Source organism: Ectothiorhodospira haloalkaliphila ATCC 51935 (assembly GCF_000633935.1).
GTDB lineage: Bacteria > Pseudomonadota > Gammaproteobacteria > Ectothiorhodospirales > Ectothiorhodospiraceae > Ectothiorhodospira > Ectothiorhodospira haloalkaliphila.
In genome coordinates this window covers 1,708,397-1,813,775 of the sequence record NZ_KK214998.1, presented here as the reverse complement: position 1 = coordinate 1,813,775, position 105,379 = coordinate 1,708,397, and the positions used below count along the sequence as shown (strand labels likewise).

At 63.2% G+C, this 105,379-nt stretch carries 104 protein-coding genes, 3 tRNA genes and 3 pseudogenes; 36 read left to right on the top strand and 74 right to left on the bottom strand.

Annotated features, from left to right (window positions below):
- Positions 1 to 273: 273 nt before the first annotated feature.
- Entirely contained in the window at positions 274 to 1,239 is a 966-nt protein-coding gene (locus ECTHA_RS0116295) for an Rpn family recombination-promoting nuclease/putative transposase (RefSeq protein WP_026623892.1), read from the top strand.
- A 235-nt stretch (positions 1,240 to 1,474) separates the two neighbouring features.
- On the opposite strand, the gene ECTHA_RS0116290 is transcribed toward ECTHA_RS0116295, so the two are convergent.
- The 4 genes from ECTHA_RS0116290 to ECTHA_RS0116275 all read right to left on the bottom strand — a co-directional run bounded on the left by ECTHA_RS0116290 (position 1,475) and on the right by ECTHA_RS0116275 (position 6,161).
- Entirely contained in the window at positions 1,475 to 3,043 is a 1,569-nt protein-coding gene (locus tag ECTHA_RS0116290; protein ID WP_025282794.1) for an ATP-binding protein, read from the bottom strand.
- Between the two features lie 406 nt (positions 3,044 to 3,449).
- Positions 3,450 to 5,015, bottom strand: a complete 1,566-nt coding sequence (locus ECTHA_RS0116285; protein WP_025282795.1) for an ATP-binding protein — start codon at positions 5,013 to 5,015, stop codon at positions 3,450 to 3,452.
- 430 nt (positions 5,016 to 5,445) lie between these two features.
- Positions 5,446 to 5,856 (bottom strand): helix-turn-helix domain-containing protein, encoded by a 411-nt coding sequence (locus tag ECTHA_RS0116280; protein ID WP_025282796.1) that lies wholly within the window; start codon positions 5,854 to 5,856, stop codon positions 5,446 to 5,448.
- Positions 5,853 to 6,161, bottom strand: a complete 309-nt coding sequence (locus ECTHA_RS0116275; protein WP_238984849.1) for a type II toxin-antitoxin system RelE family toxin — start codon at positions 6,159 to 6,161, stop codon at positions 5,853 to 5,855. The genes ECTHA_RS0116280 and ECTHA_RS0116275 overlap by 4 nt, the downstream gene beginning before the upstream one ends.
- Positions 6,162 to 6,181: 20 nt before the next feature.
- On the opposite strand from ECTHA_RS0116275, the gene ECTHA_RS20120 reads away from it, so the two are divergent.
- Positions 6,182 to 6,349 carry a hypothetical protein gene (locus ECTHA_RS20120; RefSeq protein WP_169738295.1) on the top strand — a complete coding sequence of 56 codons (168 nt, stop codon included), beginning with the start codon at positions 6,182 to 6,184 and terminating at the stop codon, positions 6,347 to 6,349.
- A 306-nt stretch (positions 6,350 to 6,655) separates the two neighbouring features.
- Here the strand turns inward: ECTHA_RS20120 and ECTHA_RS0116265 are convergent, their stop codons facing one another.
- The 8 genes from ECTHA_RS0116265 to ECTHA_RS18745 form a co-directional block, all read right to left on the bottom strand.
- A complete protein-coding gene (locus ECTHA_RS0116265) occupies positions 6,656 to 8,218 on the bottom strand; it encodes an ATP-binding protein (protein WP_025282798.1) in 1,563 nt (520 codons plus the stop codon).
- A 175-nt stretch (positions 8,219 to 8,393) separates the two neighbouring features.
- A complete protein-coding gene (gene prsR, locus ECTHA_RS0116260) occupies positions 8,394 to 9,764 on the bottom strand; it encodes a PEP-CTERM-box response regulator transcription factor (RefSeq protein ID WP_025282799.1) in 1,371 nt (456 codons plus the stop codon).
- A gap of 12 nt (positions 9,765 to 9,776) precedes the next feature.
- A complete protein-coding gene (prsK, locus tag ECTHA_RS18755; protein ID WP_203225283.1) occupies positions 9,777 to 11,993 on the bottom strand; it encodes an XrtA/PEP-CTERM system histidine kinase PrsK in 2,217 nt (738 codons plus the stop codon).
- 30 nt (positions 11,994 to 12,023) lie between these two features.
- Positions 12,024 to 13,571, bottom strand: coding sequence for a TIGR03013 family XrtA/PEP-CTERM system glycosyltransferase (locus ECTHA_RS0116250; RefSeq protein ID WP_084307091.1), 1,548 nt, complete (start codon positions 13,569 to 13,571; stop codon positions 12,024 to 12,026).
- Between the two features lie 360 nt (positions 13,572 to 13,931).
- A tRNA-Thr gene (locus ECTHA_RS0116245) sits at positions 13,932 to 14,007 on the bottom strand.
- A 73-nt stretch (positions 14,008 to 14,080) separates the two neighbouring features.
- Entirely contained in the window at positions 14,081 to 14,722 is a 642-nt protein-coding gene (locus ECTHA_RS19155) for an SPOR domain-containing protein (RefSeq protein WP_051582675.1), read from the bottom strand.
- On the bottom strand, positions 14,722 to 15,477 hold the full coding sequence (locus ECTHA_RS0116235) for a type III pantothenate kinase (RefSeq protein WP_025282803.1): 756 nt from the start codon (positions 15,475 to 15,477) through the stop codon (positions 14,722 to 14,724). The genes ECTHA_RS19155 and ECTHA_RS0116235 overlap by 1 nt, the downstream gene beginning before the upstream one ends.
- Positions 15,474 to 16,469, bottom strand: coding sequence for a biotin--[acetyl-CoA-carboxylase] ligase (locus ECTHA_RS18745; RefSeq protein WP_025282804.1), 996 nt, complete (start codon positions 16,467 to 16,469; stop codon positions 15,474 to 15,476). The genes ECTHA_RS0116235 and ECTHA_RS18745 overlap by 4 nt, the downstream gene beginning before the upstream one ends.
- Positions 16,470 to 16,525: 56 nt before the next feature.
- Between ECTHA_RS18745 and ECTHA_RS0116225 the strand changes: the two genes are divergently transcribed.
- The gene (locus ECTHA_RS0116225; RefSeq protein WP_029762677.1) at positions 16,526 to 17,158 is read left to right on the top strand and encodes a lytic transglycosylase domain-containing protein; all 633 of its coding nucleotides are present in this window, start codon (positions 16,526 to 16,528) and stop codon (positions 17,156 to 17,158) included.
- 5 nt (positions 17,159 to 17,163) lie between these two features.
- On the opposite strand, the gene pgeF is transcribed toward ECTHA_RS0116225, so the two are convergent.
- The 5 genes from pgeF to ECTHA_RS0116200 all read right to left on the bottom strand — a co-directional run bounded on the left by pgeF (position 17,164) and on the right by ECTHA_RS0116200 (position 21,771).
- Positions 17,164 to 17,907 (bottom strand): peptidoglycan editing factor PgeF, encoded by a 744-nt coding sequence (pgeF, locus tag ECTHA_RS0116220; RefSeq protein ID WP_025282806.1) that lies wholly within the window; start codon positions 17,905 to 17,907, stop codon positions 17,164 to 17,166.
- A 175-nt stretch (positions 17,908 to 18,082) separates the two neighbouring features.
- Positions 18,083 to 18,158: transfer RNA gene (locus ECTHA_RS0116215), tRNA-Phe, on the bottom strand.
- 116 nt (positions 18,159 to 18,274) lie between these two features.
- Positions 18,275 to 18,547: an oxidative damage protection protein gene (locus ECTHA_RS0116210; protein WP_025282807.1), complete on the bottom strand. Its 273-nt coding sequence runs from the start codon at positions 18,545 to 18,547 to the stop codon at positions 18,275 to 18,277.
- Positions 18,513 to 19,634, bottom strand: a complete 1,122-nt coding sequence (gene mutY / locus ECTHA_RS18740) for an A/G-specific adenine glycosylase (protein ID WP_025282808.1) — start codon at positions 19,632 to 19,634, stop codon at positions 18,513 to 18,515. Before mutY ends, ECTHA_RS0116210 begins: the two co-directional genes overlap by 35 nt.
- Positions 19,606 to 21,771: an AsmA family protein gene (locus ECTHA_RS0116200; RefSeq protein WP_025282809.1), complete on the bottom strand. Its 2,166-nt coding sequence runs from the start codon at positions 21,769 to 21,771 to the stop codon at positions 19,606 to 19,608. Before ECTHA_RS0116200 ends, mutY begins: the two co-directional genes overlap by 29 nt.
- A 223-nt stretch (positions 21,772 to 21,994) precedes the next feature.
- Between ECTHA_RS0116200 and ECTHA_RS0116195 the strand changes: the two genes are divergently transcribed.
- On the top strand, positions 21,995 to 22,444 hold the full coding sequence (locus tag ECTHA_RS0116195) for an arsenate-mycothiol transferase ArsC (RefSeq protein WP_025282810.1): 450 nt from the start codon (positions 21,995 to 21,997) through the stop codon (positions 22,442 to 22,444).
- A gap of 19 nt (positions 22,445 to 22,463) precedes the next feature.
- Here the strand turns inward: ECTHA_RS0116195 and moaC are convergent, their stop codons facing one another.
- A complete protein-coding gene (gene moaC, locus ECTHA_RS0116190) occupies positions 22,464 to 22,940 on the bottom strand; it encodes a cyclic pyranopterin monophosphate synthase MoaC (protein WP_025282811.1) in 477 nt (158 codons plus the stop codon).
- 81 nt (positions 22,941 to 23,021) lie between these two features.
- Here moaC and ECTHA_RS0116185 point away from each other — a divergent pair, with 81 nt between their 5' ends.
- Both ECTHA_RS0116185 and ECTHA_RS0116180 read left to right on the top strand, forming a co-directional pair.
- The gene (locus ECTHA_RS0116185; RefSeq protein WP_025282812.1) at positions 23,022 to 23,255 is read left to right on the top strand and encodes a MoaD/ThiS family protein; all 234 of its coding nucleotides are present in this window, start codon (positions 23,022 to 23,024) and stop codon (positions 23,253 to 23,255) included.
- A gap of 1 nt (position 23,256) precedes the next feature.
- On the top strand, positions 23,257 to 23,715 hold the full coding sequence (locus tag ECTHA_RS0116180; RefSeq protein WP_026623890.1) for a molybdenum cofactor biosynthesis protein MoaE: 459 nt from the start codon (positions 23,257 to 23,259) through the stop codon (positions 23,713 to 23,715).
- Between the two features lie 99 nt (positions 23,716 to 23,814).
- Here the strand turns inward: ECTHA_RS0116180 and ECTHA_RS0116175 are convergent, their stop codons facing one another.
- The 11 genes from ECTHA_RS0116175 to ECTHA_RS0116125 form a co-directional block, all read right to left on the bottom strand.
- Positions 23,815 to 24,759 (bottom strand): DnaJ C-terminal domain-containing protein, encoded by a 945-nt coding sequence (locus ECTHA_RS0116175; RefSeq protein ID WP_025281729.1) that lies wholly within the window; start codon positions 24,757 to 24,759, stop codon positions 23,815 to 23,817.
- A gap of 90 nt (positions 24,760 to 24,849) precedes the next feature.
- On the bottom strand, positions 24,850 to 25,284 hold the full coding sequence (locus ECTHA_RS0116170) for an Hsp20/alpha crystallin family protein (protein WP_025281730.1): 435 nt from the start codon (positions 25,282 to 25,284) through the stop codon (positions 24,850 to 24,852).
- A gap of 99 nt (positions 25,285 to 25,383) precedes the next feature.
- Positions 25,384 to 25,611 (bottom strand): DUF2835 domain-containing protein, encoded by a 228-nt coding sequence (locus ECTHA_RS0116165; protein ID WP_025281731.1) that lies wholly within the window; start codon positions 25,609 to 25,611, stop codon positions 25,384 to 25,386.
- A gap of 6 nt (positions 25,612 to 25,617) precedes the next feature.
- Positions 25,618 to 26,484 (bottom strand): YicC/YloC family endoribonuclease, encoded by an 867-nt coding sequence (locus ECTHA_RS0116160; RefSeq protein WP_025281732.1) that lies wholly within the window; start codon positions 26,482 to 26,484, stop codon positions 25,618 to 25,620.
- A 71-nt stretch (positions 26,485 to 26,555) separates the two neighbouring features.
- Entirely contained in the window at positions 26,556 to 27,842 is a 1,287-nt protein-coding gene (locus ECTHA_RS0116155) for an HD-GYP domain-containing protein (RefSeq protein ID WP_084307089.1), read from the bottom strand.
- Positions 27,843 to 27,990: 148 nt separating this feature from the next.
- Positions 27,991 to 28,518, bottom strand: a complete 528-nt coding sequence (locus ECTHA_RS0116150; RefSeq protein ID WP_084307087.1) for a PilW family protein — start codon at positions 28,516 to 28,518, stop codon at positions 27,991 to 27,993.
- Entirely contained in the window at positions 28,515 to 28,964 is a 450-nt protein-coding gene (gene pilV / locus ECTHA_RS0116145) for a type IV pilus modification protein PilV (protein WP_025281734.1), read from the bottom strand. Before pilV ends, ECTHA_RS0116150 begins: the two co-directional genes overlap by 4 nt.
- A 203-nt stretch (positions 28,965 to 29,167) precedes the next feature.
- Positions 29,168 to 29,365: a YjfB family protein gene (locus tag ECTHA_RS0116140; protein ID WP_025281735.1), complete on the bottom strand. Its 198-nt coding sequence runs from the start codon at positions 29,363 to 29,365 to the stop codon at positions 29,168 to 29,170.
- A 122-nt stretch (positions 29,366 to 29,487) separates the two neighbouring features.
- Entirely contained in the window at positions 29,488 to 30,426 is a 939-nt protein-coding gene (locus tag ECTHA_RS0116135; protein WP_025281736.1) for a metal ABC transporter permease, read from the bottom strand.
- Positions 30,426 to 31,226, bottom strand: a complete 801-nt coding sequence (locus tag ECTHA_RS18735) for a metal ABC transporter ATP-binding protein (RefSeq protein ID WP_025281737.1) — start codon at positions 31,224 to 31,226, stop codon at positions 30,426 to 30,428. The genes ECTHA_RS0116135 and ECTHA_RS18735 overlap by 1 nt, the downstream gene beginning before the upstream one ends.
- The gene (locus ECTHA_RS0116125) at positions 31,219 to 32,124 is read right to left on the bottom strand and encodes a metal ABC transporter solute-binding protein, Zn/Mn family (protein ID WP_025281738.1); all 906 of its coding nucleotides are present in this window, start codon (positions 32,122 to 32,124) and stop codon (positions 31,219 to 31,221) included. Before ECTHA_RS0116125 ends, ECTHA_RS18735 begins: the two co-directional genes overlap by 8 nt.
- Before the next feature lie 239 nt (positions 32,125 to 32,363).
- Here ECTHA_RS0116125 and ECTHA_RS20570 point away from each other — a divergent pair, with 239 nt between their 5' ends.
- From ECTHA_RS20570 to ECTHA_RS0116085, 8 genes are all read left to right on the top strand, one after another.
- A complete protein-coding gene (locus tag ECTHA_RS20570) occupies positions 32,364 to 32,492 on the top strand; it encodes a hypothetical protein (protein ID WP_274520767.1) in 129 nt (42 codons plus the stop codon).
- A 70-nt stretch (positions 32,493 to 32,562) separates the two neighbouring features.
- Positions 32,563 to 33,132, top strand: coding sequence for a shikimate kinase AroK (aroK, locus tag ECTHA_RS0116115; RefSeq protein ID WP_025281739.1), 570 nt, complete (start codon positions 32,563 to 32,565; stop codon positions 33,130 to 33,132).
- A gap of 47 nt (positions 33,133 to 33,179) precedes the next feature.
- Complete coding sequence (aroB, locus tag ECTHA_RS0116110; RefSeq protein WP_025281740.1) at positions 33,180 to 34,271, top strand: 3-dehydroquinate synthase; 1,092 nt, start codon at positions 33,180 to 33,182, stop codon at positions 34,269 to 34,271.
- Positions 34,268 to 35,449, top strand: a complete 1,182-nt coding sequence (locus ECTHA_RS0116105) for a deoxyguanosinetriphosphate triphosphohydrolase (RefSeq protein WP_051582672.1) — start codon at positions 34,268 to 34,270, stop codon at positions 35,447 to 35,449. Before aroB ends, ECTHA_RS0116105 begins: the two co-directional genes overlap by 4 nt.
- A complete protein-coding gene (locus tag ECTHA_RS0116100; RefSeq protein WP_025281741.1) occupies positions 35,446 to 36,981 on the top strand; it encodes an AAA family ATPase in 1,536 nt (511 codons plus the stop codon). Before ECTHA_RS0116105 ends, ECTHA_RS0116100 begins: the two co-directional genes overlap by 4 nt.
- Positions 36,982 to 37,028: 47 nt before the next feature.
- Complete coding sequence (gene dnaG / locus ECTHA_RS0116095) at positions 37,029 to 38,813, top strand: DNA primase (protein ID WP_025281742.1); 1,785 nt, start codon at positions 37,029 to 37,031, stop codon at positions 38,811 to 38,813.
- A 48-nt stretch (positions 38,814 to 38,861) separates the two neighbouring features.
- Positions 38,862 to 40,799 carry an RNA polymerase sigma factor RpoD gene (rpoD, locus tag ECTHA_RS0116090; RefSeq protein WP_275260071.1) on the top strand — a complete coding sequence of 646 codons (1,938 nt, stop codon included), beginning with the start codon at positions 38,862 to 38,864 and terminating at the stop codon, positions 40,797 to 40,799.
- An 85-nt stretch (positions 40,800 to 40,884) separates the two neighbouring features.
- Positions 40,885 to 40,961, top strand: a tRNA-Ile gene (locus tag ECTHA_RS0116085).
- 11 nt (positions 40,962 to 40,972) lie between these two features.
- On the opposite strand, the gene ECTHA_RS19975 is transcribed toward ECTHA_RS0116085, so the two are convergent.
- Positions 40,973 to 41,110, bottom strand: coding sequence for a hypothetical protein (locus ECTHA_RS19975; protein WP_156946849.1), 138 nt, complete (start codon positions 41,108 to 41,110; stop codon positions 40,973 to 40,975).
- Positions 41,111 to 41,548: 438 nt separating this feature from the next.
- Between ECTHA_RS19975 and ECTHA_RS0116075 the strand changes: the two genes are divergently transcribed.
- A complete protein-coding gene (locus ECTHA_RS0116075) occupies positions 41,549 to 42,133 on the top strand; it encodes a cytochrome b (protein ID WP_025281744.1) in 585 nt (194 codons plus the stop codon).
- Positions 42,134 to 42,264: 131 nt separating this feature from the next.
- Here ECTHA_RS0116075 and ECTHA_RS0116070 read toward each other — a convergent pair whose 3' ends face one another.
- The 3 genes from ECTHA_RS0116070 to ECTHA_RS0116060 form a co-directional block, all read right to left on the bottom strand.
- A complete protein-coding gene (locus tag ECTHA_RS0116070) occupies positions 42,265 to 43,032 on the bottom strand; it encodes a competence/damage-inducible protein A (protein WP_025281745.1) in 768 nt (255 codons plus the stop codon).
- A 12-nt stretch (positions 43,033 to 43,044) separates the two neighbouring features.
- On the bottom strand, positions 43,045 to 44,154 hold the full coding sequence (hemH, locus tag ECTHA_RS0116065; RefSeq protein WP_025281746.1) for a ferrochelatase: 1,110 nt from the start codon (positions 44,152 to 44,154) through the stop codon (positions 43,045 to 43,047).
- A 255-nt stretch (positions 44,155 to 44,409) separates the two neighbouring features.
- Complete coding sequence (locus ECTHA_RS0116060; protein ID WP_051582720.1) at positions 44,410 to 44,949, bottom strand: HNH endonuclease; 540 nt, start codon at positions 44,947 to 44,949, stop codon at positions 44,410 to 44,412.
- Between the two features lie 345 nt (positions 44,950 to 45,294).
- Between ECTHA_RS0116060 and ECTHA_RS0116055 the strand changes: the two genes are divergently transcribed.
- The 4 genes from ECTHA_RS0116055 to ECTHA_RS0116040 all read left to right on the top strand — a co-directional run bounded on the left by ECTHA_RS0116055 (position 45,295) and on the right by ECTHA_RS0116040 (position 50,428).
- Complete coding sequence (locus ECTHA_RS0116055) at positions 45,295 to 46,428, top strand: Re/Si-specific NAD(P)(+) transhydrogenase subunit alpha (RefSeq protein ID WP_025281748.1); 1,134 nt, start codon at positions 45,295 to 45,297, stop codon at positions 46,426 to 46,428.
- Entirely contained in the window at positions 46,422 to 46,715 is a 294-nt protein-coding gene (locus ECTHA_RS0116050) for an NAD(P) transhydrogenase subunit alpha part 2 (RefSeq protein WP_025281749.1), read from the top strand. Before ECTHA_RS0116055 ends, ECTHA_RS0116050 begins: the two co-directional genes overlap by 7 nt.
- Positions 46,716 to 48,098 carry an NAD(P)(+) transhydrogenase (Re/Si-specific) subunit beta gene (locus ECTHA_RS0116045; RefSeq protein WP_025281750.1) on the top strand — a complete coding sequence of 461 codons (1,383 nt, stop codon included), beginning with the start codon at positions 46,716 to 46,718 and terminating at the stop codon, positions 48,096 to 48,098. It begins immediately after the preceding gene.
- 119 nt (positions 48,099 to 48,217) lie between these two features.
- Positions 48,218 to 50,428, top strand: coding sequence for a primosomal protein N' (locus tag ECTHA_RS0116040; protein WP_026623886.1), 2,211 nt, complete (start codon positions 48,218 to 48,220; stop codon positions 50,426 to 50,428).
- Between the two features lie 13 nt (positions 50,429 to 50,441).
- Here ECTHA_RS0116040 and ECTHA_RS0116035 read toward each other — a convergent pair whose 3' ends face one another.
- Entirely contained in the window at positions 50,442 to 50,846 is a 405-nt protein-coding gene (locus ECTHA_RS0116035) for a PIN domain-containing protein (protein ID WP_025281751.1), read from the bottom strand.
- A 3-nt stretch (positions 50,847 to 50,849) separates the two neighbouring features.
- The gene (locus ECTHA_RS0116030; RefSeq protein WP_025281752.1) at positions 50,850 to 51,080 is read right to left on the bottom strand and encodes a type II toxin-antitoxin system Phd/YefM family antitoxin; all 231 of its coding nucleotides are present in this window, start codon (positions 51,078 to 51,080) and stop codon (positions 50,850 to 50,852) included.
- A 165-nt stretch (positions 51,081 to 51,245) separates the two neighbouring features.
- Here ECTHA_RS0116030 and argS point away from each other — a divergent pair, with 165 nt between their 5' ends.
- The 3 genes from argS (at position 51,246) to hrpA (ending at position 57,534) form a co-directional block, all read left to right on the top strand.
- On the top strand, positions 51,246 to 53,006 hold the full coding sequence (argS, locus tag ECTHA_RS0116025) for an arginine--tRNA ligase (RefSeq protein WP_025281753.1): 1,761 nt from the start codon (positions 51,246 to 51,248) through the stop codon (positions 53,004 to 53,006).
- On the top strand, positions 53,006 to 53,581 hold the full coding sequence (locus tag ECTHA_RS0116020; RefSeq protein WP_025281754.1) for an SPOR domain-containing protein: 576 nt from the start codon (positions 53,006 to 53,008) through the stop codon (positions 53,579 to 53,581). The genes argS and ECTHA_RS0116020 overlap by 1 nt, the downstream gene beginning before the upstream one ends.
- A 74-nt stretch (positions 53,582 to 53,655) precedes the next feature.
- Complete coding sequence (hrpA, locus tag ECTHA_RS0116015; protein WP_051582670.1) at positions 53,656 to 57,534, top strand: ATP-dependent RNA helicase HrpA; 3,879 nt, start codon at positions 53,656 to 53,658, stop codon at positions 57,532 to 57,534.
- A 31-nt stretch (positions 57,535 to 57,565) separates the two neighbouring features.
- Here the strand turns inward: hrpA and ECTHA_RS0116010 are convergent, their stop codons facing one another.
- The 11 genes from ECTHA_RS0116010 to ECTHA_RS0115960 all read right to left on the bottom strand — a co-directional run bounded on the left by ECTHA_RS0116010 (position 57,566) and on the right by ECTHA_RS0115960 (position 70,357).
- Complete coding sequence (locus tag ECTHA_RS0116010; protein ID WP_026623884.1) at positions 57,566 to 58,279, bottom strand: glutamine amidotransferase; 714 nt, start codon at positions 58,277 to 58,279, stop codon at positions 57,566 to 57,568.
- Positions 58,280 to 58,413: 134 nt separating this feature from the next.
- Positions 58,414 to 58,626 carry a hypothetical protein gene (locus ECTHA_RS0116005; RefSeq protein ID WP_026623883.1) on the bottom strand — a complete coding sequence of 71 codons (213 nt, stop codon included), beginning with the start codon at positions 58,624 to 58,626 and terminating at the stop codon, positions 58,414 to 58,416.
- A gap of 6 nt (positions 58,627 to 58,632) precedes the next feature.
- Entirely contained in the window at positions 58,633 to 59,214 is a 582-nt protein-coding gene (locus ECTHA_RS0116000) for an electron transport complex protein RnfA (protein ID WP_025281756.1), read from the bottom strand.
- Positions 59,204 to 59,866 carry an electron transport complex subunit RsxE gene (rsxE, locus tag ECTHA_RS0115995; protein ID WP_025281757.1) on the bottom strand — a complete coding sequence of 221 codons (663 nt, stop codon included), beginning with the start codon at positions 59,864 to 59,866 and terminating at the stop codon, positions 59,204 to 59,206. Before rsxE ends, ECTHA_RS0116000 begins: the two co-directional genes overlap by 11 nt.
- A gap of 3 nt (positions 59,867 to 59,869) precedes the next feature.
- Positions 59,870 to 60,565: an RnfABCDGE type electron transport complex subunit G gene (locus tag ECTHA_RS0115990; RefSeq protein WP_025281758.1), complete on the bottom strand. Its 696-nt coding sequence runs from the start codon at positions 60,563 to 60,565 to the stop codon at positions 59,870 to 59,872.
- A complete protein-coding gene (locus ECTHA_RS0115985; RefSeq protein WP_025281759.1) occupies positions 60,562 to 61,581 on the bottom strand; it encodes an RnfABCDGE type electron transport complex subunit D in 1,020 nt (339 codons plus the stop codon). The genes ECTHA_RS0115990 and ECTHA_RS0115985 overlap by 4 nt, the downstream gene beginning before the upstream one ends.
- The gene (gene rsxC / locus ECTHA_RS0115980; RefSeq protein WP_025281760.1) at positions 61,578 to 62,924 is read right to left on the bottom strand and encodes an electron transport complex subunit RsxC; all 1,347 of its coding nucleotides are present in this window, start codon (positions 62,922 to 62,924) and stop codon (positions 61,578 to 61,580) included. The genes ECTHA_RS0115985 and rsxC overlap by 4 nt, the downstream gene beginning before the upstream one ends.
- Before the next feature lie 2 nt (positions 62,925 to 62,926).
- Positions 62,927 to 67,936, bottom strand: a complete 5,010-nt coding sequence (locus ECTHA_RS0115975; protein ID WP_029762464.1) for a 2-oxoacid:acceptor oxidoreductase family protein — start codon at positions 67,934 to 67,936, stop codon at positions 62,927 to 62,929.
- A 124-nt stretch (positions 67,937 to 68,060) separates the two neighbouring features.
- Complete coding sequence (locus ECTHA_RS0115970) at positions 68,061 to 68,912, bottom strand: RnfABCDGE type electron transport complex subunit B (RefSeq protein WP_029762465.1); 852 nt, start codon at positions 68,910 to 68,912, stop codon at positions 68,061 to 68,063.
- A 517-nt stretch (positions 68,913 to 69,429) separates the two neighbouring features.
- Entirely contained in the window at positions 69,430 to 69,852 is a 423-nt protein-coding gene (locus ECTHA_RS0115965) for a DUF1841 family protein (RefSeq protein ID WP_025281763.1), read from the bottom strand.
- Between the two features lie 43 nt (positions 69,853 to 69,895).
- A complete protein-coding gene (locus ECTHA_RS0115960) occupies positions 69,896 to 70,357 on the bottom strand; it encodes an RT0821/Lpp0805 family surface protein (protein ID WP_025281764.1) in 462 nt (153 codons plus the stop codon).
- 182 nt (positions 70,358 to 70,539) lie between these two features.
- Here ECTHA_RS0115960 and ECTHA_RS19970 point away from each other — a divergent pair, with 182 nt between their 5' ends.
- The 4 genes from ECTHA_RS19970 (at position 70,540) to ECTHA_RS0115945 (ending at position 76,710) form a co-directional block, all read left to right on the top strand.
- Entirely contained in the window at positions 70,540 to 74,376 is a 3,837-nt protein-coding gene (locus ECTHA_RS19970; protein ID WP_025281765.1) for a PAAR-like domain-containing protein, read from the top strand.
- A gap of 215 nt (positions 74,377 to 74,591) precedes the next feature.
- The gene (locus ECTHA_RS19965) at positions 74,592 to 75,371 is read left to right on the top strand and encodes a hypothetical protein (RefSeq protein WP_128571858.1); all 780 of its coding nucleotides are present in this window, start codon (positions 74,592 to 74,594) and stop codon (positions 75,369 to 75,371) included.
- A gap of 104 nt (positions 75,372 to 75,475) precedes the next feature.
- A complete protein-coding gene (locus ECTHA_RS0115950; protein WP_025280995.1) occupies positions 75,476 to 76,039 on the top strand; it encodes a nucleoside deaminase in 564 nt (187 codons plus the stop codon).
- A 152-nt stretch (positions 76,040 to 76,191) separates the two neighbouring features.
- Positions 76,192 to 76,710: a DUF2939 domain-containing protein gene (locus tag ECTHA_RS0115945; protein ID WP_128571857.1), complete on the top strand. Its 519-nt coding sequence runs from the start codon at positions 76,192 to 76,194 to the stop codon at positions 76,708 to 76,710.
- Here the strand turns inward: ECTHA_RS0115945 and ECTHA_RS18725 are convergent.
- The 6 genes from ECTHA_RS18725 to ECTHA_RS0115915 all read right to left on the bottom strand — a co-directional run bounded on the left by ECTHA_RS18725 (position 76,613) and on the right by ECTHA_RS0115915 (position 84,480).
- Positions 76,613 to 77,296 carry an NUDIX hydrolase gene (locus ECTHA_RS18725; RefSeq protein ID WP_025280993.1) on the bottom strand — a complete coding sequence of 228 codons (684 nt, stop codon included), beginning with the start codon at positions 77,294 to 77,296 and terminating at the stop codon, positions 76,613 to 76,615. The two genes, ECTHA_RS0115945 and ECTHA_RS18725, sit on opposite strands and share 98 nt — an antisense overlap.
- Positions 77,297 to 77,330: 34 nt before the next feature.
- Positions 77,331 to 77,945 carry a BMC domain-containing protein gene (locus ECTHA_RS0115935; RefSeq protein ID WP_025280992.1) on the bottom strand — a complete coding sequence of 205 codons (615 nt, stop codon included), beginning with the start codon at positions 77,943 to 77,945 and terminating at the stop codon, positions 77,331 to 77,333.
- Between the two features lie 118 nt (positions 77,946 to 78,063).
- Positions 78,064 to 78,954, bottom strand: coding sequence for a DUF7281 domain-containing protein (locus ECTHA_RS0115930; protein WP_025280991.1), 891 nt, complete (start codon positions 78,952 to 78,954; stop codon positions 78,064 to 78,066).
- On the bottom strand, positions 78,951 to 80,198 hold the full coding sequence (locus ECTHA_RS0115925) for a hypothetical protein (protein WP_025280990.1): 1,248 nt from the start codon (positions 80,196 to 80,198) through the stop codon (positions 78,951 to 78,953). Before ECTHA_RS0115925 ends, ECTHA_RS0115930 begins: the two co-directional genes overlap by 4 nt.
- On the bottom strand, positions 80,195 to 80,818 hold the full coding sequence (locus tag ECTHA_RS0115920) for a condensin complex protein MksE (protein WP_025280989.1): 624 nt from the start codon (positions 80,816 to 80,818) through the stop codon (positions 80,195 to 80,197). The genes ECTHA_RS0115925 and ECTHA_RS0115920 overlap by 4 nt, the downstream gene beginning before the upstream one ends.
- Positions 80,815 to 84,480, bottom strand: a complete 3,666-nt coding sequence (locus ECTHA_RS0115915; RefSeq protein ID WP_025280988.1) for an ATP-binding protein — start codon at positions 84,478 to 84,480, stop codon at positions 80,815 to 80,817. Before ECTHA_RS0115915 ends, ECTHA_RS0115920 begins: the two co-directional genes overlap by 4 nt.
- 186 nt (positions 84,481 to 84,666) lie before the next feature.
- On the opposite strand from ECTHA_RS0115915, the gene ECTHA_RS18720 reads away from it, so the two are divergent.
- A complete protein-coding gene (locus tag ECTHA_RS18720; protein ID WP_025280987.1) occupies positions 84,667 to 87,204 on the top strand; it encodes a sensor domain-containing protein in 2,538 nt (845 codons plus the stop codon).
- Here the strand turns inward: ECTHA_RS18720 and ECTHA_RS0115905 are convergent.
- The 10 genes from ECTHA_RS0115905 to ECTHA_RS0115860 form a co-directional block, all read right to left on the bottom strand.
- Positions 87,195 to 87,428 carry a hypothetical protein gene (locus ECTHA_RS0115905; protein WP_026623881.1) on the bottom strand — a complete coding sequence of 78 codons (234 nt, stop codon included), beginning with the start codon at positions 87,426 to 87,428 and terminating at the stop codon, positions 87,195 to 87,197. The genes ECTHA_RS18720 and ECTHA_RS0115905 overlap by 10 nt on opposite strands.
- Positions 87,421 to 88,008 carry a hypothetical protein gene (locus ECTHA_RS0115900; protein ID WP_029762287.1) on the bottom strand — a complete coding sequence of 196 codons (588 nt, stop codon included), beginning with the start codon at positions 88,006 to 88,008 and terminating at the stop codon, positions 87,421 to 87,423. The genes ECTHA_RS0115905 and ECTHA_RS0115900 overlap by 8 nt, the downstream gene beginning before the upstream one ends.
- 722 nt (positions 88,009 to 88,730) lie before the next feature.
- Positions 88,731 to 89,918: a hypothetical protein gene (locus tag ECTHA_RS0115895; protein WP_025280986.1), complete on the bottom strand. Its 1,188-nt coding sequence runs from the start codon at positions 89,916 to 89,918 to the stop codon at positions 88,731 to 88,733.
- Positions 89,919 to 90,333: 415 nt separating this feature from the next.
- Positions 90,334 to 90,663, bottom strand: coding sequence for a type II toxin-antitoxin system RelE/ParE family toxin (locus ECTHA_RS0115890; protein WP_025280985.1), 330 nt, complete (start codon positions 90,661 to 90,663; stop codon positions 90,334 to 90,336).
- A complete protein-coding gene (locus ECTHA_RS0115885) occupies positions 90,660 to 90,902 on the bottom strand; it encodes a type II toxin-antitoxin system ParD family antitoxin (RefSeq protein WP_419398006.1) in 243 nt (80 codons plus the stop codon). Before ECTHA_RS0115885 ends, ECTHA_RS0115890 begins: the two co-directional genes overlap by 4 nt.
- Positions 90,903 to 91,098: 196 nt before the next feature.
- Positions 91,099 to 91,392, bottom strand: coding sequence for a hypothetical protein (locus tag ECTHA_RS18715; protein ID WP_025280983.1), 294 nt, complete (start codon positions 91,390 to 91,392; stop codon positions 91,099 to 91,101).
- Between the two features lie 318 nt (positions 91,393 to 91,710).
- Positions 91,711 to 92,868 (bottom strand): DNA polymerase IV, encoded by a 1,158-nt coding sequence (gene dinB / locus ECTHA_RS18710; RefSeq protein WP_084307083.1) that lies wholly within the window; start codon positions 92,866 to 92,868, stop codon positions 91,711 to 91,713.
- Between the two features lie 241 nt (positions 92,869 to 93,109).
- Complete coding sequence (locus tag ECTHA_RS0115870; RefSeq protein ID WP_238984822.1) at positions 93,110 to 93,688, bottom strand: DEAD/DEAH box helicase family protein; 579 nt, start codon at positions 93,686 to 93,688, stop codon at positions 93,110 to 93,112.
- 186 nt (positions 93,689 to 93,874) lie between these two features.
- Positions 93,875 to 94,303 (bottom strand): putative toxin-antitoxin system toxin component, PIN family, encoded by a 429-nt coding sequence (locus ECTHA_RS0115865; RefSeq protein ID WP_025280980.1) that lies wholly within the window; start codon positions 94,301 to 94,303, stop codon positions 93,875 to 93,877.
- 9 nt (positions 94,304 to 94,312) lie between these two features.
- Positions 94,313 to 94,564, bottom strand: coding sequence for a type II toxin-antitoxin system Phd/YefM family antitoxin (locus ECTHA_RS0115860; protein WP_025280979.1), 252 nt, complete (start codon positions 94,562 to 94,564; stop codon positions 94,313 to 94,315).
- 238 nt (positions 94,565 to 94,802) lie between these two features.
- Between ECTHA_RS0115860 and ECTHA_RS19695 the strand changes: the two are divergent.
- Positions 94,803 to 95,230 (top strand): annotated as a pseudogene (locus tag ECTHA_RS19695) (Rpn family recombination-promoting nuclease/putative transposase); the annotation flags it as partial.
- Here ECTHA_RS19695 and ECTHA_RS19690 read toward each other — a convergent pair.
- From ECTHA_RS19690 to ECTHA_RS0115825, 6 genes are all read right to left on the bottom strand, one after another.
- Entirely contained in the window at positions 95,187 to 95,444 is a 258-nt protein-coding gene (locus tag ECTHA_RS19690; protein ID WP_084307079.1) for a nucleotidyltransferase family protein, read from the bottom strand. The pseudogene ECTHA_RS19695 and the gene ECTHA_RS19690 overlap by 44 nt on opposite strands.
- 3 nt (positions 95,445 to 95,447) lie before the next feature.
- Positions 95,448 to 96,293, bottom strand: coding sequence for a DUF429 domain-containing protein (locus tag ECTHA_RS0115845; protein WP_025280977.1), 846 nt, complete (start codon positions 96,291 to 96,293; stop codon positions 95,448 to 95,450).
- Between the two features lie 56 nt (positions 96,294 to 96,349).
- On the bottom strand, positions 96,350 to 96,790 hold the full coding sequence (locus ECTHA_RS18700; RefSeq protein ID WP_203225303.1) for an HIT family protein: 441 nt from the start codon (positions 96,788 to 96,790) through the stop codon (positions 96,350 to 96,352).
- A gap of 90 nt (positions 96,791 to 96,880) precedes the next feature.
- Entirely contained in the window at positions 96,881 to 97,420 is a 540-nt protein-coding gene (locus tag ECTHA_RS0115835) for a GNAT family N-acetyltransferase (protein WP_025280975.1), read from the bottom strand.
- A 40-nt stretch (positions 97,421 to 97,460) separates the two neighbouring features.
- A complete protein-coding gene (locus ECTHA_RS19960) occupies positions 97,461 to 97,607 on the bottom strand; it encodes a hypothetical protein (protein WP_156946847.1) in 147 nt (48 codons plus the stop codon).
- On the bottom strand, positions 97,604 to 97,798 hold the full coding sequence (locus ECTHA_RS0115825) for a serine hydrolase (protein ID WP_025280974.1): 195 nt from the start codon (positions 97,796 to 97,798) through the stop codon (positions 97,604 to 97,606). The genes ECTHA_RS19960 and ECTHA_RS0115825 overlap by 4 nt, the downstream gene beginning before the upstream one ends.
- A 367-nt stretch (positions 97,799 to 98,165) precedes the next feature.
- On the opposite strand from ECTHA_RS0115825, the gene ECTHA_RS0115820 reads away from it, so the two are divergent.
- Positions 98,166 to 98,459, top strand: a complete 294-nt coding sequence (locus tag ECTHA_RS0115820) for a type II toxin-antitoxin system RelE/ParE family toxin (protein ID WP_025280973.1) — start codon at positions 98,166 to 98,168, stop codon at positions 98,457 to 98,459.
- Positions 98,460 to 98,468: 9 nt separating this feature from the next.
- A complete protein-coding gene (locus ECTHA_RS0115815; RefSeq protein WP_026623879.1) occupies positions 98,469 to 98,771 on the top strand; it encodes a HigA family addiction module antitoxin in 303 nt (100 codons plus the stop codon).
- A gap of 414 nt (positions 98,772 to 99,185) precedes the next feature.
- On the opposite strand, the gene ECTHA_RS0115810 is transcribed toward ECTHA_RS0115815, so the two are convergent.
- Together ECTHA_RS0115810 and ECTHA_RS0115805 are read right to left on the bottom strand one after the other, a co-directional pair.
- Positions 99,186 to 100,109: a nucleotidyl transferase AbiEii/AbiGii toxin family protein gene (locus tag ECTHA_RS0115810; RefSeq protein ID WP_025280972.1), complete on the bottom strand. Its 924-nt coding sequence runs from the start codon at positions 100,107 to 100,109 to the stop codon at positions 99,186 to 99,188.
- Complete coding sequence (locus tag ECTHA_RS0115805) at positions 100,099 to 100,917, bottom strand: type IV toxin-antitoxin system AbiEi family antitoxin domain-containing protein (protein WP_084307077.1); 819 nt, start codon at positions 100,915 to 100,917, stop codon at positions 100,099 to 100,101. The genes ECTHA_RS0115810 and ECTHA_RS0115805 overlap by 11 nt, the downstream gene beginning before the upstream one ends.
- A gap of 403 nt (positions 100,918 to 101,320) precedes the next feature.
- Here ECTHA_RS0115805 and ECTHA_RS18695 point away from each other — a divergent pair, with 403 nt between their 5' ends.
- The 5 genes and pseudogenes from ECTHA_RS18695 to ECTHA_RS0115785 all read left to right on the top strand — a co-directional run.
- Positions 101,321 to 101,632: an antitoxin Xre-like helix-turn-helix domain-containing protein gene (locus ECTHA_RS18695; RefSeq protein WP_203225302.1), complete on the top strand. Its 312-nt coding sequence runs from the start codon at positions 101,321 to 101,323 to the stop codon at positions 101,630 to 101,632.
- A gap of 4 nt (positions 101,633 to 101,636) precedes the next feature.
- Complete coding sequence (locus ECTHA_RS20765) at positions 101,637 to 101,702, top strand: hypothetical protein (protein WP_473216906.1); 66 nt, start codon at positions 101,637 to 101,639, stop codon at positions 101,700 to 101,702.
- Positions 101,686 to 102,063 carry an RES family NAD+ phosphorylase gene (locus tag ECTHA_RS20565; RefSeq protein ID WP_169738294.1) on the top strand — a complete coding sequence of 126 codons (378 nt, stop codon included), beginning with the start codon at positions 101,686 to 101,688 and terminating at the stop codon, positions 102,061 to 102,063. The genes ECTHA_RS20765 and ECTHA_RS20565 overlap by 17 nt, the downstream gene beginning before the upstream one ends.
- Positions 102,064 to 102,127: 64 nt before the next feature.
- The gene (locus ECTHA_RS20735; RefSeq protein ID WP_169738299.1) at positions 102,128 to 102,391 is read left to right on the top strand and encodes an RES domain-containing protein; all 264 of its coding nucleotides are present in this window, start codon (positions 102,128 to 102,130) and stop codon (positions 102,389 to 102,391) included.
- A gap of 21 nt (positions 102,392 to 102,412) precedes the next feature.
- A pseudogene (locus ECTHA_RS0115785) lies at positions 102,413 to 102,679 on the top strand (Rpn family recombination-promoting nuclease/putative transposase); the annotation flags it as partial.
- 60 nt (positions 102,680 to 102,739) lie between these two features.
- Here the strand turns inward: ECTHA_RS0115785 and ECTHA_RS0115780 are convergent.
- From ECTHA_RS0115780 to ECTHA_RS20760, 4 genes are all read right to left on the bottom strand, one after another.
- Positions 102,740 to 103,030 carry a nucleotidyltransferase family protein gene (locus ECTHA_RS0115780; protein ID WP_008933016.1) on the bottom strand — a complete coding sequence of 97 codons (291 nt, stop codon included), beginning with the start codon at positions 103,028 to 103,030 and terminating at the stop codon, positions 102,740 to 102,742.
- Entirely contained in the window at positions 103,000 to 103,473 is a 474-nt protein-coding gene (locus tag ECTHA_RS19685) for a type II toxin-antitoxin system RelE family toxin (protein WP_084307075.1), read from the bottom strand. Before ECTHA_RS19685 ends, ECTHA_RS0115780 begins: the two co-directional genes overlap by 31 nt.
- Positions 103,457 to 103,681 carry a type II toxin-antitoxin system RelB family antitoxin gene (gene relB / locus ECTHA_RS0115775; RefSeq protein ID WP_025281197.1) on the bottom strand — a complete coding sequence of 75 codons (225 nt, stop codon included), beginning with the start codon at positions 103,679 to 103,681 and terminating at the stop codon, positions 103,457 to 103,459. Before relB ends, ECTHA_RS19685 begins: the two co-directional genes overlap by 17 nt.
- A 724-nt stretch (positions 103,682 to 104,405) precedes the next feature.
- Complete coding sequence (locus ECTHA_RS20760; RefSeq protein WP_084307071.1) at positions 104,406 to 104,681, bottom strand: DinB/UmuC family translesion DNA polymerase; 276 nt, start codon at positions 104,679 to 104,681, stop codon at positions 104,406 to 104,408.
- Between the two features lie 394 nt (positions 104,682 to 105,075).
- Here ECTHA_RS20760 and ECTHA_RS20095 point away from each other — a divergent pair.
- A pseudogene (locus ECTHA_RS20095) lies at positions 105,076 to 105,379 on the top strand (hypothetical protein); the annotation flags it as partial.

Genomic DNA, 105,379 nt, shown 5'->3' with positions numbered 1-105,379 from the left:
AAAGGAAAGACCCCACCACACTCCATGTGGCGGGGTCTGGTGTCGCGCGGCAATGATCCATCCAATGGGCCTTCCGTGATGAACTGCCTTTCATCCCTGACTGCCTTCAATGGCGACACAAGGCATTTTCCACAATTCTGGAAAGGTGACAACTCCAGTCTTTGAAAATGTGAATCAGTTCAACCTACCGGCAGGTTATCGCCACAGTCGGGGATCGGCCAGGCTCGGGGCAAATATGGCACACTGTGGCTCGATCTCCTGCCAGGACGCCGCATGAGCAACCATCACGACACGGGCTACAAGGAACTGTTCAGCTACCCGGAACTGGTTCGCCAGCTCATTGAGGGCTTTGCGCCACCGGAGGTGGCGGCCATGATGGACTTTGCCACTCTCACGGACCACAGCGGGAGCTACATCACCCCACTGTTTGGCGAGAAGTTCGAGGACAAGGTCTGGTCGGTGGAGGTGAAATGGGATGGCACCAGGCAGCGGGTGTTCGTGTATCTGCTGCTGGAGTTTCAGTCCACGGTGGACCACCGCCTGCCAATCCGGATGCTGCACTATGTGGCCTGCTTCTACGATCATTTGATCAAGACCCATGTGACAACGGCCCGCAAGGGCATGCCGCCGACCGACCCGGTGGTGTTGTACAACGGCTCCAAACAGTGGACGGCGCGGGAGGACATCTATCGGATGATCCGGCCGGAGCCGCCGGGTTTCATGCGGGTGTATCAGCCCCACCTGCGCTACTATCTGGTGAACGAGTCAGCCTTCAGCGAAGAAGAGCTGGCAGAGCGGGATACGCCGCTGAGTGGGATTTTCGAGGTAGAGAAGGCGTCAAAGGACGTGGATGCCTTGCAGGAGGCCGTGCAGCACCTGGCGGCGCGCATCCGGGCACACCCGGAGAAGGCGCGCCTGGACGAGGTGATTACCCGCTGGCTCAAGCGTCACCTCAAGCGACTGGGTGCCGAGGCAGAGAAAGCCCTGGAACAGGTCAACAGTTTGGTGGAGGACAATGCGATGCTGGCGGAAAATCTTCAGACTTGGGCAGAAAAGGAGCGGCAGAAGGGCGAGGCGGTCGGCTTGCAGAAGGGGCGGCAGGAAGGGCGGCAGGAAAATGCCCGTGAAACAGCCATCAACCTGCTTGCGCTAGGCCTACTCGATGACGATCAGATCGCCCAGACCACGGGCCTGAGCCTGGATGAGGTGAAGGCCCTGCGATCGGAGCAGCCTCACTGAGGGGTGGAGTAAGTCAGGGTAAGAGACAGATACCCCAGGCTTCTGGAGGTCGCCGCCCCAAAACGGAAAGACCCCACCACACTCCATGTGGCGGGGCCTGGTGTCGCGCGGCAATGATCCATCCAATGGCCCTTCCGTGATGAACTGCCTTTCATCCCTGACTGCCTTCAATGGCGACGAACCTCATTGTCCACACTTTTAGAAGGGTGACAACTCCAATCGCTGAAAATGTGAATCAGTTCAAGCTTTCCACATCAAAGGCCACGATCTGCCGCTGCTGGCTGGAAAACTCCACACCAATCAGGTGAATGGCCTTGCCTTGCCCCAGGTACTTGTCCGCGTAGCTCTTGTCCTTGAGTTGCTGTAGCGCCCTGCCCTCCGGGAGCTGTTCCACCACCTTGAACTCGAACAGGTAGATGTGGCCATTGAAGTCCACCGCCATGTCCACCCGACCCATGTGGCTCGAGTCTTCCACCCGGATCAGGAGCCCCAGGGCCGCCAGGTGGCTGTAAAAAACGCTGGCATAGTGGCCCTCGTATTGGGCGATGGGGTTGTTGCGGTACCAGTCGTGAGGGAGGCTGGCATACAAGGCCTTCAGGTGCACCTCCAGGGCCTTGAGGTCGTGGGCCTGCAGGGCGCGGAACAGGGTGAGAGTTTCCCGGCCTGAACGCGGCAGGCCCAGGGCCGGCAGCAGGGCCTGGTTGAGGCTGGATTCCACTTCCCGGTTGGGATAGCCCAGGGTATACAGCCAGTAGCCGGTGATGGGCTGTTCCACCTTATGCACGGTGAGGTAGCCGGTCTGGAACAGCAACGCCTCGGTGGCGATGTCGTCCACGTCGAAACGCCCCAGCAGGCTGGCTTCGGTCTCCATGGATTCCAGACGGGGGGTATACAGGCCCCGCTCGGCCAGCAGCTTGACCAGGAAGCTGGGGGTGGCGCTCTCGAACCAGTAGGGGCGGAATTCACGTTTTTGGAAGAACAGCAGGACATCGAAGGGGTTGTAGACCGCTGGCGTGGTCTCATCTCCCCAGCGATAGCCGTTGTACCAATCCTTGATCTGCTGGCGATCCAGCCCGGGCAGCTCCGGGGCGAAGACGGTGTCCAGGTCTTCGTCGGTATAGCCGCAGATGGGGGCGTAGGGTTTGTCCAGGGTGATGTCGTTGAGGTTATTCAGCCCCGAGAACAGGCTCACCTTGCTGAACTTGGACACCCCGGTGAGCAGGCAGAACCGCAGGTGGGGATCGGCATCCTTGAGCACGGAATAGAGGTTCTTCAAGCCCTCCCGCAGCGCCCGGGCAGTCTCCCCGTCGGTGATGTTGTCCAGGATGGGTTTGTCGTATTCATCGATGAGCACCACCACCCGATCGCCATGCAGCCCGTGTGCCAGGCGAATCAGGTCGGAAAATTCCCCGGAGATGTCCGGGGCGCCGCTCTCCTCGACCCCCAGTCTCTCCCGGTTGAGCCGCAGCAGGTGACGGATGCGGGCGTCCAGGGCTTCGCGGCTGTCCATGACCCCATCGCCAAAGCTCAACCGGATGACGGGATGCTTTCTCTGCCAGTCCCATCGCTCATGAATATACAGGCCTTGGAACAGGGGCTCGTTGGCCTCGAAGAGCTCCTTGAGGGTGTCCAGCAGCAGGCTCTTGCCAAAGCGACGGGGGCGGGAGAGAAAGAAATAACCACCCTCCTGGGTGAGCTGATGCAGCCAGGGGGTCTTGTCCACATAGTAGTACCCACCCGTGCGAATCTTGGCGAAGCCTTGGATGCCAACGGGAAGCTTGCGGCGGGACAGTGGGCTGGTCATCGAGCGAGTTCCTGGGGACGGCAAGGGCCATATCACCTGGCGTCCAGTCTATCGCTTTGTCAGTGTTTAGCGAACTGGGTGTCGATGGGGCCGCTGCGCTTCCAGACCGAGGGCCACGCCCAGACTGAATCTTGCTTGCCTTGGAGATCGCTGCCGCAATAAGGGAAGACCCCGCCACAACTCCATGTGGCGGGGTCTGGTGTCGCGCGGCAATGATCCATCCGATGGACCTTCCATGATGAACTGCCTTTCGTCCCTGACTGCCTTCAATGGCGACGCGACGTATTGTCCACAGTCTTGGAAAGGTTACAACTCGAATCGCCGAAGATGTGAATCAGTTCAAGCTATCGACGGGCTACCGCCACGGTGCTCTCGGCCAGGCTCAGGACAAACATGGCGCACGCCATCAAAGGCTTTCCACATCAAAGGCCACGATCTGCCGCTGCTGACTGGAAAACTCCACGCCGATCAGGTGAATGGCCTTGCCCTGCCCCAGGTACTTGTCCGCGTATCCCTTGCCCTTGAGCTGCTGTAGCGCCCTGCCCTCCGGGAGCTGTTCCACCACCTTGAACTCGAACAGGTAGATGTGGCCATTGAAGTCCACCGCCATGTCCACGCGACCCATGTGGCTCGAGTCTTCCACCCGGATCAGAAGCCCCAGGGCCGCCAGGTGGCTGTAAAACACACTGGCATAGTGGCCCTCGTATTGGGCGATGGGATTGTTGCGGTACCAGTCGTGAGGGAGGCTGGCATACAGGGCCTTCAGGTGCGCCTCCAGGGCCTTGAGGTCGTGGGCCTGCAGGGCGCGGAACAGGGTGAGGGTTTCCCGGCCTGAGCGTGGCAGGCCCAGGGCCGGCAGCAGGGCCTGGTTGAGGCTGGATTCCACTTCCCGGTTGGGATAGCCCAGGGTATACAGCCAGTAGCCGGTGATGGGCTGTTCCACCTTGTGGACGGTGAGGTAGCCGGTCTGGAACAGCAACGCCTCGGTGGCGATGTCGTCCACGTCGAAACGCCCCAGCAGGCTGGCTTCGGTCTCCATGGATTCCAGACGTGGGGTATACAGACCCCGCTCTGCCAGCAGTTTGACCAGGAAGCTGGGGGTGGCGCTCTCGAACCAGTACGGGCGGAATTCACGCTCCTGGAACAGCAGCAGCACATCAAATGGGTTGTAAACCGACGGTTGACGCTCATCCCCCCAGCGGTAGCCATTGTACCAATCCTTGATCTGCTGGCGATCCAGCCCGGGCAGTTCCGGTGCAAAGACGGTGTCCACGTCCTGGTCTGTGTAGCCGCAGATGGCCCCGTAATCACGGGAGAGGGTGATATCGCGCAGGTTGTTCAGGCCCGAAAACAGGCTCACCTTGCTGAACTTGGAGACGCCCGTGAGCAGGCAGAACCTCAAGTGAGGATCGGCATCCTTGAGCACGGAATAGAGGTTCTTCAAGCCCTCCCGCAGCGCCCGGGCAGTCTCCCCGTCGTTGATGTTGTCCAGGATGGGTTTGTCGTATTCATCGATGAGCACCACCACCCGCTCGCCATGCAGCCCGTGCGCCAGGCGAATCAGGTCGGAAAATTCCCCGGAGATGTCCGGGGCACCGCTCTCCTCGACCCCCAGCCTCTCCCGGTTGAGCCGCAGCAGGTGACGGATGCGGGCGTCCAGGGCTTCGCGGCTGTCCATGACCCCATCGCCAAAGCTCAACCGGATGACGGGATGCTTTCTCTGCCAGTCCCATCGCTCATGAATATACAGGCCTTTGAACAGGGGCTCGTTGGCCTCGAAGAGCTCTTTGAGGGTGTCCAGCAGCAGGCTCTTGCCAAAGCGACGGGGGCGGGAGAGAAAGAAATAACCACCCTCCTGGGTGAGTTGGTGCAGCCAGGGGGTCTTATCCACATAGTAGTACCCACCCGTGCGAATCTTGGCGAAGCCCTGGACGCCAACGGGGAGCTTGCGACGGGACAATGGGGTGGTCATCGGGGAATTCCTGGGGAGAGCAAGGGCCATGACACGATGTTCAGTCTATCGCTTTGCCGGTGGTAAGCGAACAGGGTGTGTGCGACCTGTGCCCTTCGCGGCCGAGGGCCGCTCCCACACGGCGCTTGAGAATCGCCACCCCAAATGGAAAGGCCTCGCCACAGTCCGTGTGGCGGGGCCCGGTGTCGCGCGGCAATGTTCCATCCTTTGGACCTTCCGTGATGAACTGCCTTTCGTCCCTGACTGTCTTCAATGGCGACACAAAGCACTTTCTACAGCTCTGGAAAGGTGACAACTTCAGCCTTTGAAGATGTGAATCAGTTCAAGCTATCAGCAGGTTACCTCCAAGGAGGAGATCGGCCAAACTGGGGGGGCATGGCACACTGCGGCTAGGGCTCTGCGAGGCGTCATTTCTCAGGATGTCAACCCCCTACACCTCACCTTTGCAGGAATATTCAGAAGGCAACAGGTCCTCCACATCCACCGCCAAAGCCTGGGCTAGTGCCCGTAAGACCTTCGCCGACCCTCCCCTCTTGCCAGCCTCAATCTGTGACAGGTAGGACTTTCCGATGCCTGCCTGCTCCGCCAGCACTGCCTGGGACAACCCACGGTGCTCCCGCCACACACGCAGCGGATGCGCCTCACCGTTCACCAGGCGGCTGACAACCTCGGCGGGTACCAACTCGTCCCGCCCCTCCTCCAACTCGCGCATGGCCTCATCCGCGGCGCGCACGTCCTCCATATCCTCGGCTAATGCCAGCAAGCGACGATACTGATCGATTGGCACCACCGCGTATTCCGGCTTTCCATCTCGTTCGATGATCTGCGCTTGAAAACTCATTTGTAGATCCCTCCTCGAGGACCAATATCAATCACCAACAGCACCAGTTCCCGGTCGTTCACTTGGCAAATGGCCCGGTACTGACCAACTCGCAGCCGCCAGTAAGGTGAACCGACCAGCGGCTTCCAGTCGCCCAAATAGTCAGCCGGAGTCGCCGCTACGGCGCGTATTTCGGCCTCCATTTTAGTCCGCTGCGGCTTGGGCATCTTCGCCAGGCCCTTACCTGCAGCCTTCTTGTAGATGACCTCAAGCATGCTGGAAAGTTTACACACGGGTTTGCGTTCCGCAACCCTGTGCCAGTTCACCAAGAGGAACTCCTGGACGAGTGCAGAAGGGGCGGCAGGAAGGCGAGGAAATCGGCTTGCAGAAAGGCCAGCGTTTGGCAGCCATCAACCTGCTCAAGTTGGGACTGCTCGAAGACCAGCAGATCGCCCAGACCACAGGCCTGCCCCTGGACGAGGTGAAGGCCCTACGATCAGATCAGCCTCACTGAAGTGCGGGGTAAGTCAGGGTAAGAGACAGACACCCCAGGTTTTTGGGGATCGCTGCCCGAAATGGGAAGGCCCCGCCACAGTCCATGTGGCGGGGCCGGTGTCGCGCGGCAATGATACATCCGCTGGTCCTTCCATGATTGACCGCCTTTCATCCTTGACTGCCTTCAATGGCGACAGGAAAGATTTTCCACAATTCTGGAAAAGTGACAACTCCAATCAGTGAAACTGTGAATCAGTTCAATCTGTCCGCAGGGTAACGCCAGGGAGAAGTTCGGCCAGGCTCCGCGCAAACATGGCGCACGCCATCAAAGGCTTTCCACATCAAAGGCCACAATCTGCCGCTGCTGGCTGGAAAACTCCAAACCAATCAGGTGAATGGCCTTGCCTTGCCCCAGGTACTTGTCCGCGTAGCTCTTGTCCTTGAGTTGCTGTAGCGCCCTGCCCTCAGGGAGCTGTTCCACCACCTTGAACTCGAACAGGTAGGTGTGGCCATTGAAGTCCACCGCCATGTCCACCCGACCCATGTGGCTCGAGTCTTCCACCCGGATCAGAAGCCCCAGGGCCGCCAGGTGGCTGTAAAAAACGCTGGCATAGTGGCCCTCGTATTGGGCGATGGGGTTGTTGCGGTACCAGTCGTGAGGGAGGCTGGCATACAAGGCCTTCAGGTGGGCCTCCAGGGCCTTGAGGTCGTGGGCCTGCAGGGCGCGGAACAGGGTGAGGGTTTCCCGGCCGGAGCGTGGCAAACCCAGGGCCGGCAGCAGGGCCTGGTTGAGGCTGGATTCCACTTCCCGGTTGGGATAGCCCAGGGTATACAGCCAGTAGCCGGTGATGGGCTGTTCCACCTTATGCACGGTGAGATAACCGGTCTGGAACAACAGTGCCTCGGTGGCGATGTCGTCCACGTCGAAACGACCCAGCAGGTTGGCTTCGGTCTCCATGGATTCCAGACGGGGGGTATACAGGCCCCGCTCGGCCAGCAGCTTGACCAGAAAGCTGGGGGTGGCGCTCTCGAACCAGTAGGGGCGGAATTCACGCTCCTGGAACAGCAGCAGCACATCAAACGGGTTGTAAACCGACGGTTGGCGTCTATCCCCCCAGCGGTAGCCGTTGTACCAATCCTTGACCTGCTGGCGATCCAGCCCGGGCAGTTCCGGTGCAAAGACGGTGTCCAAATCCTGGTCCGTGTAGCCGCAGATAGCCCCGTAATCATGGGAGAGGGTGATATCGCGCAGGTTGTTCAGGCCCGAGAAAAGGCTCACCTTGCTGAACTTGGAGACACCCGTGAGCAGGCAGAACCGCAGGTGAGGGTCGGCATCCTTGAGCACGGAATAGAGGTTTTTCAGGCCTTCCCGCAGCGCCCGGGCAGTTTCCCCATCGGTGATGTTGTCCAGGATGGGTTTGTCGTATTCATCGATGAGCACCACCACCCGCTCGCCATGACGCTCATGGGTGCGACGGATCAGCTCTCCAAAGCGCCCGGCGATGCTGTCATTTTTCAGACAGACCTCAAGACGGCTGGCCTGCTCCCGAAGCATTTCCTGAATCCGTTCATCCAGAGCCGCACGGCTCTCCATGACCCCATCGCCAAAGCTCAGCCGGATGACGGGATGCTTTTTCTGCCAGTCCCATCGCTCATGAATATACAGGCCTTGGAACAGGGGCTCGTTGGCCTCGAAGAGCTCATTGAGGGTGTCCAGCAGCAGGCTCTTGCCAAAGCGGCGGGGGCGGGAGAGAAAGAAATAACCACCCTCCTGGGTGAGTTGGTGCAGCCAGGGGGTCTTATCCACATAGTAGTACCCACCCGTGCGAATCTTGGCGAAGCCCTGGACGCCAACGGGGAGCTTGCGGCGGGACAATGGGGTGGTCATCGGGGGAATTCCTGGGGAGAGCAAGGGCCATGACACGATGGTCAGTCTATCGCTTTGCCGGTGGTAAGCGAACAGGGTGTGCATGCAGTCTGCGCCCTTCGCGGCCGAGGGCCGCTCCCACAAAGCACCTTGCACTTGGGAACCGCTGCCCCGAAATGGAAAGGCCCCGGGGAGTCTACCCCTCCCGACCCATCTCGTGCTTCTTCATCAAATCATACAAAGTCGGCCGGCTCACCCCCAGCAACTCCGCTGCCCGTGAGATATTGCCATCCACCATCTGCATCGCACGGCGCACGGCGCGGCCTTCGGCTTCGTCGCGGACCTGGCGCAGGTTGAGCATCATGGGATCTTCGCCCTCGGGGGAGAGTTCCAGATCCTCGGCGGTGACCTGGTTGGCGTCGGCCATGATGACAGCACGTTTGATGCGGTTTTCCATCTCGCGTACGTTGCCGGGCCAGGTGTGGTGTTCGATGGCCTGGACGGCGTCCGGAGCGAAGCCCTTGATGGGGCGACCCTGCTGGTCGGCGAAACGCTTGAGGAGCAGGCGGGCCAGTACGTGGGCGTCGCCGGTGCGGTCCTTGAGGGGTGGGATGGCGATGGTGATCTCGCTGATGCGATAGAACAGGTCTTCCCGAAAGGCGTCTTCGGCGATCAGGCCGGAGAGGTCCTGGTGGGTGGCGCACACCACGCGCACGTCCACCGGAATGCCTTCGCGACCACCAATGCGGTCGATCACCCGTTCCTGCAAGAAGCGCAGCAGTTTGGCCTGCAGGGCCATGGGCAGGTCGCCCACCTCGTCCAGGAACAGGGTGCCGCCGCTGGCGTATTCGATCTTGCCCTTGGTCTGTTTGTTGGCGCCGGTGAAGGCGCCCTTTTCGTAGCCGAAAAGCTCACTTTCCAGGAGGTTTTCCGGGATGGCGGCGCAGTTGATGGCAACGAAGGCCTCCTTGCTGCGGGGGCTCAAATCGTGGAGGGCGCGAGCGATGACTTCCTTGCCGGTGCCGCTGTCGCCGAGCAACAGGGTGGTGGCATCGGTGGGGGCCACTTTTTCCACCGTGCGGCATACCTTGAGCATCTCGGGGCTGCTGGCGATCAGGCCCGGCAGGGGTTCGGCCGAGCGATGATCGGCCAGTCGGCGGTTCTCGGCTTCCAGTTCGTACAGGCGATGGGCGCGCTGCACGATGAGGTCGAGGATGTCGGCGTCCACAGGCTTTTGGTAGAAATCGTAGGCGCCCAGGGCCACGGCCTTGACGGCGTTGTCACGGTCGTTGTTGCCGGTGACGACGATCACTTTGGTGTTGGGGGCCAGGGCCAGGATCTGCTCCAGGGTGGCCAGACCTTCGGTGGCGCCGCCGGGGTCGGGGGGCAGGCCCAGGTCGAGGGTGACCACCTGGGGTTCGCCGCGGCGTAGCTGGGTAATGGCTTCGTCGCGGTCTTTGGCAGTAAGAACTTCAAAGTCGCTGAAGCACCAGCGCAGCTGGCTGAGCAGGCCGGGGTCGTCCTCCACCAGGAGTAGGGTCGGTTTTTGTTGGGTGCTTCCGGTCAAGGTTTGGGTGCCTCACTGGCTGGTGGTGTCATTCTCAAGCGGGAGAGGGGTTGTTTGTTGTTGGGCCAACGGAATACTGACCCGGAATCGTGACCCCTTGCCCGTTTCGCTCCACACTTCCAGATCCCCCCCCAGGGCGCGGATGAATTCGCGGCTTTCGAAGGCCCCGATACCCATGCCGGTAAGGCCCTTGGTGGTATCGAAGGGGCGGAACAGGCGCTCGCGGATGAATTCCGGGGTCATGCCGGTGCCGGTATCCATCACATCCAGATAAGCCTGGCGGGTGTCCTGCCAGAGGGAGAGGCTCACCCTGCCGTTGTCGGGGGTGGCCTCCTGAGCGTTCTGGATAAGGTGGTTGAGCACGGAGCGTAACCTCTCGGGATCCGCCAGCACGGGACAATCCCCACCATTGTGCTCCAGTTCCGGCTCGGGTGCACGCCCCTGTGCATCGTTGACGGCCTGGGTGGCCAGGTCGGCCAGATTGACAGGTCTGGCCTCGCGGCCCGGGTCGCCACTGCGCAGCTGAAGCATGAGTTTGTTCATGCGGGATACGGCATTTTCCACGGTGCCGATGGCGTCCTTGAGGAATTCCGGGTTGTCGCCATGCTTTCGTGCATTGCTCACGACCAGGTTGAGCTGGGCGATGATGTTTTTCAGGTCGTGCACCACGTAGGCCGACAGGCGATTGAAGGCCTCGAACTGCCGCGCCTCGGACAGGGCCTGCAGGGCCTCCATCTGAGCCAGGTGGCTGGCGGCCTGCAGGCCAGCGGTCTTGAGCAGGTCGCGGTCTTCCCAGTTGATGATGCGCCGGGCCCGGGAGGGGGCCAGAAGCACGAAGCCCAGCAGTTCCGACTCCTGCTTGAGCGGCACCAGCAGCCAGGAGCGTTCGCTTTCGGCCAGCCAGTCAGGCAGTTCCAGTCCGGGGTAACGCTCCGGGCACTGCCGCGCCTCCTGGATATCCAGCACCCAGCCGGTCTCCAGCAGATAGGCGGCCAGCGGGCCATCCCGGGGCTCGCTGGTCTGAGCGGGCTCAGTCATGTTGCGCTGGGCCACCTGGGCAAAATGGCGGCCACCGCTGCGCATCCACAACTGACCGGCCGGGCTGTCGACGATGTCCCCCAGGGCATGAATCACCCGCACCGGCAACCCTTCCTGGCGGTGACCGTCGGCCAGTGTCTGAATGAAACGTAGCCACTCCTCGCGATAGTCGTATTTGTAGTTGAAAAAATGCTTGCTGACAAACACCCGGAACTGGGCCCGAAAGCGCCCGGAGATCACGAACACAGCCAGGCCCATCAGGGCCGCGAACAGGAATACCGCCTGGAACACGGTACCCCAGTCGCCGCCGAACACCCGCAGGTAATAGCCAGCGGCGGCCATGAGCAACAGATAGATGCCGGCCCCCAGCAGCGTCGCGGTGTGGAAGACCATCCCCCGCGAGACATACACATCCAGCGACCACTGGGGGTTGCGGGCGGCAGAGACGGCGATCAGCGGCACCACCAGGGCATTCACGAATCCCCGGGCCTCCCACAGACCGGCATACACCTGGCGGAACAAAAGGGCCTCGGCGTACATGTAGAAGTCGAATCCATACACCCCCCCCAGGCCCAGACACAGGTACTTGATGGCCCACCGGCCCTCGGTGGAGGTGTTGCGGAAGATCTGCTCCACCAGCAGGAGCACGATGAGCACCAGCAGCAACTTGCCGCCCAGGATGATGTCGCTGCGCACCCAGGCCTGGGGCAGCAAGGGCTGCACCCCCAGATAGACCGCCAGGGCGAGGAGCAGCACCAAGGAACCCACGCCCAGGGCGACCAGGGGCTTGCCCAGGCCACCGGAAACGGCCACGCTGCCCGGCAGGTGGGCGGGGTCGTGTTCCGGCTCGGCTGAGGGGCCAGCACGGCGCGGGGTTTGTGTGGGCGTTGCCAGGCCTTCGCCGGAGCGGGCCAGTTGCAGGTGGCGCGCTTGCCAAAGCAGCCCCCAGAGGAAGGCGATCCAGCCGGCGTCCCGGGCCAGCTCGGCCAGCAGGACCATCCGGGTGCCTATGATCTGCCCATGGGCGGCGTTGAGGGCCAGGGTGGCGCCCCAGAGAATACTCAGGGCAACGGCGACCATCAGCAACGTGCCTTGCAGGCGCCGCTGCCAGCCGATGGCCAGCACCGCCAGCAGGATGACGAAGGCGCCTGCGGCGATGCTGTAGCTGGCCAGGCCTAGGGGGAAGGTCAAGTCCATTGGGGTACGGCCAGGCTCAACCCCCTATCGGGACCCTCTTCCCCACAGGACCACCTCGACCGTCTGCACAATGGTGAGGATGTCCAGCGCCATGCTCTGATTCTTCACGTAGTACAGGTCGTACTTGAGCTTTTCAAAGGCATCCTTCTCGGAGGCGCCATAGGGATAATGGATCTGTGCCCAGCCGGTGAGGCCCGGCTTCACCCAGTGGCGGTGATGATAATAGGGCAGCTTGGCGCCCAGGGTTTCCACGAACTCCGGGCGCTCCGGACGTGGCCCGACGAAGCTCATGTCGCCACGGATCACGTTGAACAACTGCGGCAGTTCATCCAGGCGGGTCTTGCGCATGAAGTGGCCGAAGCGGGTCACGCGCGGGTCTTTCTGCTGGGCCCATATGGCCTTGCCGTCCTTTTCCGCATCCATGATCATGCTGCGAAACTTGAACAGGGTGAACGGCTGGCCATGCTGGCCGGTGCGTACCTGCTTGAAGATGACCGACCCCTGCCCCTTGCTCTCGATGAAGATGGCGATGGCACAGAACACCATGAAGGGCCAGGTGATGGCCAGCAGGCCCAGGCTGCTGACCAGGTCCAGCACGCGCTTGGCATAATCCCGATAGATGCACTGCCGGAAACCGCGGCCAAAGATCATGCTGGAAGGCCGCAGGATGTCAAGCTTGAGCAGCCCGGCCTCACGTTCGAAGAAGTCCGCCACATCCAGCACGTTCACGCCGTGCATCTTGCAGTGCATCAGCTCGTCGGTGGGGAAGCCACCGCGAGGATCATCGTAGGCGATGACCACATCATCGATATGATGACGACGGGTGAAGTCGGTGAGGGATTCATCCATGTCCACAAGGCTATCGGCCTCCACCTTGGACGAGTCCCCCTGCCCCGGAACAAAGCCCACTACGGTGAAAGCCACCTGGTCGGACTTGCGGCGCAGTCGCTGGAACAGGCTGGCGGTGTCGCCGGCCCCCAGCACCAGCACCCGGCGCTTGAAGGCCTCGTGGGAAAGCACCTTGAGCATGCCGAAACGGGTGACCAGGATACCCGGCACCGCCAGCCCCAGGGCCACGGCCATGGTGGTTGGCGAGATCATGAGCGGGGGGAACACGTAGAACAGCATGGACATCATGACGATGGCCAAGGTCCCGGCCGCCAGGATGCGCAATACGATAGCGGTGGCACCACCACGGAAACCGCGCCGGTAGAGCCCCATACTGACCATGCCCACCATGCCGATCACCACGAACAGCGACATCTGCAGGGTGCTTGCCTGCCCCGTGAAGGCCAGCGCGGCGGGGAGATTCATCTGGGTGGCCCCCAGGAAGGCCAGTGCCAGAACCAGCACTTCCACGGCGGCCAGTAGGAGAAATGGGGTGGAGAGCTCTCGCCCGAAGATATGGAAGTGGCTATGACGAACCCGGACGGGGCGCCGTTTGGTCTCGCCTGGCCTGACCAGTCTGGGGGGTGGCGGCGGCGTGCGCTTATCCGGCGCGCGCTGCTTTTCCTGAATGGCGTCAGCCGTTTCCACTACGGAGAACAACCGATTTTCTGCTGGATTTCCCATATTACCCAAACCTCTCTTGCTTGGGTGAGTGACCGGCCGGCACGGACATCACCTGAGGTCCAACGGCACGGTCTCAAGACCGACGCTCCTGAACAGGAACGTCCCTCTATTCTTGATCCTTTTCACGAAGGTTATGTGATGGCGGTCACACTTTGCAAGGCTTAAAAAAAGTCTAGACGCTTTTTTTTACAATGCCACCCCCGGATGAGAGGCTTCAGTAACAAATGGAGGTATTAAGGGTGGTGAGCGGCGAAGTACAGCCATACTTCACCCCTTGGCGGCACGTCGCCGTCGATGCCCGAGGCACACAACGACAAGGGGCGACCACGAACGTGCCGCCCCTTGCTGAGTGCATTGCGTTGGTGCCGGAGATAGGAGTCGAACCTACGACCTTGGCATTACAAGTGCCCTGCTCTACCAGCTGAGCTACTCCGGCGTTTGTTGCGGAAGGCGATATCTTAGACCAGCCCCCCGGGGTCCGCAATCGGCACCCGGTGTGCTGTCGACGGCTATGGGCAGGCTCGGGCCCGCCATTGCAGGCCTGGCTCAACCGTCGGGCGCTCGTCGGCATCCAGGGCCCGGTGCATCTCCAGGTCCACCCAGTGAACCGTGCGGTCGCGGTATCGGGTAATCACCGTCGGTGCCAGACCCAGCGCCCGGATCTGCTCCTGCCGGCGCTGTGCCCGCTCCGGGGACGAGAACAACCCCAGGGACAGGCCGTGCTCATGCTCTCCCTCGGTGATGATGTAATGATCCCCGACGCCTTCATCATTCAATCGCTCCCGGGCAGCCTCGGCGCCCTGCAGGCCGTTTTCCGGGGGCAGGATCACCCAATAGGATGCCGGTCGTGAAGCCTCCGCGGTACGGATCAACCCCTGAGCCCCGGCGGCCTCCCAGGCCAGCAGGGCCTGGCGAGCGGCCAGGTCATCCTCGAAGGGCCCCAGACTGAAACACCCCCATGTACCGGACTGCACCTGACTGCCCGGCGGCGGGGGCTGCTCCTCTCCCAGGCGCTGCAGCAGGGGCACACCGGGCCGCTCAATGGAGACGGGCGACGTCAGCGCCGATGGGTAGGGCGGCGCATCCTGCCACAGGACGAACCCGAGGTATCCCAGGTTGAGCAACACCAGCAGGGCGAACAGGGCGCGCATCAATCGCCCTCCCCCATCCCTGCCAGCCCCATGAAGACGAGGTCCGGTACCATGATGATGTCGCCTGTCAGGTGAGGGGCCAGGGAGGGGGCGTCGCCGCCGGTGATGAGGCGGGGGATGGCTCCCGGGACGTGCGAGCCCAGACTGGAGGACAACCGATCGATGGCCGCCACCAGCCCCATCAAGGTGCCGGTGGCCACAGCATCGGCGGTGCACGACGCGGGGATGCGGTCAGCCCGGCCCTGCTCGACGCCCGACACCCCGGGGGCAACGCCAAGACTGCGGCGCATCAGGCCCAGGCCGGGGAGGATCAAACCGCCGCGATGATGTCCGCCCTTACTCAGAAGATCCAGGGTCACCGCCGTGCCGCAATCGATGATCACCGCCGATTCATGGCCCAGGGCCCGTGCGCCGGCCATGGCGGCGTAGCGATCCAGCCCCAGGCGGGAGGGGTCGTGGTAGTCGCTGATGATTCCATGCAGCGCCGGGTCGTCGCTCATGAAGCGTGGGGCGGGCCAACCTCGGTCGCCTGCCCATGCTTGCAAAGCCTCTCGAAACCCATTGCCAAGCACCTCCACGCACAGGATCTGCGTTGGCGGATGCCGGGCTTTCCGTAGCTCCAGGGACGAGAGGAATCCGGGCCATGGGGTCCTGGTGGCACCATCATGGGCCAGGGCCCCCTGTTCACGCACGGCCCCCTGCGCCCACCACGCCCATTTGAGACGGGAGTTACCCGCATCCAGCAACAGCTTCATGGGTCCACCCGCACGCTCACCTCACCGGCATCCACCCACCGGGGCCCGCTGGTGGTCTCGACACACAGCCGGCCCCGGGCGTCCACGCCCTGAGCGATACCTTCAAGCCCCGGATCCCCGGCGACGGTGACAGCCCGCCCCAGGCACACGTCACGGCCCTGCCAAAGCTCCCGCCAGGCCTGGAATCCCGGTTCCGGGTAGCTCTCAAGCATTCCGATCAGGGCCTGCAGCAGGCGCCCCGCCAGCCAGCTGCGGGTCGGCAGGGGATCAAGGCCGGACTCGCGCAGATCCCCATAGGGCTGATCGATGGGCAGACCGGGAGGCAGACGCAGGTTCAGCCCTACCCCCAGGATCAGGGCCCCGGCCCCATCCCGGTTCAGACGCCCTTCCACCAGGATGCCGCCCAGCTTGACCCCATTCACCTGAATGTCGTTGGGCCATTTCAGACCCAGACCACGGGCCCCCAGGTCTTCGAGGCATTGCACCAGGGTGGCACCGGTGGCCAGGGTCACCGTGGGTTGCGGTCCCGGCCAGTGGGATGTGTCCCACAGCAGAGACAGGGCCAGCCCGGCCCCCGGGGGCATCAGCCACTGTCGACCGCGACGTCCGCGACCGGCAGTCTGCAGCTCGGCGCAGCAGACCATTGGGCCACGAGCACCTCGTTGGCGGGCCCGGTCCAGCCAGGCACTGGTGGAGTCCACCTGCTCCAGCACATGGATGGGTGGGACGGTTCGAGGGTTGTCAAAGCCGGCCCGGATGCCCGGTTCATCCAGCAGGTCCAGGGGCGTGCGCAGCTGGATGCTGCCCGTGTTGTCCTCATGGAGGGTCAGCCCCAGATCGCGCAGCTTATCCAGGCCCTGGCTGATGACGTCCTCGGTCACACCCAGGTCCTGGGCCAGTGCCCGGGGGGTGGTTTGGTGGCCGCAAGCCAGGGCGGTGAGCAAACCGTCCGGGAAAATCGGGCGATGGTCGGGGGGCGAGGCCTGAGGCATGCGTTGCGTGTATCTTGGGTGTATCCCTATGATCCTTGCAGGGGGACGTAAACACAATGCAGCCGCACCGCTTCGCCATCGGAATGTCACTCACCGGCCTCGCCCTGGTGATGTTGCTGATCTGGGTGCCCGGTGTGTCGATGGCGGACATCTATATGCACGAGGGTCGCGATGGCGTCCCGATGTTCACCGACCAGCGAGACATGGGGCCGGATTACACCTTTGTGCGCCGTTATGGACGACCCACCGCCCAGCACGCCTGCCAGGGCCTGACCCGGGCCATGCTGGATGAAAGGGCAGCGGACCAGATGGGCTGGGTGATGCACTATGCCCGGCATCACCGGGTGGATCAGGAGTTGATCCGGGCCATCATCACGGTGGAATCCTGTTTTGACCGATTCGCGGTCTCCCGGGTGGGTGCCGAGGGGCTGATGCAACTGATGCCCGGCACGGCCCGGGAGGTGGGTGTGGATAATTCCTTCGATCCCCGGCAGAACATCCGCGGTGGCGTCACCTACTTCGCCCGCATGCTGGATCGCTTCGACGGCGATCTCACCCTGGCACTGGCCGCCTACAACGCCGGGCCGGGCGCAGTGGAACGCCACGGCGGCGTGCCGCCCTTCAGGGAGACCCAGGGCTATATCGAGCGGGTGTTCAATGAGTTCCGATTGCTGGGAGGCAGACCTTAGCCGGGTTAATCCAACCAGATCAGGCTGGCCATCCGCCCCGTCTCCCCGTCGCGCCGGTAGGAGTAAAAGCGCTCCGGCTGGCTGTGGGTGCAGGCCTGGTTGCCGGTGATCTGGGTGACGCCGCAGTCTTGCAGGCGGCGGCGGGCCAGGCGGTGCAGATCGGCCAGCCAGCGGCCCTGGGGGGAGGGGGCGAAGGCAGTGTCTGCGCTCGGGTCGTGATCGATGAAGGCCTGGCGTACCTCGGGGCCCACCTCGAAGGCCTGGGGGCCGATGCAGGGCCCCAGCCAGGCGATCACGTCCACGGGCGGGCAATCGAAGGCCTCCACGGTGGCCTCCAGCACCCCGGCCACCAGGCCGCGCCAGCCGGCGTGGGCGGCGGCCACCTGCTGGCCCGAACGGTCACAGAACAGCACCGGCAGGCAGTCAGCGGTGAGTACGACGCAGGCCAGGCCGGGGGTGCGAGTGATGGAGGCATCCGCCTTGGGGGGCTCATCAGGGTCCACATGATGAGCTTCCACCACCTGGATACCATGCACCTGGTGGAGCCAGGCCGGCTCGTCAGGCAGGTTCAGGATCTCTCGCAATCGACGGCGATTCTCCATCACCGCATCCGGATCATCACCGTTGCCCAGCCCCAGGTTCAGGCTGTCATGGGGCGTGCGACTCACCCCGCCTGCCCGGGTGGTCACGGCGGCGCGCACCCCCGCCGGGGCCGACCATTGGGGCAGAATGAGTTCAGGAGCGCTCAAAGGAAATCCTCGTCCACACAAGCCTTGACCGCATGGGGCAGGGAAATGTTCATGGCGCTCATGGGCCGAGCCTGGTCAGCATGGAAAAATGTGACAAGATTGCCTGGCTGAGCCTGCGGGATGGGTGCCCAGAAACAACAAAGCCCGGGCGATGCCGGGCCAAGTCGCTGAAATATGGTGGCCAGGGACGGAATCGAACCGCCGACACGGGGATTTTCAATCCCCTGCTCTACCAACTGAGCTACCTGGCCTGATCTGAGCGCTGCCGGGCGGGGGGCGCTGCAGCGAAGGTGCGTATTAAAGCCGGACTGACCGCATTCGTCAAGCCCATACCGGCTTGAAGTGATTTAATTCGAAGCAACCAGCCCTATTTGCTGGGGTCCACGTAACCTTCCGGCATGGTGGCGCCGTCACCAAAGAAGAATTTCTCCATCTCCTCCTCCAGGAACTGACGCGCCTTGGGGTCGATGGGGGTCAGGCGATACTCGTTGATGAGCATGGTCTGGTGACCCATCCACTTCTGCCAGGCCTGCTTGGAAACGTTCTCGAAGATCCGCTTGCCCAGTTCACCGGGATAGGGGGGGAAGTCCAGGCCTTCGGCCTCTTCACCCAGCATTACGCATTTCACCATGCGAGCCATTGGTCTCTCCGTCTTCTTGCGTGATTTGTTTCAGCAGCCGGGCCACTGGCGCTGCCAGTCCCAGCCCTGCCTGAGCCGTGTCTTTATACCAGACGCGGCCGGCACCTTCCATCACGCCCGCGGCAGGGTCTTGTACCCACATCCGCAGCGGGGTGATGTGTAGGCGAAAGTGGGTGAAGGTGTGCACGAAGGGCTCCATGGCATGACATTCCTGGGGATCCACCCCCAGCCGTGCCTGGCACCATGCCGCCGCATCATCCGTTGAAGCCACTTCCGGAAAACCCCACAGACCACCCCATAGCCCGGTGGGCGGGCGCTGTTCCAGCAGGATGCCTTCCGGGCCCTGGATGATCAGCATGCACACCTGACGCAGGGGTTGCTCGCGACGGGGTCTGGGGGTGGGCAGGCTGGATTGCAGCCCCTGGGCACGGGCCAGGCAATCGGTGGCAACCGGACAGGCATCGCAGCGGGGCCGGCTTCGGGTGCACACGGTGGCCCCCAGATCCATGATGGCCTGGGTGTAGTCTGCCACTCGCTGGGCGGGTGTAAGGTTTTCCGCCAGCATCCATAGGTGCTTTTGAACCGCGGCCTCGCCGGTCCAGCCCTGCACGGCCTGATGGCGCGCCAGCACCCGCTTGACGTTGCCATCCAGGATCGCCTCGTGCTGTCCCCGGGACAGGGCCAGGATGGCTGCCGCCGTGGAGCGTCCGATACCCGGCAGGGCCTCCAGCGCCGGGCGCTCACGGGGAAACTGACCCTGGTGCTGCTCCACCAGTTGCTGCGCTGCCCTGTGCAGATTGCGGCCCCGGGCGTAGTAGCCCAGCCCCGACCAGTAATGCAGCACTTCATCCTGCGTGGCCGAAGCCAGGGCATGCACATCCGGGAACCGGGCCATGAAACGCTGGAAGTACGGGATGACCGTCCCCACCTGGGTCTGCTGGAGCATGATCTCCGACACCCAGACCCGGTAGGGGGTCACTTGCTTTTGCCAGGGCAGGTCGTGGCGACCGTGCTGGTCATACCAGTCCAGCAGGCGCGCCGCGAAATCCCCCGAGGGCTCAGCGCAACCGGTCAAGCAGACGGTCACCCAACTCCTCCTGGATCCGGCTGCCCTCTTCCCGCAGGCGCTCGCGCTGTTCCTCGATGACCGGGTCCACCCGCTCGCGGACCCGCTCCTCGGCCTCTTCCCGCACGCGGCTCTCAAGCACCGAGCGCAGATCCAGGCCGAAACGCGGCTCGGCGAAGCTGCCACGAATCGTGATGGGCAGATTCACGTTGCGCAGATCCGACAGGTCCCGGCCACCCTGACCTTTCAGGGTGCCCACCAGGCTGGTGTCCAGACGGTAATCCAGCTGTTCCCGGTTCAGGTCCACCTCGCCTCGACCACGAATTCGCAGCAGCGGCGAGGCGGCCCGCAGATCGTCATTCTTCACCACGCCGTTGTTGATGTTGAAGCTGCCCGTGATCTCGGTGAAGTCGGTCTGACGCGGCTCGTCGGTCTCCTCGGGGGAACGCCCGCGCACGCGCGCCTCGGCATCGCGGATGACCTGGGCCACGTTGATGCCCTTGACCGCGCCATCGGCGACTCGCATCTGCCCGTTGCCATTGAGACCATTGATCAGGGCCTTCACCGAGTTGCCGCGGCTGGTGACGTCAAAACTCACATCCGCGCCGCCGGTGACCATGGCATCACCGGTGAGATCCTCCAGCAGGCCGCCAAAACGGATGCCTTCAAGGGATTGGCGGGCCTGAATGCGCGGGGTGTCCTGGCGGACATCCAGTCCAAGGCGACCATCCAGCTGGCCCTCGTAAAGGCTTGCCTGAACCGACTCCACGTCCAGTTGGCCATCGCGGGCCCGCAGCTTCAGGTTCACGTCCTGCATGCGCAGGCCGGCCACCGTCAGGTTGCCCACGCGCAGATCGCCGGCCACTTTCAACTCCCGCAGCATGTCCACGGGCAGTTCCAGGGGTTCTTCGGGCCAGCCGTCCCGTGCGGGGGTGTCGCCGTTGGCATCACCATTGCCGTTGGCCTCGGCGGCTGGCGGCAGGTAATGATCCAGGTTGATACGATCCAGTTGCATGGATACGTTCACATCGGGGTTGGCCAGATCCTTCACCGTGGCCTGCCCGCTGAGGGTGCTTTGATCCAGGGTGACGATCAACTGGGTCACTTTCAGCTCATCCCCCTGCATTTCAAAGGCCATATCCATCGCCGCCCGTCGGAGCACATCCGGATTGGCCGTCTCGGGTGGCTCCATGGCCAGCTCTTCCATCAGACCACGGGGACTGAACTGACCGCTGCGCAATTCACCATGGACACGGGGCTCGCCGCTCAGCCCGGCCACTTCCACAAGACCGGTGAACTGGGTGTCGAAGGCGTTTACGGTCATGCGCTCCACCTTGGCCAGGTCATTGAGCAGATCAGCCATCAGATCCGCCTCCACCCGAACCGTGATGGGGGCCGGCAGGGCCTCACCCGTGCCTTCCACCTGGGCCACCATGCGGCGCAGGGCGTAGCGCTGGTTGGCCACATCCAGGAAAACGAGCCCTTGCAGTTCCACGGCCGTATCCAGGTCATCCATGAGCGCCCGTAGGGAGAGGTCCAGGCGGGTCTCCTGGGCCAGGCGCAGGCGACCCAATTCGAGATTGAAGGGGTCCACGCTCAGGCGGGTGCCCGTTTGATCATCGCGCCAGTTGAGCCGGGCATCGCGCACCTGAATCCCCGCGATATCCAGCCCCCGCAGGATCTCGGGGACCGTTTCCGGGTCGTCAGCGGGCCGGGTGACCGGTCGGGTTTCTTCCGAGGGCTCGGCGACCGCCTCTTCGTCGATCAGGTCATCCCAGTTGGTCCGACCCTCGGCGTCGCGGGCCAGGTTGAGTTCAAGCCCTTCAAGGCGCACCTGCTGCACCTGCAGTTCCCGACGCAGCAGCGGTAGCAAGGCCACCGCCACGTCCACCTCGCCCACCCGGGCAAAGTGTTCTTCTTCAAAGCCTTCGGCGTTGGACAAGGTGGTCTCACCCAGCTCCAGCCCCAGACGCGGGAAGACGGAGAGGCCGATGTCGCCAGTGATCACCAGGGTGCGCCCGGTCTGTTCCTCCACCACCGCGCTGATGCGGTCCTTGTAGTCGTTGGGGTCGACGATGACCAGCAGAAAGCCCACCAGCACCACAAGCAGCACCAGCAGCGCGAAGATGGCCAACAGGCCGCGCTTGATCCATTTCATCGAGTGATTACCTCGTCGGTAGCCTATGCATCGTCGACCCACCTTGCGCGGGCATTCCGAGGGCCCGGCGAGTCGCCATTTTCGTCAGTGTACTAAGGCCCGGGGCCTGAAAGCCATGACAAGGCCACGGCAGGTGCCCGGCACACAGCGCGGATCTGGCTTTCCGGTAGAGGCGGTGAGTACAATCCATAGGTACTGGCCGCCTCACGCTGAAACCCCGCCCATGCCCGAGAAACCCGACCTGCGGCGCAAGCCCCACATCCTGTTCCTGGGCCACACCAACACGGCCCGCACCCTGGTGGCGGAGGCCTATGCCCGGCAACTGATGCCGGACCTGGTGGAGGCTCGCTCCGCCGGCCTGCAGGCGGGCAAGGTCCAGCCCCGCGCCCTGGCGGTGCTGCGCGAAGAGGAGCTGGAATCCCCGGCCCTGGAGGCCAAGGCCCTGGATCGGGACTTGCTGGAGTGGGCAGACATGGTCATCACCCTGTGCACCGACCCGGCCAAGCTGCCCCTGCCCGCCGCTGAGAGTTTTATCTGCAAGAACTGGCCCATGGACCCGCCCACGCGTTTTGCCGCAGACGGGGACGATCTGGAGCCCTTCAGGCGCATGCGCGACGACGTGAAACGCCGCGTGCGCCTGCTGGCCAACTCCATGCGCTTGATGCAGCGCTGAGCTGCACTTGCCCGGGCTGTTACGCCCGCTGCCAGTCACCGGACTGGCCACCCGACTTGCTGACCAGGCCGATCCCTTCCATGACCATGCCCCGATCCACCGCCTTGCACATGTCGTAGATGGTGAGCAGGGCCACCTGCACGGCGGTGAGGGCCTCCATCTCCACACCGGTGGGGCCGGTGGTTTCGGCGGTCACGCAACAGTACACGGCGGGCGGCTCATCCACAGGCGCCAGATCCACCTGCACCCGGCTCAGGGCGATGGGGTGACACAGGGGGATCAGGTCGGCGGTCCGCTTGCTGGCCATGATGGCCGCCACCCGGGCGATGCCCAGCACATCTCCCTTCCTGTGGTCGCCCTGGCGGATTTTTTCCAGGGTGGATGCCTGAACGCGGATGCGCCCCTCGGCCACAGCCACGCGACGGGTAGGTGGCTTGTGCCCCACATCCACCATGTGGGCCTGGCCGGAGGCGTCGAAATGTGTGAGATCGTTCATGAGTGGCATCCTGATGGGTATGGCGCCCGGGATCAACGAATGTTTAAGCTGTGCTCAGAGACTGACCGGGATCCGCACGCCATGTCCATTACCGTTCGTTACTTTGCCAGCCTGAGGGAGCAGTTGGGTGCATCGGAGGCCTCGGTGTCCGCTGACGGGATTCGCTGCGTGGCGGATGTCTGGCAACGTGCCCAACCCGGCCGCGACCTGCCACCCCGGGTGCTGGCAGCCGTGAATCATGCCCATGCCTCACTGGAAGATACGGTGACGGACGGCGACGAGGTGGCCTTTTTCCCACCCGTGACGGGGGGTTGAGATGGCTGTGGTGCTGCACAGTGAACCACTGGAGCCCTTCAATCTGGTGAATGAGCATGAAGGTGGCCTGTCCCCGGGGAGTTTCGGGGCCTGCGCGCTGTTTGTGGGCACCATGCGGGATTTCAACGACGGGGATGCAGTGACAGCCATGACCCTGGAGCATTACCCGGGGATGACCGAGCGTGAGCTTGCGCTCATCGAGGATGAGGCCCGCACCCGATGGCCTGTTCAGGACTCCCTGATCGGTCATCGGGTGGGCCGGGTCGAACCGGGGCAGCCCATCGTGGTGGTGGCGGTGTGGTCGGCCCATCGTCAGGCGGCCTTTGATGCCTGCCGGTTTCTGATGGAGGCGCTCAAGGAGCGGGCCACATTCTGGAAGCAGGAGGAGCTGCAGGATGGGCGCCGGCGGTGGGTGTCGCCCTCACCCCAACCCCTCTCCCCGGAGGGGAGAGGGGCTTAGCCTGCCCCCCCATCATCAAGCCCCATTCTCCCCTTGGGGAGGGGATGAGGGGCGCGGCGGGCACGGTGCCAGCGGTGGAGGCACCTGATCTGTTGCCGGTCAGCCATTCCCCGGCAGATGTTCCCTCGGGTTGAAAGGCATTTCCTTCTGCATGCGCTCATAGAACTCCCGGGCCTTGTCCGAGTCTGCCGGGGGCGTGACGATCTGCAGTATCAGGTACTGGTCGCCCGGCGGTGACCCGGGCATGCCGCGGCCCTTGAGGCGCAGCTTGCCCCCCGATCGGGAGCCGGCGGGCACCTTCATGTCCACCTGCCCCTCCAGGGTGGGCACGCTCACCGTGGCACCCAGCGCGGCCTCCCAGGGGGTGATGGGCAGGTCCAGATGGATGTCGCGGCCCTCCAGGCGAAAATGCCGATGCGGGCGGATGCGCACTTCCAGATACAGGTCGCCGGCATCGCCCCCACCCACACCCTGGGCACCCTGACCGGACAGGCGAATGCGTTTGCCCTCGGTGACCCCGGCAGGGATCTTCACCTGAAGGCTGCGCTCACCAATGCGAACCGGAACGGAGCCACCGCGAAAGGCCTGTTCCAGGTCCAGCTGGATGCGGGCGTTCTGGTCCTGGCCACGGCTGGCGAACCCCCGCTGGGTGCGATGCCCACGGGTGCGCCGGGCGCTGCCCCCGAACAGGGTCTCGAAAAAGTCGGAGAAGTCGCTCTCACTGAAACCTGCCTGAGGGCCGGCATCACGAAAGCCACCCGGCTGTGGGCCACCGGCACCGAACCAGGCATCCCAGTCCGGTGGTGGACGAAAGTCCTCACCCGAGCGCCAGTTGCTGCCCAACTGATCATAAGCCTTGCGCTTTTCCGCATCACCCAGGACCTCGTACGCTTCGTTCACTTCCTTGAAGCGGTCCTCGGCATTGGCCTCCTTGCTCACATCGGGATGGTATTTGCGCGCCAGCCGACGATAGGCCTTCTTGAGGTCGTCCTGGGAGGCGGATCGATCCACCCCCAGGACCTTGTAATAGTCTTTGTATTCCATAACCGCCTACGATACTCCAAAACAAGAGCGCCGCGTGATCACGCGGCGCAGGTTGCGTCCTGCCGAACGCCTTCCGAGTGGAGTCCGGGGTCATCCTTCCACGGTGATGCGCCGGGGCTGCACCTTTTCCTGCTTGGGAATGCGCACTTCCAACACACCGTTGGCGCTGCGGGCGCTGATGCGCTCGGCGTCTGCCGTGTCGGGCAGGGAGAAGCGACGATAGAAGCTGCCGCGGATGCGCTCCACGCGCTTGTACCCTTCGCGCTCTTCCGCGCTTTCGGCCTTGCGCTCACCGCGGATGGTCAGCACGCCGTTTTCCATATGGACTTCAATGTCCTTGGGGTCCACGCCGGGCACGTCCGCGTGCAGCACATAGGCGTCCTTCTCCTCCCGGATATCCACCGCCGGCACCCAGTCGCTGGTGGCCGCAGCCTCTTCGCCACCGGCCATGGCCGGGTTCAGGCGATCCAGTTCCCGGGACAGCTGGTTCAGCAGGCTCCAGGGTTCATAACGGGTCGTCAACATGGCTATCACCTCCACTTGTCTCGTTAGTCAAGGCAACTTCGCCTTTCGCTATCCGATATAGGGGCCGTGGAGAGGATTTCAAGGGGGATTTGTCACCGTTCATCCGGTGCTCATGCGCTCCAGTGACTGCAGCCGGAATTGGTCATCCACCGTCAGGCGAAACCGCCCGCGCACCCCGTCATGGGTCACGTGCGGGCGCAGCGCCGAGGCCGGAAACCGAACCGTGCGACCCTCCTGTGACCAGGCCACCACGGAGGCCGCCGACCCGGAGTAGTAGCGCAGGAATTCGTCGCGGGGGATGTCCAGTCGGAAGTGATAGCGGTGCACCGGGGCCTATTCCAGGTTCTGGATCTGCTCGCGCATCTGTTCGATGAGCACCTTGAGTTCCACGGCGGCCTGGGTGGTTTCCATGTCGTTGGACTTGGAACTCAGGGTGTTGGCCTCGCGGTTGAGTTCCTGCATGAGAAAATCCAGGCGCCGCCCCACCGGCTCGCGGCGCTCCAGGACCGCCTGGATCTCCTTCACATGGCCCTCCAGGCGATCCAGTTCCTCGGCCACGTCCAGCTTCTGGGCCTGCAGGGCCAGTTCCTGCTCCAGCCTGCCGGGCTCAAGGTCGGTGCCCAGTTCCTGAATGCGACTGCGAACCCGTTCGCGCAGGGCCTCCACCACCTGGGGTCGCCGTGCGCGCACCCGGGCCACCTGCTCGGTAATGGCCTTGCAACGGGCCTGAAGCAGTTCCTTGATGTGCGCCCCCTCACGACCGCGATTGTCCACCAGGGTGTTCAGAGCCTCATCCAGCAGCTCCAGGGCGGCGGTCATCACGGGTTGCAGATCCTGCTCGGGCTCGATCACCACGCCCGGCCAGCGCAGGATGTCCATCGCCGTCATGCGTGCCGCGTTCATCATCCAGTGCTCGACACGCACCACGGTGCTGATCATTTCCTTGGCCAGCTCCTCGTTGAGTTCGATGGTGTCCTGGTCAGCGCTGCCCCGGCGAAAGCGCAGGTTGCACTCCACCTTGCCCCGCCCCAGCCGGGCCTGGATGCGCTCGCGCACCTTGCCCTCCAGACCACGGAGTTCCTCAGGCAGCCGCGGCGAGATCTCAAGGTAACGGTGGTTGACGCTGCGCAGCTCCCAGACAAGCGAACCGTACTCGCCCGAAGATTCGCATCGCGCGAAGCCGGTCATGCTGAATAACATGGGATCTCCCGATATGTGGATTGACCAGCAGATTGTAGCGGTTCGGTCGGATACCGACAGGCCTGGGTGCATCAGCGGGCCACGGCGCGTTCCGCTGGCGCCTGCCAGCCCTCCTGCGTCACGTATTGGACCACCTGATGGGGGTCGATCCCATGGCTGCCGGGCTCGAGGACCGAACGTATGGCGGGGGCGGAGGAACCCGCCTCCCAGGCCGTGCTCGCCAGATTGAGGAGGCTCGGGGTGTGCATGGGGCTGTGTTCCGCATCCAGCAGCAGCATCACCGTGGGCCTGAGGCGATGGCGGGCATTGAAGCCCACCACCACCCCTACCTCACCGGAGGTGAGTTCCACCAGACTGCCCACCGGATAGATGCCCACGCAGCGGATGAAGGCCTCCACCAGTTCGGTATCCAGTTCCTCGCCACGCATGCGAAAGATGATGTTCAGGGCGTCCTGCGGGGTCATTCCATCGTGGTAAACCCGTTTACTACTGATGGCGTCGTAGACATCCACCACCGCCACCAGGCGGGCATGGGGTGGAATGGCATCACCCTTGTGGCCGTTGGGGTAACCTGCGCCATTGATGCGCTCGTGATGACACAGGGCCGTCTGCAACGCCTGTTCGGGGAGATCCTTGTTGCGCTTGAGCAGGGCGTAGCCGAGCACGGGATGGGCCTTCATCTGCTCGAACTCTTCGGCGGTCAGCCGACGCGGGCAGTTGAGGATCTCCAGCGGCACGCGCAGCTTGCCGATATCGTGCAATAACGCGCCCAGACCCAGAACCTCCAGTTCGTCACGGCCCATTCCCAGAAAGCGCCCGAAGCTCAGCGACAGGATGCAGACATTGATGCTGTGCAATGAGGTGTATCGGTCACGTTCGCGCAGGTGGGTGAGCCACAACAGGGCATTGGGACTTTCCACCACCTGCTCGGCCAGATGGCTCACAACCCGACGCACCTGCCCGGTGTTTACCGAACGGCCCAGGCGGGCATCTTCCAGAACCTCGGTGATGTAATGCTGTGCATCCCGCCACACTGAACGGGCACGATCCATCTGTGCGCCGATTTCGGCGAGTGCTTCTGGCGGCGGCGCGTCGCACTCCACCTTGCGAACACGGTCAATGGCGGACCGGGTCCGGCGCCGGGTGCCCGGGGTGGGCTGGAGCAGTTCATCCGGGGTCTTGTCCCGGTCCACGGCAACGATGGTGCAGTTTTCCTTGAGGTAGCGGATCTGCTCATCCGTTTCCACCCAGAAGCCTTGCAGGGGAAACGGCGTACCCTGCCAGGGGCGATCCAGTTCGCAGACGTACATCCCCTTCCTGACGGACGTCGCGGCAAGCTCCTGCTTGATCACTGCCATCTCAACATCTCACCGGCGTGGCGCATGATTGTGCAGTATCTCACACTCTCCGGCCATCGCGGCACGATCAATCTCAACGGACCGCCGCCCCAGACCCGGCCCTGGAGACCCTGTCATGTGGGCGGTGCTGCCGACAGTATGCGGTTTCTCAGGGTGACATGGAATTCGAGATGGTGATCCCGTGGGGGCACCCCTTGAGCACCACCGCTTTGAAGCACCAACCCCACCGCACGGCCAGTGTGTCCTGCGCATCAGGCAGGGGCTGCACCATCAACCCGGACCCGGGCCGAAAGCCCCGCAGCAGTTCGTGATTGTGCTGCGAGCCATGGCGACAACGCAGGGCGTCGCCCTGGATGAAATAGGTCACCGTGTGCACACCCGGTGGCGCGCCGCACCAGTCGATGGTGCGATCCCGGACCACCGCCAATTCACCATTGGCGTGACTCACGTGCTCGGCACCGCGTATATCCCGGGCCAGATAGTCCACGGCAAAGGCCATGGTTTCCTGGAGCTGCCCGAACCGCTGGGCCTCCCGATAGGCCACGTGGTTGGCGAGAAAGACCTGCACCACCCCGGCCATCAAAATCAGGCCGATCACCATGGCGACCATCAGCTCGACCAGGGAAAAACCCCGCGCCGGATACTGTGGCCCCACTTCAACAGGAGCCGCACTCATGGCAGCGATACCGCTGGCGGTTGCAATGCATATTCGAACACCGGCCTGTCATCCGCGTCATCGAATCGCCCATCCACCCACCGGATGCGCACGGTGCAACCCGAGGCACCGCAGTCCAGCGCGCTATCGCCAGCCTCGGGCAGGCCGACGCGCTCCGGAGCATCCGGATCATGTTGCCAGTGGCCACGCCATGGCCCTTGCACGGATTCCGGGTCCGCCATACCCGTGGCCGCCGCCAGCCACAGACGCTCGCCGGCATCCATGGCCATGATGCTGGCCACGGTGCGCTGGTAGGCGGAATGGGCACTTTGCAGGGAGAACAGTTGCAGCCCGGCCAAGCCGAGCAGGCCTATGGAAAGCACCAGCAGCGCAACCAGGGCTTCGACGAGAGTGAAGCCCTGGAGATGACGGGGTGCTGAGGGGGGACGAGGAAGTCGGTTTGGCATGGGGGTCACCTCCTGTGACGATATCCGTTTCCTTGTGGGCCGAGCCGGGGTCGGGCAGGGGCAGACTAAGCCAACCGGGCAAGGGCATCAAGTCCTTGCAGCCGCCCCCCTCACCCCGACCCCTCTCCCCCAAGGGGCAAGGGGCTCAGTGAATCGGCCCCGAAGAGGCCGTTCTCATCAGGGGGCTGCGCCTTCGGGGCCCGTCAGGCCGTTACATTGATGTTGTTGCCCAGATTGGCAGGCAGGACCTGAGAACCGGGATCGGGCAGTGCATCCACCAGATCGGCGGCGACCTGTGCCTGGACATCAATGGCCTTCTTGGTGACGGCCGTGCCCACGTCAAGGGCAGTTTGCTGCTGGCTCAACTGAGTGGCCAGATTGGCAATGGCGTTGGCGTCCATGGGGATCTCCGAAACATCGCATGCGTGAATGTGAAGCCGTTTTCAGGGGGCTCGAGAAGGGTAGCGGCAGACCTGAAGCCGACTTGAGGGCACCGGACAGAAATCTTTCTCACCACCCGCCCTCAGGGCACCATGGCTGCCGCCCCCCGGCGCCGACGCCACCAGCGACCCACCAGGCCGTGGCGGGGCGCTGCCAGCAGGGCCACGGCGAACAGCGCGGTAGCCACCAGCACGATGGCACCGCCTGAGGCCACATCGAACAGGAAGGAAAGATACAACCCCAGCACCGCCGACAATATCCCGGTGCCCACCGACAACAACATCATGGTGGTCAGTCGGTCGGTGAGCAGATGAGCCGTGGCCCCCGGTGTGATGAGCATGGCCACCACCAGGATGATGCCCACCGTCTCCAGGCTGGCGACGATGGTGAGAGTAAGCAACAGGATCAGCCCGTAATGCACCACGCTGGTATTGAACCCGAGGGCCTGGGCCTGCATGGGGTCGAAGGTGTAAAGCACCAGGGATCGATAGAAGACCCATACCGCCACCAGGGCCACCACGCCGGAGAACAGGGTGAGCATCAGCGCCGGATATTGAACACCCAGGACATTCCCGAAAAGGATATGCATCAGGTGGGTATTGGTGGCGATCTTGCCGATGATCACCACCCCCAGGGCGAAGGCGAAGGTGAACATCAGGCCCATGGCCGCATCGGACTTGATGCGTGTGTGCCGCTCCAGTGCGCCAATGCCCAGGGCCGAGACGGCGCCGGCCAGGAAGGCGCCAATGAAGAAGGGCCAGCCCAGCAGATAGGCGATGGCCACACCGGGCAGCACGGCGTGGGAAATGGCATCGCCCAAAAGCGACCAGCGCTTGAGCACCACGAAGCAGGACAGCAGGCCGCAGATGGCGCCCACCAGGATGGAGGTGAGCAGGGCCCGCTGCATGAAGGCGTAGTCGAAGGGTGCCGAGAGGGCCTCGGGAAACAGGCCCACGATCAGCATCAAACCGGCGATCAATACGTCGATCAGGGCCATGCCCAGGGATTCGAACCATGCCATCACGATGCCTCCACCAAGGGTTCATGATCCCGCACCCATCCCGCCGCCGCAGTTCGGGCCAGCATCTCATCCACCAGCATGCGCTCGGGAGCCCCCATACCCACCACCTGGCGATTGAGCAGCAGCACCTTGTCCGCGTAGCGGCGGGCGCTGTCCATGTCGTGGGTGACCATGATCACGGTGCGCCCGGAACGGCGTTCGCCATCCAGCACCTTCATGATGAGGCGCTCGCTGGCGGTATCCACCCCGGCCAGGGGCTCGTCCAGTAGCAACACCCTGGCCTCCTGGGCCAGAGCCCGGGCCAACAGCACCCGCTTTTTCTGACCGCCCGAGAGCGCGCCGATGGGCCGGTCGGCATAATCCTGCATGTCGACGGCCTTGAGGGCCTGACGTACCACCGCCCAGTGCCGGGGGTCGCACCAGCGGGGCGGCACGATGCGCCTCCAGAAGGCATCGCCACGCATGTGGCCATAGCGACCCGTGAGCACCGTATCCCTGACGGAGATGGGAAAGTCCCATTCCACCGCCTCCTGCTGGGCCATGTAGGCCATCACCCCGGCACGGCGCTGGGCGGACGGCTCCTGCCCGAGCACCTGCACCTGCCCACGCTGCGCCTTCATCACCCCCAGCAGGATACGAAAAAGGGTCGACTTGCCAGCACCATTGGGGCCGATGATGGCTGTCCATTCACCGGCTGGCAGGTCGATGTGCACATCCTCCAGCACCGCTTGTCCATCGTAGGCCGCGTACACATGCCGGACTTCCACCGCGGGCAGCGACTGGTGTACCACTTCACTCATCCTGACGACCTCCAAGGTGTTCCCTGAGCAGCATCATGTTATGGCGCATCATGGCGAAATAATCCTCAGCGCCGCTACCGGGCTGCCCGAGGGAATCCACGTACAGGGGGCCGGCCACGGTCACGCCGGTGTCCTCGGCCACGCTGCGCACATGGCGATCCGAAATGGTGCTCTCCCAGAAGACGGCCCCGGGCGCCTGCTCACGCACCAGATCCACGATACGCATGATCTGCCGCGGGGAGCCCTCGGTCTCCGCGTTGGTTCCCCAAACGCCATCATGGCGCAGGCCATATGCGTGGGCGAAGTATACGAATGCTGCCTCGCTGGTGATCAGCAGGCGCTGCTCTTCGGGAATGGGGGAAAGCGCCTCAAGGATCTCCTCGTGGAGGACCTCAAGCTCGGACTCCAGGGCCCGGGCACGGGTGGCAAAGGCCTCAGCACGGGCGGGGTGAATGTCCCCCAGGGCCCGGGCAATGGCATGGCCGTAGGCAGCGGCCTTGCGAGGATCCATCCAGAGATGAGGATCGGGATCCCCTTCGAAATCACCGGTCACGATGGGATGGGTTTCCACCCCAGCCTGCTCGGCCACGGCCACCAGCGGCACGTCGCGCCGCGTCGTGGCGCGCACCTGCCCCATCCACTGTTCCAGCATGTAACCGTTGTAGAGCACCAGATCGGCTCGCTCCAGGGCCTTGAAGTTATCGGGCGTGAGCTCCCAGTCATGCACCTCTGCACCCACCGGGGTGAGCACCCTCACCTGGGCGTCGCCACCGGCCACCCTCTCCACCAGGTCTCCCAGGACCGAAAAGGTGGTCACCACGCGCGGGGGCTCGTGGGCGGCAAGCGGCACCGCCACCAGAGACAACACAAACAACGTGACCACGCGAAGGCTTTTCATGACATTACCCTCCCTTAAATGAGAATTAATCTTAATCTAATGCTAGCCCGGAATCCTGAAAATTTCCAGCCCCGGGAGTCGAGAAACGCAGGGCGTCTCGGGTGGGGTTGCCTCCGGAGCGCCAATGATCCACTCTCTTGATGGGAATTCGTGACCCGCACGAGCGCCGGACGAGTCAAAAGCCGCACAGACGGTCCGTTGCCGGCGCCCGATCCAAAACCTGTTCAGGAGGTGGAAACATGTCAGAAGAACTCGCAGGCCAGACCGTGGCCTCCCTGCAGCTGGGCGTACCCTTCATGGTGACCCTGTATGTGATCATCGGCATCATCATTGCCGCCCAGATCATCGTGGTGACCTTCCAGAAGTAAGCATCCCGAGCACCCGGCCCGCTGGTGGGCCGGGTGACCGCACGCCATGAAACCGCCCAGACGCACCCCATTGCCGGAAAAATCCAACATCGTCCTGATCGGACCCATGGGGGCCGGCAAATCCACCGTGGGTCGACACCTGGCCAGCCACCTGCACCTGCCCTTTGTGGACAGCGATCGGGAAATCGAGCGCCGCATGGGCGTGGACATCCCCACCATCTTTGAGTACGAGGGCGAGGATGGCTTTCGCCAGCGTGAAGCAGCGGTGATCGCCGACCTGTGCAGCCGCGAGGGCATCGTCCTGGCCACCGGTGGGGGCGTCGTGATGCGCCCGGAAAACCGGGAATGCCTGAAACGCTGTGGCCTGGTGGTGTATCTGCGCACCTCCGTGTCGGTACAACTGCGGCGCACCGCCCGGGATCGCAACCGCCCGCTGCTGCAAACGGAAAACCCCCGTGCCCGGCTGGAGGAGCTGCTCAGGATTCGCGACCCGCTGTACCGGGAGATCGCCCACCTGGTGGTGGACACCGACCGGGAACATCTACGCGGCACAGTGCGCACCGTGGCCCGGCGCTTCAGAGGTCGCCTCCCCAAGCCGGACAAGGCCCGCTCCCGGACACCCGTTTCCGCCCCGGAGTGATGCCGTCACGGTGGCTTTCACGATGCCCACCTTAGTATCATCCGGGCATGGACACCCTCACCGTTGATCTTGCCGAACGCAGCTACCCGATCCACATCGGCCGGGGGCTATTGAAAGAGCCGGGGCACTTCGAGGCCCTGCTGAAGGGTCGCCGTGCGGTCATCGTGACCAACGAGACCGTCGCCCCCCTCTACCTGGACACCCTCAAGCAGACCCTGGCGGCCGTGCATGACGGCCCGGTGGAGGCCCTGATACTGCCCGATGGCGAGCAGTACAAGAACGTCGACACCCTCAACCGCATCTACACCTTCCTGCTGGAGCGACGCCTGGACCGTAGCGCCATGCTCATTGCACTGGGAGGCGGTGTGATCGGAGATATCACCGGCTTTGCCGCCGCCACCTACCTACGCGGCGTGGACTTCATTCAGGTACCCACCACCCTGCTCTCCCAGGTGGATTCCTCGGTGGGCGGCAAGACCGGCGTGAATCATGCGCTGGGCAAGAACATGATCGGCGCCTTCCATCAGCCCCGGCTGGTGGTCATCGACACGGATACCCTCAACACCCTGCCCGACCGGGAACTCAGCGCCGGCCTGGCCGAGGTGATCAAGTACGGCCTGATCGACGATGCAGACTTCTTCGTCTGGCTGGAGGAACACCTGCCACGCCTGCTGGCCCGGGAACCCGAAGCCCTGGCCTGGGCCATCCACCGCTCCTGCGCCGACAAGGCCCGGGTGGTGGCTCAGGATGAGCGGGAGTCAGGACGCCGTGCGCTGCTGAACCTGGGTCACACCTTCGGCCATGCCATCGAAAACGGCATGGGCTATGGCCAGTGGCTGCACGGCGAGGCAGTGGGCGCCGGCATGATCATGGCGGCCCACCTGTCCCGGCAGATGCACTGGATCGATGACGACGATCTGAATCGCACCACCCACCTCATCCAGGCGGCGCGCCTGCCGGTGGCCCCGCCGACAGGACTGTCCGCAGAGCGCTTCAAACAGATCATGGCGGGCGACAAGAAGGTCCTGCAGGGCCAGTTGCGACTGGTCTTGCTCCAGGGCATCGGCACATCCGTGGTAACGGCGGACTTCGACCCCGGGGCCCTCGACAACACCCTGAACGCACTGACCCGCCCATGAACACCACACCGGCCGCCCTGAACGATCCCGCCCATCTGGCCCCCTACGCGGCCCGGGATGACCTGAGCCGCGGCCGCAGCCACCCGGAGGACTCCCCGATCTACCGTAGCGAGTTCCAGCGGGATCGGGACCGCATCATTCACTCCACCGCCTTCCGGCGTCTGGAATACAAGACCCAGGTATTCATCAATCACGAGGGGGACCTGTTCCGTACCCGCCTCACCCACAGCCTGGAAGTGGCGCAGATCGCCCGTGGCTGCGCCCGGGTGCTGCGCCTGAACGAGGACCTCACCGAGGCCATCGCCCTGGCTCATGACCTGGGCCACACCCCCTTCGGCCATGCCGGCCAGGACACCCTGAACGCCTGCATGGCCGATCACGGTGGCTTTGAGCACAACCTTCAGTCGCTGAGAGTGGTGGAGTCCCTGGAGGCCCATTACGCCGAGTTCGACGGCCTCAACCTCACCTTCGAGACCCGCGAGGGGATCCTCAAGCACTGCGACCCCAGGGTGGCCGCCACCCTGGGCGATGTGGGCCGGCGTTTCGTGGACGGGCACCAGCCCACCCTGGAGGCGCAACTGAACAACCTGGCCGACGAGATCGCCTACAATAACCACGATGTGGACGACGGCCTGCGATCGGGCCTGATCACCCTGGAACAGCTCATGGACGTGACCCTGTTTCGGGAGGCCTTCGAAGCGGTGCGGGCACGTTACGGGGAGCTGCCCGAAAAACGTGCCCGTCACGAGGTGATCCGGCGCATGATCAACCGTCTGGTCACCGACCTGGTGGAAAGCAGTCTGGCCCGCATCCACGAGGCGGCCCCGGATCACCCGGACGCGGTGCGCGCCCAGGGACGCCCGCTGATTTGCTTCAGCGCACAAATCCGCGAATACAACCTTGAACTTAAACGGTTTCTACGTCAGCATCTTTACCGGCATTATCGGGTGAACCGCATGACCATGAAGGCGGCCCGGGTGCTCAGGGAATTGTTTGCCGCCTACATGGCCGAGCCTGCCCTGCTGCCCCCGGAGCACGAGGACAAGGCACGACGCCTGTCCGCCCAGTCCGGTGACGCCGGTCGTGCCCGCGCCGTGGCGGATTACGTGGCCGGCATGACCGACCGTTTTGCCATTGCCGAACACGGCCGTCTGTTCGACCCGAACACACTTTCATGACATCCAGGGATCCCATGGCCAACGACACGCTGCCCGCCGACTGCCTCGACCAACTGGGGCTCAGGCAACAACCGTTCGCCTCCATTGCCGGCGAAGACTTCCTCTACTCCGACCCGGCCACCGACATGCCGGTGAACGTCACCCTTGAGCATCTGGAGAATGACCAGAACGTGGTCATCCTCAAGGGCGAACAGGGCTCCGGCAAGAGCACGCAACTGCTGCGGGTGCTGGCCCAGGGCCGGGAGAACATGGATTTTTGCGCCTTCAAGGCCCGATCCGGCATCAGCCTGGCCGCCGTGGAATACACCGTGCGCCAGTACTGGAAGGAGGCCGTACCCGCCGAGCAGGAGGGCACCGAACCCCTGGAACAGTTCCTCATCCGCCTGATCCGGAGCGGCATGCGCCCGGTGCTGGCCATCGACGATGCCCACCTGCTGGAACCGGACGTGCTGCGCCAACTCATTCAGACCCGGCAGCGCATTCACGATCAGGTAGACCGCCGCTTCGGTCTGCTGCTGGTGGGCGAACCTGAGATCGAGGAACGGCTCACCGCGGTGGATGAAGGCCTGGACATCCCCGAGGCGCAGATGACGGTGCAGGTGCGCGCCCTCACCCGGGAACAGACCGGCGCCTATCTGAACCATCGTCTGCAGGCCGCTGGACTGGAAACGACCGATCTGCTGGACCGGGAGACCATCGAGGACATCCACCGGGACTCCGCCGGGCTACCGGGCCGCATCAACACCTGCGCCATGGAACGCCTGCGGGAAATCTGTGAGGGGGGAGCAGCCATGACACCAGGCACACATGGGGAACAAGCCACCGCTTCTGGCGGCAAGGCCTTTTGGCAGCAGCGCTGGTTTGCACCGGCCGTGGCGGGCGTCATCCTGGTGGGGGCGCTGGTCACCCTGCTGAGCCTGCTGGGCGGCCCCGACGATGAACCTCAGCCGGTCCGCAGCCAGCCTCTGGTATTGCCGGAGCAGCCGCCGCGCACCCCCGCCGCACCGGAAACCCCACCGGCCACCGCGCCCGAGCCCACGCCACCGCCCCGGGCCGAAGCCCCGGCCGAACCGGCACCCAGACCCGAGCCGGTGCCTCCACCGGCACCGGAACCGGAGCCCACGCCGGAACCGGCGCCTGAGCCCGCGCCGGAACCCGCACCAGAGCCCGCACCGGAGCCTGAGCCCGAACCGGAGCCGGCGGCCGAGCCCCAGCCGGAACCCACGGGTGACAAGCGCATCCGCGACGCCCAGTGGCTGCGCGACCAGGACCGCTCCCGCTACACCGTGCAGCTACTCGTGAGCAGCAGCGAGTCCGGGGTGCAAAACTTCGTGCAGGACGCCGACCTGCCGGGCGATGTGGCCTGGTTCCGCATGCGTCGTGATGGCCAGAACCTGTACGCCGTTGTGTTCGGCTCCTACCCCGGCGCCAGCGCGGCCCGCAGCGCCATCGCTGCCCTGCCTGCGGATATTCGACGCAATCAACCCTTCATCCGCAGCTTTGGTGCCGTGCAGGACGCCATGGCTGACTAACCCCTCTCTCCTGGCGGCCCCGTTTTCGGGGCCGCAGCAGCGGCCACATGTCCCGCATCCCCACCGCCTTCATCGACGAACTCCTGGCCCGCACCGATATCGTCGATGTGGTGAACGCCCGCGTGCAACTCAAGAAAAAGGGCAGCGAATACGCGGCTTGCTGCCCTTTTCACACTGAGAAGACCCCCTCGTTCTATGTAAGCCCCCGCAAGCAGTTCTATCACTGCTTCGGCTGTGGCGCCCACGGGACTGCCCTGGGCTTTCTGATGAACCACGACAACATGGGTTTTGTGGAGGCGGTGGAGGAACTGGCCCGTCGGGCGGGCATGGAGGTACCCCGGGAGGCGGGGCAACGGGAAGATAACGACCGTTTCGCCCGGCTGATCGCCGCCCAGGAGGCAGCGGCAGAGCATTTTATCAACAACCTGCGCCGGCACCCCCCGGCGGTGGACTACCTCAAGCAGCGTGGCCTCACCGGGGCCATCGCCCGGGATTATCGCCTCGGCTTTGCGCCGGACACCTGGGATGACCTGATACAGGCCATTTCCGGGCGTTTCAACGAGGAGGAGCTGCAGGCCGCCGGGCTCACCTCCCGCAAGGAGGGGGGGCGACCCTTCGACCGGTTTCGTGGCCGCATCATGTTCCCCATCCGCGACCAGCGCGGTCGCACGGTAGGCTTCGGCGGCCGCCTGCTGAGCCCCGGGGAACCCAAATACCTCAACACCCCGGAAACCCCCGTCTTTCACAAGGGCCAGCAGCTGTATGGCCTTTACGAGGCTCGCAAGGCAACGCCGCGCCTTGAGGAACTGCTGGTGGTGGAGGGCTACATGGATGTCATCGCCCTGGCCCAGTTCGGCCTGCGCAATGCGGTGGCCACCCTGGGCACGGCCACCACCCGCGACCATCTGGAGCGCCTGTTCCGGGTGGTCTCCCGGGTGGTGTTCTGTTTCGATGGCGATGCCGCCGGGGGCAAGGCGGCCTGGCGCGCCCTGGAGCAGGCCCTGCCTACGGTCCGCGACGGTCGCGAGGTGCGATTCCTGTTCCTGCCCCAGGGCGAGGACCCGGACACCCTGATTCGACGCGAAGGCCCCGAGGGCATCCGGTCCCGCATTGAGGCCGCCCAGCCCTTGTCCGATGCCCTGCTGGAGGGGCTGCGTGAGCGCCATGACGTGGAATCCCGCGAGGGGCGGGCTGCTCTGGGTGTGGAGGCCGCCAGACTTCTCACCACCATGCCCGAGGGGCTGCTGCGCAGTCAGATCATCGGCGACATCGCCCGCCTGTCGGGGGTGTCCAGCGAGCGGCTGGAGCAGCAGATGGGGGCGCCAGCATCCTCGGGCGCCCCCCTTCAGGCACAACCCACCCGGCCCTCGGCAAAACGGCAGGTGCCGGGCCGCAAGCTGGCTGTCACCCCCGTCAGGCTGGCGCTGTCACTGCTGCTGGAGCAGCCCTCACTGGCTGCCCGGGTACAGGACAAGGACTGGCTCAAGGCCGTGGAAGTGCCGGGCGCAAAGCTCCTGGCGAAGGTCCTTGAAACTCTGCATGCGCACCCCCATCTAACCACCGCAGCGCTGCTGGAGCGCTGGCGAGACAGCGAAGCGTGGCCGCATCTACTAAAATTGGCTCAATGGCAACCTCCGCCCTCGGAGGAAACCCACCTGGAACGCATGCTCGATGATGCCCTGGCCCGCCTGTATCGCCAGTACGAACAGCAGCGGGCCGACACCCTGCTGGCCAGGGCGGCCCAGCAACCGTTGACGGAGGCGGAGAAGGCAGAGTTGAAGTCGGTACTCAAACCCGGAAAGGGCAAACCCGGCACGCAACACCCAGCCTGACAGGTCTACGCCTATTGAAAGTGGTCGTCAACCCATCGCAATGCTACAATTGATCGTTTAACCCCTGGCCAGCGCCTCTCCCGGTTCGCACAGGTCCAGCTTGAGCAGGTTTTCATGAATCACGAAGAACAGCAATCGCGCCTCAAGGAGCTCATCGCCAAGGGCAAGGAACAGGGCTTCCTGACTTACGCGGAGGTGAACGACCACCTCCCGGACACCATCGTCGATCCGGAGCAGATCGAAGACATCATCGCCATGATCAACGACATGGGGATCACTGTCCACGAGCAGGCACCGGATACCGACAGCCTTATTCTGTCTGACAACTCCGTGTCCACCGACGAAGATGCCGCCGAGGAAGCCGCCGCCGCGCTGGCCTCCGTGGACGGGGAATTCGGGCGCACCACCGACCCGGTGCGCATGTACATGCGCGAGATGGGCACGGTGGAACTGCTCACCCGTGAAGGCGAAATCAAGATCGCCAAGCGCATCGAGGAAGGACTCTCGCAGGTCCTGTTCGCCCTGGCTCACTACCCCAAGTCCATCGCCTCGCTGCTCTCCGAATACGGCCGTGTTGAGGCCGAGGAGATCAAGCTCACTGACATCATCGTGAGCTTCATGGACCCGCATGCCGACGAGATCGCTTCCGTGGCCCCGCCCCGCGAGGAATCCCCGGCGGCTCCGGCTACCGCCGCAGCCTCGGACGACAGCGACGCCGACAGCGACGACGGCGATGCGGATGATTCCGATGACGACGCCGCCCCGGAAGATACTGGCCCGGATCCGGAAGAGGCCCGCGCCCGCTTCACCCAGTTGGAGGCCATGTACGAGCGCGCCATGGAGTGCGCCGCCCAGGGCAAGAACGAGGAATATGCCCAGGCCCGGGAAGAGATGGCCCGCTACTTCATGGAGTTCAAGCTGGTGCCCCGCCTGGTGGACCAGCTCACCGCCGACCTGCATGACACGGTGGCCCGCATCCGTGGCCAGGAGCGCATGATCCTGCGCACCTGCGTGGATCAGTGCAACATGCCCCGCAAGGAGTTCATCTCCACCTTCCCGGACAACGAGACCAACCTCAAGTGGCTCGATGGCGTCCTCAAGGGCAAGGCCGCCCGTTACAAGACGCAGCTCGCCGAACACCGGGATGACATCCTCAAGGCCCAGAACCGCCTGGTGGACATCCAGGAAGAGTCCTCCCTCACCATCGGCGAGATCAAGGACATCAACCGCCGCATGTCCATCGGTGAGGCCAAGGCCCGTCGCGCCAAGAAGGAGATGGTGGAGGCCAACCTGCGCCTGGTGATCTCCATTGCCAAGAAGTACACCAACCGCGGCCTGCAGTTCCTGGACCTGATCCAGGAGGGCAACATCGGCCTGATGAAGGCGGTGGACAAGTTCGAATATCGTCGTGGTTATAAGTTCTCCACTTATGCCACCTGGTGGATTCGCCAGGCCATCACGCGCTCCATCGCCGACCAGGCCCGCACCATCCGCATTCCGGTGCACATGATCGAGACCATCAACAAGCTCAACCGCATCAGCCGGCAGATGCTCCAGGAGATGGGCCGAGAAGCCACCCCTGAGGAACTCTCCCAGCGCATGGAAATGCCCGAGGACAAGGTGCGCAAGGTACTCAAGATCGCCAAGGAGCCCATCTCCATGGAGACTCCCATTGGCGACGACGAGGACTCGCACCTGGGGGATTTCATCGAGGACGTGAACGTTCAGTCGCCCATCGACTCAGCTACCCGCGAGAGCCTGTCGGAGACCACCCGCGAGGTGCTGGCCAGTCTCACCCCGCGCGAGGCCAAGGTGCTGCGGATGCGTTTTGGCATCGACATGAACACGGACCACACACTGGAAGAGGTCGGCAAGCAGTTCGACGTCACCCGCGAACGCATTCGTCAGATCGAGGCCAAGGCCCTGCGCAAACTGCGCCACCCCTCCCGCTCGGAGATGTTGCGCAGCTTCCTCGACCTGGAGTAGACGTTTCTCCCGTGGGTCGGGCTACATCCCCGGGGCGTGTGCCCCGGCGTAGTCCGACCCCTTTCAAGACCTGCCCATCAATACCGGGCCTGTAGCTCAGTTGGTTAGAGCAGGGGACTCATAATCCCTTGGTCGTCGGTTCGAGTCCGACCGGGCCCACCATTCTCCCCTCATCACTCCTCCCGAGGCTTCCCGTACACCACCACATAGGCTCCGTATAGAAACAGGGCGCCGCCCACCGCCAGGAGGGGCGTGGAACCCATCATGAAGCCGATGTGCCCGATGACGTAGCCAATCACGAACCACCACATAGCCCGACTCCTCTCAAGAACGGGGACGACCCAACCCCAAAAATCGGCCAAGTCGCGCCGTACAGGTCGTTTTGCAAACGGCCCCGACCATGACGCGCCGGGGTGACAGATCCTCTTGGGGTACTATGATCCAAATGGGCACCCAGTTCCACCTGATGAACGTCGTGGGATTAGGGAGGGTGTGCACCTGCGATTGTCCCGCCCCAGCCCAACAGACTGACACAGATCAGGACGGCGAGCGTCGAGTACGGCCAAGCTGGGGAGGGACGGGGTGCGAAAACATCACAGGGACAATGCACCGAGCAGATCCGATTACAGCCCTGTGGCTTATGTTGAGACCGGATTAGGGCTTAAACTGTATGCGGGTTAACCAATGGGTCGGTCAACGCAAACCTGTGGACGGGGCCGACCCCATCACAAACCAATAAGGGAGCGACCATGAGTACAGACTATCCGAGTGTTGGCGTAGCCTCCGGGCTGCCGCGCCATTCCTTTCCGCTGCGCGTATTGCACTGGCTGATTGCCGTTTTGCTGGTCTTCGCGCTGATTGGCGGGCTGACCCTGGGCACCCTTGGCCATGAGCGCCTGGTGGAACTGGTAGGCATGGACATGGCCAACATGGCCTATATAGCCCACAAGACGCTGGGCATCACCCTGCTGGGCCTGATGGTGCTGCGCCTGTTGGTGCGGTTGCTCCAGGGCACGCCGCCCTATGCGGTGGATCTGTCCGGATTCCAGCGGTTCATGAGCCGTTCGGTGCATTTCCTGCTGTATGTGCTGGTGATCGCCATGCCCATCGTCGGCTGGCTGGCCACGGCAGCTGCGGGCTTCCCGATCAACTTCTTCACCTGGGAACTGCCGCCCCTGATCGCCGAGGACCCGGCCCTGGCTGAACAACTGTTCCAGGCTCACATGATCGTGGCACTGTGCATCATCGCCCTGTTGGTGCTGCATATCGGTGCCGGTCTGCGTCACAAGCGCCGTGGCGACTGGGTCATGCACCGCATCAGCCTGAGCCGCTAAGGCAAGCGGGCCGCGCCCCACACCCGCGGGTGAGGCGCGGCCCGTCAGGTCATTTCAGCAATAAAAAAGCGGCCCCCGGGGCCGCTTTTTTATTCGGGCGCTTTCATCGAGACGCCCAGCCGAGCCAACGCTCAGGACTGAACCACTGAACTCGTCTGCGGCTGCTCCTGCCAGCGCACCCCCTGGGCATCCAGCGCCGCCAGGAGCATCTGAGTGGCCTCCATGGCGTCATCTGCCGGGCCCTTGACGCCCATCTCCACCTCGCGACAACCCGCCTGGGTGGAAGGCAGGCTGGACAGGCGAATACCGGGAAAACGCTCCATGACTGCCTCCATGATGGGCACCAGGTCCGACTCCGGTGTACCGCTGACCTTCACCAATCGCTCGATCACCGGCACCTTGCCGAACAGATGGGTGTAATGGGTGTCCAGCACCCACTCCACCATGGGCCAGGCCATGTTGGGAAAACCGGGTACACAATGATGATGCTTCATGCTGAAGCCCGGGATGCGATTGACCGGGTTCGGGATCAATGACGACCCCACGGGCAGCTCCGCCATGCGAATGCGATGGGGGTAGGCAGACTCCCCGAAACGCTCCTCCAGAATGGCCACGGCCTCCGAGTGCAGCGCCAGGTCCACCCCGGAAGCCCGGGCGAAGCACTGTCGGGTGCGGTCATCGGGCGTGGCGCCGATACCGCCAAAGCTGAAGACCACAGCGCCGCTGGCAAGCGTCTGGCGAAGGTTCTCGGTGAGCAGGTTGGCGTCATCACCCACAAAACGGGCGGATGACAGCTCCAGACCTCGCCGACTCAAGGCCTGAATCAGGAATTCCATGTGTTTGTCGCGGCGCTTGCCGGACAGCAATTCATCACCGATGATCAGGGCGGCGATATGCATGCCATCTTCCCCTCAGTTCTTCGCGCCCATGGCCATGGCCCGCTCCCGAGCCTGTTCCCCGGCCTCCCGCCTGGCTTCGTAATCGTACTTCGGGTCGGCTTCCGGCCAGCCCTGGATATGACGCATGATGAGGTCAGCCAATGCGTTGGTATGGTCGCGGCGGGTATTCAAGGAGGGAATGTAGCTGAAACACTCGCCGCCCGCTTCCAGGAAGGCCTCGCGGCTTTCGTCGGCAATCTCTTCCAGGGTCTCCAGGCAATCGGCGGAGAAGCCGGGGCAGACCACGTCCAGTGATTTCACGCCCTGCCCCGGCAACTCGGCGATGGTCTCCGAGGTATAGGGGGTCAGCCACTGCTGACGACCAAAGCGAGACTGGAAGGCCACCTGCCATTGATGCTCGGGCAGCCCCAGGTTCTCTGCCACCATGCGGGCCGTGGTCTGGCAGTAACAATGGTAGGGGTCGCCCTGATCCAGGTAGTCCCGTGGGATGCCGTGGAAGGAGAACAGCAACCGCTCGCCCTGACCCTTGGCCTGCCAGTGCTCACGGATGCTGTCTGCCACTGCCTGAATATAGGCCGGGTCACCGTGATAACCCATGACGAAACGAATCTCGGGCACCCAGCGCCAGCGACTCACCTCCTGGGTGACCGCATCGAAGGTGGAACCGGTGGTGGAGGCAGCATACTGGGGATAAAGCGGCAGCACGAGAATGCGCCGGGCACCGGCACGGCGCAACTCTTCAAGGCCGGCGCGAATGGACGGGTTGCCGTAACGCATGGCCACGGCCACCTTGACCGGACCGGGGAGCAGTTCCGCCATCCGCTCGGCGACGGCGGCCCCCTGCGCCCGGGTGGTGGTCAGCAGCGGTGAGCCATCCTCGCCCCAGATCTGGGCATATTTGGCGGCACTCTTGCGCGGGCGCGTGTTGAGGATGAGGCCGTTGAGCAGCAGCCACCACAGCGGGCGCGGCGCCTCCACCACCCGCGGATCCCAGAGGAATTCCTTCAGATAGCGCTTGAGTGCCGCCGGCGTGGGTGCATCCGGGGTACCCAGGTTGGTGATCAGGATTCCCAAGCTCTGAGGGCTCCCATGACGATAGTCCGGCTCGCCAATGTAGGTCATGGTACGTTCTGCTTTTTGGTTTGAAGACAGCCCTGAGGGCGGACGATCAGAAGAGGCTGGCGCCGGGTCGTCCTTACGACGCGCCTCCGGGGCGGGGAGATCGACCGCTTCTCTGTACATCTCAAGAGCCATATATACTCCTCCCCCAAAACACAAGGCGAGACTGTAAACCGACGAGCGTCGATTCACCAGAGTTCAGGCGCCATGCTTTGACTTGGTTTCGGTTTTGTTGCTTTCCGACCCGGCGTGACCGCACTACTGCAACGCCCGAAGGCGCAACGGACTCGTCCGCGGAAAATGGGCCTGCAGGAATTCCATTTGATCCGCCAGCACCCGACGTCCCTGCAGGTAGATGTATTCGGCATGGGTGGGCACGAAGGGCACAGCCAGCAATTGCATGGCCGCCTGCTCCGGCGTGCGACCTGCCTTGTGATTGTTGCAGCGCTTGCAGGCCGTGACCACGTTGCTCCAGTGATCCTGCCCCCCCTGACTGATGGGGGTGACATGATCCCGCGACAGATCCCGATACGGGAAGGGGTTGCCACAATAAAGGCATAGATGGGCATCGCGCTTGAACAGGGCCGAGTTGTTCAGTGGCGGTACGTAGCGTTCGCGCACCGCCTTGTTGGTGCCGTAGGTGGCGATGATGGAGTTGACCTCCACCACGCTACGGCGCCCGGACCGTGCATTGATGCCCCCGTGAATACGGTAAAGCAGTACTCCGCAGGTGAAGGCCACCTGCTGAGCGTGGTAAAGCCGCACGGCCTGCTGATAGTCGATCCACTCCATCGGCATGCCTGAAGCATCGGTGCGAAGCACCTGCTGAGTGAACTCAAACACCCCTGCGCCCCCCGGAGGTTATACCGGCACTTGAGGACTCTGCCCCAATCCCGCCCAGAAAGCAATTATCAAGCCGTTGAAACGCCTCGAAAGCTGCCACGGACAGACGTTTGATGTTCAAAGGCCGGTAAAATTCCGCTACCATGCCCTGTTTTTGGGCACTCCCCGGAAAAATTCATGAGAAACGGGCCTCACGGCCCCCGAGTGGTCAATATTCACCCCAGAACCGTTGCAGTCCTTCAACGCCAGGATCGGTCGAAAGCCGGCCATCATCCCTGCACGGGCAGACGGAGTTAAGCCATGCCGATCAAACTTGCAATACCCAAAGAGACCGACCGCGGCGAGCGGCGGGTCGCCCTGGACCCCGCGGTGGCCGCCCGATTCGCCAAGATGGGCCTCGAGGTCATGATTCAGAAGGGGGCGGGTGCCGAGGCTCAGTTCCCTGACGAGGCCTACGCGGATGCCCGCGTGGTCAACGATGCAAAAACACTGCTGGGCGAGGCGGACATCGTCGTCAAGGTGGCCCCACCCACGCAGGAAGAAGTGGACATGATGAAGGACGGCGCCATGATTGCCGGCCTGTTCCACGCACACAAGCACCCGGAAGTGGTCAAGGCGCTGCAAAAGAAGAAGATTTCCAGTTTCGCCCTGGAACTGATTCCTCGCATCTCCCGCGCTCAGAGCATGGACGTGCTGTCGTCCCAGGCCGCAGTGGGTGGCTACAAGGCTGCCATCATGGGCGCGGATCTGTCCTGCCGCTTCTTCCCCATGCTCACCACCGCCGCTGGCACCATCCGCCCGGCCAAGGTGGTGGTCATCGGTGCCGGCGTGGCCGGCCTGCAGGCCATCGCCACCGCGCGCCGCCTGGGCGCCATGGTGGAAGCCTATGACGTGCGCTCCGCCACCAAGGAGCAGGTGGAATCCCTGGGGGCCAAGTTCCTGGACCTGGGCGTCAAGGCCGAAGGTGAAGGCGGCTATGCCCGCGAACTCACCGACGAGGAGAAGGAAAAGCAGCAGGAGGCCCTGGCCAAATTCATCAGCCAGGCCGATGTGCTGATCACCACGGCCGCCATCCCCGGCAAACCCTCCCCCATGCTGATCCCGCAGAAGATGGTGAACGGCATGAAGTCGGGTGCCGTGATCATCGACCTGGCCGCCGAGGGCGGCGGCAACTGCGAGCTCACCAAGCCCGGCAAGACCGTCACCAAGGGTGGGGTGACCATCCATGGGCCGCTCAACGTGGCCAGCCAGGTGCCGCTGCACGCCAGCGAGATGTACGCCAAGAACCTGCTCAACTTCCTCACGCCCATGCTGCCCGAGGGCAAGCTGGCACTGGATTGGGAAGATGAGATCATTGCCAAGAGCTGTCTCACCCACGAGGGCGAGATCAAGCACGAAGCGACCCGCAGCCTTGTGGAAGGAGGTCAATCATGATCGAGGGTTTCGTTGCACTCTATATCTTCATGCTCGCCGCCTTCACCGGCTACGAGGTCATTTCCAAGGTGCCGGTGATCCTGCACACGCCATTGATGTCCGGCTCCAACTTTGTCCACGGCATCGTGCTGGTGGGCACCATGGTGGCCCTGGGCCAGGCGGAAACCGGTTTGCAGCAACTGATCGGCTTCGTGGCCGTGATCCTGGCCGCCGGCAATGCCGTGGGCGGCTATGTGGTCACCGAGCGCATGCTTGAGATGTTCAAGTCCAGCAAGGGGGCCAAATAAATGAGTTTCATCGTCAATCTCGCCTACTTTGCGGCGGCGGTCCTGTTCATCATCGGCCTGAAGCAGATGGCTTCGCCGGTGACCGCCCGTCGCGGCATCATCTGGGCCGGCTGGGGCATGGTCATCGCCACCGTCGTGACCTTCCTGCACCCCGAAGTCATCGGCTTCGTGAACTATCTGCTGATCATCGCCGGCATCGGCATCGGCGGCGGCCTGGCCTGGTACACGGGCAAGCGCGTGCCCATGACCGACATGCCCCAGATGATCGCCCTGTATAACGGCATGGGCGGCGGTGCCGCAGCCGGTATCGGTATCGTGGCCCTGATGGGCTCCTACACCATGAACTGGACCATTCAGTTCATTGCAGTGGCGGGTGTGATCATCGGCTCCGTGGCCTTCTCCGGCTCCCTCATCGCCTATGGCAAGCTGCAGGGCCTGATCAAGAAGTCGCTGCGCTTTGACATGCAGCAGAAGATCAACCTGGGTGTACTGGGCGCCACCGTGCTGCTGGGCATCATCATCGGCTTCAGTGGCGCGGAGGTGAATGGCACCCTGCTGTTCCTGTTCGTACTGCTGGCCCTGGCCTTCGGCGTGTTGATGACCATCCCCATCGGCGGTGCCGACATGCCGGTGGTCATCTCCCTGTACAACGCGCTCACCGGCCTGGCCGTGGGCCTCAAGGGTCTGGTGCTGGACAATGCCGCGCTGATGATCGCCGGTATCGTGGTGGGTGCCGCCGGTACGCTGCTCACCCAGCTGATGGCCAAGGCCATGAACCGGCCCCTGACCAACGTGCTGTTCTCCTCCTTCGGCGAGACGCCGAGCGGCGAGCAGGAAGAAGTCAGCGGCAGCATGAAGGAGATCGAGGCCTCCGATGCTGGCGTGATGATGGCCTTTGCCAACAAGGTGATCATCGTTCCCGGTTACGGCATGGCCGTGGCCCAGGCGCAGCACAAGATCTGGGAACTCACCCAGCTGCTGCAGGAGCGTGACGTGCAGGTGAAGTTCGCCATCCACCCGGTGGCGGGTCGCATGCCCGGTCACATGAACGTGCTGCTGGCCGAGGCCGGTGTGCCCTACGACATCATCTACGACCTGGATGAGATCAATAACGAGTTCAAGACGGCCGATGTGGCCGTGGTGATCGGCGCCAACGACGTGGTCAACCCCGTCGCCCGCTCCAACCCGGAGAGCCCGATCTACGGCATGCCCATCCTCAATGCCGACGAGGCGCACAACGTCATCGTCATCAAGCGCGGCAAGGGGGCGGGTTTCTCCGGCGTGGAGAACCATCTGTTCTACGCCGACAACACCCGCATGCTGTACGGCGACGGCCAGAAGGTGGCCGGCGAACTCATCGCCAGCATCAAGGAAATGGGCTGACCCTCTCGGGGTTGCCTGCTTGAAGAGCCCGGGCCTTGTGCCCGGGCTTTTTTTTGCGCGCAAGGGGCGGTAGGGTGCCAGTCCCCGGCCTTGAGTCACGGTCTTCGGTCATCAGGTGCATGCCGAGTTCATCCCCGCCCGCCATTGTTCAGGTCGCCGTGCCCACGCCACTGCATGGGCATTTCGACTACCTGCCCCCTGCCCAGGGCCCGCTCCCCCCGGTGGGCGGGCGGGTGCGGGTGCCCTTCGGGCGACGCCGGATCGTCGGGCTGGTGGTGGGGCATGGGCAAGGCTCGGCGCTGCCGGATGCCCGGCTCAAACGCATCGAGGCCGTGCTCGACGAGACACCGCTGCTGGACGCCCCACTGCTGAACCTGCTGCGCTGGTCTGCCGACTATTATCACCATCCCCTCGGCGAGGTGATCAGTGCCGCCCTGCCCCAGACCCTGCGCCAGGGCAAGCCGCCCATCGCCCGAGGCATCGAACGCTATCATGTCACTGAGTCCGGCCGGACCATCGCCCACGACAGCCTCACCCGCGCCCCCCGCCAGGCGTCGGTGCTGCATCGCCTGCAGACCCATCCTGAAGGACTCACCCTGGAGCAGTTGCGCGAGGATCAGGACACGGATCCGCGCGCGGCCCTCAAGGGCCTGATCGACAAGGGACTGGTGGAGCGACATCACCGGCCCTGTCTGGAACCGCCCCGGGATGAACGCCCGGACGCACCGGCACTCAATGCGGCCCAGCAGGCCGCCGTCTCGAGTATCACGGAAAGCCTTGGGGGCTATACGTGTCATCTGCTGGAGGGGGTGACCGGCAGCGGCAAGACCGAGGTGTATCTGCATGCCATCGAGCAGGTGCTGGAACGCGGCCTGCAAACCCTGGTGCTGGTGCCCGAGATCGCCCTCACCCCTCAACTGCTGGAGCGCTTTCGCCAACGTCTGGCCACCCCCATCGCCGTGCTGCATTCCAGCCTGAATGAGGGCGAACGTCACTGCGCCTGGCTCTCGGCCCGCGGCGGCGAGGCGGGGGTGATCATCGGCACCCGCTCGGCGGTGTTCGTGCCCTGGGCGCGGCCGGGGCTGATCATCGTGGATGAGGAACACGATGCCTCCCTCAAGCAGCAGGAGGGCTTTCGCTATCACGCCCGGGATCTGGCCGTGATGCGTGGACACCGGGAGACGGTGCCGGTGGTGCTGGGCTCGGCCACCCCCTCGCTGGAGAGCCTGGGCAACGTGGAGCGGGGCCAGTACCAGCGGATCGAACTTCCCGCCCGGGCCGGGGGCGCGGTGGCGCCCCGGCTCAAGGTGCTGGATGTGCGCCATCAGTTCATGGATGAGGGCCTGTCGGTGAGTCTGCTGGATGCCATGCAGCGACACCTGGAGGCCGATGGCCAGGTGCTGCTGTTTCTCAATCGCCGTGGATTCGCACCTGCGCTGATCTGCCATGACTGTGGCTGGGTGGCCGATTGTCACCGCTGCGACGCCCGCATGACCTGGCATGCTGGCGCCCGACTGCTGCGCTGTCACCATTGTGGCCACGAAACCGGACTGCCGGCCCGCTGCCCCTCCTGCGGCAGCCCGCTGGCGCCCCGGGGCCAGGGCACGGAGCGCATCGAACAGGCCCTGCACAAGCATTTCCCCCACTATCCGGCCATTCGCATCGACAGGGACAGCACCCGCCGCAAGGGATCGCTGGAATCCGCCCTGGCGGGGGTGCGCGAGGGGCGTTATCGCATTCTGGTGGGCACGCAGATGCTGGCCAAGGGGCATGATTTCCCCAACGTGACCCTGGCGGCCATCCTGGATGCGGATCAGGGATTGTTCAGCGTGGATTTTCGGGCGGTGGAGCGTCTGGCGCAGACGATCATCCAGGTGGCGGGGAGGTCGGGGCGGGCCCTGCGGGCCGGCGAGGTGCTGATCCAGACCCATCAGCCGGAGCACCCCTTGCTGGCCAGTCTCTTGGGCGGCGGCTACGGTGCCTTTGCCCGCACGGCCCTGGCGGAGCGGCGCGAGGCGATCCTGCCCCCCTATGCCTCCCTGGCCCTGCTGCGGGCGGAAGCGGCCGATGCCCAGGCGCCCATGGCCTTTCTGGAAAAGGCGCGTGATCATCTTCAGGCCCTGTCGCCCCCCGGCATCCACCCCTGGGGCCCGGCCCCCGCCCCCATGGAACGCCGCGCCGGCCGCTACCGGGCCCACCTGCTGCTGCACGCCACCCGCCGCCAGGACCTGCAACAGGCCCTGGCCCCCTGGCTGCCCGGCCTCCCCCGACTGCCCGGCGCCCGCCAGGTCCGCTGGTCCATCGATGTGGATCCGGTGGATCTGAGTTAGGGCCCGACGGGACTCAGGGGCCACGCAGCCAGTTTTCCACCTGCAACCCCTCCACACGCTGGAACTCACGCATATTATCGGTCACCATCACCGCATCGAGCGCCATGGCCTGTGCAGCAATCCAGAGGTCGTTGGCACCGATCGCCCGCCCCGCCCTTTCAAGTTGCGAGCGGATCCCCCCGTAGGCCATGGCCACGGCCCCATCCAGCGGCACCAAGGGCAGTCCCTTGCATAATGCATCCAGACGCTGCCGATTACGCTCGGGCCACTGGCTTTTCTGAACACCCACTTCCAATTCTCCCAGGACAACCGGTGAGAGAATGAGATCTTCCGGGGCCAATGCCTCGAGCCTTTCCAGAACACGGGACTCATGCTTGAGGGCAGCGATACAGACATTGGTATCCAGCAAATAGCGCATGGATCAGTTCCAGTCCGGCACGGGTTCGGGCGGCCGATCGTCCGGGGCACGCAGATCCATATCATCACCGCAGGGGATGGCACGGAACACGTCTGCCGCACTGCGATGCCGCTCCGGGACCAAACGTGCAATCACCTTGCCCCGACGGGTGATGACCACCTCTTCGCCGGCCTCCACGGCGGCCAGCAGGGCGGAAAATCGTGCCTTTGCCTCAACAACAGGTAAACTCTGCATGATGCCTCCGAGAGAATGACCTCATGGTCAGTCTATCAGCGGATCATCCACACGGTAAGTCCATTCCGCCGGAGCGCCCCCCCGGGTATTCACCCACCCCACCAACCCCGGTAAAATCTGGCCAGCCAATCAGGCCCTCCGCCCCAATCTCGGATACCCAGAACCTTGAAACCTCAACTCCAGGCCCTTCTCGAGCAGTCCCTGCAAGCCCTCAAGCAAACCGGCGCCCTCAATGAGGGGCACCATGTGGAGGTGCAGCTGACCCGCACGCGAGACAAGGCCCATGGTGATTTCGCCACCAACCTGGCCATGCAACTGGCCAAGCCCATGGGCTCCAAGCCCCGGGACGTGGCCCAGACCCTCATCGATCATCTGCCCGAATCCCCATTGGTGGACAAGGTGGAGATTGCCGGTCCCGGCTTCATCAACCTGTTCATCAGCGAGACGGCCCGCCTGGCAGTGATCACCCAGGTGCTGGACTCCGGCGAGGCCTACGGTCGAAGCCATCTGGGGGAAGGCAAACGGGTGCAGGTGGAATTTGTCTCCGCCAACCCCACCGGACCCCTGCATGTGGGCCATGGCCGCGGAGCCGCCTACGGTGCCGCGGTGGCTGACCTGCTGGAGACCGTTGGCTTTGACGTGCATCGGGAATACTACGTGAATGATGCCGGTCGGCAGATGGACATCCTGGCCACCAGCGTCTGGCTGCGCTATCTGGAACGCTGCGGGGTGGAATTCCACTTCCCGGCCAACGGCTACCGGGGTGACTATGTGCGCGACATCGCCGACACCCTGTTCCAGGAACACGGCAACGACTACGCCATCAGTGCCGAAGTGCTGATGAACGACCTGCCCGCCGACGAACCCGATGGCGGCGACAAGGAAATCTTCATCGACGCCATGGTCGCCCGCGCCCAGGAGGCCCTGGGCGAGAACCGCTATCGCTACGTCTTCGAGCTGGGCCTGAACAGCATTCTGGACGACATCCGAGAGGACCTGGGCGAGTTCGGCGTCCACTACGACACCTGGTACTCGGAGCGCTCGCTCACCGAGAAGGGGTCGGTGAACCGCGCCCTGGAAACCCTGCGCAACAACGGTCAGATCTACGAGAAGGACGGTGCCCTGTGGTTCCGCTCCACCGAGTACGGCGACGAGAAGGACCGTGTGGTACAGCGGGACAACGGGCAGACCACTTACTTCGCCTCGGACATCGCCTATCACATGGAGAAGTTCGAGCGGGGTTATGACCGGGTGATCGATGTCTGGGGCGCCGACCATCATGGCTACGTGCCCCGGGTAAAAGCCGCCCTGCAGGCCCTGGGTCAGGACGATGCCCGTCTGGACGTGCTGCTGGTGCAGTTCGCGATTTTGTACCGCAGCGGGGAGCGGGTGCAGATGTCCACGCGCTCGGGCAGCTTCGTCACCCTGCGGGAACTGCGCGACGAGGTGGGCAAGGATGCAGCGCGATTCTTCTACGTGATGCGCCGCTGCGAGCAGCACCTGGACTTCGATCTGGACCTGGCCAAGTCGGAATCTGCCGACAACCCGGTATACTACATCCAGTATGCCCATGCCCGGGTGTGCAGCGTGCTGCGACAGATGCAGGCCAAGGGTCTGAGCCATGATCCGGCCAACGGCCAGGCGCATCTGGCGCGCCTGACCGAAGACCATGAGGCTGCCCTGCTCGGCGGCCTGGCCCATTATCCCGAACTGGTGGAAGCAGCCGCCCTGGCGGAGGAACCCCATCAGGTGGCCAACTACCTGCGGGATCTGGCCAATGACTTTCATACCTACTACAACGCCCACCAGTTCCTGGTGGATGATGCAGATCTGCGGGATGCCCGTCTGAACCTGATCCTGGCTGTGCGCCAGGTGCTCGCAAACGGGCTCAGGTTGCTGGGCGTGTCCGCACCCGAGGAGATGTAATGGCCCGCACCACCCGACGTCAGGCCAGCCGACGCAAGCCCCCACCGCAGGAGAGTACGCCCCTGCCCGGTTGGGTGTGGGGTGTGGCAGGCCTGAGCATCGGCCTGTTTGCTGCTCTGCTGATCTATCTGGAAACACAGCGCTCTTCCGACGACGTGCCCCCCCAGGCCCGCGTGGAGCAGGCACCACCAGCGGCGCCGCAAACGGAATCACGGCACCGGTTCGAGTTCTACACCCTGCTGCCGGAACTGGAGGTGGTGGTCCCCGAACCCCGCGTGGACCCGCCGTCGGCCCCAGGCGGCCAGCCGCCACCGCCGTCGCGGGTGGAGGAGCCCGGCGAGTACATCCTGCAGGCAGGATCGTTCCGGGGTTCCCAGGACGCTGACCGCATGCGCGCCAGCCTGGCCATGCTGGGGGTGGAAGCCAGCATCCGTCAGGTGGAAGTGAACAACGACACCTGGCACCGGGTGCAGGTGGGGCCCTTCAGCGACCTGGATCAACTGAACCGCATCCGCGATCGTCTGCATGACAATCAGATCCAGACGATGATGATGAGAAAGCCCGGATCCGGTTGAAGCCCCTCCTGAGCCCCTCTCCCCCTCGGGGAGAGGGGTTGGGGTGAGGGCCGGCCCAAGGCAAAATAGGCGCCATGTCCACCCCCTCCCCCGACACCCTGCTATCCCGCCTGCCCCATTGCCTGGCCCCCGACCGCCCTACCCTGGCCAAGGATGTGGACCGCCTGCGTCGCCGCCTGAACGCCGGCAAACCCGCCGATCGTCTGCAGACTCGGCTTGAGCAACGCATCCAGGCCTCCACACAGGCTCGTGAACAGCGCCTGACCGCGCTGCCCAAGCCCGATTTCCCCGAAGATCTGCCCGTCAGCGCCCACCGTGATGAGATCGCCAAACTCATCACTCAACACCAGGTGGTGGTGATCTGCGGCGAGACCGGCTCGGGCAAGACCACCCAGCTCCCCAAGATCTGCCTGTCCCTGGGCCGGGGCGTGGATGGCCTCATCGGCCACACCCAGCCACGACGCATCGCCGCACGCTCGGTGGCCAACCGCATCGCCGAGGAACTGCATGGCCGTGTTGGCGAGACCGTCGGCTTCAAGGTGCGTTTTTCCGACCACGTGGGTCCGCGAAGCCACATCAAGCTCATGACCGACGGCATCCTGCTGGCGGAACTGCGCTCCGACCCGGACCTCACCGCCTACGACACCCTGATCATCGACGAGGCCCATGAGCGCAGCCTCAACATCGACTTCCTGCTGGGCTATCTCAAGCGCCTCCTGCCCCGTCGACCTGATCTGAAGCTGATCATCACCTCCGCCACCCTGGCGCCGGAGCTGATCGCGGGGCATTTCGACAATGCCCCCATCTACACCGTGCCCGGGCGCACCTACCCGGTGGAGGTCCGCTATCGCCCGGTGACGGGGGACGATGATGCCGATACCGATCGGGATCTCAACGATGCCCTGCTGCAGGCCGTGGACGAACTGGCCGCCGAGGGCCGTGGCGACATCCTTGTATTCCTGCCCGGGGAGCGGGAGATCCGCGAGGCCGCTGAGGCCCTGCGCAAGCATCACCCCAAACACACGGAAATCCTGCCGCTTTATGCCCGGCTCTCGGCGGCGGAGCAGAACAAGGTGTTCGCCCCCCATACCGGCCGACGGGTGGTGCTGGCCACCAACGTGGCGGAGACCGCCCTCACCGTCCCCGGCATCCGCTATGTGATCGACTCGGGCCTGGCACGGGTGGCACGCTATGCCTGGCGCTCCCGGGTGCAGCGACTGTCCCTGGAGCCCATCTCCCAGGCCTCGGCCAATCAGCGCGCGGGGCGCTGTGGGCGACTCGGCCCCGGCATCTGTGTGCGTCTGTATGCCGAGGAAGACTTCGCGCTGCGGCCCGAGTACACCGACCCGGAGATACTGCGCTCCAACCTGGCCTCTGTGATCCTGCAGATGGCCCATCTCAATCTGGGCGATCCGGAGCAGTTCCCCTTTGTGGAACCCCCGGATACCCGCCTGATCCGCGATGGCTTCAAACTCCTGGAAACCCTTCAGGCGGTGGACGGGGCCCACCGGATCACCGACGTCGGTCGGCAACTGGCCCGGCTGCCGGTGGACCCCATGCTGGGCGCCATGCTCCTGGCCGGTGCCCGCGAGCAGGCCCTGGCGGAGGTGAACCTGATCGTCTCCCTGCTGGCCATCCAGGATCCGAGGGAACGGCCTGCCGACAAACGTCAGGCGGCCGACGAGGCCCACGCCCGTTACAGGGAACCCGGATCGGACTTCCTGAGCTATCTGAACCTATGGAAGGCCTGGCGGGAACAGTCCCGGCACCTGTCCCAGTCCAAGCTGCGGGCCTGGTGCCGGGAGGAATTCATATCCTTCCTACGCATGCGCGAATGGCAGGATCTGCACGGCCAGCTGCGCCAGCATCTCAACGAATTGGGTCTGAAGGAGAATCAGGAACCCGCCGAACCCGCCGCCATCCACCGCGCCCTGCTCACCGGCCTGGTGAATCAGATCGGCGTGAAGACCGAGCGGGGCGATTATCTGGGCGCGCGTAACCGTCGCTTCCATATCCACCCGGGATCGGGCCTGTTCAAGGGCTCACCGGGCTGGGTGATGGCGGCAGAGATCGCCGAGACCACACGGGTGTATGCCCGGGAGTGCGCCGCCATCCGGCCCGACTGGTTGGAAACCGTGGCCGGTCACCTGCTCAAGCATCACTATTTCGATCCCCACTTCGAGCCCCGGCGGGGCACCGTGGGGGCCTACGATCGCATCACCCTGCACGGCCTGATCATCAATCCCAAGCGCAAGGTGAACTATGGGCGCGTGGCCCCGGAGGATGCCCGCCAGGTGTTCATCCGCGAGGGACTGGTAGCCGGGCGCCTGCGCAGTCGCGCCGAGGCCCTGGTCCATAATCGGGACCTGATCCAGGAGATCGAGGACCTGGAGGCCCGGGGGCGGCGCCGCGACCTGCTGGCCGACGAGCAGGTGCTGTACGACTTCTACGACAGCCGCCTCCCCGCCAAGGTGCACGATGCCGCCTCCTTCGAGCGCTGGCGCAAGCAAGCGGAACGGGAAGATCCGTCCATCCTGCATCTGGACCGGGACACCCTGCTGCAGCGCGACGCCCCGGGACTGGATGCGGATCAGTTCCCCGACTCGCTGCACACCAGCGGGCTGCGTCTGCCCCTGAGCTACCATTTTGACCCGGGCCACGAGGCCGACGGCGTCACCCTCACCGTGCCGCTGGCGGCCCTGAATGCCCTGGACCCTGACGTGGGCGACTGGCTGGTCCCCGGCCTGCTGGAGGAGAAGGTCACTGCCCTGATCAAGAGCCTGCCCAAGGCCATCAGACGCCATTTCGTGCCGGCCCCGGAGTTTGCCAAGGCCGCCCTGGGGCGAATGGGGGAGCCACGGGGGCCGCTGATCCCTGCCATCAGCCGGGCGCTGCGGGAGATCACCGGCACCGACATCCCCCTGGATGAATGGCATCCGGACAGGCTCGAGCCCCATCTGATCCTGCGTTACCGGGTGGTGGATGCCCAAGGACAAGAGCTGACCGCCGGGCGGGATCTGGAGGGCCTCAAGGCCGAACTGTCCGGTCATGCCCAGGAAAGCTTCGAGGAACATCGCCCCGAGGGCTTCGAGCGTGAGGGGATCACCCAGTGGGACTTTGGTCCCCTGGAGGAATCGGTGGAGTTCGAGCAGCACGGGGCCACACTGAAGGGCTACCCGGCCCTGGAGGACCGTGGCGACAGCGTTGCCCGGGTGATCATCGATAGCCCCGTGCGGGCCCGGGCCACGCATCGGGCCGGGCTGCGTCGGCTGTTCATGCTGGGGGTTCGGGATCAGGTGAAATACCTCTACCGCCACCTGCCCGACATCCAGCGCCTGTGCCTGCAGTACAACGCGGTGGATCGCTGCGAAGTCCTGAAGGATGACCTGGTCTTCGCCGCCGTGGAGCGGGTGTTCATGGCCGAGCCCTGGCCCCGTGACGCCGAGGCCTTCGAAGCACGCCTGGAGGCCGGGCGCAGTGAGTTGGTGGGGCAGTGCAACGAACTATGTGAGCAGCTGGGCACGATCCTGGAGGCCTACCAGGGCATCCGCTCACGCCTGAAGGGTGCCCTGCCCCTGTCCTGGATCGAGGCAGCGGGGGATGTGCGGGATCAGCTGGATCACCTGATCTACCCGCATTTCCTGCTGGAGACCCCGCCCCAGTGGCTGGCCCGATATCCGCAGTACCTGGCCGGCATCGAGCGTCGTCTGGAGCGCCTGGACCAGGCTCCGGACAAGGACCGCCGCGCCCGGGTGGACATCGAGCCCCTGTGGGAGGATTGCAAGGCCCGTCTGCAGGCAGGTGTGCACCCTGAGCGTGAAGCGGAGTTGCAGCGCTATCGCTGGCGCATCGAGGAGTTGCGCCTTTCACTGTTCGCCCAGGAGATCCGGACCGTCGAGAAGGTGTCGGTGAAGCGGCTGGAGGAGGATCGAAAGGCGCTGGATCGGGCCTGACGCCGGAGGCTTCGACGCCCCCTTCCCGGCTTTACGCCCGCACCAGAACCCCGAACTGCCCGAGCACCCCCTCACTCTCCGGGGCCGCCCGTACCTGACGGAGCAGATCATCAGCGCCAAGCCCCTGTTCCGCCAGTCGCTGCCGGTAGTACTCCACGTAATGGGGCACGATGCGCTCATCGAACTCCGGGTGGAACTGCAGCCCCCAGGCCCGCTCGCCGAAACGGAAGCCCTGATGGTCGTCCATGTCACTCCAGCCCAGGCGCACCGCACCCGCCGGCAGGGTGAGCACCGACTGGCTGTGACTCACCTGGGCCGGAAATGCCTTGGGTAATACGCTTAATAGAGGATCGCCGGCGGCCGCATCAGTCAGATGCACCGCGGTGGTGCCCACCTCGATACCCCGGGGGTTATAGTCCACATGCCCCCCCAGGGCCCAGGCCAGCAACTGGTGACCGAAGCAGATCCCCAGGATCGGCACACCCCGGTCCACCGCCCCTGTCAGCCAGTGGGCCGTGCGCACCATCCAGTCAGCCTGCTCGGTCACCATGGCGCCAGATCCGGTGATGGCCACGGCCGCGATGCTGCCAGCATCCGGCAAGGCCTCCCCCGCCTGCACGTCAACCACCCGAACCTGATCCAAAGACCAGCCCATCCCGCGGGCGATCCAGTCCCCGTAATCACCGGGATGATCCTGCAGCGAAGGGATCTTGGTCCCCGTCTTGATGATCAGCAGCGTTCTCATTCAGGGCATCCTTTCAGAAGAGGGGCCAGACCCCGTTTTCAACAAATGAACAAATGGGGACTGCCCCCTGTTCCATTTCAACGATTCGCGCCGACGTTGGCAAGGGGAAGAACAAGGGGGTGGCCCCCCCCTTTTCAGGAAAAGGGGTCTGTCCCCTTCGGCTCTTTCTTGCCGCAGGAGGCGGCTGCGGCGCAGCTGCAGCAACCGGAGGCGCAGCCGGCGCCTTCTTCCTTGGGGGGGCCGAACTCCGGGTGGCGCTGGGCAAAGCGGCGGGCGGCGTGCTGGACCAGTACCCAGCCGGTGAAAAGGGCGAAGATGATCAGAAAGGCGACCAGGTACTGGATCATGCGCAATCAGCCCCCCAGGCCCGCGAAGCCCATGAAGGCCAGGGACAGGATGCCCGCCAGCATCAGGCTCATGGCGGCGCCACGGGCGATGGAGGGCACGTCCGCCAGTTCCAGCTTCTCCCGCAGGCCGGCCATCAGCACGATGGCCAAGATGAAGCCGGCCCCCGCACCCAGGCTGTAGAACACCGACTGCACGAAGTTGTACTCATAGTTGGTCTGGAACAGGGCCACACCCAGGATGGCGCAGTTGGTGGTGATCAGCGGCAGAAAGATGCCCAACGCCTGGTACAGGGGCGGGCTGTACTTTTTGATGATCATCTCCACCAGCTGCACCGCCGAGGCGATCACCGCGATATAGGCGATCAGTCGCAGGAATTCCAGGTCAAAATGGGTGAGCACCTCGTTGATCAGCCAGGCGGAGACCGAGCTGATCAGCATCACGAAGGCCGTGGCCATGCCCATGGAAAAGGCCGTGGTGAGCTTGCCGGACACCCCCAGCAACGGGCAGATCCCCAGGAACAAGGCCAGCACGAAGTTGTTGATGATGGCCGCATTCAAAAAGATGAAGGCAATGGAATCAGCGTGCATGAGCGGCAGCCTCCCCGGTGCCGGCAGCGGCACGTTTGATCTGTCTTTCCTTGATCCAGGCGAACAGCAGCAGCCAGACACCCAGGACGAAGAACCCGCCCGGCGGCAGCAGCATGATCACCCAGGGCTCGAAGGCCTCACCAAAGACCGGGATGCCCAGCAGCGTGCCGGAACCCAGCAACTCACGCACCGAACCCAGGCACAGCAGGGCAAGGGTGAACCCCAGCCCCATGCCCAGACCATTGATCAGGGTGCCGCTGAGCCGGTTACGGGAGGCGAAGGCCTCGGCGCGACCCAGGATCATGCAGTTGGCCACGATCAGCTGGATGAAGGCGCCCAGGGCGTTGTAGATCTCCAGGCTGATGGCGTGGATCAGGTAGTCCACCACGGTCACGAAGGTGGCGATGATCACGATATAGGACGCGATCCGCACCTCCTTGGGGATGTGGTGGCGCAGCACCGAGATCAGTGCATTGGAGCACAGCAATACGAAGGTGGTCGCCAGGCCCATGGCCAGGGCGTTGGCCACGGAATTGGTGACCGCCAGCACCGGGCACATGCCCAGCAGCATGACGAACACCGGATTTTCCTTCCAGATACCACTCAGGAAGGTATCCATGGTGATCGGTTTCTTGTCTGTCTTGGCCGCCATGGGTTAGTCCTGGATATCCTGTTCAAAGGCCGCCCAGTGGGGGGCCAGTTCCGGCAGCAACCCGTCGGCGCTGCGGTGAATCATGCTGCCGATGGCCTCCGCGGAGATGGTGGCTCCGGTGATGCCATCGATCTCCCAGGGGTGCTCGGCAGCGCCCGGGGCCACCGTGCGGATGCGGTTGGCCAGGCCCGAGCCGTCGGCCGCCAGGCGGGCATCCAGACGCTCGAAATTGGCCACGAAGGCGGGGTCGGTCTCGATCTTGTCACCCAGCCCCGGGGTCTCGCGGCTCTCCAGCACGGTCATGCCCACCACGCATTCGCAGGCGGGGTCATAGCCGTAGAGGATGCGGATGATGTCCGCATAGCCACGCCCGGAAGCCTCCAGGGCCACGCCCTTGAAGGTGCCTTCCGCATCGAAACCGGCATGAATGGTACGACCGGGACCGGGGGCCTCTCCCGCAGGGAAGACACCCTCGTCGGTGAGCACGAACTCACGCCTTTCCCATGCGCCGGGGATGACTTCCAGCACCGCCCGCTCCAGGGCAATACGGTGGTTCTCGGCAATATAGGGCCGGGTGAACTCCACCACGCTCACCACCATCAACCCGGAAAACAGGGCGATCAGCCCCAGGGTGCCGATGAGCTTGATGCTGGAGGTGGGCGCCGGTCTTTGCGGTTCCGCCGATGCCGTGGTGCTCATGACTGACTCCGTTTGCGGGTTCCGTAGGGTCGGGGTTGGGTCATGCGCTCGATCAGGGGTGACATGGCGTTACCCAGCAGGATGGCGTACATGATCCCCTCGGGCAGGCCGCCGAAGAAGCGGATGATCACTGCCAGAAAGCCGATCAGCAGACCGTAGATCCAGAGCCCGGACCGGGTCACCGGCGAAGCCACCATGTCGCTGGCCATGAAAAAGGCCCCCAGCATCAGGCCACCGGAAAACAGCACGAACCAGGGCGTGGGATAAAACTCCGGATCGATGGCATAGAACACCGCTGCCGTCAGGAAGGCCCCCCCCAGCACTGCCGCCGGGATGCGCCAGTTCATCATGCGCCGGGCGATGAGATACAGCCCGCACAGCAGGATGATGATGGCCGAAGTCTCGCCCGCGGAACCGGAGACCATGCCGCTGAGCAGATCCCAGGTGTCGGTGTGAATGCCCTGGAACTTCCACTCCCCCAGCGGCGTGGCCGTGGTGAAGGCATCCACCGAAGCCGGCGTCGTGAAGGGCGCGGCCAGTGTGGAGGGCAGGAATTCGGTGAACCGATCCGGGTGGAAGGGCACCGTCCAGGTGGATACCGATACCGGGAAGGCCGCCTGAGCAAAGGCCCGACCGATCAGCGCCGGGTTGAACAGGTTGAAGCCCAGACCACCGAACATGGCCTTGCCCAGGCCGATGCCGATGAACCCGGACAGGGCCGCCATCCACAAGGGGAAGGACGGCGGCAACGTCAGGGCCAGCAGCAGGCCGGTGATCACCGCACTGTAATCGGACACGGTGCCGGGCCGCCGGGACAGCTTGTTGAACAACTGCTCGGTGGCCACGCAGGTGACCGTGGTGGTGATCATCAGCGCCAGGGCACTGATGCCGAACAGATACACCGAGAAGCCGCAGATGGGCAGCAGCGCCAGCACCACGTTGCGCATGATCTGCTCAACGCTGCCGGCCTGTTTCAGGTGCGGCGAGGTCTTGAGTTCAATACGCAGCGGTGTCACGAAATACGCTCCCGATTCAGGGCCTTGGCGATACGGAAGTACTGCACCAGCGGGATGTTGGATGGGCACACGTAGGCGCACGAGCCACACTCGAAGCAATCACTCAGGTGCAGGCGTTCCTGCATGGTTTCGTACTGCCGCTTGGCGGCCATGCGCCCCAGATCCGAGGGGTTGAGTCCCACGGGGCAGGCATCCACGCAGCGACCACAACGGATGCAGGGATGCACTCGCGCAGCCTCCGAGCCCGGCTCCACCTCCGGGAGCACCACCAGCCCTGAGACACTTTTAGTGACGGGCACATCCAGCGAGGACACGGTGTTCCCCATCATGGGCCCACCCAGGATGAGATGACTGGCATCCTCGCCCTGGAAGCCCACCTGTTCCAGCAGGTAACGCATGGGCGTACCCACCGGCAACAGGTAATTGCCCGGTCGCTGCACGCCCGGACCCGCCACGGTGATCACTCGCTCGATGAGGCCCTCGCCGGCCGGCAACAATCGACCGATCTGGGACATGGTCCCCACGTTGTTCACCACCGCGCCCACATGATAGGGGAACCCGCCGGAAGGCACTTCCCGGTTCAGCAGGGCCTTGATGAGCATCTTCTCCGAGCCCTGGGGATACTTGGATCTCACCACCCCCACGGAGATCACATCATCCTTGCCCAGCCGCTCCCGCAAGGCCTTGATGGCGTCGGGCTTGTTGTCCTCCACGCCGATGATGGCCCGTTCGGCCCCCACCGCCCGCATGGCCAGGCGAACACCGGTGATCACATCATCGGTGTACTCCAGCATGATGCGGTGATCGGTGGTCAGGTAGGGCTCGCATTCACAGCCGTTGACCACCAGGGTGTCCACCGCGTGCCCCTTGGGCACGGACAACTTCACATGGGTGGGAAACGCGGCGCCGCCCTGCCCCACCAGACCCGCATCTTGAATGGCCTGGGCGATCTCCCGGCGCGAGGCCTGCATCAGATCGCTGCGGGGCTTGGCACAACGCACCGCCTGACTGTCGCCCGGCATGGTGCGGATGATGATGGCCTCGCCCTTGGGCCCGCGGGCGGAAGGCATCAATTCAATGCCCTCCACCACGCCGGTCACCGGGGCATGCAGCGGCACGGACATGTCGCCGTCGGCCTCGGCAATGAGCTGACCGCGCAGCACCTCCTGGTGGCGACTGACCAGCGCTTTGGCCGGTTGGCCAAAGTGCTGCTGCAGCGGCACCACCATGCGAGGCGCAAACGCCAGACGCCGGATGGGCTGATGCTGGGTGTCTTCCTTCAGCTCCGGGGGATGAATCCCCCGGGGGAAGGTCAATCCCGTCAGGAATGACATGACGCCCATGATCAGTTGAACTTCGCGGCGCGCTTCATCAGCTTTTCAGCGTCCGGTTCCTGGGCATTGGCCGGGGTACCGGGATGCACCGCCAGGGCGGCACATTTCTCGGCGGCGCGGACGATGTCCTTATAGGAACCCCCCTTGGGGTTCACCACCACAGCCTGCTTGTTGTCGTCATAGGCGAACACCCCGGGGGCGATCTCCAGACACTCATCACAAGCGGTGCACTCGTTGGTTTCCACCCACACCGGCTCATATTCCCAGGCCGTCGCACCGTTCCCGCCGTCGTTGGCCGGATTGGCCGCACCCTGGGACACTGCCTGGGTCGAGGCCGGAGCCGCCCCTGCGGGCGCCAGAGCCGGTGCCTGGGCAGGGGCCGGCGCAGCGGACCCTTCCAGCGCAGCGGCCAGCTGCCCATTGCCTTCACCGCTGGCCAGGGACAACAGGGCGGCACTCAGGCGCTGCGCCATGTCGGTGCGGGTCTGCGCGGCCACGGCGTCGGCATCCACCACGTCGTGGTCCAGACCCAACAGGCCCTTGAGCTGCTTCCAGAAGTCGCGGCGCTCTTCAGCGGAACGCACCAGTTCCTCGGAGACCAGCACCCGGCCCAGACGATTCTTGTCATCCACGGTCCAGATGTAGGGGAAACGTCCTTCCCGCTCGTCTTCGCTCATGTCCAGGAACTCGTGCAGCGGCAGCATATCGTCGTTCCACGTGTCCTGCGGGGCCTTGCGGAAGTGCTTCCGGAAGCGGCCTTCGGTCAGGGCGAAGTCGGCAAAGGTCATGGGCAATTCCAGGGTGCCCTCTTCGCCGTTCTCATCCTGATACTTCAGGGTGTAGGTGGGCCAGTCGGCATCCATCGCCGGGTTGCCTTCCAGATCGGAGCACTCACGGAAGGTCACGCCGCGATCCGGGTTGTAACGGAACAACGGATAGGCGCGGGACTCCACCGCCAGCTTGGACTGGGCGAAGGCCACATCGTCACCCACGCCATGTTCCGGCGGGCACACGGCATACACGTTGAACATGGCCGGACGACGGCTGTTCAGGCCCTCGATGAAACTCTCCAGCAGGTGGGTCACGTTGGAGATGGCGCCCTGCATCACATAGCTGGTGCGATGGGCCATGCCGATCAGGCTGATCTCCTTACGGGTTTCCTCCTTACCCTTCCAGGCCTTGCCATAGGGGGCCATGTCGGACACCTGGCTGATGAAGCCGGAGGTGCAAGCCTGGCCACCGGTGTTGGAGTACACCTGGGTATCCAGCACCAGCACCTTGATGGGCATGCCGGACATCAGGGCACGGGACAGGTTCTGGAAGCCGATGTCGTACATGGCACCGTCGCCACCGATACCCACCACCGGCGGGCAGAGGTGGAATTCCTCATCGCTGAACTGCTCCCAGTTGAACTGGGAGAAGAAGGGCTCGTGCTCCAGCGGGTCATACTTGCCGGCCAGTTCCAGCTCGGCCTGGCGAATCGCCTTGAAGCCCTCGGCCATCTTGGCCATGTGGCCTTCGAAGATACCCATGGCCATGGACGGGGTATCCTGGAACAGGTGGCTGGCCCAGGGGAACGGATAGGGGCTGTAGGGGAAGGTGGAACCCCACACGGAGGTACAGCCAGTGGCGTTGATCACGCCCATCTCGGTGCGACCGCGACCGGAGGGGCCTTCCAGATAGCGCCAGCGCAGGTCCTTGAGCTTGGCCAGCACGCCGCTGGTCCACTGCAGCCAGTCCGGATCCAGGGTGTGACCGCCGCCGGCATCCAGGGCGGTGGACAGGCGGGCCAGGGTCAGATCCTTGTCGGCATGCTCACCGATCACCTGATTCACGGCCTGCACGTTGGACAGATCCATGCCTTCGGCCAGCTTGAGGCGCACATGCTGTTCCAGACGCTCGATGAGATCATCCAGCTTCTTGACCTGCGCCTTCACGCGCGGCTGCATCAGGGCCGTGACGGTGGCGGTGAACAGGTGCACGGTGGTCTTTTCACCGCAACCCAGGCAGGCGGAATCGCCGCAGTTCATGGAGCCGTAGGCCTTCTTGTCCAGCAACAGGGTCTCCAGAGCGCCGATCCCTTCGTCCAGATCCTCAATGCGGATGAAGTCCGGGCGGGTGGTGGGCAGATCCATCCAGAAGTCCCAGTTGCGACGCATGGTGTCCACGCTTTCCGGGGTCTGGGGAGTCACCACCAGGGCGTCTTCCTCACAGATTTCCACACATTCCATGCAGCCCTTGCAGGTGTAGGGGTTGAGGGTCAGGGAGAACAGGCCGCCGCTGCCCTTGGCGCGTTTTTCCAGGGCGCCGAAATAGGGCTTGGTCACGGCAAACTGGAAGTCACCAATGGAATTCTTCAGCCAGCCCAGCTCTTCTTCCAGCTTGACCTTGTCATCACCAGCCAACTCGGTTTCTGCCAGCAGATGGGTGATGGCAAAGTCCAGTTCGGCGCGCACATCGGCGCCGTCGCCGGCCTGGGTCAGGGCATTGCGCAGGCGCTTTTCCAGATCCCGCACGGCGCGGCGCAGGTGACGGGTGGGCTTGCCACCGATCTCGATGCGACGCACGGCGGTGTCGAACACCTCACCGATGGTGTTGGTCAGGCCGGGGATGGCGCTGTCCGGGCACACGGTGTAGCAGTCGCCGCAGGCAGTGCACTTCTCGGGCTTCCATTCCGGGTAATCGAAACGGATCTGGGTCATATCCCGGTAGATGCCGGTGGATGCCGGGATCATGGACTGGGCGATGAAGGGGTCTGCCAGGTTGTCGTTGCCCTGACCGGACACATAGAAGCTGCCGGTCTGCTCCCAGAAACGATGGATATCGGAACTGGCCATGGAGGACTGGGGCATGCGCTTGAGCATCACCGGCATATCCGGCACGCGAATCTGGTCGGAGGCGATGGCGCCCTGGGTGACCACCTTGTCGGTGACTTCGGTGAGTTCTTCGAAGCCGCGACGTACCACGCGCAGGTTGTCCTGCACCACGCGGGCACCCTTGCCGCCGAACTTGTCCTGCAGCTGCTCTTCAATGGCCTTGAACAGGGTTTCTTCGGTCAGACCACGACGCTTCATCACCGGAGAGGCGGCGAAGAAGGCGCCCTGGAAGGCGATGCCCTGCATGCGGAACTGCAGGTCGGCGTTGGAGGCCTCGTCACGGGCGATCTTGAAGGCATCCACGTAGAAGACGCGGATCTCGTTCTCGATCACATAGCGCTGGGCGGCGGGCGGGAAGCTCTGCCAAACGGCTTCCTGGCTCTCCAGGCTGGACTGGATGATGAACGCACCGCCCTTGACCAGGCCGGCCAGCGGATCGGAGTGGTCGAACACATTCGGGTCCGGCGAGAGCACCACGTCCACGGTCTTGAGCTCATTGCTCACACGGATGGGTTCGGGCGCAGCAGCCAGATAATAGGTGGTGGGCTGCCCCTTCTTCTCGGAACCGTACTTGGGGTTGGCCTTGATGTGGAAGTCCAGCAGGTCGAACAGGGTCATGGCCAGGTTCTTGCCGGTGGTCATGGCCCCCCAGCCGCCCACGGAGTGCAGGCGCACTGCAATGGCCTCGTCGGGCATCAGGCTCGGGTTTTCGGAGCCGCGCAGGGCCAGCTGGCGCACCTTGGGATAGGCCTCTTCCACGGCCTGCTGGTGCAGTTCCTGCTTCGGGCTGGCCGCCTTGTCGCGGATGAAGTCCACCGACAGGTAGAAGAAGGTGCGCTGGCTGCCGTTGGGCAGCATGTTTTCCACGGCGGCGATCAGACCCTCGGGCTGCAGGTCGCGGGACCCCAGGCCATAGGCACCGGAGTACATACGCGGGATGTCGCTGCTGCGGTAGGACGGATACTCGGCGTAAGGCATCACCTTGCCCGCCACGCCATTTTCGATGGCCTTGCTCACGGCGGAGCGGGTCTCGCGCATCAGGGGCAGGTCTTCCGCCAGGGGCTGATCGGTCCGCTCCAGCACGGCCACGCCCTTGCGACCCTTGAGCAGGTCAGCCAGCAGCGCACCGGGGAAGGGACGGAACATGGTGATGTTCACCACGCCGAGCTTGATGCCACGGGTTTCACGCAGATAGTCGGCCACAGCCTCGGCGGTGGCCACCATGCTGCCCTGCCCCACGATCAGGTAGTCGGCGTCGTCGGTGCGATAGCCCTGAGCGCGGTTATAGCGACGGCCGGTGAGCTGGTAGAACTCTTCCATGCACTGATCGGTCAGCTCGGCCACGTGATCGTAGAAGTAGGGGCGCTGAGCCGCCACCTGCTGCATGTAGGAATCCTGGTTTTGCAGGGCACCGGAAACCATGGGGTTGTCCACGTCCCAGGTGGCAGGAATGCGGCGACGCTTTTCGCCGTAGATCATGCGCTGCGCGGGCGTGGGGCAGTCGATCATGTCGTCGGGGCGGCCCAGGAACTCGGCAATCAGTTCCCGCTCCGGCACCTTCATGGATTCGATCAGGTGAGTGGTGAGGAAGCCGTCCTGACCCACGATGCCGGGGTTCAGGGCCAGCTCGGCCACCTTATGGGAAATGATGTTCAGGTCCGCGGCTTCCTGGGCATTCTTGGCGAAGACCTGGAAGAAGCCGGTGTCATCCACGCAGTGGTAGTCATCGTGGGAGGCGTGCACGTTCAGTGCGGCCTTGGTAATGGCGCGGCAGCCGACATTGAGGATGTAGGGCAGGCGCTTGCCGGCGGCGGCGTACAGGGATTCGTGCATGAACGCCACGCCCTGGGCCGAGGAGAAATTGATGGCGCGCATGCCGGTCATGGCCAGGCCGGCGGTGACGGCGGCAGCAGCGTGCTCGGATTCCGGCTCGATGAACACCAGGGAACGGTCGGAGATGTTCACATGGCCCTTGGAGACCTCTTCCGCCCACATCTCCCCCATCTGGGTGGAAGGGGTGATAGGGTAAGCACCGGCGGCGTCCGAGGACTCCCGCTCACAGTGGATCACCGCCGTGTTGCCATCCATGGCCGCCCGGGTACCCGTGTATTTGAAATCCTGCGATGGCTTGCGCTTGAAGATCATGGTCGCTCTCCTGCCGGCCTGGGGCCGTTACGTTTTGTAATTCGGTGTCTTCGCCGTTCCGTGCGGGGAATGCCAAAGGGCCGGTCGTCTCGAATCGACCGGCGGAGCTCCGTTCTGCGCCGCCTTATACGCGGGGCAGGGGCTCCATGCGTGGCAGGGGCTCCTTGCGGGTAACCTTGCGGGCGCCCGACCCCTTGCGGGGCTCGGCCCCTTCCAGCCATACGATGGCACCGGTGGGGCAGCGCTGGATGGCCACGGGGGAGGCCAGGGCGTTTTTGGTGTAGTCGATCACGGCCAGGTTCTGCTCCATGCGGATCAGCCCCTCGGGGGCATCGATGGCGCAGCGGCCACAGGCGGTGCACACCACCTGACAATGGGCCATGGCTTCGTCCTGGGGGTCCTGGTTGAGGCAGTTGACCCACAGGCGATGGCTTTCGGGTTGAAGGCTGAACAGATTCTTGGGGCAGATGTCGACGCAATCATTGCAACCGGTGCATTTGTCGACATCCACGATGGGCAGGCCATGCCGGTTCAGGTGGATGGCGTCGAAATCGCACACGGCCTCGCAGTCGCCCAGACCCAGGCAACCCCAGCTGCAGCCCTTGCCGCCGCCAGCCACGATGGCGGCGGCGCGGCAGGACTTGAGGCCCTGGTAGCGGGCGCGGGTGGCCGCCACGTGGGAACCGCCCGCGCAGGCCAGACGGGCGATGTTACGCTCCTGATCGCCCATCTCCACACCCAGAAAATCGGCGATTTTCTGGTTCATTTCCTCGGCATTCGGGGTGCATCGAGCAGGATCGATACGGCGCTGCACCAGCGCCTCGGCAAACGAACGGCAGCCGGCCTCGCCACATGCACCGCAGTTGGCGCGCGGCAGCATGTCTTCAATCTCGTCGATGCGCGGGTCTTCAAAGACGTACAGGCGACGGTTGGCGATGGCCAGAATACCGGCCAGCAACACGCCCAGGGACGCCATGAAACCACTTGCCAGTGCGATTTGTAAGGTTGAGGAAGTCACGATCAATCCGGTACCCGATGGGATCACTCACTTTTTGTGCAGTGAACAATTGATGACAAAAAGTACCCTGCACAAACTGTGGGGTCAAGCAATTAAAGGACAAAAGGCGGTTTCGGGGCGGGATGTGGTGACACTTATTGCGGGTTCGCAACGGGCTGATGGGAGGGACTGGGACTGGGGAGTGGGAGGTGGGAGCGGCCCTCGGCCGCGAATGGCTGAGTCTTCGGCCGCCGCCCCGGCCTGAGATCGGAGTGGACCTCGGGGGGACCGGGTTCCTTCCAGCGGGACGCCGTGAATACATCCATGTAGGCTCTGCAGCCGCTTCCTGCGGCTGAAGCCCGCTTACAGGAACCCGCTCCCCCCGAGGCCCGGACACATCGGAGTCTTTTTCGAAAGGCCATTCGCGGCCGAGGGCCACTCCCAGAGGGGGATCTCACAGGCAGACACAGGAAGGGGTGGGGACAAGGGGCCGGGCCTACAGCTTGCGCACACACTCCAGATAGGCCGCCTCATCTGGTGGACGACCAAAGCGCTGAGCCTCCCAGAGGGCCGTGCCAAGACATTCCATCATGGCGTGTTCTGCCTCATGGGCACCCAGGCGACGCACCAAGCCCTGATAGGCCTTGGCGATGCCCGTCGGACGATCCATAGCCACCTGATCCCGGATGGCCAGGTGCATGCCCATGTGCAGGAACGGATTGGTGACACCTTGCTCCACCGTGAACTCGGCGGCCTTGGCGGCCTCCGCGTCCTGGACCTGGGCGTGATACTCGGGGTGCTCCTGCACCAGTTGGGCAATCTGGCGTTCCAGGGGCTCCAGGGGCTCCCCGGCCTGGTGCTTGCGCCAAGCCTGGCAATACATGGCGCGCAACTGATCGCGATTCTGGTTGGCAAACATCCAGGGACCTCAGAGGGAAGGGCTGTGCCGATGGGAATAGGTGTTACTGGTTGATCCAGCGACCCTGGGCGTCCCGACAGGCGGTACCGGTGATGCGCTCCTGGGAGCCGTCGATATTGCCGATGACCGTGTATTCACGGCAATCACGGCCACCACTCTGGAATGTATTGGTGGGCGTGGCCTGAAAGCTATGACCGGTATTGGGATTTTGCCAGGACGTGGAGCGGTTGTCCGGCTGGCGCTCCAGGGTATTGGACAGCCGGGCCCGATCCACTTCATCCATGGTGCGACCAATGGAACCGCCGATGGCCGCCCCGGCCAGCGTGCCGGCAATGATGGCCGCCGTGCGCCCGGTGCCGCCGCCGATCTGGCTGCCCAGCACACCGCCCAGGGCCCCGCCCACCACGGCTCCGGTCTGCTCCTGGGTGGGGCCGGTGGCACAGCCGGCAAGACCGATGAAAGCCGCCGCGCAGATTGCAGTGGCAAAGCGTTTAAGGGAAGTCATCACGAAAACTCCTTGGGCAGAAAGGGCGGCCAGGGCCCGACCGGCCCACAGACTAACAAAAGCGACACATATCTGTATGGATTTGATCCCCCTTTTGTGGGGTGGTTCCGACCTTCAGGCTTGAACTCGGGAAGGGGCCGAGCGATGATTCCGGGTATGTCCATGCGCAGGGAAGCCATGCCATGTATCGTTCAGCCAGCGGTCTGTCCGACACGGAAGTGCATTTCTTTGACGACTCCGACACGGTCACCATCCATCGGGGCGGCAGCCTCTCCTGGCGCACCCATAATCCTGGCCTGCTTGGCCTGGGCCCGGTGGCCCAGGATCACGGAGCCATCGGCATTGCCCAGGGCGTGCCGGTCTTCCCTTCACTGGAACACGGGCGTCGCGCCCTGAGAGACTGGCTAGGGCGAGCCGAAACACGCCACCTCAGCATCGCCAGCCTGTACCGGCGCGTTGACCCCGACTGGCAATTGCCACCCTCGCACCCTGCTCGCCCATCCCACTGCCCGGACACGGGTCTGGAGGCGGAGCGCCCGGTCAGCTCCCTGAGCCCTCGCGAACGGGACACGGTGGCCCATGCCATCGAACATCGACTGGGCATGGAGATCGGTTCCGTCCACCGCCAACCGCTGGCCACCCAGGAGGACAGCGCTACCCCGGCAACGTCCGGCGCCGGCGGCAACATCGCCATCAACGGCCGCAGCGCCGTGCATGCCGGCTCCCAGGGCCTGCTCACCAGCATCGATGTGTGCCTGACCAGGATCGGCAAGCGCTGCAAGCCCATCCCTTACACCAATGTGGCGGAAAGCCGGGATGCCACAGGCACCGCCGGCAGCGTATTCGTCAACGGTCATGCGGTGTGCCATCACCAGTCCCGATTCGCCCGCAGCCGGGGTGACGAGCCCGGCAACTGTGGCGGCGTGCGCTCCCGTACCCGGCGGGGTTACGCGGAGTTCGTGGGCAGCTCAGGCAACGTGTTCTTCGAGGGCGTGCCGGCGGTGCGGCAGTTCGACCCCATGGTCTCCAACTGCCGCAACACCCCGCCTGCCTCCCTCATGCAACCGGGCTGCCGACAGGCGCAGGAACTGAATCCTGCCGTCTTCAATGAGCCTCCCCCGTTGCAGCAGACCCATGGGCTGCGGCTTGAGGTGGATCTGGACAGGGCTCTGGGGCGCGGACTGGAAGTGACAGCCCACCCGCGGGACGGCTCGGATGATGCGGTCGGCGCCTACCCGCGCCCCGTGAACAATCGTCGCGATGCTCACACCCTGCTGTTTACCGGTCTACCGGCACAGACGGTGGATCTGATGCTACCGCTGCACGATCCCCACCAGGGCATGTATCACGTGCCACTGGCTCGGGATGTGAGCGTTCGACCCCGGGATGCGGACAACGACCCGACCCTGGAGGCGCATCGTCATGAACATCAACTGGTCGCGGTGGCTCTACGCCGCCCGTTGGATCTTCGAGGGATAGAGCATGACGTCATCCGACCCGGCTGCCGGGCCTATGTCTTTCGCAACGGTCACCTATGGCGCGAACTGGAGGCTGGCCCGGAAGGCAGCTGGCTGGAGGTGAATCTTGAGATCTGGCAGGGCAAGGATGACCGCCCGGCGCAATGCCCCCTGGGAGCACGCCTGCTGTTCCCGCATCGTATCGATGGAAAGGCATTTGATTACCACCTGGCGCTGAGTGAGCCCCAGTGGACCTGGGCGCGGATTGAGGGTTTTGGGGGACTGGCACCGGATGACCCCAGGAGGGCGCCCCGACCCTCCTCCGGCGGGCAGGATGTCACCCTTATACGATACTCAGGCTCACTGGACACCCGTTGCATCCCGCTGAACCTGGGGCGCGAAGCAGTACGCATGGGCCGTCTCGGTCGCGCCGGTGAGCCCGGCGGCCGCCCCCGCCCTCTTCTGGCCTCGCAGCCCGAGCCCGCCGAGGCGCTGGAACTGCGGGACGTGAACGGCCTCATCACTGCCCTCCTCCCCGACCCACTGCAGCAAGCCCGGGATCTGCGCCAGTCCATGGACGCCTGCCTGGAAGATCTGGCCGAGGCGGAACAATCGGCCATAGACGGTGAACGCGCCCTGGGCACCCTGATCCAGCGCCTTATAGAGGTGCAACCCGACCTGCAGCGCCAGGTGGACGTACCCCGCATGAACCGCACGCTCAATGCCTGGGATCAGAAGGTGAAAGAAGCGGCCAGTCGTTTCCAGTCCCTGAACCGGGATCTGCTGTCGCTGCTGCAATCTCCCCGCTACGCCCATGCCCTGGAGGACTACACCGAGAGCCCATGCCCGGACGACCGGGTCTTCGGCCTGCTCCAGTGGATTCACTGCATCCGCGACCTGGACAGCGAAACCTCCCTGCCTTACCTACGGTGTTTTCTCGACCCGGAAACCAACACCCTCCCCATCCTGGGTAACGACGACCCTGAAACCCGCCAGACCCTCATCGACTGGTCCACCGGCACCCAATGGCTGGACACCACCGAACCCCGCATGAGGCCACTGCTGGAAATGGATCGACTGGAACTGGTCACGTTTGCTTCGGATGCGCTGAACAGATTGATTGATGCGTTGGCGGAGGCGGCCACTGCTGGAGAATCCGAGTACACAACGAAAACCTTACAAGGGGTCGCCCGACTCTCGCAACGAGTTGCCGACGTTGAACTTGAGATCACCCATATTCCGCTATCCGCTTACCTTAGCTCAACATTCTGGGAAGCATCCTCGGACACATATCGATACCACCCGCCTGCAACAGCACAAGCGTACGAAAATACTAAAAAGGTGCTTGTGCCAACACTGATGCCACCTAGCGCAAAAACACTTGGCGATCTGAGTCTACTGATCCGAGAAGATCACACATATCGTGTTGCCATGGGATCTGTTCTTGGAACGCTAATGATCTTAAACCTATCAATTGCACTTCAAAAGAGTGAAGATCTATTTCAAAACGAAAATATCGCCACAGCAATATCCGCAGGGTCCAATTTAGCTGCCTTCCTCTTCAGTGAGCTTGAATTTTGGACGGACCAAAAATACACCAACATCAGCCACCGAACGAGAGATAACAAGAATACTAATAATAGACCCATTCTCACACACAGAAGCCTCGGGGTACAGAAGAATATACTTGCCCACCGCGAAACTGGAGCCGCTCAAGCATCGAGAACAAAACAAGAATACCTAAGATCCCTGACACGACTTGCGTCACGAATCGCGTCAGGCGCAGACATTTACTTGGGCGGGGCATACATCTACTCTGGCATTACCGACAATAGCCTGGAGCGGTCGTTTGGCGGGATGCTCATCCTCACCAGCGGACTCCTTGGGATTTTCAGCTTAACAATGCCAAAAGTGATCTTGCTAGGCAATTTGATACTCAGCACAGCCGGCTGGACACTCACGTCTTCGTCTCGACTCTCCCCTCTAGAAAAAGCCACAAGCCTGAGTCATTACGGCGTAGCAAAAAACATAAAAAATCAACACGATACTCATATCCAAGAGTTACGAGAAGAAAGCAAAAAAATCCTGAGAATCATTTCCGAACCAGACATTCAGATTACCACATACCGCATTGACACCCCCTTTCACGAAAGGAATCCGCAGCTCAACAGCCGGAATCAAAGCCCTAAAGCGCCACCTAATCCAGCCCATAGTGCGATTATTGGAATACGTATCGAGCCGGGCTTATTATCACCCGCACACTCGACACTGGAGATAGATATTGAATTCAAAAAGACCGGCCTAAAATGCAACACACAAAACATTCTTATACAAGAAAAAACAAACAACGGCAAGCTAACTAAAGTGCAAGGATATATCGAGGTAGACTCAAAACATTTATTACGCGGATTCACATGCACTGTCATTTTCAACGCCAACCCAGGAAATCAAGATTTACAAATTGACAGGAAAATCTCATGGCCTGGACGCGACGCAAGAAATGACCTAATGAAAGCGCAGGAGGCATACAGACTAAGAGCATTAGGAATGTCTAAGCTGTAGGCCGAAAGATATGGCGCAACCACACCACACCGAGATCAACAGAAATGGCAATAACAAGAGCTAAAGGGTCTTCCCCAATACACGAGCTATTTAACTGCAGAAGAAACACCGCATTTTCCGAAAACCATGATGAAACAGCACTCGTAGGAAACCTTCAACGCCGAAACGGTGTAGAGGTCACACACTGGCCGGGACGCAGCTGGGAGGAGAAGGACATGTTGATATATGGATATTCATCAATAGAAACCACCATCGCGACTATTGGAGTGGGGCTCTTCATGATAGCGGCTGCCGCACTTCTTATTTCAATTAGCGAATCAAGCCCAAATAAGGTACTTGCATCCTTGGTGGCTCTACCTATAGGAGCAACTATATTCTGGCTATCATCCCGAATGAGGGCCAACCGATTCATCGTCTTTGACCGAGTCAAAAAAATGACCCACATCCCTAAAAGATTCAGCTCCAAGCATGACACTATAAAGTGGGGCGACACCTCATTTTTTATTTTCGATGAAAACTACCTAACCAGATTGAATACCTACTCGAACACGAATATAACACTCATCCCGCCTCCGATAGACGGGAGACAAGGACGAGTTCCAGGCCCATACAGTATCGGCCGCTTAATTTTCCTCCAAGGGCTCCAGTCGAGACATCACAACTCTGCAGAAGCAGAAGCCATCTATCGCTACATCGTAGCCTTCATGACTCAGCCTCCGAACGAAGGCATTCTCCAAGAAGTCCAACGAAGGGAACAAGCAATTTGCGACGAGGAATATAACGGTGACCGTGACGCGATGCGTCGTCACCTAGGCTGGTTCTGGTACCGCCTCGACCCAAAAAAACTTCCCGACCAACCCAACTGGATTCGCCACTCGGATGGGCGTTGGGAACGCACCGGGCCTGGGGTTAAGGCTTTGCGTCCCTGGTGGGACAACCTGATCAAACCGCGCCGTCCCGCCATCAATCAAAATACGCAAAACCCGGATACATGAACCCAGTGCCGGTGGATCGGCCTCGGAGAGGCGCCCAGTGTTCCCCATGGCCTGGATGAGGCATCATATCCGCTCCGATGCACTGCACAGGTCTTGAGATCGCCATGGACATGCCAGAGCTGAAGATACGGTTGCCGGATTGGCTATTGGAGAGATTGAGTGGTGACTGGACGCCACTGCATGGGGACGAGGAGCAGATGCGCTTCGTGATCTCGCTGGCCCGCGAGAATGTCCGGCAAGGCAGCGGTGGACCCTTCGGGGCGGCGGTGTTTGATGCGGCGGGGCACCTGGTGGCGCCGGGGCTGAACCTGGTGACCAGCTGCCGTTGCTCCATCCTACACGCGGAAATGGTCGCCATGGCCCTGGCACAAAAGCGCCTCGACAATCACGACCTGAGCGATGGGGGGCATCTGCATCATACTCTGGTCACCTCGGCCGAACCCTGCGCCATGTGCCTGGGCGCCATCCCCTGGTCCGGGGTGTCCCGGGTGATCTGCGGTGCACGGGATGAGGATGTGCGCGAGATCGGCTTTGACGAAGGGGCCAAGCCCGACCATTGGGCAGATACCCTCACCAGGCGCGGCATCCAGGTACAACGGGACGTGTTGCGGCCCGAGGCCACCCAGATACTGCAGGCCTATGTGGAATCCGGGGGCGCGATCTATTGACTGCGCCCTGAACGGGCGCCACAGGCTTTGACAGCCCCGCGCTAATCCGGACAATACCGACCACTGAATCACACCGTGCGGTGCGACCCATCCCGCTTGCGGCAATCCGGGCGCCAATCATCACCGCCGCAACCTCTCGGACCCTCATCACCATGAAGATGCTCATCAAACCCCTGATCGTCCTGGGCCTGCTGGCCATGGCCATCGGCGTGTTCTACTCCCCCTATCATGCCGTGGATCAGATGCGGGAAGCCGCCGAGGCCCGGGATACCGAGCGCCTGTCGCGCTATGTGGATTTCCCGGCCGTGCGGGAGGACGTGCGCGAGAGCCTGAGCGATTCACTGTCCGGTGAACTCAACCGGGCCATGCGGGATAGCCCGTTTGGCGCCATGGGCCTGGCCGTGGCCGATGCCCTGCTCAGGCCGCTGGTGGATGCCGTGATCTCCCCCACAGCGCTGGCCGCCATCCTGCGTGGCTACATGCCCGTGACTGATGGCACCGATGGTGTAGGACTGGAGGCACGGGACGACGTGCAGGTCTCCCTGCGCTATGAAGCCTTCGACCGTTTCGTGATCAGAATCGCCGCAGACAACGGCGAAGCCGTGGACATGGTGCTACACCGCCAGAATCTATTCTGGTGGCGACTCTCCGCCCTGCGCCTGCCGCTCTGAGCCTGCTCAAGCCCCGTAAGGCACAGGCATCCATCAGGGTGCGCAGACGCCGGGTCTTTTCCACCATGCGATAGGTGGAACGATTGTTGTTGTAACGGGAGACATGCATCAGCGGCACCCAGATGACCTGGTGAGACTCGTCATTGCCGGGGATGGGCATGTCGTCATCCATCTCCACCAGGAAGCGCACGTCGAAGTGTTCATGCCGCGGGCCGCGGGGGCTGGCGGGGATCACGTGAATGTCCAGGTCAAAGATGTCCCCGCTCACCAGGCGAATATGGGAAGGGTCAACGCCCGTCTCCTCGGAGGTCTCGCGCAGGGCCACCCGCAGGATATCGGCATCACCATCGGCATGGCCGCCGGGCTGGAACCACTGGCCGTGCTTGCGATGGTGCATCAGCAGCACCTGGCGCCGATCGGGGCTGACCACCCAGGCCGAGCCGGTCACATGCCCCGGCCAGAGATCACAGTGGAAGCAATCCTCGTGGGCATCCACAAAGGCACGGGCGCGATCCAGATGGGCCGACTCCTCGATGAAGCGCGTTTGATGGCGGGACAGGAGTCCCAGCAATTCCCGACGATGCATGACCAAGTCCCCTATGCTGGTGGCGTCGCTGAATTCAGATCCCGGCGGGGTTCTCAATGGCCGCCAGGGCCGCCTGTGCGGCCTCGTCCACATCCGCCTCACTGCCCGACAGTGTAAGCCTGCCAAAGGCGCCCACGGCACGCACGTCGATCAGGTTGATGCGGGCCGCCTTCTCGGCCTGGTTGGCGGCATACACCACGTAGCCTGCAGGCTGGGTTTCCAGGATGAACATGCTCTGACCGGGCAGGATCATGGAGCCGCGACGATTCTGGCGGTTGATGAGCACGCTGTGATCCGGGGTGATGCCGCGAATCACTTCCTGCCAGGCCACGCGACAGCTCTCCCGGTCCTCCTGGCGAGCGCCCAGCCGGGAGAGCAGCATGCGCCCGGCCTCGCGCACGTCGCTTTGATCCCGCTGGTGAATGACCATGGAGCCATAGGCCCGCTCCACCACTTGCTGCGCCAGACGCACCCGGGTTGCCTTCAAGGCCATATCGGTCAGCCGGTGTATGGCCATTCCCGGCGACACCTCGATCCACAGGCAGGCATCCCCCGGCACAGGTAAAAACCCCTGGGAAACGGTGGCCAGATATTCCGCAAGCTGCGGCTGCAGCGAGTCCATGAAGACGTAGGTTCGAAGCTTGATCATCCAGTGTACCGGGGTTGCGGGGCATGAGGAGCCGCATAAGGGCGGGCCGGTCCCAATCATCGTGGAATATGGATATGATAATCAAGAGATTGGGCGCCCGATTGAAACAGCCAGCAGGTTAGCCGGATCGAATCGCGCCCAGCGGCACGACCACCAACTGCCCACTGAACCACTGCTGACGCAGGCCGCGTTGCTGCCCGAGCAGGATGGCCAGATAGTCTCCGAGGGGGTGTCCCGCGGGCAGACCGGCCTCGATGTCATGCAGGGCCGCCTGGTATTGGTACTGCCCTTCCGGCAGGTGCTCGGAGGTGGCGCGCTCGCCCAACCATGCGATGGGTGGCAGCAGCAGGTCGGTTGCGCCGCTGCTCAGGGCATTGCGAATACCGGCGGCGTCGAAGTCGCCAAAGTAGACATGCGGCCTGGCTGTGCTCGCCCAGGCATCGGACAGCCTGCCGAAACCTCCGCCATAGTGGCTGTCCCCTCGATAGAGCAGCAGTGGGCAAGACCACGAAGCCAGCGCCGGAAGATGGGACGCCAGGCCGTAGAAGCTGTCCAGGTTTTCCACCTGAACCAGGACGTCGAAGGCGGAGAGCTGGATCTGCCGCCAGTCCAGATCATGGACATCGCGAGGCGTCGCGGCGATGCCGGGCCGCACCGCGCCAGCGGGCAAGCTGGCCAGCACGCGGTGGTCGCGCGGATTCTCCCGCACGCCCTTCTCCTCACGGTTGCCGTGGCGGGCCTGTTCGGCAGTGGTGAGACCGCTGAGGTTGGCGTCGATGGGAGGCAGCCCCGAGGCAACCAGGGTGGCGTCGATCTGCGCCAGCAACTCGCGGTCGAAGCGCAAGGTACGGGTGGAACACCGCATGCCCAGCACCATGTCGTGCTCATGGCACCAGGCCTCGATCTCTGCCATGACCTTGCCGCTGCGGGATTTGGCCACGCCGGGCTCGTGCAGCAGCTTCTTGCGCACCTCACGCAGCAGCCTGTAAGCACCCGGTGACAGATTCATGCCGGCAGCGCCAATTGCAACTGGACGTCGTGGATCAGGTAAAGATGGTTAAGGGGGCTGGCCTGGGTTTCCACCTGACGCAGCCGGAAGGCACGCTGCTCGCTTCGGGGCAGGCCCTGATACTCGGCGATCACCTGGAAGAGCCAGATCTCCTCATCCCATTCCAGATCGCTGCCCTGCAGATATTCCAGGGCACTGAGTCCCTCGCCGTCGTGGTCCACCACCGCTAGATAGAACCCCTCCACATCTTCCTTGAGAGCCTGCTGGCGCGCGGCCACCTGGGTGTCCTCGGGCAACTCGGCGGCACCGGCGGCAGTGACCGGCTGGGGGCGTGATGCGGGCCGAGGCAGGCGGTGCAGCAATTCGGCCGCCAGACGGGCATCGGCATCGTGGTCCAGGGCCACGGCGCCCGCGGGCATGATGGGCGCCGCCCGGTTGATCAGCTCCGGCACTTCGCTGCGCATGGCGTAGTTGCCGGGCACGAAGTTCGGGTGCTCGCGCAGGAAGCCCACCATGCCGGCCACCAGACGGCTGCGCGACTGCTGTTGACGGAAGCGGGCCATCAATTCGATGAGCCGTCGCTGCACCTCCCGAAGGCTGGTGTAGTGGTGGGTAAGTTGCTGCTGCAAACCGCTGACCAGCAGCTTGCGCAGGGCGCCATCGCTGCCCACCAGTTCGATGAGTTCATTGAAGTCGATCAGTTCCAGACCGTCCAGCAGGCGCACGATCTGTTTCTGAGCACGCTCATTCTCGCGGATCTTGTCGCCCAGGCGGCTGACAAAACCGAAGTCGCTGTTGAGTCGCCGCCACAGGCTGTCAATGGCGTCGGCGAAGCGACCATTGAGATCATCCACTTCCTGGCGCAGGCGCAGGAGCTGCTGCTCCTGGCGCCAGTACTCGCCGGCGTCGCGGGCCTCCCGGTAGCTCTGCACCAGCGTGCGCACCAGCTCGAGCGTCTCGGCCACGTCGGCATTCACGTGGCGGCGGGTCTCGTCGGCCAGCATCTCGGCGATCAACTCACGCACCTTGGGGGCCAGCTTGACGCCGCTTTGTTCGTCGGGCCGCCAAAGGATGCGCGCTGCCAGCAGGCGGTTCAACGCGGTGGTGCTCAGCCCTTCCAGCGGCACCTCATCGCAGGCGTAGCCGGCCATCAGCGTCTCGGCATGCTTGCCCAACAGCGCCAGGCGCTCCACACCGGCGCTGATCAACCGGCTCTCCAGGGCGTGGGGGTCGCCGCCGCTCATAGCAGGCTCTGCTGCGTGGGCGCCTGATCTTCAATGGGCAGATTCTCCTCATCACGGATGAATCGCACCAGGTCGATCAGATAATCGATCTTGCCGGTCACCACGTAGTACTGGCGATCAGCGTGGGGCTGCTGCAGGTAACCATGCTCCTTGAGTCGCTTGAAGACCTGTTTGAGTTGGGCGTCCAGTTGGTCGCTCTGGGAGCCGAAGAAAGGGTCGGAAGCCAGCCGCTCCAGTCGCTCGCGCAGGCCCTGATGATCCTCGCAGCGGGAGCTGAAGTCGGCGGGCTTGAGTACGTCCCCGGGGGCCGCCAGGCCATCGCGGCCCAGTGCCTCCTGCACCAACTGCAGCCACTCCAGCATCGGCATCAGGCTGCCCACCGTGTCGCCCAGCTGGCGCGAGAGCTGCTCGCGGGCGGCCTCGTCGAGCCGCAGCCAGGACAGGAAGTAGACGGTCCCATCGGTGTTGGTGGCCAGGCGACGGTTGAGTGGGCGCAGATAGTCATCGATCTGCTCACGGATCGTCTCGTCCTGCAGGTGGCGAAAGGCGGCCTCGTCGCTCACCGCACAGATGAAGTCGCCGGCCAGCAGGCGCTCCAGCAGCGGACCCTGTTCGATCATGGGTTCACCTCCTCCGTGCGGGCCTGCAGACGCTGGGCCAGGCGGCTCAGACGGGGTTCGATGCGCTTGAGACGACGCTTGGCCGGGTCGGCCTCATCGCGGTCGATCAGGTAGCGGTTGCGGAACAGCAGCAGCACATCCGACTCCGGGTTGGGGAAGGCGCCCACGATATGGATGCGGTTGTTGTCGCAGGCATCGAAGATCTTCTCCACATTGTGATAGGCCAGGGTGCCGATCTCGTCGATGGGCCAGTGGATGGCCACCTGGGCCTCACCGCGCAGCAACCGGGTGAAGGCGAGCAGGAACTTGCACAGGATCAGGTAGGCCATGCCGTGACTGGAGGACTCCAGCAACTGGCGGTCGCTCTTGATCACCAGATCCGTACCGCCCTCGTTCAGGTGCAGTTCCAGGCGCAACAGGCTCTCGAAGCTGTACTGCTGGTCACTGCGCAACAACTCCACCACATCGGCCAGGGCGTCCAGGTAGTCATCCCCGGGCAGCGGCTGGCCGGAGTCCCGCCAGTCGCGGTAGTGCTGGGTGAAGCGCTTGAGCGGCTCCCAGAAACCCAGCTCATCGATGGTGGACTGAATCTTCACCTCCGCACGGCCAATACCTTCCAGCTTGAGATCATCCGCCACTTCGTCCGAGAGACGCCGGCTCTGGGCGTTGATGCGCCGGTTGAGATCGCGGAACACGGTGAAGAACTTGTCCAGGTCGTCGCCCAGGTTGCGTCCTTCCTGCTGGAGTTGCTCCTGCCGGCCCTCCAGCAACTGGAGCATGCCGGCCAGTACACTCAGCAGGCGACGGGGGCTGGTGTCTTCAAGCCGGGTGCGCTCCGCCTCCAGGGTCTCGTGGAAATCGGTGCTGGCGCCCTTGATCAGGTCGGACTCCATCTTCTCGCAGCCCCGGCGCAGCTCATCCTGGGTGCGGGCGTGGTCGGTCAGTGCCTGGCGGACGCGTTCAATGCGCTCGCTGACATCCCCCGGGGCCTCACTCCGGGAATCCGGGGCCTGTTCCAGGGGCAGTGCATCCAGCCGGGTGAGCAGTGGCGCGAGGGTGTCGATCAACTGCTGTTGCGCGCCGCGCTGCTTCTCCAGATCCGCGACCGCCTCGCGATACTCCCTGCGCGCGGTGTCGAACTGCTGCTTGAGGTGCTCACGCTCGCGCACGGCGCTCTGGTGCTCACCGCCCAGCTCAGACTCGCGCGCCACCAACTGCGGCTTGCGTTCACCCCAATCCACCCGCATGAAGCGTGTGTAGGCTTCAAGCTCCTCACGACGCCGCTCGGTCTGGCGAATGCGCTGTTCCAGGGCCTCCAGGCGTGAGCGGGTCTGGTTCAGGCTGACGGTATCCACACCCTGCTCGGCCAGTTCGCGCTCGAAGGCAGCCTCAAGCTCCTCGCGCTGACGGCGATTCTCCTGCCTGAACCCGGTCAACTGGCCACGATACTGGGCAATCTGCTCATCGAAATCGGCCAGCCGCCCCGTGAATTCGTCACTCAAGGCCTGTCGCTGGGCGCGGTGGGTATCGGCCAGCGCCTCCAGGGCCTGTTCCCGCTCTTGATTCAGCGCCTGCTGCTGGGCCTCCTGCTCATTGAGCTCCTCGCGGCAGGCGGCCTGGCGTGCCTGGCGAGCTGCCTCATGACGCTCCCAACACTGGCTGCGGGCTTGCAGGGCATAGTCTACCTCTTCGGCGGCGCGGCGCTGGGTCGAACGGGCACGATCCAGCCGGGCGGCGGCCTCCTGTACCTTGTCATGGCGGGCCTTGAGCGCCTTCTCCGCGGCTTCTTCGGCCTTTCGGGCCTGATCCAGCGCCTGCTGGGCGGCCTCGATCCCGGCCAGCAGCGTGGCCTCGTCCTGGGCATGATCAGGCAGGGCGATGGCAGCAAGATCCACCACCAACCCATAAAGATCGTCACTGGCACCATCGTTGAACTGCGGGGCCAGGTCACGACGCTGGAGCAGTTCCGGAGCGATCACCTTGCCCAGGCTCTGTTCCCAGCCCGGACGGTGATGACGCAGGAAGTGCCGCAGGCTGCCCTGGGCGGGGTCACGCTGGATCAACAACCCATCAAGACGGGCCTCGGCCCGGGAGCGCTGCTGACGGGCAAGCTCCAGATCCCGCTCCGCAGTGTCGCGTTCTCGCTTGCGCTCGTCGAGTTCGCCACGCACCGCCTCCAATGCGGCAGCAGCTGCGCTTTGTTCGCCCTGAGCCTGATCGACCCGGGCCTGGACCTGACGGGCCTCGTGGGCTTCCTCGGTTGTCTGGCCGTCATGGGCCAGCCGGGCCTTGAGTTCGGCAAGACGGTTGGCGCCCTCATCCAGGCGGCTGCGGTAATCATCGTCCAGTGCCTTTCGGCGACGCTGGTGGTCGGCTTCCAGGCGCTCTTCCTGTTCATTCCGGGCCTCACGGCAGGCGTCCTTCTCCTTGTCGAGGGCATCAATGCGCGCCTGGGTTTCCTCGCGGCGGCGTTCGAGCAGGTCACCCAGCTCCACCAGCCGGGCATTCAGGCGCGCCTTGCTCTCCTGGGCCGCCTGCTGCATCAGTTCCAGGTGATCGCGCAGTTGCTGCAACTCCTCGCGCCACTGGGGCAGACTCTGGAGGTCGCGCTCGAGACCGGGCATATCGGCCTCCTTGAAGGCCTCGAACCGGCGCTGCAGATCATCGAGCTCAAGGCGAGTCCGCTTCAGCTCGCTGTCCAGCGCGCTGATCCGGTCGTCGAGGGTGCCGCGCGCCTCCTCATGTGCCTGCTCGCGGGCCCGGAAGTCGCGCCGCAGCTCATTGAGCCGGGCCTCGAGATCGGCCCAGGCCCGCTGGGCATGGTGATGGTCGGCCTTGAGCCGAGGGTGGAGCTGACACAGCGAAGTCTCCAGCTCGGCCATCTCGCGATCGAGGCGCTGCAGGTCTTCCAGAGCACGCTGCAGCGGCGCAAGGCGCATGGACTGGCGCATGCGGGCGATCCACTCCCGCGCCTTGGTGTTGCGGATGCGGGTGACCGGCAACTCGACGCCATCCTCCTCGAAGATGGCGGCCAGCATGGTCTTGAGGGTGTCCATCTTGCCCTCCTTGGCATGCACCGCAGAGACCAGCTTTTCCATATGACGGATGCGATGTGCCGGGCGCACCAGGCTGAAACGGGCTGCCATCTGACGCAGGCGCAATGCCTCGCGGCTGTTGCCGTATTGCTGGGTGAAGTCGTTCTGGATCACCGCGCGATATTCGGAGCTGGCACCGATTTTCTGAGACACATCAACGCCCTGGCGGCGCAGGCCGTTGGCCCACTGGGCATAGTCCAGCGCGGTCACACCGTCCTCGCCCGTGACCAGGTAGTCCTCGGGGCGATAGGGGGCACTGACGAAGCGATATTCCACACCGCCGTCACTCTTGCGGGTGAGGACCGCCTGACACACGTCGCCCGCCTCGCGGCGGTATTCATACACCAGGTAGCTGTTGCGGTGCGGCAGATAGAATTGGTCGAACTTCTGCCGCGTCCTCGGCACCACCTTGTTGGGCAACTCGCCATAAAACACCGGCACCAGCCGCTGCAGGGTGGTCTTGCCCGAGGCATTGGTGCCGCAGATATTGGTGTGGCCGTCCACATTCAGCTCGACCACCCCCTCAAGATGGCCGTGAATCATCACGATGCGTAACAGGTGCGCCATGTCGCGTTCTGGATCCCTTGACTTCGGAGGCGCCTATCTTGCCTTTGAAGGCTACAAAGGCGCCACCACAAAGTCATGCTTTGTAAACATCCCACTCGCATTCGAAGATCAGCCGTCAAAGCCGCGGTGAAAATAGAATAGCCACAGAAGTATTGATAGAGTGTCGGAATTCTGGACAAGGGCGCCATGTTACCCTTGCGATACATCAACTGCGATTGGAATATTCGCATGGAAGAGGACAATACCCCCCCGCGCGAGGCCTCTGATGAATCCGCTCGCCAGGGCTTGACGGAGGAATCGCGGCGGCACGATGAAGCGGCCCTGACACAGCTCCTGGACGCCGTGCCGGACATCTCGATCCAGGGGTATCGGCTGGATGGAACCGTGGTTTACTGGAACCCTGCCAGCGAGCATCTGTATGGCTACCCCGCCCGCGAGGCTCTGGGTGCCAATCTGGCGGATCTCATCATCCCTCCGGAGGATCTGGAGATCTTTCACCAGCGCATGCAGAAGGTGCGAGATGGCGTTCACCTGCCGCCCTCGGAGATGCTGATCCTGCGTCATCGCGAAGGCTACCCCGTGAAGGTCCTCTCCTGCCATGTGGTGGTGCCCCATGCCGAGGATGGCTTACGCCTCTATTGCATGGACATGGACATGGCCGCACGGCTCCGGGATCAGGAGTGGCTGTGGGAGGCCGTGCAAGGGGGCAACGTGGGCTTGTTCGAGTGGCGGCCCGACGGGAGCGTGATCCTGTCGCGTGAACTCAAGGGGCAACTGGGGTACCTGGATCACCAACTGCATAATGATATGGAGGCCTGGCGGTCGTTGATCCACCCCGACGAGCGGGATGAGGACATCCGGCTATTCGAGCAATACACACGCCGGCCAAAGGGGCGCTTTCGTATCGAGGTGCGCATGCGCCATCGGACTGGTGGCTGGCGATGGATCCTTTATCAAGCCTCCCCCGTTTACGGCCCGGACGGATGCCTGAGCAAGATCCTGGGTTCCAGCGTGGATGTCACCGAGCGCAAGCTGGCCGAAGAGCAAAGCGAGCGACTGGCCTACGCGGTGGAGCAAAGTCCCAGTGTCATGATACTCACCAACACCGACGGCGTGATCGAGTACGTCAACCAGCGTTTCTGCGACAACACCGGCTTCTCCCGAGATGAGGTGCTGGGGAAGCGCCCGGGGATGTTGCGCTACGGCGAGACAAACAGCGAAAAATCCCACCAGCTGTGGACAACCATCCAAAGCGGCAAAACCTGGGAGGGCGAGTTCCACAACCGCAAGCGGTCCGGCGAGCCGTACTGGGAGCAGGCAAGGATCTCACCGATCCGCAATGCACGGGGTGAAGTCACTCACTACATCAAACTGGCGGAGGACATCTCCGACAAGCGGGCCCTGAACGAGCGCCTGGAATACCTCGCCTTCCACGACCCGTTGACAGGCCTGCCCAATCGCAGCCTCATACTGGATAGAATCGGTCAGGCAGTGGCACAGGCCCACCGCGATCAACATGCCCTGGCCGTGATGTTCATCGACCTGGATGATTTCAAGGTCATCAACGACTCACTGGGGCACGACCTGGGCGACCAGTTGCTGATCCAGGTGGCGCATCGCCTGCGCAGCCTGCTGCGCCAGGGGGACACGGTGGCCCGCTTCGGCGGCGACTCGTTCATCCTGCTGCTGCCCAAGCTTTCTCATGCGGAGGACGCCATCCCCGTACTCGAGAAGATCCAGAAGGTCCTGAACCAACCAATCCCCCTCTCGAGCCAACAGGTGTCCGTGACGGTAAGTATCGGTATTTCCATCCATCCCGGCGACAGCGACCGTCCGGAGGACTTGATACGTCATGCCGATGCCGCCATGTATCGCGCCAAGGCAGAGGGTCGACGCTGCTACCACTTCTACACCCCGGAGATGGATGCGGCGCTGCAGGAACGCATGGAACTGGATCAGTCCATGCGCCAGGCGCTGGAGAGAGGCGAATTCCATCTCGTTTATCAGCCCCGGGTGGACCTGGCCAGCGGGCGGGTGCTCAGCCTGGAAGCCCTGGTGCGCTGGCATCACCCCCAATGGGGCATGATCTCGCCGGGTCGCTTCATTCCCCTGGCGGAGGAGACCGGCTTCATTCTCTCGCTGGGGCCGGAGGTGCTGCGCCAGGCCTGCGAGCAGATTCGCGCCTGGAAGGCCCGGGGTGTGCCGACCGTGACTGTGGCGGTGAACCTGTCGGCACGGGAACTGCGTGAACCCGACGTGGTTGATCGCATTCTCGGGGTGCTGGCCGATACCGGCCTGGAGGCGAGCGATCTGGAAATCGAGATCACCGAAAGCGCCGCGATGAGTTCCATTGAACAGACCATACGCACCCTGACCGAACTCAACACCCAGGGTGTGCGCATCTCCATCGATGATTTCGGCACCGCCTATTCATCGCTCAACTACCTCAAGCGCCTGCCGGTGCATGCCATCAAGATCGATCAATCCTTCGTCTCCGAGATGAAGGATGACCCCGCCAACCACCCCGAGGATGCCGCCATCATCCGGGCCATCATCGGCCTGGGCGAGACCCTGGGCTTGAAGGTCATCGCCGAAGGCATCGAGAACACCTTGCAGCGGGACTTCCTGCTGGATCATGGCTGCGTGCAAGGGCAGGGCTATCTGTATAGCCGGCCGGTGCCGGCCGAAGATGTGGAACGGTTGCTGAATCCTGCTCAGGCATAGCGGCCCAGGCCCAGGCCGTCGGAATCGATACCCGTTGAATGGCCGAAGACCAGATCAGCCACGAACCGTGACGAGCCCAGGGACATGGTCCAGCCCAACGTTCCGTGACCCATGTTCAGGAACAGGTTGTCGTGACATGTACTGCCCAGGATGAGCGCGCTTTCCGGCGTCATGGGCCGCGCGGCGTTGTGGCGGCAGGCGGCGCGCCTGGAGAGGTCACTCATGACGTTGCATGAACCAGAGCACCAGCCGATGGGTGACCCACCAGGCGATCCCCAGGCCCAGCATGAGCAAGAGGAGCCAGAGTCCCTCGTGTATGCGACCGGGCTCCAGCCAGGGCATGCTCAATACCCAATTGACGTTTTGCCCCTCATCCACCGTCAGACGCGTGATCAACACAACGCCCCACCCCGCAGGCACGAGCCACCGCCACGCCCGCGCGTCGTACCCCAGACGCCAGACCATCCACCACAGGGCGAAGGGCAGCACCAGGTGGTAAAGCGACAGCGCACGGACCAGTAGCGGGATCTCGGGATCGAACATGTAGTCCACCATCCCGAACGGGGCCTGCCCCATGAGCACAAGGCCACCGAGAAAATCCACGATCCACCCAAGCTCCAGCAACCCCACACACACCAGCAGGGCCGAAGCCAGACGGGAACTCGATGTCCAGGCGGCCACCAGCCCACCCAGCAGGGCCAGGTTGGAAAACCAGAAGAAGTTCACCCAGGGATAGTGGATGGCGTACACCGGTACCAGCGCCACGGCCAGGCCAAGATAGGCCAGCCGGAACCATAGTGGCATGGGGTGGGGAACTTGCTTGATGACTTTTCCGCCCATGCAGGCAGGGTACATTCATTCGGATATCAGTTACACCCGGGCACTGCTGGCCCCGGATTCTTGATTCACATGTCACTTGCATGATGTCTGGCGTCTGGATGATAAAGCTCCGAACCTGCGGCCAAGCCCCGGCACGACTTCTTAACTGACAAGTCCCATGACAGGGATAGACTGAAGGACTTTGTGCGCTCCTTCAGAGCCTGATGGGCGTGTAGGAAAATCCCTACAACGGTTCCCCGCATTTGCTGCATTAATCCGGACAGGCGGGGGTTACAGTGACAGCCTGCAAGTGCATACTCAACGTCCCATCCGAGCGCACTAAACCGCGTCAGAAGTGCGGGTTTGGAAGATGAGCTGATTTGGTGCGTGCGTACCACTTTAGCGCACAAATCCAATCCTTGAAACCTTCACTGCGTGATTGGCGGTGTACCATCCACTGAATTCAGGACGATAAATTCATGGAACAAAAGGCAGTAGAACCGGAAACACGCATTGTGGAGTTGGTAACGCACCCTGTATCCGAGTCTATACCAAATGCAAATCCGTGACCAAGCTCGCCTGGAAGATGCGGGGCTGGCACTGATTGACGATGCCATTGCGGCATCCCTCATTTGCTCACCCTGGGCAAGAGCGACTTTGAAGCCATCGAGGGGATGGGCAAGGATCCGTTCTTTCCCTGGTGGTGATCATCGCAGGAGGCCCGCCTTGTCGAGCCGCTTCATCCATGCGGGGCGCCCGGCGTGAGTCACCAACAGTTTTTCAAGGTCGCGGCGAAACTCCTGACCTCGCTCGGCAGCATGTAGGGCCTCGGCCAGATCCTGCAGGCGCTGAAGGGCCTCGTCGTAGGCGGCACCGGTGCGGCGCTGCAAGAGCGCGTCGATGTCGTGCCAGGCACGATCCGCCTGTTTGGCTACTCCCGCGAGATAGCTTGCGCGTTCTGCCTTTTGCTTGGCCTCTTCGGCTTCACGCGCTTCACGTTCGCGTTCGAGACGCAGGCTGCGTGCCATTTCCACGCCGGACTCAATGACGGTCAAGGTGCGTCGAGCCGGACAGCTGACCATCTGGCGCTGCGTGCGCTGCCAGGCAAGGAATTCGCCGCGCAGCCGCCGTTCGGCCTCCGAAGACCGGCCCAGCAGCATCAGCCGCAATGGAGCACGTAGAGTCTCGGCGGCCTGCGTGGCCAGCCAGTCGTCGATGTCCGATTCAGCCGCTTGCGGCGACGGCAGTTCGGGACTTGCTACAGCGGCTGACGCGATCAGGTCCGAATCTAGCAGGAGAAAATCGGCCAACGCCTTCTGCGCCGGGGTGAGCGCCCCCAGCCCCGCTGGTAGTGGCGGTTCGGAATCCCCCGCATCGAACTCGCCTTCACTGACCCTCGCAAGCCACCCGAGATAGAGCGGGCGGGTGTCTCCGCGCAGCAGCTCCTCCCGCAGTGGCAGCAGGCGTGTCATCCAACCAGGACCATCGTTCTCAATCCAGAAACGATCGTGCGAACGGGATTCGTCGTTGAACCACCACTCCAGTATCCAGTGTTCCCCGTTGTTCAAAGCTCGAAAAGCGGGAGGATAGACGGACGACGGGCCGTTTTCCGGCACCAAGGCCGCATAGTCCGCGAGCGTTCCCTCTTCGAAACACGATCGGGGCAGGCGCAACAGTAGCCGGCAAGTGCCCCAGTTCGCCGAATAGACATGCGCGTCGAAGTAGTGCCGTAGCAAGGCCAGAGGATCGGCCTTTAAATCACCCCAGTGGTACTCGTTGACGAACCCGCCAGGCGTAATTCGAGCCCGGGACGAGTAGCGGCGCAGCTCGGTCTGCTCCTGCACGCTCAAAGAACGGTCGACCGCCGTGAATTCGTAATACTGATACTCGCTCATGGCGCGGGTGCTCCTTCCTGTAATGGCCACGATCACTTCATTCCAGCGCGGCAAAGGACTAAATGGTTTGCGGCCGCTGGGTCAGCGCAGGCCAAATACCCGGTTCGTGTCGAGACAACCGATGACCGCCGGTGGCAGTGGTCGGCCCAAATCCGCGACGCGCCTGCGGACCACTCCGGGCAGCGACCTGGTTGCAAGCAACCACCGGTTCTTCGTGATGAACACCGGGCTTTCCTGCCGTCCGGGCTGTCTCCCGACCACGGCTGCGTGAGTCGACCATTACGATAGGCGGTGAGCATCGTGATCGTCACAACCATCACAAGCGCTAACCCGGTGTGACGGTAGTGATGGTTGTGAAGGTTGCTTCTATTGTTGACGCCGCCAGAAATCCAGAAATGCCGCAGCGTTCCGACCGTCATACGTCGTCGGGCTCTTGCATCCACGCCGGGATGTCCCTGTTACCATGCAGCACGCGCCAGACGTCCATGTGGTCGGGACGCTCGACGTAGAACACGACCTGCGGGTAGTGTGTCAGCGGCCAAGCGCGCAGGCCGGGCAAATTGAGTTCGTGTGCGTAGCGCGGTGAGCCCGTTGCAGGATGGCGACCGATGTGGCCGTAGGCCTCCTCCAGTGCATCGATGAAGCCGAGCGCCACGGCTTCCATCGCCTCACCCAGGTAGTAGGCAAGAGCCTCGTCAACATCCCGGTGGGCCTGCTCACGCGGGATGACCGCCTTGGCTTTCACTCGTGAGCGCCGGCTTTGCCGCTCTTGCGCACCCGTTCACGCAGGCCTTCAAAGTAACGGGCATCGGCTGCTCCCGCCGGGACCGAGGCTGCTCCTGCCAACAGCAGCTTGCGCAGATGCAAGCGCTCCTGATCCTTGCGGATCAATTCACGCACGTACTCGCTGCTGGTGCCATAGCCGCGCTGGCTGACCTGTTCGTCCACGAAGGACTTCAGACTGTCCGGGAGAGAGATGTTCATCGTGCTCATGGGAAAAGCGTAGGTTCATTGGCAAAATTTGGCAAGACCCGCAGGGCATCCGGCCAGCAGGTGATGTCGGAAGCCCCCGACGGAAGTTGTACGCGGATGGTTTCGAGCGCCACATCGTGACCGCGAAGTGAAGTGGTTCAATCGCAGCGGTCTCTTTTTGTCGTCATACCACCCGGCATGACCTCGTTCAAGGCGCTGGCGGCATTGAGAATCTGGATTCCCTGCCAGGGATGTTGGTGTCAAGCACCAGACGCACGTTTCTGCCCCTGCGCACCTCGTTTACTTCCTGTTGAATCTCTTCCATGGTCATTGATGGAAATTTTGCTGCCGCCAGCTTATCGGCGGCGGTGAACAGGTCGTCGATCGCGTGGCGGCGCAGGTTCTCGCGCAACATCGCTTCAATGGCATGCGGGTCGAGCAATCCGGCGTCCTTGGCTTCTTTGGCCAAGCTATCCGGCAAATCAATGGTCAGGGTTGTCATGGGCCTCCCGGGAAATGAACCTCGGTCAGATTGTAGCTCCTGAAGTACCTCATCTCGACCTTTGCTGAATGAGAGCATCCTCCACCACGCCTCCACCCTCAGGCATCCATATCGGGAAGTCGAAACAATGACCCTGAAAGATTCAGCAGAGTGGTGGACAAAGGTGGCAGCCAGCGGCGTACTCATCGCCTTGGTGATTGAGCGCTTCGTAGCGGGTGGGCTACCAGGATGGCCGAGTCCAGCCATCCCCCTCGCCCAGTTACTGGTGGTCTTCGGTGGCTGCATCACGCTGGCGCACTACGCCGTACGCCGTCAGCTTCACTCGTCGAAGGCCAACTCGCCCTGCTCCCAGACTCCAGGATTTTCAGCGACATCGGCAACCGGTACCAGAGCACTCACGCGCACACCCAGCAACCGCAACGGCTGATCCAGTGGCGCCCGGCGCAGGCACTCCCGGCTTGCGGCCAGCAGGTCCGCCTGCGCATCAATGGGATCACGCAGCGTGTGGTCCCGGGTCAGTGTGCGAAAGTCCGCGTAGCGCAGCTTGATGCCCACGGTTCGTCCACGCACGCCCAGCGCCTGCAGATCAGCGGCCACCCGTTCGCAAAGCGCCACCAGGATCCCGGTGAGTTCGGCACGATCCTGTCTCGGGTGCAGGTCACGCTCGAAGGTGGTCTCGCGACTGACCGACTTGCGCTCGGCCTCCGTGACCACCGGCCGGTCGTCACGTCCATGCGCGGCGTCATGCAGCCAGACGGCATATCGGGGCCCGAAGTGTTCCTGCAAAAGGCCGAGTTCTGTCCGGGCGAGATCACCGACGGTATGAATGTTCAGACGCGCCAGCCGCTCTGTGGACTTGGGCCCGATCCCGTTGATCTTGCTGGCCTTCAACGGCCATATCCGTTCCACCAGATCCGCCGGACCCACGCGCGTGAGACCGTCCGGCTTGTCGAACTCCGAAGCCATCTTCGCCAGCAGTTTGTTGGGCGCGATGCCGATCGAACAGGACAACCCCGTCGCCGTACGCACCGTCTCCTTGATCCGGCGGGCGATACCTTCAGGGTCGCTGCCGTGGGAGGTCAGGTCGATGTAGATCTCGTCGATCCCGCGGTCCTCGATCCTCGGTGCAAGGGCGGCAACCGCCGTCTTGAAACGCATCGAGTAGTGCCGGTAGGCCGTGAAATCAGCGGGCAGCAGAACCGCGTCCGGCACAAGACGAGCGGCGGTCATCAGGCCCATGCCGGAGTGCACACCCCGGGCGCGCGCCTCGTAGGTTGCGGTGGTCACCACGCCTCGCCCACGGTAATCACGCAGATGGGTGAACTGAAGAATACCGTCGTCGCCGGCCATCGGGGCCGTGACACGGCGCCCGCCGACCACGAGGGGCCACCCCCGCAGTTGCGGGTAGCGCAGCAATTCTACAGACGCGTAAAACGCATCCATGTCGAGATGGGCAATGCAGCGGTTGCCGTCCATGCGGCATTGTCCATGAATCCGCCGAATCGTGCACAGCCCCAAGGATACCGGGCTGCTGACCGCCAGCCCCGCCCCATCAGTTGATCGATAAAGAGCTTTTCCACGTCCCTATACCCTGCCCCTGCCTTGCCACGACTCCAAAGCTCAGTGAGTACCTTCGATGGTTGCGAAAGCAACACCAGACAGAAAATTTCCTGGATTGCGCCCATAATCCTCGAGTCAAAAAGCACGGTTGGACGGATCACAATCCAACAATTGGATGACCCAATTCCGGCAGGTCGTCCAGCAGCGGGCGTCGACGCTGCAACACCTGCCATGATCGGGCAGCAAGATCCGTCAGGGTGGGCGCGGCAGCGTGGTGGAATTCATCCACGACGATGTAATCGAAATGCCCCGGCTCAAAGTTCTCCAGGTGATCCATCCTGCCCAGGGTCTGGATGGAGGCGCAGAGGATATCCACCCGGGCGTCCCGCTGGCGGCCGTGATAGAAGCCGATCCGGGCGCTGGGGCGGATGCGGGCAAAGGTGGCGGCGGCCTGGTTGAGGATCTCTTCCCGATGGGCCACGAACAGGATCCGGCGGGCGCCCATCTGCTGCGTGTCGAAGGCGGCGAGCCAGGTCTTGCCCAGGCCGGTGGCCATGACCACCAGACCACCCCGGTAGCCATCCAGGCGTGTCTGCTCCAGTGCCTCCAGGGCCTGCGCCTGAATGTGCGTGGGCGTGGGCGGCGGCTCCGACTCGGTGCTGCCCGGCTCCCATGAACGCTCCGGCAGAATGCGGCGGGCTTCGTAGGCGTCGATCCACTCGTCCGACAACGGCACGCTGGCCGGATCACTGAACAGGGCCTGAAAGCGCGCCCGGGTTTCCAGAAAGCCCTTGTCACCCGGATAGTTGATCCGGTAGTTCCATTCCAGCCCCTGCTGCAGGGCCTGGCGGCTGATGTTGCTGGAGCCGATGAAGGCGCAGCCCCAGTGTGCATCGCTATCCTGCGAGCCGGCAAACAGAGTTTATGGCAACGCAAGATAATCGGCCGGCGAGAGGATGCGCAGCCCGTGGCTTTTCCAAAAGTCACTGCCAAGTATCAACAAATCCTGATCGCCGGTGACCAGATATTGTGCCTCGCCATTGAGGGCCACATGCAGCAGCATGTCATCCTTCGGATCGCGACAGGCCTGGATGCGATGCTGAATGGGGATCACACGGACGACTCCGCCGAGCAATTGGAGAAATTGCCGTCGCGCTTCGAGAGAAACATAACGATCAAACTTGTGGCGGGAAAGGACATTGGCCAATTCGGTCAATGTTTCTTCGGAGGCCAGCAGAACGCCTTGGGCCAGCGACTTGTCCACGGCACGCCCGGCTGTGCCTTGTGGCACCAGCATGCGGCTGATCAGGGTATTGGTGTCCAGGACCAAGCGGGTTTCTTCCGTGCGCATCGCCGGTTTTCAATCGTCCGAGGCGAGCAACTCAGCCAGTTTGGCTTCGTCCAGGCCGGCGGCTTTGGCCTGACTGCCGATGCGGTCACAAAAACGCTGAAACTCGGCGACGTTGAGTCTTGTCAGGCGTTCGTACTCTGCCATGGAAAGCACCACGGCAACATCACGCTTCTGGCGCTGGATAATCACCGGCTCCCGGCTGGCGGTGTCGATTAACTTGGCAAAGCCCTGTTTTGCCTCGCTGGCGGTGATGGTGCGCATGAGCCCCTCCTTCTTGCAGGGAGCAAGATTTTGTCTACTTTAGACAAAACAGACAAAATATCAAGCGGGTTCCGACCCCACCAGCGCTTTCTTGCCCATGGCTTTCTCGATGAAAGATGTGGTGGATATCCAATCACCGGCCCCAGGATGCGGTTTCATTCGAGTATCTCGACGCACCTTTGCGGTATCCTCATCATGGCCTTTTTCATGACACCGGATGACCAGACCACCTATCTCCATGACCCATCACGACAACAGCTACAAGCTGCTCTTTTCTCACCCACGCATGGTTCGCGACCTGCTGACCGGTTTCGTCAAGGAAGCCTGGGTGGAACAACTCGATTTCACCAGCCTGGAGAAAGTCAGCGGCTCCTATGTGACCGACGAACTGCGTGATCGCGAGAATGACATCATCTGGCGCATCCGCTGGGGAAAGAACTGGCTCTATGTGTACCTGCTGCTGGAATTTCAAAGCAGCGTGGATCGGTTCATGGCGGTGCGCATCATGAGCTATGTGGGGCTGCTCTACCAGCACGCAATGTGGTCGCCACCCTCTTCCGGCTGGAGAACAACCGTGACGAGCAGGAAATGCTCAACGTCCTGGGCAAGCTGGTCGACTGGCTCAAGGCACCCGAGCAGACGGGCCCGCACCAGGCCTTCTTGGAATGAATACGGCGCGTGTTGCTCCCCCAGCGGGCACGCCGAAATAACGTTTGGAGGTAGAGGGACCGTCGGAGGCCACCAGCACATCGACATCGCTGCCACTCCTTGCCGTATCACGGGCGGTGGAGCCGAACAGGGCCAGCCGGGTCACGCCGAAACGGGCCTGCAACTCAGGCTTGCTGCGGCTTAGCAGGTCAGGGGCACACTGTCTGTCCATCGCTCAGCCTCCAAGGGCGGACTCAGTGCGCACCACATCCCTCGGACACCAGATCGCCGCATCCTCATCACCCAGGGGCACTGTGCGCCCCGCAAGGTACTCCACCCCCACCCACGCACAGACCAGCGCATCCAGGACATCCTCATACCGCTTGAGCTCGGCCAGACTCTTCACGTTATCCGGGGTCGGGAGTACCAGCGTCATCCCCTCAAAGACCTGACCCAGCGCCTCACGAATGGCACCGAACTCGCGCAGGAGACTCCTGATCCGCTCTGGCAACGGCTCCCCCGGCCAGTATTTCGTCGACTTGCTGACCTTGTACGGGACCCGGCGCGAACGCTTCAGCAAGGACAACAGGGCCACATGGGGATACACCTCGAGAAACTGCTGCCGTCCCGGTGACGGCGTTGCCGTGGTGGCCAGCGCGTAACCGGTCGCAGACAGGAAATCCGAGATTCGGGCACCCAGCTGGCCTGGCCGTGTCGCGGTGGGCGAATGGGCCGCGCACCAGCGGCTGGCGAATTCCCGGGAGACCACCCGATCCGCCCCGCGCCGGGTCGATAACGGGGTTTTTGCCACCGGCATGTCGAGGGTGACCAAGTCCACCGGTTGTCCTGCCAGGCGCTCCGCCGCCTCGAGCAGCTGAGGCAACTTTGGTTCACTGCCCGGGATGCGCCTCACAGTCCAATCGGTGGTGATGCCCGCCGCCAACTCCACAAAACCTTGATAGCTGGGCGCCAAAGCGATGCAATGCCAATCGCACCCTCGCTGCTGAACCAGGGCCAGGCCACTGGGCTGGGTGGGTGTCCAGGCGGCATCAATGGCAAGGATTGTCTGGCATGGGTTCATGGCATCATTTCAATGTTTGAACCTGGTCGAACAGGCGCTGTGTTGAGCGAGCCGGCCTATCGCACGCGGTGAGATTCAGTCTCGTCAAGAGCATGAAGATCCAGCGCGCTGCGCAGATGGGCCACCAGGTCCGCCTGCTCCCCAGGATCGTAAGGCTGCGGATCACCGTGCCCCCAGACCGGCCCTGGCCAGGCGGGATCACCCGCGTGGCGCCCCACCACATGCCAGTGCAACTGGGGCACCAGATTACCCAGCGTCGCAAGGTTGGTCTTTTCAACGCCGGGCAGGAGTGACAGCACACGGGCACACTCGGCAAGCACCCCGTCCACCGCAATGCGCTGACCCGGCGCGAGCTCCCACCACTCGCGGAAGCAGCCCATCGCCGGGATCACAAGCAGCCAGGGATAGCGCGCATCCCGAAATAGCCGCACCAGGCAGCCATCCCGCATGCCCACTGCCACGCTGTCCGCCTCCAGACGTTCATCCAACTCGAACACGGCGATTCCTCATGTCGACCCACATCGCACGCAGGATACATGCAGTTGCTCGATCCGGCCGCAGTATGGATCGCTTGGATGTGAGCGTCCTTACCAGAAGACAGGATCATTGAGCGCCGGGATACAGTGGGGTACCCCCTTGAAAGGCAGCACCTCCCCACCCGTCAGGGATTGTCCCAGCCAGCCTTCGGGCTGCTTCAATTCAAAGGGCGCCGGGGCCAGCGACTCGGTGATGGGCTTGAAGCCGACACGCGAATAGTAGCTCGGATCACCATAGGTCAGGACCACGTCAACCCCGGCGTTCCTCAGCGCTTCCAAGCCATGGGCCAGGAGTTTCTGGCCGACACCCTGCCCCTGCCACTCGCTCGCAACGGCCACCGGCGCAAGGATGAACACGGACCGGTCATCCTGATCGTAGGTCAGCCGGGAAAAGATCGCCCCGCCAACAATGGCTCGATCCCTCTCGGCGAGGAAGACATGGAGATCCGGCTCGGCGGTACCGGCCATCTGATGGCGGACCAGATTGCCGATCAATGCGCCCTCCTCCGCGCCCTCGGCGCGGGCAAAGGTCGCATGGAACAGATCAATGATGTCCTGCTCCTGCCCTTTGAACGCTTGCGAAAATTTCATGGGTGGCTCTCCTTCAGGTCTCCTCCCATCAACACGGCAGTCACGGCTCCCGAAGCGGCAGTCGGCGCCCGAAAAGATGCAGCGCCTGTGCCCGACCATGACCGTCACGGACAAAATAGCCGGTCACACCCGGCAGGGGTCCGTCCACGAACACGTACCGAGCCGCCTGGCCGCTCACGAGTTTCACCTAAATGTCTTGCCGATGGATCCCGCCTGGAACAGCGTGCGCTCATCGACCGGTAACGGGTTCTCGATGCTCGTCACGCCATGGCAAGCAAAACTCACCTTTCCGGCGTGCCACACACCCGCGGCCACGCCGGGCACGGCGAACGCCTCGGCGAGATCGGCAATCCACTCCTGCAGCGCATGCGGGTTCATGCGTCATAATGTCCACCCACTTGCCCGGGTTGTCCACCGGAGATACTTCGATGGCGCCTGCATGCCGGACAGTTTGGCGCCCAACACCACCCGCAGAGCCGGTTTAACCTGCATGCGAAGGTAGGCTGGTGTCGGGTGTCGGCCCTGAATAGTCGCTCACGTCATGCGCACAGGAGTCCGCAATCGAAAGCTTTGCGGGCGCCCCCGCCAGCTTAATCCCATTCAGAACCGTTCAGGTCAGACGGCAGATCGCGCAGACACCGGCAAGCGACACAGGCACCCCGTTGCGACTGGCAATCAGTCGTCCTGATGCCGCCGCAGCACCCCGGTCGTTGCCATAGCATGAGACCCGTGATACCGTGTTTCCATGATCATTCGCTTCAAGGATCGGGGCACAGAAGATATCTTCAACGGGTTTGGGTCAAAGGCCGCCCGCAAGGTCTGCCCGCAGTCCCTTTGGCGGGTAGCCGCAAGGAAGCTGGAATTGTTGGACTCTGTTGAGAGCGTCGAGGAACTGAGAGTCCCGCCCGGTAACCGACTGGAAGCCCTGTCCGGAGAGCGAAAGGGGCAACACAGCATTCGGGTCAACGAGCAATACCGAATCTGCTTCGCTTGGACGGACTCTGGCCCCGATCAGGTTGAAATCACGGATTGCCACTGAGGCTGAATCATGGTTCGAATTCCCACACACCGCCCCCCGACTCATCCCGGCGCAATGCTGGCGGAAGAGTTCCTGGAACCGATGCAGATCTCCCAGCGCCACCTCGCGGATGCGCTTCATGTGCCGTATCAGCGCATCAACGAACTGGTTAACCAGAAGCGCGGCATCACCCCAAGCACTGCACTGCGTCTGGCGCGCTTTTTCGGAATGTCGCCCGATTTCTGGTTGAACCTGCAGATGCGCTGGGATCTGTTCAAAGCCCAGCAATCGGAACAGGCGGAACTGGAGCAGATCCGGGAATTCCGTTCGTGAAGCCATACTGCTTGAGCAGGGATACCGGGACGCCTGTCCAGCGGCACAGGACGAAAACCGGCATTGCAGGACTGGCGACGGATTTTCGTTTTGCCTGATCTGGAGTACCGCGGGCTTCCAGCCAACTCCGTGAGGTGGCGCAATCTCTCGCTACAATTACTTCCCACAGTACAGTCTTCCCAATCTTGAGTGAGTGTCCGCTGCATCGTTCTTTGCGGCCGCTAGTCCCGGGCGTCTTGGTGCCCGCTCAGGGTCGCCAAGAGACAGCGATCGGCAAGGCACCTCCAATACCCGCGCCCTGCCTTGGGAATCGCAGTGTCCAAAAGCAGGCCGACCCACGGGCGGTCTTGGCAGTGGCCAGGACATCAAACCCGGCTTCCCCTGCTCGCGCTAACAAGCTCACGGCCCCATGGGCTACGAGTTGCGGAAAAGATTTTCGAGTTCCTTGCGCTGCGCGGCATGTTTGGCTGCGTTCTCGTGCGCAAGCTTTTTCAGGTTGAAGAGTTTCCAGCGGACGGCTGGAAGGGTTTGTGCCTGCGGCAAGCCGATCGCGCCAAAATCAGGTTCGCCATCATGCAGGCTGAGTAGGAATTGCACGATGTTGTCACACAGGCGACCGCGGATATCAGCGATGAGCCGACACCTGGTCGCTTCGAGTTCGTCGACGGAGATCGGGATGGTCGTCATGCCGACGAATTCCCTGGCATAAGGTTCGTTCAGATCACCCAATCGGGGCGCGAGCAGTTCATGCGTCGGGCGCGGGGAACTGGCGATATAAACCAGGAAGGTGCGGAACAGTGCGTCGGTCAGCCCTTCGTGTTCGTAGAGCAGCTTGATATCGAACAGGTCGCGCGGGTGCTGGCGATCGACCGCCGCATGGAGTTTGCCACCGAACAAATCCTCAAATGACACAACCTGGACGGCGGCATAGCCGAATTCATCTTCGACCGTTGGTGATACGGCGCGGCGTTCAGGATCGTGCACGACGCCCCGCGTGACCGGTGAGATTTCGATTTTGACTTCGGCGCCGTCGAGCCGGGCTCGGATACGGGTGGCGCCGCCACTGCCACCCTCGATGCGCTGCGCGCGGAGACGCGGAATGCCGGCGTTGGCCGCGTCCATGATCCTGTCGAGCGTCTCGTTGATCTCCCTCAGACTTTCCGCTCGGTCCTTGACCGGCAGGTAGGTCAGGTCGATATCTACCGACAGGCGCGGCATGTCGTGGTAGAACAGGTTGATGGCAGTGCCGCCCTTGAGCGCGAACACGGGTTCCGCCTCGATGAAGGGCAGCAGGCGCACCAGAAGCGCGACCTGTGCACTATAGGCGTCACGGGCCATCGGCATCTCCCGTTGGGATATCAACGAATTCGGGCGGGACCATGATGCGGTAGCGCGGATGGATTTTGCCGCCCGTTATCAGGGCGCGGTCACCCGTGCCGAGGTTGAAGTCGTCGGGGTCAAGACGCTCGCGCCAGACATGTTTGTGGCGGTCGGCGAAGACGAAGAATAGGCGTCTGAGCTTGATCTTGCGGCAGCTCTGCAGCAGCGCCGTCAGCTGGCGGGGCCGCATCGTCGCCAGCCCCTCGAAAACCATGTCAAGGTTATGGAAACTCTCATGCGCCGGCAGTTCGTCAAGTGCTTCGAGGATCGCGCGCTCGGGCGAGGATATTCGGAGCGTCCAGCCCCAGGGCAGCGTCGGGGCATTGCCATGTTTATATTCCGTCAGACCGAGCGACGGGTCATCGAACAGGGACAGGGGGCGGCTGATGAGCGGTGCATCGAGGGTGAGGCGCGACAGCCAGCCTGGTGTGTCACTGCCGTAGACCCACACGGGCGGATGCGCACCCAGCGGGAGATAGTGGCGGTAACCCTGGAGGTCAAGGGCAGACATGCCGCCGACATGGACTTGATAAGCCATGATTTTCTGGAGAGACAGGATGCAACTCTTCCAGTCCGGAGGGGCTGAATGCGGCGTGGGGCGACGGAAGACACCGCGCTCCAGGCGCTCCAGCCAGCCGCGATCCACGTATTTCCGGGTGAGGAACCGGCTGACGCCGTGGTTCTCCAGCCAGCGCGCATCCACCACAAAGCCTGCGGGAACAGCTTCCAAGACACTCTTCAGCTTCCCCTCTTTTTGTGCACTCATGGTACACATTATGAGTAATATTCGAAGAGTAATGCAAGCCTGCTTCGGACTTGCATGATTATGGGTACTTCCGGTCGCCGGCACGAATTGCAATGTCCCAAAAAGGATGCCCTCGATGGAGGTTTTCGGGCGTCCGCAGGGCAGCAGTGAGGAGTCGTTCGTGAGCAACGGCTCGACGGCGGCTCAGGGTCGGCAAAAGCCAGATATTCGCAGGCACCAGATCACATGGTACGCCGTTTGATAGACGCAATTACGTTTCGTGACAACATCGACCATGGGTCATGGTTTACACCACATGGTGCGCTTCGCGAACCAGAAAGACAGAAAGATCATTTGAGCGCTATAATTAAAAGAACGATCAAGTGTTCCATAACGAAACAGGCCATTTCCCAGGAGGTGCCCCATGCAGACGATGACGACGGAGCAACGCCAGAAACTGGCTGCCGCCGGGTTGCGGGCTTATCCAAACATTGCCCGGGCATGGGGGCTCAAGGAGCAGGAGGCAGCGCGACTGCTGGGGGTCTCCGGCCCAACCTATAGACGCTGGAAGCGTGACCCGGAACGGGTACAGGCGGATGTGAACCTGCTGGAGCGTCTCTCCCTGATTCTCGGCATCTACAAAGCGCTGCATATCCTGCTGCCAAGGCCCGAATCCGCGCATGGCTGGGTGAGACGACCGAACACCAACCCCCGCTTTGGCGGACCCCCCCCTTGAACGCATGCTTGGGGGGCATGTAGCAGACCTGGTGGCTGTGCGGGAGCATCTGGATGCCGCCCGAGGCTGATCTTCTCGCCCAGTTTTCAGAGGTGGAGGTGCATTGGCCCAAGAGCTACCGGATCGTACCTTCCCGTTTCCCACCCATAGACCTCTTCGAGGGTGTTGCCGGACAAGCCGGCGATCTGGCGGCCCTCCATGAGCTCGAGGGCCTGACCTCGAATCGCCTGCGCGAGGCGGCCGGCGAGATCCATCTGGTACCCGAACAGGATCGCCGATTCGGGCCCGGATACACGCCGGTCATGGCCGCCTTTACCTACCCGGCCCAGAGTCGTTTTTCCGATGGGGGCTACGGCGTGTATTACTGCGCCCGAGACGAGCACACCGCAGTGGCCGAAACCCGTCATCACCGCGTAGCGTTTCCTCCGTGAATCATCGGAACCCTCGATCAACCTGGAAATGCGGGTTTAGTCTGGCAGACGTTGCCGGGCGCCGCTGCTCGACCTCTCGCGCCCCCACTGGCACGCCCTACCTCGACCCCACGATTGGCGGCCTTCGCAGCATCTGGGACTTCAGGCCCGACAGGCAGGTCGTTACGGATTCATCTATCCCAGTGTAAGGGATGCCGAGGGCGGTCTGTGTGCGGGTGTCCTGAGACCACCCGCCCTGGGGCCAACCCGTCAGGGCAGGCACCTGCAATATCGATGGGATGGCGAAAGGATCACCGACATCATTGAACTGAGGGCAACGGGATATTGACCTCGGGCCAATGATTCAGCCCTGGAGAAGGTCAGCGGCTCCTATGTGACCGACGAACTGCGTGATCGCGAGGATGACATCATCTGGCGCATCCGCTGGGGAAAGGACTGGCTCTATGTGTACCTGCTGCTGGAATTTCAAAGCAGCGTGGACCGGTTCATGGCGGTGCGCATCATGAGCTATGTGGGACTGCTCTACCAGGATCTGATCCGCCAGAACAAACTGACGCCCAGCGGCAAGCTGCCACCTGCCCTGCCGGTGGTGCTCTACAATGGAGAGGAACGCTGGCGCCAGGAGGGGCTATCGATCATGTCGTCGAGGTAGAAACGCCATTCGCGCTGCCTGGCATCAGACATTGACTCGCTCCTGTTCAATGTAGGGGCGAAGCTCCGGCCGCAGGGCCTTTTCTGTGACCAGGTCGACCGGGCAGCCAAACATGTCCTCCAGGTAGAACTGCACGCCGAAGTAACGTTTGGAGGTGGCAGGGCCGTCGAAGGCCACCAACACATCGATATCGCTGCCACTGCTCGCCGTATTACGGGCAGTGGAGCCGAACAGGGCCAGTCGGGTCACGCCGAAACGGGCCTGCAACTCAGGCTTGCTGCGGCTTAGCAGGTCAAGGGCACGCTGTCTGTCCATCGCTCAGCCTCCAGAGGGGGATTCGTCGTCCGGGCTTTCGCGCACCCGAAATCACTGGGCGGACGAGGGCCGTTCAAAACCACCCGGCAATATAACATCTGCCATCTGCGCAAACGCATCGGTGAAGGCCGAGGGCATAATCCGGAAAAACCCTCGGCCTGCAGCCAGAATCCGTGTGAGAAAAGGAGGGTGGAATAATCTGGGAAACAACAGGCGGGGAAGCCGTATTCATGATCCTCGATGCTCGCGATGACTCGGTAGTTGCCCACCCGGTAGCGCCATAGGTCTCCCAGCTGGCCGGTCAGCGGCTTCCCGATTTGCCGGGGATCCTCCAACGGTTGCAGACGATGACGCAGAAAGTCCCGGATGCGCTTGGCATCTGCATGACCGATCTTCTTCAGCTGCTTCAGGGTGTCGTCGGTGAGCTCAATCCGCCAGGCCAAGATCGCGCTCCACGTCCTCGAGGCTGTGCGTCTTCATCTCCCCGCGTCGAACTTGGGTCAAGGCCTTCTCGGCCATGTAGATGTCCTCCAGGTCGTCCAAGTGTTCCAGGATGGCCTCGCGGGCGTAGTAGCTCTTGGTGCGACCGGTGGCCTTGGCCAGCGCCTCAAGGCGTTGCTCAATTTCAGGAGGGAGGCGTACTGCCAGCATGGGGACGTTCCTATGAGGGTAGATGTCATACAAGTATAGCGCATGGGTGGGTCAGCTAACCCCGGGGGTAGCTGGTTCAGGCAGGACCGGGCGGGTCAAGCTCACCCTTGATCTGTATCATGACTGAGCAGAACGTATTTTTCGAGGTTACCTCTAAAGCGTTGTTGGGGTTGGCACGATGGCTGGATCAGCGGCGTGACCCGGAGGCGCTTGTAGACTCCCACCTCTTGGACTCGGCTCGGGACGGCCACTTCATCTCTACTCAAGAGGGCGGGATAGGAGGCCCTGAATAGGGTGGGACGTAACAGTTAAGCGCCGTCAACTTACGCAGCCAGAGGCTTTGGAGGCCGAGAAGGCGATTGGACGGATTCCCGTTCGGTTGATGTCCGTAGATATACATAGCTCGCTGCAGCTTGCTCTGGAGCAAGACATTTACGCGTATGACGCATATTTCTTGCGATGCGCGCAGGAGCTGTCGTGTCCATTGCTGACCCTTGATCGTCGCATGAAGCAGGTGGCGACAGAACTTGGGATCAGGTTGCTGGAGTAAGCGTGATGAAGGTATTTACATACTCTGAGGCTCGGCAAAACTTGTCGAAAGTGCTGGTCCTGGCTCAGCGCGAAGAGGTAGAAATCAGGAGAAAGGACGGCAGTACATTTTCGCTACGCGCGAAGCGTAGGGAGCCCAGGTCGCCGTTTGACGTACCTGGAGTCAGCGCGAGAGTCACAACGTCAAACATACTTGACGCGGTCCGGGACTCCCGCGAACGCTAACAAATACTATTGGCATGGGCAGACGAAGCGGAAGTAATCTGTCCGGTTCGAGCGGTTTGATGCCTACGGTCCGTCCACGCACGCCCAGCGCCTGCAGATCAGCGGCCACCCGTTCGCAAAGTGCCACCAGGATCCCGGTGAGCTCGGCACGGTCATGTCTCGGGTGCAGGTCACGCTCGAAGGTGGTCTCGCGACTGACCGACTTTCGCTCGGCCTCCGTGACCACCGGGCGGCGGTCATCAGGCCCATGCCGGAATGCACACCCCGGGCGCGCGCCTCGTAGGTCGCGGTGGTCACCACGCCTCGGCCACGGTAGTCACGCAGTTGGGTGAACTGAAGGACACCATCGTCGCCGGCCATCGGGTCCGTGACGCCGCTGTTGTTTCCCACCCCAAATCGCTGATCACCGCCTGATCTGAAGCGGATTATTTCCTCGTTGATAGAGCCAGCGTGGTGGCAGAGTGTGAGTCGGGTGTGAGGCGAAGTGCCCGGATTGATTCACCGGGCTGGCGGATCGGGGCGGACAGGGGCATGATCTGAGGCCAACCCATAAAAGTGGCCCGCCACGGTAGCCGCCGTGCGGGCCGGTGGCCGGTGTGCTATTGCGGTTGAGAACGCCTTTGACCGGCGAACAATACGTTACCCAGCAAGGCTGGTTGAAAGCAAGCCTGACGTGTTGTCCGCTGCATCCTGCCGGGGGCTGTGGCTTTGCCCGCCACGGCAGCTATGCGCGCAAGCGGCCTCGGGGGGCACGGATCGCCCGCTGGTATTGCCCGCAGGGGCACCGCACGTTTTCCCTGATACCTGATTGTCTGGCGGCCCGCTGGTCGGGGAAGCTACAGGCGGTGGAAGTGGCGGTGATGACCGCGGAGATCGCGCCCAGTCTGGTGGCGGCCGCCAGGATGCTGCGCCCCGAGATCGAGG

What these genes read in the sequence shown, in the direction of transcription:
- ECTHA_RS0116295 (WP_026623892.1), top strand. Translation starts at nt 274, where the DNA reads ATGAGCAACCATCACGACACGGGCTACAAGGAACTGTTCAGCTACCCG.
- ECTHA_RS0116290 (WP_025282794.1), bottom strand. Translation starts at nt 3,043, where the DNA reads ATGACCAGCCCACTGTCCCGCCGCAAGCTTCCCGTTGGCATCCAAGGC.
- ECTHA_RS0116285 (WP_025282795.1), bottom strand. Translation starts at nt 5,015, where the DNA reads ATGACCACCCCATTGTCCCGTCGCAAGCTCCCCGTTGGCGTCCAGGGC.
- ECTHA_RS0116280 (WP_025282796.1), bottom strand. Translation starts at nt 5,856, where the DNA reads ATGAGTTTTCAAGCGCAGATCATCGAACGAGATGGAAAGCCGGAATAC.
- ECTHA_RS0116265 (WP_025282798.1), bottom strand. Translation starts at nt 8,218, where the DNA reads ATGACCACCCCATTGTCCCGCCGCAAGCTCCCCGTTGGCGTCCAGGGC.
- ECTHA_RS0116250 (WP_084307091.1), bottom strand. Translation starts at nt 13,571, where the DNA reads ATGGGAAATCCAGCAGAAAATCGGTTGTTCTCCGTAGTGGAAACGGCT.
- ECTHA_RS19155 (WP_051582675.1), bottom strand. Translation starts at nt 14,722, where the DNA reads ATGCGCGCCCTGTTCGCCCTGCTGGTGTTGCTCAACCTGGGATACCTC.
- ECTHA_RS0116235 (WP_025282803.1), bottom strand. Translation starts at nt 15,477, where the DNA reads ATGAAGCTGTTGCTGGATGCGGGTAACTCCCGTCTCAAATGGGCGTGG.
- ECTHA_RS18745 (WP_025282804.1), bottom strand. Translation starts at nt 16,469, where the DNA reads ATGCCTCAGGCCTCGCCCCCCGACCATCGCCCGATTTTCCCGGACGGT.
- ECTHA_RS0116225 (WP_029762677.1), top strand. Translation starts at nt 16,526, where the DNA reads ATGCAGCCGCACCGCTTCGCCATCGGAATGTCACTCACCGGCCTCGCC.
- ECTHA_RS0116210 (WP_025282807.1), bottom strand. Translation starts at nt 18,547, where the DNA reads ATGGCTCGCATGGTGAAATGCGTAATGCTGGGTGAAGAGGCCGAAGGC.
- ECTHA_RS0116200 (WP_025282809.1), bottom strand. Translation starts at nt 21,771, where the DNA reads ATGAAATGGATCAAGCGCGGCCTGTTGGCCATCTTCGCGCTGCTGGTG.
- ECTHA_RS0116195 (WP_025282810.1), top strand. Translation starts at nt 21,995, where the DNA reads ATGCCCGAGAAACCCGACCTGCGGCGCAAGCCCCACATCCTGTTCCTG.
- moaC (WP_025282811.1), bottom strand. Translation starts at nt 22,940, where the DNA reads ATGAACGATCTCACACATTTCGACGCCTCCGGCCAGGCCCACATGGTG.
- ECTHA_RS0116185 (WP_025282812.1), top strand. Translation starts at nt 23,022, where the DNA reads ATGTCCATTACCGTTCGTTACTTTGCCAGCCTGAGGGAGCAGTTGGGT.
- ECTHA_RS0116180 (WP_026623890.1), top strand. Translation starts at nt 23,257, where the DNA reads ATGGCTGTGGTGCTGCACAGTGAACCACTGGAGCCCTTCAATCTGGTG.
- ECTHA_RS0116175 (WP_025281729.1), bottom strand. Translation starts at nt 24,759, where the DNA reads ATGGAATACAAAGACTATTACAAGGTCCTGGGGGTGGATCGATCCGCC.
- ECTHA_RS0116170 (WP_025281730.1), bottom strand. Translation starts at nt 25,284, where the DNA reads ATGTTGACGACCCGTTATGAACCCTGGAGCCTGCTGAACCAGCTGTCC.
- ECTHA_RS0116160 (WP_025281732.1), bottom strand. Translation starts at nt 26,484, where the DNA reads ATGTTATTCAGCATGACCGGCTTCGCGCGATGCGAATCTTCGGGCGAG.
- ECTHA_RS0116155 (WP_084307089.1), bottom strand. Translation starts at nt 27,842, where the DNA reads ATGGCAGTGATCAAGCAGGAGCTTGCCGCGACGTCCGTCAGGAAGGGG.
- ECTHA_RS0116150 (WP_084307087.1), bottom strand. Translation starts at nt 28,518, where the DNA reads ATGAGTGCGGCTCCTGTTGAAGTGGGGCCACAGTATCCGGCGCGGGGT.
- pilV (WP_025281734.1), bottom strand. Translation starts at nt 28,964, where the DNA reads ATGCCAAACCGACTTCCTCGTCCCCCCTCAGCACCCCGTCATCTCCAG.
- ECTHA_RS0116140 (WP_025281735.1), bottom strand. Translation starts at nt 29,365, where the DNA reads ATGGACGCCAACGCCATTGCCAATCTGGCCACTCAGTTGAGCCAGCAG.
- ECTHA_RS0116135 (WP_025281736.1), bottom strand. Translation starts at nt 30,426, where the DNA reads ATGGCATGGTTCGAATCCCTGGGCATGGCCCTGATCGACGTATTGATC.
- ECTHA_RS18735 (WP_025281737.1), bottom strand. Translation starts at nt 31,226, where the DNA reads ATGAGTGAAGTGGTACACCAGTCGCTGCCCGCGGTGGAAGTCCGGCAT.
- ECTHA_RS0116125 (WP_025281738.1), bottom strand. Translation starts at nt 32,124, where the DNA reads ATGAAAAGCCTTCGCGTGGTCACGTTGTTTGTGTTGTCTCTGGTGGCG.
- ECTHA_RS20570 (WP_274520767.1), top strand. Translation starts at nt 32,364, where the DNA reads ATGTCAGAAGAACTCGCAGGCCAGACCGTGGCCTCCCTGCAGCTGGGC.
- aroB (WP_025281740.1), top strand. Translation starts at nt 33,180, where the DNA reads ATGGACACCCTCACCGTTGATCTTGCCGAACGCAGCTACCCGATCCAC.
- ECTHA_RS0116105 (WP_051582672.1), top strand. Translation starts at nt 34,268, where the DNA reads ATGAACACCACACCGGCCGCCCTGAACGATCCCGCCCATCTGGCCCCC.
- ECTHA_RS0116100 (WP_025281741.1), top strand. Translation starts at nt 35,446, where the DNA reads ATGACATCCAGGGATCCCATGGCCAACGACACGCTGCCCGCCGACTGC.
- dnaG (WP_025281742.1), top strand. Translation starts at nt 37,029, where the DNA reads ATGTCCCGCATCCCCACCGCCTTCATCGACGAACTCCTGGCCCGCACC.
- ECTHA_RS19975 (WP_156946849.1), bottom strand. Translation starts at nt 41,110, where the DNA reads ATGTGGTGGTTCGTGATTGGCTACGTCATCGGGCACATCGGCTTCATG.
- ECTHA_RS0116075 (WP_025281744.1), top strand. Translation starts at nt 41,549, where the DNA reads ATGAGTACAGACTATCCGAGTGTTGGCGTAGCCTCCGGGCTGCCGCGC.
- ECTHA_RS0116070 (WP_025281745.1), bottom strand. Translation starts at nt 43,032, where the DNA reads ATGCATATCGCCGCCCTGATCATCGGTGATGAATTGCTGTCCGGCAAG.
- hemH (WP_025281746.1), bottom strand. Translation starts at nt 44,154, where the DNA reads ATGACCTACATTGGCGAGCCGGACTATCGTCATGGGAGCCCTCAGAGC.
- ECTHA_RS0116060 (WP_051582720.1), bottom strand. Translation starts at nt 44,949, where the DNA reads ATGCCGATGGAGTGGATCGACTATCAGCAGGCCGTGCGGCTTTACCAC.
- ECTHA_RS0116055 (WP_025281748.1), top strand. Translation starts at nt 45,295, where the DNA reads ATGCCGATCAAACTTGCAATACCCAAAGAGACCGACCGCGGCGAGCGG.
- ECTHA_RS0116045 (WP_025281750.1), top strand. Translation starts at nt 46,716, where the DNA reads ATGAGTTTCATCGTCAATCTCGCCTACTTTGCGGCGGCGGTCCTGTTC.
- ECTHA_RS0116040 (WP_026623886.1), top strand. Translation starts at nt 48,218, where the DNA reads ATGCCGAGTTCATCCCCGCCCGCCATTGTTCAGGTCGCCGTGCCCACG.
- ECTHA_RS0116035 (WP_025281751.1), bottom strand. Translation starts at nt 50,846, where the DNA reads ATGCGCTATTTGCTGGATACCAATGTCTGTATCGCTGCCCTCAAGCAT.
- ECTHA_RS0116030 (WP_025281752.1), bottom strand. Translation starts at nt 51,080, where the DNA reads ATGCAGAGTTTACCTGTTGTTGAGGCAAAGGCACGATTTTCCGCCCTG.
- ECTHA_RS0116020 (WP_025281754.1), top strand. Translation starts at nt 53,006, where the DNA reads ATGGCCCGCACCACCCGACGTCAGGCCAGCCGACGCAAGCCCCCACCG.
- hrpA (WP_051582670.1), top strand. Translation starts at nt 53,656, where the DNA reads ATGTCCACCCCCTCCCCCGACACCCTGCTATCCCGCCTGCCCCATTGC.
- ECTHA_RS0116010 (WP_026623884.1), bottom strand. Translation starts at nt 58,279, where the DNA reads ATGAGAACGCTGCTGATCATCAAGACGGGGACCAAGATCCCTTCGCTG.
- ECTHA_RS0116005 (WP_026623883.1), bottom strand. Translation starts at nt 58,626, where the DNA reads ATGATCCAGTACCTGGTCGCCTTTCTGATCATCTTCGCCCTTTTCACC.
- ECTHA_RS0116000 (WP_025281756.1), bottom strand. Translation starts at nt 59,214, where the DNA reads ATGCACGCTGATTCCATTGCCTTCATCTTTTTGAATGCGGCCATCATC.
- rsxE (WP_025281757.1), bottom strand. Translation starts at nt 59,866, where the DNA reads ATGGCGGCCAAGACAGACAAGAAACCGATCACCATGGATACCTTCCTG.
- ECTHA_RS0115990 (WP_025281758.1), bottom strand. Translation starts at nt 60,565, where the DNA reads ATGAGCACCACGGCATCGGCGGAACCGCAAAGACCGGCGCCCACCTCC.
- rsxC (WP_025281760.1), bottom strand. Translation starts at nt 62,924, where the DNA reads ATGGGCGTCATGTCATTCCTGACGGGATTGACCTTCCCCCGGGGGATT.
- ECTHA_RS0115975 (WP_029762464.1), bottom strand. Translation starts at nt 67,936, where the DNA reads ATGATCTTCAAGCGCAAGCCATCGCAGGATTTCAAATACACGGGTACC.
- ECTHA_RS0115970 (WP_029762465.1), bottom strand. Translation starts at nt 68,912, where the DNA reads ATGGCGTCCCTGGGCGTGTTGCTGGCCGGTATTCTGGCCATCGCCAAC.
- ECTHA_RS0115965 (WP_025281763.1), bottom strand. Translation starts at nt 69,852, where the DNA reads ATGTTTGCCAACCAGAATCGCGATCAGTTGCGCGCCATGTATTGCCAG.
- ECTHA_RS0115960 (WP_025281764.1), bottom strand. Translation starts at nt 70,357, where the DNA reads ATGACTTCCCTTAAACGCTTTGCCACTGCAATCTGCGCGGCGGCTTTC.
- ECTHA_RS19970 (WP_025281765.1), top strand. Translation starts at nt 70,540, where the DNA reads ATGTATCGTTCAGCCAGCGGTCTGTCCGACACGGAAGTGCATTTCTTT.
- ECTHA_RS19965 (WP_128571858.1), top strand. Translation starts at nt 74,592, where the DNA reads ATGTTGATATATGGATATTCATCAATAGAAACCACCATCGCGACTATT.
- ECTHA_RS0115950 (WP_025280995.1), top strand. Translation starts at nt 75,476, where the DNA reads ATGGACATGCCAGAGCTGAAGATACGGTTGCCGGATTGGCTATTGGAG.
- ECTHA_RS0115945 (WP_128571857.1), top strand. Translation starts at nt 76,192, where the DNA reads ATGAAGATGCTCATCAAACCCCTGATCGTCCTGGGCCTGCTGGCCATG.
- ECTHA_RS18725 (WP_025280993.1), bottom strand. Translation starts at nt 77,296, where the DNA reads ATGCATCGTCGGGAATTGCTGGGACTCCTGTCCCGCCATCAAACGCGC.
- ECTHA_RS0115935 (WP_025280992.1), bottom strand. Translation starts at nt 77,945, where the DNA reads ATGATCAAGCTTCGAACCTACGTCTTCATGGACTCGCTGCAGCCGCAG.
- ECTHA_RS0115930 (WP_025280991.1), bottom strand. Translation starts at nt 78,954, where the DNA reads ATGAATCTGTCACCGGGTGCTTACAGGCTGCTGCGTGAGGTGCGCAAG.
- ECTHA_RS0115925 (WP_025280990.1), bottom strand. Translation starts at nt 80,198, where the DNA reads ATGAGCGGCGGCGACCCCCACGCCCTGGAGAGCCGGTTGATCAGCGCC.
- ECTHA_RS0115920 (WP_025280989.1), bottom strand. Translation starts at nt 80,818, where the DNA reads ATGATCGAACAGGGTCCGCTGCTGGAGCGCCTGCTGGCCGGCGACTTC.
- ECTHA_RS0115915 (WP_025280988.1), bottom strand. Translation starts at nt 84,480, where the DNA reads ATGGCGCACCTGTTACGCATCGTGATGATTCACGGCCATCTTGAGGGG.
- ECTHA_RS18720 (WP_025280987.1), top strand. Translation starts at nt 84,667, where the DNA reads ATGTTACCCTTGCGATACATCAACTGCGATTGGAATATTCGCATGGAA.
- ECTHA_RS0115905 (WP_026623881.1), bottom strand. Translation starts at nt 87,428, where the DNA reads ATGAGTGACCTCTCCAGGCGCGCCGCCTGCCGCCACAACGCCGCGCGG.
- ECTHA_RS0115900 (WP_029762287.1), bottom strand. Translation starts at nt 88,008, where the DNA reads ATGCCACTATGGTTCCGGCTGGCCTATCTTGGCCTGGCCGTGGCGCTG.
- ECTHA_RS0115895 (WP_025280986.1), bottom strand. Translation starts at nt 89,918, where the DNA reads ATGAGCGAGTATCAGTATTACGAATTCACGGCGGTCGACCGTTCTTTG.
- ECTHA_RS0115885 (WP_419398006.1), bottom strand. Translation starts at nt 90,902, where the DNA reads ATGAACATCTCTCTCCCGGACAGTCTGAAGTCCTTCGTGGACGAACAG.
- ECTHA_RS18715 (WP_025280983.1), bottom strand. Translation starts at nt 91,392, where the DNA reads ATGACAACCCTGACCATTGATTTGCCGGATAGCTTGGCCAAAGAAGCC.
- dinB (WP_084307083.1), bottom strand. Translation starts at nt 92,868, where the DNA reads ATGGACGGCAACCGCTGCATTGCCCATCTCGACATGGATGCGTTTTAC.
- ECTHA_RS0115865 (WP_025280980.1), bottom strand. Translation starts at nt 94,303, where the DNA reads ATGCGCACGGAAGAAACCCGCTTGGTCCTGGACACCAATACCCTGATC.
- ECTHA_RS0115860 (WP_025280979.1), bottom strand. Translation starts at nt 94,564, where the DNA reads ATGCGCACCATCACCGCCAGCGAGGCAAAACAGGGCTTTGCCAAGTTA.
- ECTHA_RS19690 (WP_084307079.1), bottom strand. Translation starts at nt 95,444, where the DNA reads ATGGACAGACAGTGTGCCCCTGACCTGCTAAGCCGCAGCAAGCCTGAG.
- ECTHA_RS0115845 (WP_025280977.1), bottom strand. Translation starts at nt 96,293, where the DNA reads ATGAACCCATGCCAGACAATCCTTGCCATTGATGCCGCCTGGACACCC.
- ECTHA_RS0115835 (WP_025280975.1), bottom strand. Translation starts at nt 97,420, where the DNA reads ATGAAATTTTCGCAAGCGTTCAAAGGGCAGGAGCAGGACATCATTGAT.
- ECTHA_RS0115825 (WP_025280974.1), bottom strand. Translation starts at nt 97,798, where the DNA reads ATGAACCCGCATGCGCTGCAGGAGTGGATTGCCGATCTCGCCGAGGCG.
- ECTHA_RS0115820 (WP_025280973.1), top strand. Translation starts at nt 98,166, where the DNA reads ATGATCATTCGCTTCAAGGATCGGGGCACAGAAGATATCTTCAACGGG.
- ECTHA_RS0115815 (WP_026623879.1), top strand. Translation starts at nt 98,469, where the DNA reads ATGGTTCGAATTCCCACACACCGCCCCCCGACTCATCCCGGCGCAATG.
- ECTHA_RS0115810 (WP_025280972.1), bottom strand. Translation starts at nt 100,109, where the DNA reads ATGGCCCGTGACGCCTATAGTGCACAGGTCGCGCTTCTGGTGCGCCTG.
- ECTHA_RS0115805 (WP_084307077.1), bottom strand. Translation starts at nt 100,917, where the DNA reads ATGAGTGCACAAAAAGAGGGGAAGCTGAAGAGTGTCTTGGAAGCTGTT.
- ECTHA_RS18695 (WP_203225302.1), top strand. Translation starts at nt 101,321, where the DNA reads ATGCAGACGATGACGACGGAGCAACGCCAGAAACTGGCTGCCGCCGGG.
- ECTHA_RS20565 (WP_169738294.1), top strand. Translation starts at nt 101,686, where the DNA reads ATGCCGCCCGAGGCTGATCTTCTCGCCCAGTTTTCAGAGGTGGAGGTG.
- ECTHA_RS0115780 (WP_008933016.1), bottom strand. Translation starts at nt 103,030, where the DNA reads ATGGACAGACAGCGTGCCCTTGACCTGCTAAGCCGCAGCAAGCCTGAG.
- relB (WP_025281197.1), bottom strand. Translation starts at nt 103,681, where the DNA reads ATGCTGGCAGTACGCCTCCCTCCTGAAATTGAGCAACGCCTTGAGGCG.